Genomic DNA, 115,343 nt, shown 5'->3' on the forward strand with positions numbered 1-115,343 from the left:
TGGCTTATCAAGCACCCTGTTGAGTTCTCAAAGAACAACCACACACCGCCCGGAAACCCCACACCGTGGAGCCCCCGACCCGGGGCATTTCGTTCACCGCACCCGCCGCTTCCCGCGCCGGGCACTTTTACTACGTTACCCGGTGGCTTCCGCCGTGTCAAACCGCTTCGTAGCGATCCGCACCACTTCAATCCATTTCCGGGCATCCCGACGACGTCGACTCTCGCCGACGGTCTTCGGGAAGTTCGGCAGACCGGCCGCTTCGCGGTCTCCCGCGAGCTCGCCCGGTTTCCTGCCGGCCGTGAACCTTACCCGGTCGGTTCCGCCTCGCCAAATCCGCCTCGCGACGGATCCGGGGCACCGCCCGTACCGGCCCCGGTGGGAGAACCCCACCCGGACCGATGGTCTCACCGCGCTCCGGCCTGGCCAGGATTTTCACCCTGTTCGTCCGTTCCGCGCTGGCAGAGAGAAAGTTACGCCCGCCCGACAAGATCGTCAAATCCGGGGGGCGAGGGCCGCGTCACACCGTCCCGTCGGCGGCCAGGGCGGCGGCCGTCGCCTGGTCGAGCGCGCCGTCGGCGACGACGACCCGGTGCCGCCCGGTGCGACTCGTACCCGCGGTGATCACCCTGGGCCGGTCGAAGGCGAACGCCACGCAGACCCCCGGGTACATCGCGGTACGGACGAACCACCGGTCGCCCTTCGCGAGCCCCGCCAGAACGAGCGTGTACGCGGCCCCGTCCGGTCCGGTGCCGGCGAAGGCCAGCCACGGCGCGGCGCTGCCGTTGACCGCGTCCTCCCCCTCGGCGGTGGCGGTGTACACCCGCGCGGGTGTCGCGCTGACCGCCCGCCAGAAGAAGCCGCCGTAGCCGGCGCCGCCCGGGCGTCCGTTGGTCGCCGGGCTGCCCAGGGTGACGTCCCGGTCGGCGGGAGCGGTCAGCGTGTACCCGACGTCGAGGGCCCAGGCCCGCTCGCCGACCCGCTGCGCGGCCAGCTCCCGCCGCTCGGTGAGCAGCACCGCGGCGTCCCGGTCGCGCCACTCCAACCGGTGCGCCAGCCGTTGCGGGTCGCGGGTCTCCCAGCGGGTGTGCGCGATCCGGCCATGGTCGTCGCGCCACGTGTAGCCGGTGTCGCGCACGTAGGTGCGCCCGCCCCAGAGGTTGGTGCCGTCGACGTCCTGCACGGCCAGGGACGCGCCGAGGTGCCAGACGTGGTCGGCCGGGAACGCGTCGGTGACCACCGTCCCGCCCAGGGTCCGCACCGGGTGCAGGTACGGGCGGGGGCCGTGCCGGGGGTCGATCGCCGGGTCGACGACGTACCGGGCCACGGGCACGTCGTCGACGCTGAGCTGCCGATCGTTCTCGGTCACGCCGGCCGGCCGGTCCTCGCCCGTCACGACTGTCCCACCGGGGCGGGCACGGCCCGCCGCGCGACGGCGTGCAGGGCGGCGACCACGTACCCGGCGAGGATGGGCAGCGCGACCGGGATGACCAGGACGGCGAGCAGCGCGGCGACGGCGCCGACCCCGCCGGCGGCGGCCCAGGTGCCCGGGCGGGCGCGGCAGGCGCCGGCGGCGACGCCGGCGGCCTCCCGCCAGCCGCGGCCGCCGCGGCGGCCGACCTCCACCACCACCAGCGCGGCGTAGCCGGCCAGGGCGGCGGCCAGCACGACGGTGACCAGGAGCAGCGGTGCCCCGCCGGGGACCCGGCCGCCGGCCAGCGCGGCGACGTTCACGGCGAGCAGCCCGAAGGCGGCGACCGTCAGCACGCTCACCCCGACGCCGGGCAGCAGGGCGCGGCCGTACCGGGTCAGGTTCTCCCGCGCGGAGGGCCAGGACCCGACGGTGTACCGGTCGTGCACCGCCGCGCTCGCGGCGGCCACGGCCGCCGCCGCGGTGACCACCGGCAGCGCCGCCAGGGTCAGGACGATGCCGAGCACGGCCAGGTCCGTGGCGTCGGTGAGCACGTCCCGCCAGTCGCGGCGGGCCGGCCCGTCCTCCCGGTCCGGCCCGCCGTCGCGGTGCGGCCTCATCCCTTGAGTCCGCTGGTGTTGATGCCCTCCACCAGCATCCGCTGGAAGGCCACGAAGAACAGGAACACCGGCAGCAGCGACAGCACCGACATGGCGAACATCGGGCCGACGGCGCTCTGGCTCGTCGAGTCGATGAACAGCGTCAACGCCACCGGCACCGTGTAGTCCTCGAGGTCGGAGAGGAAGACGAGCTGGCGGAAGAAGTCGTTCCAGGTCCAGATGAACGAGAAGATCGCCGTGGTGACCAGCGCCGGCCGGCTCAGCGGCAGGATCACGTGCCGGAAGATGCCGAAGGCGTTCGCACCGTCGATCTTGGCGGCCTCGTCGAGTTCGCGCGGGATGCCCCGCATGAACTGCACCATCAGGAACACGAAGAACGCCTCGGTGGCCAGGAACTGCGGGATCAGCAGCGGCAGGTACGGCCAGTCGCCGCCCACCAGGCCCAGGCTGCGGAACAGGATGTACTGCGGCACGATCAGCACGTGCCCGGGCAGCAGGAGCGTCCCGATCATCACGGCGAACCAGACGCCGCGCAGCCGGAACCGCAGCCGCGCGAAGGCGTACGCGGCGAGCAGGCAGGAGACGCCGTTGCCGATCACGGTCAGCAGGCTGACCATCGCGCTGTTGAGGAAGAACCGGCCGAAGCTGAAGTCGAAGTTGGTCCAGCCGTCGGCGTAGTTGCCGGGGGTGAACTCGGTCGGCAACAGGCCGATGTTGTTGACGATCTCCTCCTGGCTCTTCAGGGACGTACCGATCATCCAGAAGAGCGGATAGAGCACGACCGCGACGATTGCGATCAGGATGAGCAGGCGCACGGCCTGCCCGCCGCCGCTGGCCCGGCGCGGGCCGGTCGTCGCCGGGGCTGCCGTCGGGGTTGCCGTCGCCGTCACCGGTCCTCCCCGTCCGAGTAGTGCACCCAGAACCGCCCGGTGCTGAAGAAGATCGCGGTGATGATCGCGATGGCGAGCAGGAAGACCCAGGCCATCGCGGAGGCGTAGCCCATCTCCAGGTTGGTGAAGCCGGTGATGTAGAGGTTCAGCGTGTACATCAGGGTGGAGTCGACCGGGCCGCCGGTGCCGTTGCTGAGCACGAACGCGGCGGTGAAGCCCTGGAACCCGTTGATGGTCTCCAGCACCAGGTTGAAGAAGATCACCGGCGAGAGCATCGGCAGGGTGACGGCGACGAACTGCCGCCACTTGCCGGCGCCGTCGACGGAGGCCGCCTCGTAGAGCTCGGTGGGCACCTGCTTGAGGCCGGCCAGGAAGATCACCATGGGCGCGCCGAACTGCCAGATGGCGAGCACCATCAGGGTCTCCAGCGCCCAGTCCGGGTCGTTGACCCACGGCTTGCCCTCGATGCCGAAGACGCCCAGCAGCGAGTTGAAGGCGCCCTCGCGGTTGAACATGTTGACCCAGACGATGGCCAGCGCGACGCTGCCGCCGAGCAGCGACGGCAGGTAGAACAGGCCGCGGAACAGCCCGACGCCGCGCCAGGCGCGGTTGAGCAGCAGGGCCACCCCGAGTGCGGCGGCCAGCTTCAGCGGCACGGCGATCAGGGCGAAGGTGAGCGTCACCCGCACCGAGTGCCAGTACGACGGGTCGGCGGTGAACATCCGCTCGTAGTTGGCGAGCCCGACCCACTCCACCTCGGAGAAGGGGGTGAGGATGTCGTAGTTGGTGAAGCTCAGGTAGAGAGACAGGAGCATGGGTATCGCCGTGACGGCCAGCAGGCCGAGCAGCCAGGGCGACAGGAAGACGTAGCCGGCCAGACCGTCCCCGTGCCGGGCCCGCCCGGCCCCGCGCCTGCCGGCGGGGGTCGGGACGGATCCGGTACGTCGTCGGGTCGGGTCGGGCGCCGTGGTCAGAGCCACGAGCCGATTCCTCTCGGTAGCGTCAGGGTCAGGCGATCGCGGACTTGCAGGCGGCGATGAACTGCTCCGCCGCCTGGGCGGAGCTGATCCGGCCGTACTGGGCGTTCTCGGCGGCCTTGATCAGCTCGGAGCGGACCTTGCTGTGCCCCTTGAGCGGGACCTGCGGCGCCTCGCCGAACTTCTCGGCCAGGTCGGACTCGACCTGGATCGACTGCTTCATCGCCGGGTCGGTGACGTCGTCGCTGACCACGCGGCGCAGGTCCAGGTTCGACGGCAGGCCCCGGTCGGTGCCGAGGATCTTGACCGCCTCGGGGTCGTTGGCCAGGAAGTTGATCACGTCGACCGCGACGTCCTTGTGCTTGCTGCCCTTGAACACGGACCAGTACATGGAGGCGCGGGCCCACTGGGCGCTCGGGTCGCCGGGGTAGGCGATGACGCCCAGCTCGTCCTTGGTGTTCTTCTTCAGCTCCGGCATCTGGTTGACCCAGACCCAGCTGGTGCCGGCCTTGCCGGTGACCACGAGCTGCTTGGTGATGTCGGTGGCGTTGCCCTCGTGGATGACGTCGGGGGTCGGGGTGGCGCCCCGGTCCCGGGCCCCCTTCCACAGGTCGAACCACTTCGTCACGTCCTCGGCGGTGAAGCCGAGTTCCTTGCCCTTGTAGAGGTCCTTGCCCTGCTGGCGCAGCCACACCCAGAACGCCTTGTAGTCGGCGCTCGGGTCCTGGGTGCCGGGCACCTTGGTCTTCTTCGCCACCTGCTCGGCCCAGGCGATGTGCTCTTCCCAGGTCATCCCGGTGGTCGGCTCGGGCAGGCCGTTCTTGGTCAGCAGCGTCTTGTTGTAGACCAGGCCCTGGGTGTTCTCCCCCGCGGCCACGCCGGCGAGCTTGCCGTCGACGACGCCGTACTGCCAGAGGCTCTTGGGGAACTTCGACACGTCGAGGTCGCCGGAGTCCTTGTAGGACGTCAGGTCGAGGGTGGTGCTGCGCGAGGCGTACTCGGCCAGGTAGTTGTCGTCGATCTGGAAGAGGTCCGGCGGGTTGCCGCCGGCGGTGAGCGTGGCCAGCTTGTCGAAGTAGCCCTGGTTGGCCTGCCAGGTCTTCTCGAAGGTGACGTTCGGGTGCTTCTTGGTGTAGAGGGCGAGGGCCTCCTCGGTCAGCTTCGCCCGGGCCTCACCGCCCCACCAGAAGACCGAGAGCTTGACCGGGGCGTTCGGGTCGGTGCTGGCCTCCTCGTCGCCGCCGCAGCCGGCGGCACCGAGGACCAGGGGCAGGGCGACGACCGCGGCGAGCATGCCGCGGATCAACCGCCGTCGGCGGACGGGGGTACGGTGAACGGGCACGGCCTGCGTGCCAGTGGTGGGGGGCGTTGCGGGGTGCATGTGCGCTCACTCCTTGGCGTTAGGAGGCGACGACGCCACCGGTGGCCGCGGTCGGGCGACCCGGGCCCGCAAGGCGATGCGGGCCCGGGACGACCAACTCGGCGTCGGGACGGTTCCGACCGTCCGCCGGCGCGGCGGCGGTCGAGTCGCGGATGACCAGTTCGGTCTGGAGCATTACCTGTGCGGTGGTACGACGGTCGTCGCTCGTGACACCCCGACCGCCGCGTGAGCCGCGGGCGGCGACGGTGTCGTGTTGCAGGAGCATGTCGACGGCCGTCCGGCCGGCGGCCGCGTTGGGCGTGGCCACCGTCGTCAACTTGGGCCGGGTGAGCCGGCTCAGGGCAATGTCGTCGATGCCGACGACGCTCACGTCCTGCGGGACGCGCATCCCGACGGCGTCGAGCCCTTCGATCAGGCCGATCGCCATCAGGTCGTTGTAGGCGAGGACCGCCGTGGCCTCGCTGCGGCGGACCATCTCGGCGAGGGCCGCGCCGCCGGTCTCGGTGGGCTGGTTGGGCCCGAGCACGGTGAACTCGGCGCCGCCGGCCCGCGCCGCGACGCCGGCCGCCCGGCGGATCTCCCGGCTGGTCCACGAGCCACGCGGCCCGCTCAGCAGCGCGATCCGTCGGTGACCGAGGCCGAGCAGGTGCTCGATGGCCGACCGGGCGCCCTGCCCGACGTCCATGGTCACGCACGGCAGGCCGGCAACCTGCCGGTTTATCACCACCAGCGGCACTTCGCGGCTGAGCTGCTCGATCATGCTGTTACTCATCCGCGGGCTGCACAGCAGCACCCCGTCCACCTGCTTGGCCAGCGCGTGGACCAGCTCCTCCTCGGCGATCGGGTCCTCGTTGGTGTCGGCCACGAACACGTGGTAGTCGCGCTGGCGGGCCTGGCTCTCCGCCGCCTTGATCAGCGGCGGGAAGAACGGGTTGGCGATGTCCGCGATGATCAGGCCGATGTTGTGCGTACGGCCGGTGATCAGGGCGCGGGCGGCGCGGTTGGGCCGGTAGCCGAGCTCCTCGGCACAGGCCAGCACCCGGCCCCGGGTCTCCGGGTTGACCAGGTGCGGGGCCGAGAACGTGCGGGAGACCGTGGAGATGTGCACGCCGGAGGCCCGGGCGACGTCTCGGATGGTGGCTGGCACGGCGGGGCCCTTCGTCCAGTGTGGCTGGGGTCACGTCAGGTGTCGCCAATTAATGCAAACGGTTGTGCCGGTGTCAACGGCCGATGGTTACAGATGCGTTTCGGCCACGCTCCCACCATGCGCTCAAATGCGCATCAAATCGGATCTATGCCGCCGGTTTGGCATCGATCGTTGACGCCGCCGCGCGCCTCGTGGTTATTTCGCTGCAAACCTTTGCAGCAACACGGGAGGCGGTCGACATGTCGTCCAGCACCGGTCAGCGGGTCCGACACGCCCTCGTGGGCACCGGGTCCCGGGCCGAGATGTTCGTCCGGGCGCTGGTGCGCGACCACGCCGACACCGCCGAACTCGTCGCCTTCGCCGACGTCAACCAGGCCCGCATGGACGCCCACAACCGGTGGCTCGGCGAGCTGGGGCACCCGCCGGTGCCGACGTACCGGGCCGACGAGCTGGCCGCCATGCTCGCCAAGGAGCGCGTCGACGTGCTGGTGGTCACCAGCGTGGACGACACCCACGCCGCGCACATCGACACGGCGCTGCGCGCCGGCTGCGACGTCATCACCGAGAAGCCGATGACCGTCGACGCCGCCGGCTGCCGGCAGATCCTCGACGCGGTCGCCGACACCGGCCGGCAGGTGCGGGTGGCGTTCAACTACCGCTACAACCCGCTGCACGAGAAGCTGCGCGAGCTGCTCGCCGGCGGCGCCGTCGGCGAGGTGGGCTCGGTGCACTTCGAGTGGCTGCTCGACGTGCGGCACGGCGCCGACTACTTCCGCCGCTGGCACCGCGACAAGGCGCACTCCGGCGGGCTGATGGTGCACAAGGCCGGGCACCACTTCGACCTGGTCAACTGGTGGCTGGACGCCACCCCCGTCGAGGTGTACGCCACCGGCCGGCTCTTCTTCTACGGCGAGGCCGGCCGCCGGCACGGCTACGCCCGCGACTACGACCGGGCGCACGGCTCCCCCGCCGCCGCCGACGACCCGTTCGCGCTGCGGCTCGACGCGCACCCGAAACTGCGCGAGCTCTACCTCGACGCCGAGGCCGAGGACGGCTACCAGCGCGACCGCAACGTCTTCGCCCCGGGCGTGGACATCGAGGACGACATGGCGGTGCTGGCCCGCTACTCCACCGGAGCGACGATGACCTACCACCTCACCGCGTACGCCCCCTACGAGGGCTACCGGGTGATGGTCAACGGCAGCCGGGGCCGGCTGGAGCTGGAGGTCGTGGAGAGCGACCACGTCAGCCCGGCGTCCGCCGGCGCGCTCAAGGGCGCGGCGCTGCACGGCGACGAGGCCGCCGCCGAGGCCGGCTCCGCCACGCTGACCCTGCGGCCGTTCTGGGCGCCGCCGCAGGTCGTACCCGTCACCGGACACACCCGCTCCGGGCACGGCGGCGCCGACGCCCGGATGGCCCGGGTCCTCATCGGCGGCGAACCGGACCCGATGGGACGGGCGGCGACCGCCCGCGACGGCGCCCTCGCCCTGCTCACCGGGCTGGCCGCGAACCGGTCCTTCACCACCGGCGCCCCGGTCCGGGTCGCCGACCTGCTCGACCTCTCCTGAGCCGCGAACACCCTCCGAGGAGCCCCACCCGTGCCCACGACCGACCTGCTCTTCCCCGCCGACCCCGCGCAGCGCGCGGTGGCCCGTCGGCTGTACGCGCTGGCCGCGCCCCAGCCGATCATCTCCCCGCACGGGCACGTCGACCCGGCGATCCTGGCCGAGGACCGCCCCTTCCCGGACCCGGCGCGGCTGCTCATCGTGCCCGACCACTACCTCACCCGGATGCTGCTCAGCCAGGGCGTCCCCCCGGCCGACCTGGGCGTGCCCACCGTCGACGGCAGCCCCACGGAGCCCGACGGGCGCACCATCTGGCGGCGCTTCGCCGCGCACTGGCACCTGTTCCGGGGCACCCCCTCCCGGCTCTGGCTGGAGCAGACCTTCCGCGACGTGTTCGGGGTGCACACCCCGCTCTCCCCGGCCACCGCCGACGCCGTCTACGACGAGCTCGCCGCCCGGCTCGCCGAGCCGGAGTTCCGGCCCCGGGCGCTGTTCGAGCGGTTCGGCATCGAGGTGCTCGCCACCACCGAGTCGCCGCTGGACGACCTCGGGCAGCACGCCAAGCTCGCCGCCGACGGCTGGGGCGGGCCGGGCGGCCGGGTGATCACCACGTTCCGGCCGGACAACGTGGCCGACATGGAGTTCGACGGCTGGGCGGACAACATTGCGCGGCTCGGCGAGATCACCGGCGAGGACACCGGGACGTACGCCGGCTACCTGGCGGCGCTGCGCCAGCGGCGGGCGGCCTTCATCGCGGCCGGCGCCACCTGCACCGACCACGGCCACCCGACCGCGCGCACGCTGGCACTGGGCGCGGACGAGGCGGCGCGCCTCTACGACAAGGGCCTGCGCGGTCTCGCCGACGCGGCCGACGCGGAGACGTTCCGGGCGCACATGCTGCTGGAGTTCGCCCGGATGTCGCTGGACGACGGCCTCGTCATGCAGCTGCACCCCGGCGCGGTGCGCAACCACAACCGCTGGCTGTACGCGCGGCACGGCCGCGACGTCGGCGGCGACCTGCCGCAGGCCACCGAGTACCTGCACGCGCTGACCCCGCTGCTGGACGCCCACGGCAACGACCCGCGGCTGCGGGTGGTGCTCTACACCCTCGACGAGTACACCTTCAGCCGCGAACTCGCGCCGCTGGCGGGCGGGTACGCCGCCCTGTACCTCGGTGCGCCATGGTGGTTCCTGGACTCGCCGGAGGTGCTGCGCCGCTTCCGCGAGTCGGTCACCGAGTCCGCGGGCTTCTACAACACCGCCGGGTTCGTCGACGACACCCGCGCGTTCTGCTCCATCCCGGTACGCCACGACGTGGCCCGTCGCGTCGACGCCGCCTACCTGGCCCGGCTGGTCACCGAGCACCGCCTCGGCGAGGACGAGGCCGCCGAGACCATCGTCGACCTGGCGTACCGGCTCCCGAAGAAGGTCTTCAAGATCGGAGAGAATGTCCTGTGAGTGTCACCGTCACCGCCGTCGACGTGCACGACGTGCGGTTCCCGACCGCCGCCGCCGGCGACGGATCGGACGCGATCAACCGGGGTGACTACTCGGCCAGCTACGTCGAGCTGCGCACCGACGCCGGCGTCACCGGGGCCGGGTTCACCTTCACCAACGGTCGCGGCAACGAGCTGACCTGCGCCGCGATCCAGGCCCTCGCCCACCACGTGCGGGGCCGCACCGTCGAGGAGATCTTCGCCGACCCGGTGGCGTTCTGGCGCTCGCTCAGCGCCGACGTGCAGCTGCGCTGGCTGGGCCCGGAGAAGGGGGTCATCCACATGGCCACCGGCGCGCTGGTCAACGCGGTCTGGGACCTGCGGGCCAAGCTGGCCGGCAAGCCGATGTGGCAACTGCTCGCCGAGCTGCCCACCGAGGAGCTGGTGGCCAGCATCGACTTCCACCACATCACCGACGCCATCACCCCGGACGAGGCGGCGGCCATCCTCGACAAGGGGCTCATCGGGCTGGACGAGCGCCGCGCCGGGCTGGAGCGCGACGGGTTCCCGTCGTACACCACCTCGGTGGGGTGGCTGGGCTACCCCGACGACAAGGTCCGGGCGCTGACCCGGCAGGCGTACGCCGAGGGGTGGCGGGCGATGAAGATGAAGGTCGGCGGTCCGCCCGCCGACGACCTGCGGCGGGCGCGGATCATCCGGGAGGAGATCGGGCCGGACGCGCTGCTGATGATGGACGCCAACCAGGTCTGGGACGTCGACGAGGCGATCACCAACATGGCCGCGCTGGCGGAGGTCGACCCGTACTGGATCGAGGAGCCGACGCACGCCGACGACATCCTCGGGCACGCCCGGATCGCGCGGGCGGTGACCGGGCTGACCGACGGCCGGTGCCGGGTCGCCACCGGTGAGGTGGCCGCCAACCGGGTCATCTTCAAGCAGCTGCTCCAGGCCGAGGCGATCGGCGTGATGCAGATCGACGCCTGCCGGGTCGGCGGCGTCAACGAGGTCCTCGCCGAGATCCTCATGGCGGCGAAGTTCGGGGTGCCGATCTGCCCGCACTCCGGCGGCGTGGGCCTGTGCGAGTACGTCCAGCACCTGGCCGTCTTCGACTACCTGCGGGTCGGCACCAGCCTCGACGGCCGGATGGTGGAGTACGTCGACCACCTGCACGAGCACTTCGTCGACCCGGTGCGCACCCGCGAGGGGCGCTACCTGCTGCCGCAGGCGCCCGGCTACAGCTCCACCATGAAGCCGGAGTCGATCGCCGATTTCCGCTTCCCGGACGGGCCGGTGTGGCGGTGAGCGTCGGCGCCGCCCGGCTCGGTCTCGGGACGCTGCGCCGGCTGCCGACGGACAGCCGCCCGCTGCTGCGCCCGGGCAGCGTGCCGGCGGGGATCGTCCACCTCGGGCTGGGCGCGTTCCACCGTGCCCACCAGGCGGTGTACACCGAGGAGGCCATGGCGCGGGCCGGGGGCGACTGGGGCATCGTCGGCGTGGCGCCACGCAACCCCGACGTGGTGACGACGCTGGCCGCGCAGGACAACCTGTTCAGCGTCACCACCACCAGCGCCGAGGGGTGCCACACCCGGGTCATCGGCGCGCTGGCCGGGACGCGGCACGCCGCGGGTGACCCCGCCGCCGTGGTGGCGCTGCTGGCCGACCCGGCGATCCGGGTGGTCACCCTCACCGTGACGGAGAAGGCGTACCAGCTCGACCCGGTGACCGGCCGGCTGCGGCCGGACCCGGAGGTCGCCGCCGACCTGCGCACCGACCGGGCGCCGGTCACCGTCCCGGGCCTGCTGCTGCGCGGGCTGCTCGCCCGGGCCGCCGCGCAGGGCCCGCCGCTGGCCCTGGTCAGCTGCGACAACCTGCCCGCGAACGGCCGCCGGCTGCGCGGCCTGGTCGAGCAGTCGGTGGCGTACGCGGGGGTGCCGGAGCCGCTGGCCGGCTGGGTGCGCGAGTGCGTCAGCTTCCCCGGCACCATGGTCGACCGGATCGTGCCGGCCAGCACGGCGCAGACCCTCGCCGACGCCGAGCGGGCCCTGGGGGTGGCCGACCTGGCGGCGGTGGTCGCCGAGCCGTACCGGCAGTGGGTGATCGAGGACGACTTCCCGGGCGGCCGACCGGCCTGGGAGCAGGCCGGCGCGGTGCTCACCGCCGACGCCGGGAACTGGGAGCGGCTGAAGCTGCGCGCCCTCAACGGCGTGCACTCGGCCGCCGCCTACCTGGGCGCGCTGGCCGGCCGGGAGACCATCGCCGACGCGCTGACCCTGCCGCACCTGACCACGGTGCTGCGTCACCTGGTCGCCGAGGACGTGGCGGCCAGCTTCGACCCGCCCGAGGGCGTCTCGGTCGTCGCGTACGGCGAGGAGGTGCTGACCCGGTTCGCCAACCCGGCGATCCACCACCGCACCCTCCAGGTGGCCATGGACGGCTCGCAGAAGCTGCCGCAGCGGATCCTGCACACCATCGCCGACCTGCGGGCCGGGGGGCGGCCGGCGCACTGGGCCACGCTGGTGGTGGCCGCCTGGCTGCGCTTCGCGCAGGGCCACGCCGACGACGGCAGCCTCCTGCCGCTGGCCGATCCGCTCGCCGAGGAGATCCGTGCGGCGCTCGCCACCGCAGCGCGGACCCCGGCGGGGGCCGTGGACGCGGTGTTCGCGCTGCGCGAGGTCTTCCCCGCCGAGGTGGCCGAGGACGACGACGTACGCGCCGAGGTGACCGGGTGGCTGACCGCCCTGCAACGGCACGGGGTGGCCGCGACGCTGGCGGGCGCCCGGTGACGGCCGCCGCTGCTGGGGCGACGCCGGGAAAGGCCGGCGCCGTGCCGAGGGTCGCGGTCGTCGGGGCCAACGGGCACGGGCGCTGGCACCGGCGGGTCATCGCCCCGCTGCACGCCGCCGGGCGACTGCGGCTGGTCGCCCTGGTCGACGTACGCCCGGTCGAGGACGACCCGGCGGCGCCGGTGCCGGACGGCACCCTGGCGTACACCGACCACCGGGAGATGCTGCGGGCGGCGCGGCCGGACGTGGTGGTGGTCTGCACCCCGCCGCACACCCACCTGCCGATCGCCCTGGACGTGCTCGCCGCGGGCGCCGACCTGCTGCTGGAGAAGCCCCCGGTGCTGTCCACCGCCGAGCACCGGGAGCTGGCCGACGCCCTCGCCGCGACGGGCCGGGCCTGCCAGGTCGGCTTCCAGGCGCTCGGCTCGGCGGCGCTGACGGAGCTGACCGACGCGGTGCGGGCCGGGCGGCTCGGTACCGTCACCGGCATCGCGACCGTGGCGGCCTGGCAGCGCTCCGACGCCTACTACGCGCGGGCGCCGTGGGCCGGGCGGCGGACGCTGCACGGCCGGCCGGTGCTGGACGGCGCCCTGGCCAATCCGCTGGCGCACGCGGTCATGCAGTGCCTGGCGGTCGCCGAGGCCGCCGGGGACGGGCCGGTGGTGCCCGCGCGGATCGAGGTGGAGCGCTACCGGGTCCGGCCGATCGAGGTGGACGACACGGCGACCCTGCGGGTGTCGTCCCGCTCGGGACCGCCGATCGTCGCGGCGGTGACCCTGGCCGGGGAGGACTTCGTCGCCGGGGAGGTGATTGTGACCGGCACCGCCGGCCGGGCCGTGCTGGAGTACCCGACCGACCGGTTGCTGCTGCCCGGCGACGCCAGCGCGCGCGAGGTGCCGGGCCGGCGCGGGCTGCTGGAGAACCTCCTCGACCACCGGGCCGACCCGGCGGTGCCGCTGATCGCGCCCCTGGCGCGGACCGCCCCGTTCACCGCGGTGCTGGAGGCGGTCACGACCGCGCCCGAGCCGGCGCCGCTGGGCGGCGACCTCGTCACCGCCACGGGCGACGGCCCGCAGCGGGTGCTGACCGTGCGCGGGATCAACCGGCTGCTGCGCCGGGCGGCCGAGGAGGGGGCGCTGCTGTCGGAGCTGGCGGTGCCGTGGGCGGTGGCGCCGCACCGCACGGACCTGACCGGGCAGGAGGGGACCGCAACGCACTGCAACTGAACCGCCCGCCTGGCGCGGGTCCATATCGGATATAGCGGCGTCATCCCGACCCAGGGCGGTCGGGAGGATACCGGCCGATCAATTCAATTGCAACACTTCTGCACACGTTTGTCATTGACTCGCATAAATCGCGAAACCTACCGTTGCCCCATATCGAACAGGCGACGAACAGGTGGTCCGATAGATGTGGAAGCAGACACTGGGCGCGGCGACGATCGCCGTCGCGCTCGCGGCGACGTCCGGGAGCGCGGCGGCGGCCCCGGACGGCGGGGCCGCTCCGGCTCCGGGCGGCACGGCCGCCACGACCGGCGGGCTCTCCTGGGCCGCCCGGCACCTCGGCCGGCAGGCGCTGCCGGCCGGGGACGGCTGGGCGGCTGAGGGGACCGGCACCACCGGCGGCGCGGCGGCGACGCCGGAACAGGTGCACGTGGTCTCCAGCCGGGCCGAGCTGGTCGCGGCCCTCGGCGGCGACAACGCCACCAACCGGGCCAACGCCACCCCGAAGATCATCTACGTCAGCGGCGTGGTCGACGGCTTCGAGGGCCCCGACGGCAGCACGCTCGACTGCGCCGACCTGGCCGACCCGGAGTACTCGCTGCCGGCGTACCTCGCGGCGTACGACCCGGCGGTCTGGGGCCGGGTGGCGCCGAGCGGCCCGCTGGAGGCGGCGCGGGTGCGCTCGGTGACGAACCAGACCCGGCAGACCCAGATCAACGTCGGCCCGAACACCACCCTCGTCGGCCTGCGCGGCGCCCGGCTGACCGGCCTGACGCTGATGCTCGACGGCGCGCACAACACGATCGTGCGGAACCTGACCTTCGACGACGCCCGGGACTGCTTCCCCGCCTGGTCCCCCACCGACGGCGCCGCCGGCAACTGGAACTCCCAGTACGACCAGATCTCGGTGCGCCGCAGCGAGCACGTCTGGATCGACCACAACACCTTCACCGACGGCGACAACCCGGACAGCGGCCAGCCGGTGCACCTCGGCCGGCCGTACCAGGTGCACGACGGGTCGGTGGACGTCACGCACACCGCGAGCCTGGTGACCGTCTCGTACAACCGGTTCGTCGGGCGGGACAAGGTCATGCTGATCGGCTCGTCCAACACCGTCGGCCCGGACGTCGGGCGGCTGAAGGTGAGCCTGCACCACAACCTCTTCGACGGGGTGCTCCAGCGGCTGCCCCGGGTGCGCTTCGGCCAGGTCGACGTGTGGAACAACCACTACCGGCTGGCCGGCGACGGGTTCGAGTACGCGATCGGCGTCGGGGTGCAGTCCGCCGTGGTCGCCGAGAACAACTTCTTCAGCCTCGGGGCCGGCGTCATGGCCGACGACCTGCTCTACGACTGGGGCGGCACCGCCGTCACCGCCCGGGGCAACTGGGTCCGCGCCGCCGGGGACCGGGCCCGCCCGGTCGACCTGGTGGGCGCGTACAACGCGGCGCACGAGCCGGACCTGGCCCCGGACGCCGGCTGGACGCCGACCCTCCGACGCGGCCCCGTGCTGCCGGCACCCGCGGTGCCGGTGGTCGTGGAGGCGCTGGCCGGCGCGGACCGGCTGCCCCTGTAGGACGCCGGCCGCCGCGCCGTCCCGCGCGGTGGCCGGACGGCCGGTGGGCCGCCGCGTCCGGCGCTCAGCGCGGCGGCCCACCGGTGCCCACCCCACCACCAGGAGGTCCACCATGAACCGCACACCCCGTCCCCGGACGCGCACACCGAGACTGCTCGGCGCGGCGCTCACCGCCGGCGCGCTGGCCGTCGGCACGGTGCTCGCGACCACCTCGTCGGCGCACGCCGACACCCTGTTCAGCGACACGTTCTCCGACGGCGCGGCCGACGGGTGGTCCCGCTCCGGCGGAAGCTGGTCGGTCGTGACCGACGGCTCGTACGCCTACCGGCAGTCCGGCACCAGCAGCGACGCCCGCGCCCTGGCCGGCGCGGGCACCTGGACCGACTACGGCGTGCAGGCCCGGGTCCGGCCGACGGGCTTCGGCGGGACGAACCGCCACGTCGGGGTGATCGCCCGGGCGCAGAGCAGCAGCAGCTACTACGCGCTGGTGGTGACCGCGAGCGGCGGGGTGCAGCTGATCCGCCGCTCCGGCGGCGACCCGGTGTCGCTGGGCTCCGCCCCCGCCGGGATCACCGTCGGCAGCTGGGCGACGCTGCGGCTGGAGGCGGTCGGCAGCTCGTTGCGCGGCTACGTCGACGGCACGCTGCGGGTGCAGGCGACCGACGGGGCGTTCGCCGCCGGGCGGGTCGGCCTGGCCACCTCGTACGCCAGCGCCACCTTCGACGACGTCGAGGTGGACACGGCCACCGGCGCGCCGCCCACCGGCACGCCGACCGCCGGGCCCTCCCTGCCGCCGACCGGGCCGCCGATCGATCCGGGCGCCCCGCCGGTCGGCTTCGCCTCGGTCGACGCGCTGGGCCAGAACGGCACCACCGGCGGGGCGGGCGGCCCGACCGTCACCGTGGACACGGCCGCGGAACTCCTCGCCGCCATCGGCACGGCCGGCCCGTTGAACGTGCGGGTGGACGGGATGATCGCGCTGCCCGGCCCGATGCACGACGTCACCTCGGACAAGACGATCGTCGGCGTCGGCGCGAACTCCGGCATCACCGGTGGTGGGCTGAACATCGGCCTGCCGGTCAGCGACGCGACCAGCCCGCCGGCGAACGCCGTGCACAACGTCATCGTGCGGAACCTGAACTTCCGCAACACCGTCGACGACGCGATCAACGTGCAGATGTTCTCGCACCACGTCTGGATCGACCACAACGACCTGGCGTACGGCTACGACGGGCTGATCGACGTCAAGCGCGGGTCCAGCTACGTCACCGTGTCCTGGAACCACACCCACCACCACACGAAGAACATGCTGCTCGGCCACGACGACGGCAACGCCGCCCAGGACGTCGGCAACCTGAAGGTCACCTACCACCACAACTGGTTCGACCGCACGCCGCAGCGCAACCCGCGGGTCCGCTTCGGCGACCCCGTGCACGTGTTCAACAACTACTTCGTCTACAACACCGACGTCGGGGTGGCCTGTCAGCTCGACTCCGGCTGCGTGGTGGAGGGCAACTACTTCGAGGACGTCGAGGTGCCCTGGTCGATCAGCTACGCCGGGGACCGGGGCCGGATGATCGCCCGGGACAACGTGCTCGCCGGCACCAGCGAGCCCGGCGACGCGGGGGGCACCGTCCAGGAGCCGCGCACGTTCTACCCGTACACCCTGACCGAGCCGGCCACCGTGAAGTCCGTCGTCACGGCCGGCGCCGGCACCGGCAAACTCCCCTACTGACCACGCCCGCGCGGGCCGCCGGACCCGGTCGGCGCCGGGTACCGGCCCGGCGGCCCGCGGCGCACCACACCCCAAGAGATCGATGTTCATCGATCATTTTGATCACCATCAGGGAGGTCCCGTGCACAACTCCGACACCCGTCGGCGGAGGCATCGCCGAGGGTTCCTCACCGCGATCGGGGCCGCGCTCCTCGCGGCCACCCTCGCCGTCGGCATGGCCGCCACGGCCTACGCCGACACGCTCTTCTCCGACGACTTCTCCGACGGCAACTCGTCCGGCTGGACGGCCTCCGGCGGAAGCTGGTCGGTGACCGGCGACAGCGCGCGGGCGCTGCGCCAGAGCAGCACCAGCAGCGACGCCCGTTCGCTGGCCGGCACGTCGAGCTGGACGGACTACTCGGTCCAGGCGACCGTCCGGCCGACCGCGTTCAACGGGTCGAACCGGTTCGTCGCGCTGCTCGCCCGGGTGCAGAGCAGCACCAGCTACTACTACCTGGCGCTGCGCAGCAACAACACCGTCGAGCTCAAGCGGCTGAGCGGCGGCTCCTCCACCACGCTGGACACCGCGTCCGTGCCGGTCGCCGCCGGCACGACCTACACGCTGCGGCTGGACGTCGTCGGCGGCTCGCTCAAGGGCTACGTCGACGGCACCCTGCGCACCGAGGCGACCGACAGCGCGTACGCCAGCGGCCGGATCGGCGTGGCGACCTTCTACGCCAGCGCCGACTTCGACAACGTGCAGGTCAGCTCGGGCGGCGGCGGACCCACGCCGACGCCGACCGGACCGACGCCCACGCCGACCGGCGACCCGGGCAACCCCGGCCCCAACGTGGCCGACGGCTGGGCCTCGGTCGACGCGTGGGGCCAGAACGGCACCACGGGCGGCGCCGGCGGTCCGACCGTCACGGTCACGACCGCCAGCCAGTTCATCACCGAGGCGGCGTCGAGCGGCCCGAAGGTCATCCAGGTCAACGGGATGATCGCGCTGCCCGGCCCCATGCACGAGGTCACCTCGGACAAGACGATCGTCGGCGTCGGCGCCAACTCCGGGTTCACCGGCGGTGGCCTCAACATCGGCCTGCCGATCGACAACGCGGTCACCGCGCCGCCGGCCAACGCCGTGCACAACGTGATCATCCGGAACCTGAACTTCCGGAACTGGGCGGACGACGCGATCAACGTGCAGATGTTCACCCACCACGTCTGGATCGACCACAACACCTGGACCACCGGGGCGGACGGCGGCGTCGACATCAAGCGCGGCTCGTCGTACGTGACGGTCTCCTACAACCACGCCGACGGCACCGACAAGAACATGCTGCTCGGCCACGACGACGGCAACGCCGCCCAGGACACCGGCCGGCTGAAGGTCACCTACCACCACAACTTCTTCGACAACACCAACCAGCGCAACCCGCGCGTGCGCTTCGGCGACCAGGTGCACGTCTACAACAACTACTACCTGAACACCGGCAACTACGGCGTCGCGTCGACCGAGAACGCCGGCGTCATCGTCGAGGGCAACCACTTCGAGAACGTCGACGACCCGTACCACCTGGCGGAGGGCTCCTCCGGCGACGGCCGGCTCGTCGCGCGCAACAACTGCCTGGTCAACTCCGGCGCCGGGCAGACCGGCGGCAGCGTGAGCAACCCGCCGTACGCGTACACCGTGGGCACGGCCTGCGACATGAAGGCCCTGGTCACCGCGCAGGCCGGGGTCGGCCGGGTCGGCCTGCCCGGCAACCCGACCACCCCGCCGCCGAGCACCCCGCCGCCGACCACCTCGGCGCCGACCCCGACGCCGACCCTGCCGCCGGCCGGGGACCTGGTCGGCTGGGCCACCCAGAACGGCGGCACCACCGGCGGGGCCGGCGGCCAGACCGTCACCGTCTCCGACGGCCAGGCGCTCGCCGACGCCCTGGAGTCCTCGTCGCCGCTGGTCATCCGGGTCACCGGCTCGCTGACCATGCCCGACGCGATGAACGACGTGCGCAGCAACAAGACCGTGCTCGGCGTCGGCAACGCGACGCTGGACAACGGGCTGAACATCAGCGGCGCCAGCAACGTCATCGTCCGCAACCTCACCTTCCGGGGCTGGGACGACGACGCGATCAACGTGCAGGGCTCGCGCAACGTCTGGATCGACCACAACACGTTCGACGGCGGCTACGACGGCGCGGTCGACGTCAAGCGGGCCTCCGACTTCGTGACCGTCTCGTGGAACCGGGTCACCAACCACACCAAGAGCATGCTGCTCGGCCACGACGACGGGCACACGGCCGACATCGGCCACCTGCGGGTCACCTACCACCACAACTGGTTCGACGGGAGCAAGGAGCGCCACCCGCGCGTCCGGTTCGGTGACCCGGTGCACGTGTTCAACAACTACTACTACGGCGCGGACTACGGCGTGGCGTCCACGATGGGCGCCGGGGTGCTGGTCGAGGGCAACCACTTCGAGAACGTGACCCGCCCCACCGCCGTCGGCTACGCCGAGTCGGGCCCGGGCGACCTGGTCCAGCGCAACAACATCTTCACCAACTCCGGCGCGCCGGAGAGCGCCGGGGACGTCGCCCCCATTCCCTACCCGTACCGGCTCGACGACGCGAGCGGCGTCAAGGCGGCCGTGACCGCCGGGGCCGGCGCCGGTCGGATCAACCCCTGAGACGACCCCGGGGGGTGGCGGTCGGGCCGACCGCCACCCCCCGGGGCGCGCGTCCGCCGGGGCCGAGCGGGCTGCAACAGACCTGCACGTTCCGGGGCATTGACCGTTCTCTTCGCGGAAACATAATCTGAGGCCCACGCGGGGAAGCGCTTTCCAGGCAGTTGACCTCCCCGTCGAGCCTCGCCGGATCCGGGCGTCCGACGCGCGGGCCGGCGGGTACCGGTCCCGGTCGCACCACGTACCGTCCCGGCCCTCCCCTCGGGCCACGGACCGCGGACCGCCACACCGAACCCCTTGCGAGGAGAAGAACATCGTGCACCTCAGACGCACTCACCGACGGGCCCTGGCGGCGGCCTTCACCGCCGGGGCGACCGCCGCCGTGCTGGCCGCCGGCATGGGCTCGTCGGCCTCCGCCGCCGCCGTCTTCTCGGACGACTTCAACGACGGCGACGCCAGCGGATGGTCGAAGTCCGGCGGCACCTGGTCGGTGGTCACCGACGGCTCCGGAGTGTTCCAGCAGTCCAACGCGGGCAGCGAGCTGACCCGGCAGTTCGCCGGCCAGACGAACTGGACCGACTACCAGGTCCAGGCGCGGGTCAAGCCGCTGTCGTTCGGCTCGTCGAGCGGCCTGGTGGGCCTGGCCGCCCGTTCGGCCAGCAGCACGAAGATGTACCGGCTGGCCCTGCTCGGCTCCGGCCGGGCCGAGTTGCAGGCGGTCAACGGCAGTCAGATCACCTCGCTCGGCTCAACCTCCGTGGGGGCCGCCGCCGGCAGCTGGCACACGCTGCGCATCGAGACCGCCGGCAGCACCGTCCGGGGCTTCGTCAACGGCACGCAGGTCGGCTCCGGCAGCAGCGGCCTGGCCTCCGCCGGCCGGATCGGGCTGGTCACCTCGTACGCCAGCGCCAGCTTCGACGACGTGGCGGTGGACACCTCCGGCGGGTCCACCCCGACCACGCCGCCGCCGACCACCGCGCCGCCGACCACGGCCCCGCCGACCACGCCGCCGCCCAGCACGCCCCCGCCGACCACGCCGCCGCCGACGAACCCGCCCGCGAACTGGCCCACGCCGACGGCCAACGTCAAGGTCGACGCCACCATCGACGTCCCGGTCAGCCTCGACGGCGGGCTCAAGCGGTACTACGGCATCGGCGACGGCGGGCAGGGCGAGAGCCAGGACCCGATGTTCGTGCTCGCCCCCGGGGCCACCCTGCGCAACGTGATCATCGGTGCCCCGGCCGGCGACGGCGTGCACTGCGAGGGCAACTGCACGCTGGTCAACGTCTGGTGGGAGGACGTCGGCGAGGACGCCGCGACCTTCCGGGGCGGCACCACGTACACGGTGGACGGCGGCGGGGCGCGCTCCGCCAGCGACAAGGTGTTCCAGCACAACGGCCCGGGCACCGTGTACATCCGCAACTTCCGGGTGGAGAGCTCCGGCAAGCTCTACCGGGCCTGCGGCAACTGCTCCACCTCGTACCAGCGGCACGTGGTGATGGACAACGTCACCGCGACCTCGACGAAGATGCTGGCCGGCATCAACACGAACTGGGGCGACACCGCCCGGTTCAGCCGGATCACCATCCTCAACGACCCGAACCGCACGACCCGGATCTGCGTGAAGTACAAGGGCGTGCCGAAGGGCAGCGAGCCGAGCGAGATCGGTGAGGGCGCCGACGGCACCAACTGCCTCTACTCGGCGTCGGACATCACCTGGCGATAGCCCCCACCAGGGCGGCGGCGGCCCCGCGGACCACCCGGTCCCGCGGGGCCGTCGCGTGGGGTCACCCTTTTCGCGGGGGCGTGCGACCGCGACGGTAGCGTGGCGCCACAGCACGGCCCGTGGGGCGGATCTCCCCGCCGGCGCGGCGCTCGCGATCGTACGGAGGAGGATGCATGTCCCACGGCGACGACCCGTTCGCGGCACGCGAGGACGCGGCCGCGCGGCCGAGCTTCGACCTCGCGCTGCGCGGCTACGACAAGCGGCAGGTGGACCGCTACGTCGAGCAGGTCGACGGCGAACGGTCGGCGCTGGTCGCCGAGCGCGAGCGGGCCTCGGCCCAGCTCCGCGAGCTGACCGTCGAGGCGCACCGGCTGCGGGCGGAGGTGACCGAGCTGCGGGACCGGCCGGCGCAGCCGGACCGGGCGTCCTTCCGCGACCTCGGTCCGATGGTCGACCAGATCCTGGCCCTGGCCGAGAAGCAGGCCGGGGCCATCACCGACGCCGCCGGGCAGCGGGCCGCCGAACTCGAGGCCGAGGCCGAGCGGGTGCTCACCGAGGCCCGCGAGCAGGCCACGACGACGCTGCGGGAGCTGGCGGAGGAGGCGGCCGCGCGGCGCGACGAGCACGACCGGGAACACGAGGAACGCCGCGCCAACGCCCAGGCCGAGCTCGCCAGGATCCGGGAGGCGGCGGAACGGTTGCGGGCGGCGGGCGAGGCGGCCCACGACCACGCGCTGCAGGAGGCGAAGCGGATCGACGAGCAGACCGCCCAGCAGGTCGAGCGGGCCCGCGTCGAGTCCGAGGCGTTCCTGGCCTCGGCCCGCACCCAGATCCAGCAGGAGGTGCAGGCGGCGCGCGCGAAGACCCAGCAGGAGCTTGGCCAGTGGCAGGCCGGCGTGGAGCGGGAGATCAACGAGCGGCGGGCCGCCGCCGAGCAGGAGATCGCCGAGCAGCTCGCGTCCGCCGAGCGGGAGCTCGGCGCCCAGCGTACGGCGGCCGAGCAGGAGATCGCGACGCTGATCGCGGAGGCCCAGCAGTACGCGGCCAAGGTGCGCCAGCACGTCGACGAGCAGGCCGCGACCCACCAGCAGCAGCTCGCCGCGACGCAGCAGGGCATCCGGGACCGGCGGGAGGCGCTGGCCCGGATGCAGGCCGAACTGGACGCCGCGCAGCAGCAGCTGGCCCAGGCGCGGCAGGAGAGCACAGCCGTCGAGCACGAGTTCGCCGAGGTGCAGCAGCGTCTCGGCGAGACCCGGCAGGAGCTGACCGACGAGCTGCGCCGCCTCGACGAGACACGCCGGGCCGCGGACTCCGCCGAGCAGCACGCCAAGGAGGTCCGCGCCCGGGTGAAGCGGGAGGCGAAGCGGGTGGCCGACCTGGCCGCGGCGGCGGTCATGGCGGCCGCCACGGGCGGCGCGGAGACCGCGGAGTACCCGCAGGTCGCGGCCCGGCCGAGGCCGGAGCGGCCGGCGCCGGTGGCGATGGCGGTGGAACGCCCCGACGACACGGCCCCGGACGGCGGCGACGACGAGGCGGCGTCCGCCCCCGCCGACGGCGGGCGGGCCCCGGCCGAGGCGCCGGCGCCGCAGCCGGCAAACCAGGTGGTGACGGCCGGCTGACCGGGCGGCGGCCGGGCGGCCCGGCACGGGGCGCACGACGGTCGGCCGCCACGGCCCGCACCGGTCAGGGGCGCATCTCGTACGCGCCGCTGAGTGCCGCCACCCGCGCCCACATCCGCGTCGTGCGCCCCGGGTCCGCCACGGGCCGGCGGACGTGCGCCAACGCCCAGGCGGCCTGCTCCCCGGTGGTCGCCGTTCGGCCGTGCAGCTCGGTGGCGTACGCGGAGAAGTCGCGGACCAGGACGTCGAAGATCTCGTCGAGCACGTCGCGGTCCAGGCCGGTCAGCTCGGCCTGCTCCAGGATCAGGTGGCCGTAGACGATCAGCGCGAAGAGCTGGCCCAGGGCGAGCAGGAAGTCGAGGTCGCGCTGCTGCTCCTCGCTCGGGGCGTGGGCGGCCAGCAGCGCGCAGAAGCCGTCGGCCTGCTCGCGGAAGCGGGCGACGTTGGGCACCTCGGCGTGGGCGTCGTAGGCGGCGCGCCAGTCGTGGAACCGGATCGCGCCGAGGCCCCGGGCCGGGCCCTGCTGGAAGAGGAACTCGTCGTCGGCGGCGTCGTGCCGCCTCGGCACCGGTGGGTGCTCGGCCGGGTGGAACAGGTAGTTGGCCATGAACTTCATGATCAACGTGAGGTTGACGTGCACCGTCCCCTCGAGCTTGGGCAGCCCGCGGATGTCCTTGGCGGCCTTGTCGAAGTAGGTGTCCGCCTCGAAGCCCTTGGCGGCGATGACGTCCCAGAGCAGGTCGACGACCCGCTCGCCCTCCGTGGTGACCTTCATCTTGGTCATCGGGTTGAACAGCAGGTAGCGGCGGTCGTCCGGGCCCGCCGAGCGGAAGTAGTCGACGGCGCGGTCGCTGAACAGCTTCATCGCGACCAGGCGGGCGTACGCGTCGGTCAGCTCGCGCCGCACGTGCGGGAAGTCGGTGACCCGCCGGCCGTAGAGGACCCGGTTGTGGGCGTGGGTCACGGCCTCGTACATGGCGTGCTCGCAGATGCCGATCGAGGCCGTGCAGAGGTTGAACTTGCCCACGTTGACGGTGTTCAGCGCGGCGTCGAACGCGGCCCGCCCGGTGTGCAGCACGTCCTCGGGGCGCACCGGGTAGTCCGCCAGCCGGAACTCGCTGACGTACATCTGCGCGTTCACCACGTTGCGGACCAGGTGGTAGGCGGGATGGCGGCTGTCGGCGGCGAAGAAGACGTAACCGTCCGGCCCCTCGACGTCGGCGCGGCGCCCGAAGACCGAGACCAGCCCGGCGACGTTGCCGTTGCCGATGTAGTACTTGGCGCCGGTGGCGCGGAACCCGCCGTCGCCGTCGGGGGTGAGGACCATGTCGGTGGAGTAGATGTCCGCGCCGTGGGCGCGCTCGGAAAGGCCGAACGCCATCACGTGGCCGTCGGCGAGCAGCTCCGCCGCGCGGGCCCGCGCGGCGGCGTTGTCGCTCTGCCAGACCGGGCCGAGGCCGAGGACCGTGACCTGCCAGGTGTACCAGTAGCCGAGCCCGTAGAAGCCGAGGATCTCGCTGAGCGCGGCGTTGCGCGCGGTGTCCCAGCGCTTCGCCGGGTCCCCTCCCCCGTCGGCGGCCGGCGTGCAGAAGGCGGCGAACAGCCCCTCCTTCGCGGCGAAGTCCAGGAAGTCGGCGTACCACTCGTGCCGGTTGTAGCTGTCGAGCAGCGCCTTCTTGCCCCGGCCCTCGAACCAGTCGACGGTGGCCCGCAGCAGCCGGCGGGAGGTGTCGTCGAGGTGGGCGGGGTCGTAGCTGTGCGGGTCGAGCAGGAGCGAGTCCGCCACGGCGGAACTCCCTTCGGTGGGTGGGTCAGTGGTCCAGGGTGCGCAGGGTGGCCAGCACGTCGTCGAGCCAGGCGAGCACCATCCGCTCGTACGCGATGCCTCCGCGCAGCACGACGTGCTGGAGCGCCGCGGCGGCGTCGGGCGCGGCGGGGTCGGGCGCGGCGGGGTCGGGGAAGTCGCGCCGCTCGCCGGCCAGGTAGCGGGCGAGCGTCTCCTCGTGGGTGGCGCGGTAGCGCTCGACCTCGGCGACGAGCGCGGCGCGGCCGGCGGCGTCGTCGAAGGCGGCCCCGCGGATCTTGACGGCCAGCTCGTGCCGGACCGCCTCGGGCTGCACGGGCGCGCGCAGCCAGCCCACCAGCGCGGACCGGCCGGCCGGCGCCACCGAGAAGGACCGCTTGTCCGGGCGGCCCTCCTGGCTGACCTCCTCGGCGGTGACCCAGCCGTCGGCCTCCATCCGCCTCAGCACCCGGTAGATCTGCTGGTGGGTGGCCGTCCAGAAGCGGCCGATGGAACGCTCGAAGCGCCGCGCCAGCTCGTAGCCGGAGCCCGGCCGTTCGAGCAGGGAGACCAGGATCGCGTGTTCGAGCGCCATGCCCGCCATCCTGCTATGCAACGAGTTGCATAGCAAGCCCCGAGCCAGTGGTCCAACCAGTTGACGGGTTGATGTGCGCTGCGCCACACTCCTCGGCATGGCCTTCGCTCCCGTCCCCCGCTCGTCGGTCTCCGACCACGTCTTCGGCCAGGTCCGCGACGCCATCGTCAGCGGCGCCTACCAACCGGACGAGGCGCTGCCCGGCGAGCGGGAGCTGGCCGTCACCTTCGGGGTCAACCGGCACGCCGTGCGGGAGGCCCTGCGCCGGTTGCAGCAGCTCGGCCTGGTGCGGGTCAGCCAGGGCGGCGCCACCCGGGTGCTGGACTGGCGGGTGCACGCCGGGCTCGACCTCGCCCTGTCGCTCACCCGCTTCCACGACACCCTGCCGGTGGACACCCTGGTCCGCGACATGTTGGAGATGCGGGCCTGCATCGGCGTCGACGCGGCCCGGCTCTGCGCCGAGCGCGGCGACCCGGCGGTACGGGCCGCGATCCTGCGGGCCGTCGAGGAGTACGCGGACCTGGCACCCGACCTGGCCGGGATGGGCGACGCCACCATCGTGCTCTGGCGGCACATCGTCGCCGGCTCCGGCAACACCGCCTACCTGCTGGCCTTCAACAGCCTGGTGGCCGGCGCGCTCGCCGTCGGCGAGGTGCCCCCGCAGCGGCGCGCCGCGGAACTGCTCGACGTCGCGGGCCACCGCCGGCTCGCCGACGCCGTCGTCACCGGCCGGGCCACCGACGCCGCCCGCGAGGCGCGGGCCCTGCTCACCGCCCCCCTCACCACCCCCACCGCAGCACCGAGAAGGGAAGCCCGGGCATGATCCCCGCCGTGCTCTACGCCGTACCGGCGTTCCTGCTCCTCATCGTCGTCGAGGCACTCTCCTACCGGTTCGCCCCCGACGACGGCGAACGCGGGTACGAGCTGCGCGACACCGCCACCAGCCTGACCATGGGCGCCGGCAGCCAGGTCGTCGGCGTGCCGTGGAAGCTGGCGACGATCGGCCTCTACGCCGCCGCGTACACGGTCACGCCACTGCAGCTCTCCCCCACCAGCGTCTGGACGTGGGTGCTGCTGTTCTTCGCCGACGACCTCGCCTACTACTGGTTCCACCGCTCCCACCACGAGGTCCGGCTGCTCTGGGCCGGGCACGTGGTGCACCACTCCAGCGTCTTCTTCAACCTGTCGACGGCGCTGCGGCAGAGCTGGACCCCGATGACGTCCGTGCCGTTCTGGCTGGGCCTGGCGCTGCTCGGCATCCCCCCGTGGATGATCTTCCTCCAGCAGTCGGTCAGCCTGCTGTACCAGTTCTTCCTGCACACCGAGCGGGTCAACCTGCTGCCCCGCCCCATCGAGTGGATCTTCAACACGCCGTCGCACCACCGGGTCCACCACGGCGCCAACGCCGAGTACCTCGACCGCAACTACGGCGGCATCCTGATCGTCTGGGACCGGCTCTTCGGCACCTTCGAGCCCGAGCGGGCCATCGTCCGGTACGGCCTGACCAAGAACATCGACACGTACAACCCGCTGCGGGTGGCGACCCACGAGTACCGGGCGATCTGGGCCGACGCCCGGGCCGCCTCGTCCTGGCGGCACCGCCTCGGCTACGTGTTCGGCCGACCGGGCTGGCAGCCCGCCGCGCACGCGCAGCCGGCGGTGGCCCGGTGAGGCGCCTCTGGCCGTTCGGCGTGGTGGCCGCCGTCGAGCTGATCGGCGTGGCGGCCGACTCGACCCTCCTGCAGTGGCTGGCCAAGCCCCTGCTCGCGCCGGTGCTGCTGGTCCACCTGCTGCGGATGCGCCGGCGCGTCGATCCCGTCGCCGTCGGGCTGGTCTTCGCCACCGGCGGAGACATCGCGCTGCTGGTCTCCGGCGACACGGCGTTCCTCGTCGGCATGGGTTGCTTCCTCGGCACCCAGGTGGCCTTCCTGACCGCCTTCCTGCGCCACCGGCGGCCGCCGGTCGTCGCGGTCGCCGCCTATCTCGCCTGCTGGGTGGCCGCCAATCTGGTGCTGTGGAACTCCCTCGGCCCGCTGCGGCTGCCGGTCCTCGGCTACAGCCTCGCGCTCAGCCTGATGGCCGCCGCCGCGGCCGGCGTCTCCCGGCGGGTGGCCCTGGGCGGCGGGCTGTTCCTAGTCTCCGACCTGCTGATCGGCATGGAGGCCGCGGGGTCCCGGGTGCCCGGCCACGGCCTGGCCGTGATGACCACCTACATCGCGGCCCTGCTGCTGATCACCACCGGATGGCTGGCCGCCACCGCCGGGCGCGCCCGGCCCGCGGCCGGCGGCGTCAGTCCCGCGCCCGCCCCGGGGCCCGTGCCCGGCACCGCCCGCTAGCCGCACCGACGACGCCCCCGGTCCAGGCCGGAGCGGGGGCGTCGTCGTCGCGTCCGCCGCCCCCGTCAGTTGTACGGCATCGTCGGGAACCAGCCGACGCCGAAGATCGCCGGCACCCGAAGGTCCCAGTACACGACGGTGAAGACGCCCAGCGCGACCAGCAGGGAGCCGGTGACGGCCGCAGCGCGGCGCGGTGACGCCATCCAGGCGAGGAACCGCCCCCGGCTGACCAGGATGAGGACCGCGAAGAGCGCCGCGACGATGAGGACGTTGCCCAGCGACTGCAGGGCGAAGGCGAGGGCGCCGTACCCGGGGTTGCCCGTGTCGACCGCCCAGTGGAACAGCTTGTTGAACAGCGGGTACGGCCGACCGACCAGGAAGCCCCCGACCAGGGCGCCCATGACGACCACCCGCGCCACCGGGCGCCTCGCGAAGACGTCCGGCAGCAGGCCGAGGGCCGCCAGCCCGAGGTAGGTCAGCGCGAGGCCGATCAGGCCGAAGACCACCGAGGACTGGATCAGGCGTACGGGCATCCCGCCGACGGTGTCCGTGGAGAGCTGCGGCAGGCGCTCGCCGAGCAGCACCCCCAGGGCACCGTAGGTCGCCGACACCGCCAGCATGCCGACGGTCAACCAGGCGACGGGCCGCAGCAGCGACCGCACGCCGTGGCGGTGACCGGTGGCGCCGGCCTGGCTCATCGGGCCGACCGAGGCCGCCATCGCGATGTTGCAGGCGGTGAAGGTCCCGGCGAAGCCGGACACGAAGGCGAACAGCAGCCCCGCCGCCGTACCGCTGATGGCGGTGCCCTTCGCGTCGTGGCCCAGCAGGGTGTCGGCGACCGTGTCGCCGATCACCGAGTCCACCAGCTCGAACGACCAGAGTACGGCGAGCAGCACGCCCGCCGCCGCACTGATCACCGCCGTCCGTCCGGGGCGTGCCGCCGGCGGGGGTACGGATGTCACCGACGCACCTCGCGGTGGGGCCTCGGGGGTGGGGTGCACGCTCATCGCCTCGCTTCCGTCTGTGACGCGGGTCGTGGGACGAGGCCCGTCGCCGGCAGACCCACCCTTGGGTCACGCCGACGACGGGCCGACGGTGGATCAGGTGACGGCGGGCCGAGCCGCCGGTGTGTTCGCACTCCGGGAGCGGTCACGCAGCCAGATGCCCCACCAGAGCAGACCCCGGGCGAGACAGACGATCGTCACGGCGAAGAAGAGCGTGTAGACGACGTTGAAGGTGATCAGCACGCCGTACACGGCCGCGACGCTCGCGCCGAACATGAACTGGGCCCGCCCTGAGCTGGGGGTCGTGCCCGGGTCGGTGATCATGTAGTTGGTGAACAGCACGAACGCGACACCGGTGATCGGCAACAGGGCCGCCCAGAGCGCGACGTCCCAGATGAAGTGCCGCACCAGCGCCTGGATCACGAAGCCGCCCACCCAGCCCACGACGAGCGGGATCTTCTTGGTCAGCACCCCGTTGAGCACCGTGCCGGCCGTCAGGATGACGAGCGGCACGAGGATCCGGACCATGTCCGGGACCTCCTCGGTGAAGTGGTACGGCGGGGCGATGTTGACCCAGGAGAAGGCGACCAGGGTCACCGTGATCCCGAAGTTGGACGGGTTCATGAAGTGCCGCATGCGGCCCTTGATCGGTGCCTGGAAGATCGCCTTCTGGCCGATGGCGACGACCACCGCGAACGCGATCGGCCAGAAGTTGTCGTTGGCGTAGAGCAGCATGTTCGCGGCGAGCGCGGTGATGTGGGTGGGCAGCAGGAACGTGTACATGCCCCAGGCGCCGTTGCCGGCGAAGGCGGGCCGGCGCTTGTTCGACCGCGCGGTGACCACCTCGACCACGATCTCGGTGAGGTAGCCGACGGCGAGAGCGAGCAACGGCCAGGTCCAGGGCTGCTCGAAGCCGAGCACCGTGTACCCGAGGATGTTGAAGATGCTCATGGAGATGGCGAAGTTGCGCAGGGCCAGGTAGCGGGGATCCCGCCGGTCGACCCGTGGCGCTCCCGGGGTGTCGGCCGCCACCGGGGCGTGCCGGTCGAAGGTGACGACCGGGGCGCCCGTGGTGACCGTCGCCTCCCGTACGCCGACGGCGCTACGCGTGCTGTCTCGGACGTCGGTCATTTCGCGCTCATCTCCTGGGCTTTGTCGGTGAGCATGATCGTGTGCCAGCCGGCAGCGAGGTCGAGGGTCTGCTTGTGTACGCCACCGGAGAGGTCGCGCCAGGCGATCTCCGCCGAGACCGGCTTGTCGCCGGCGTCGCCGAGGCCGAAGAAGACGTCGAAGCTGCGCTTGCCGGAGTGGCCGCTGCCTCCGTCGAGCTGGGCGATCCGGGTACGACCGTCGGCGGTCTTCACCCGCACCTGGGCGCCGTAGGCGGGCGTGCCGCGGCCGTCCTCGGCCGGACGGCACAGGCGCAGGCCGAGGAAGTTGCCGCGGCCGGGCTTGTCGTTGCGGTAGTACGAGGGAGCGGCCCACTGGCGGGCCACCGCGAAGTCCTGGCCTCCGTCGCCGTTGGTGTCCGCGACGGCCACGCCGCGGCTCGGGGTGCTGTCGGTCATGCCGAGTTCGGCGGCGATGTTGGCGTACCGGCCGTTGTCCTCCCGGACCCAGAAGGCGAACGGCTCGGCGCCGGCGATGTCGTCACCCATTCCCGCCTTGGGCCACATGGCCGGATTACGGAGCATCAGGTCGTTGCTCATGGCCAGTTCCTGCAGCCACGACCAGCGGTTGATCTTGCCCTTGACGAATCCGGCGGTCTGGACCACCGACATCTCACCACTGTTGTCGAAGTCCGCCATCTTGGCGTCCCAGCCCCAGCCGACCCACGCCATGTTGAGTTCGGCGGCCTTGTTGTCGAACACGGCCTTGCCCTGGCTCAGCCGGTTGCGGGCGTCGGCCACGCTCGACGAGTTGTTGCGCCAGACGAAGTTGCTCTCCTCCAGGCCCCAGGAGGAGGTGATGTTGCTGACGAACATGTCGAACTTGCCGGTGCCTCCGAGGTCGCCGAACTCGATCGACATGCCCTTGAAGGAGTCGTGGCCGACCACCATGGACTTCGGGGTACGGTGGCCCCGGCGCCCCTCCGCCAGCTTGAACTTGATCTCACCCGGGCGGGAGACGTTGTGGAAGAAGCGGTCGCGCCCGAAGTCGTTGGCGAGGTACAGCTCCGGCAGCAGGTCACCGTCGATGTCGGCGGAGCCGGCGCCCAGAGTCCAGCCGGTCGAGAACTCCGGCGGGATCGCCACCTGTTCGACGTACGTCACGCTGGGGTTGTCGCCGCTGGTGGCGGCGGTCCAGCGCAGCACGTGCGCGCCACCGGCGTTCTGCGCCCGGGACAGCGAGTGGTTCATCTCGACGTTCGGATGCCCGGCCGGGTCGAGCACCTGACTGTCCGGGAAGTAGTTGAAGACGCCGATGTCCGGGCGGCCGTCGCCGTCGAAGTCCGCGACCGCGACCGCGTTGGTGTTCCAGAGCTTGCCCTGGTACTCACCGGCGGAGGAGGCGGAAGGCCGGCCGACCAGCTCGGTGGGCAGGAAGGTCCCCTTGGTCAGCGGCGCCGTCGCGGACGCCCGGTGCAGGAACACCACCGGCGTGCGACCCCAGTAGTAGACCAGCAGGTCGGTCAGACCGTCGCCGTTGAAGTCGCCGGGCACACAGCCCATCGGGGCCATGGCCTTGTGGGTGGGCAGCGGCGCCGGGTCCAGCACGAAGGGCGCGTAACGGGCGGGTCCGTCGGGCGACGGCGTGACGACCACGCTGTCGCTGCGGGTGTCGACGAGGCAGAGGTCGTTGGCGATCATGTCGCCGTCGAGGTCGTTCGCCGCGACGGCGGCGCCGACGGACGACACCCAGGCGCGGATGTGCTCGTACTCGGGGTTCACCGTGCGTATGGTGCGCTCCGGCAGGCCGGGCGGCAGCGCGATCGGCAGCTCGGTGAACCCGAACCGCGACGCCAGCGTCTGCCGTTCCTCGGCCGACGCGCTGGGCAGTCGGGCGACGACGAAGAACGCGGCCACGAGGACCAGCACGAAGATGGCGGGAGTGATTCGGCGGATCGCGCCGACGGGTTGGGATGGCAAGGGCTTTCCCTTCAGATTCGGCCACCACCCGGATTCTGCAGCGGCTGATATGCCGTGCGGCCGGGTTTGGCGACGGACAGTCGTCGGCGGCTGAAGAGTGACGCGATTTTTTCTACCATCATCCGCCAGCATTTGCTGCCGCCGGATCAGGACTTTTACCACGCGGGGAGCTACGGTTCACGTGGTCAGCGCTGCCAATTCTCCACCAGTCGAGGCATGACGTGCGGTCCCTTCACGATGCCTGGCGAACCGTATGCGAAAGTCGCCGGCCGACCCACTTATGGTCGCGGGAGCACGGCCCGAATTCTTCTCAAAAGTTGCTCAGTGGCCGACTGCGCCGGATGGGCGGCTCATCAGGGATCAGACGTCACCCGTTAGGTGCCCGCACTCAATCGTGATCGGGAAATCGCATCGCGACGTGGCGCTCGTGCGCCATGCGACGCAGGGCGGACAGGGCGACGCCGAACAGGACGCTGCGGAGGAGTGCCGGCCCCTTCTCGACACCACCCTCATCGGCGGCCAGGTCGAGTTCCGTCATGACGAGCTGTTCGGCGGCGCGGGCGTAGGGGACGAAGAAGGTCACCTCGGCCGCGCAACCGAGGCTGCGCAGCCCCGCCAGGACATGGGCCAACACCTCGCCGGCGGGGGTGGCCTCGGTGGACCAGCCGAGGGCCTCGGCGAGTTCCGCCACCTCCATGCGTGCGCAGTCCACGGCGGCCCGGCCCAGGGTCGTCGGGCCTTCCAGGTAGAGGGTCCGGTCCAGGACCTTGTACGCGTCCCGCATCGTGGCATCGTCGTCGTCGATGGCGGCCAGGATCTCCCGGACGGAGGACAGGTCCAGCCCCCCTATCCCGGTCAGCGTCCGGATCAGGCGGATCCGCCGTAGGTGCCGATCGCCGTAGTCGGCCTGGTTGCGTCCGGTGGGCAGGCCGGCCGGGAGCAAGCCCTCACGCAGGTAGAACTTGATCGTCGGGACCGACACGCCACTCTGTCGACTGAGTTCCGAGATACGCACGCGTCCTCCGCCCCTGGCGAACGTTTCGGCAATCTTGTCATAGAGATCGATCGGTAGCCATGGATTGATAGCCACCCCTGGCGGCGACGGACACCACATGGACCCGACCGCATGGACGCCTGATCACCTCAGATCAGAACACGCCCCGGATGTCCGAAAAATTATGCTAAAGATAGATAGAAAGCAACACGGATACTGGCACGTGCCACAATACGATAAGCAATTCTAGCGATCTTCACCTCGAACGTACAGTAGAACGTGCCAATTTCGGGCAAGAAATGATAAGCCCCGGGCCGTCACTCCTGGCTACGCTTCGATCGCAGAAAGTGTTGACCGGGCAGCTGGCCTCGGCTAGCATCGATTACGGTTAGCGGGGAATGGTGGCGGTCGAGACCCCAAGAATCATTCGGCCGAATTCGCCACATCCACACAATGTGATTGTCCGCAATCCGGGGGAGACAAATGCACGACACAGCAGAGCAGGCAGTGGAACGGGCCATCGACACTATGCGAAGCAATTTGTCCGAGCAGTTGACGGTGGATGACATGGCACGAGCGGCCATGTTCAGCAAGTTCCACTTCACGCGAATCTTCCAGCGGGTCACCGGAATCTCCCCAGGCCGATTCCTGTCCGCGATCCGCCTGCAGGAGGCCAAACGGCTACTCACCACGACAAGGCTCAACGTCACCGACATCAGCCTCCGGGTGGGCTACAACAGCGTCGGGACCTTCAGCACCCGCTTCACCAAGAGCGTCGGTCTGCCTCCCACCATCTACCGACGCATGGGAGGCTTCGCTCCCCGAATTCCCACGCAACGCCCGACGGGCGTTTCGCAGGGCGTCATCACCGGACGGATCACCGCGCCCCTCGACGGGCCCGTACCGGGGCTCATCTTCATGGGCCTGTTTCCGCACCGTATCCCCGAGGGCCCGCCGGTGCGGTGCGCCATCCTGGAGTCGCCCGGCGTCTACCGCTTCGCGAACGTGCCCGACGGCACCTGGCACCTGCTGTGCCATTCGGTCTCGGGAGACGTGCTGCGCCTCCAGCAGAACCGGGTGATGGTGTCCTCGGTGGGCCCGCTGACCGTCCGCGGACAGCTGACCGTGACCGCGGACGCCCACCTCAAGCAGATGTCCAAGATCGATCCACCGGTGCTCCTGGCCCTGCTCGACAGCCGGAAGGCGGCGTTCGAACGGCAGAACGAGGCCAAGGTGCACGCCGCCTGACCCGCCCCAGGGCACGAACAGTTTTCGGTAGCTTTCCACACCGGGCCGCCGGCGCCGACAGGCGTCGGCGGCCCCGCGCGTTGCCCTGCCCCGGTCGCCACCCGCGTCGGCACGGGCACGGCAGCAAGCGGGACAGACCACGGACGGGCGCGGGTAGGCGGGCTGGCAACAGGGCTGGACGGACAGCGCGGGTCCCGCGGACGCCGGAGCGGCCGCGGGACCGGTGGACGCGGATCAGTCGACCTTGTGGACCGTCATCGGCAGGCCGCCGCGCACCCGCAGCGACAGCATCGGCTCGGGCACCACCGGCCGGCCCGGCACTCCGGCCAGGCGCACGTCCCGCAGCAGCATGGCCAGGACGAGGGTGGCCTCCATCATCCCGAGGTTGTTGCCCACGCAGAACCGTGGGCCGGCGCCGAAGGGGATGTACGCGTACCGGGGACGCTCCGTGCTGCGCGACGGGTCGAAGCGGTCCGGGTCGAACCGCTCCGGCTCGTCCCAGAACCGGGGATGCCGGTGCAGGGTGTACGGGGAGATGAGGATGTCAGCCCCCGCCGGCACGTGGTACCCGCCGATCTGGTCGGCCTGCTGGGCCTTGCGGGGCAGGAGCCAGACCGGCGGGTAGAGCCGGATGGCCTCCTCCACCACCATCGCCGTGAACCGCAGCCGGTGCAGGTCCTCGTACCCGGGCAGCCGGTCGCCCAGCACCGTCACGGCCTCCTCGCGGACCCGCTGCCGGATCTCCGGATGCCGGTCGAGCAGGTGCAGGCTCCAGCCCAGCGTGCTGGCCGTCGTCTCGTGCCCGGCCAGCAGCAGCGTGACCAACTCGTCGCGCAGCCGCTGCCGGGCCACCCGCGGGTCCTTCTCCAGCCGGGTCGAGATGATCAGACGCGAGAGCACGTCGTCCCGACCGTCCACGTTCCGGCCCCGGCCGGCGACGAGTTCGTCGACGACCTGCTGGAGGTGGCGGCGGGCGCGCCGGAACCGCAGCTGCCGGGGCAGCGGGATCCACGGCGGCACGGCACTCAGCGTCTCCAGCTCGAACATCGCCTGGTCCTGCACGGCGGCGAACGAGCCGCCGACGCCGTGGAAGCCGCTCAGCTCGGCGTCGAGCAGGGTCCGGCCGAGCACCCCCAGGGTCAGCGTGGTCATCTCCTCAAGCACGTCGACCGGAGGTCCGCCGGCCCGCGCCACCAGCCGCTCGACCAGCAGCGCGGCCTCCTCGCCGATCACCCCGGCGTACTGGGCGAGCCGTCCCTTCTGGAACGCCGGCTGGATCACCTTGCGCTGCTTGCGCCACAGCTCACCCTCGCTGGTGAGCAGGCCGTCACCGAGCGCCCGGCGGGCGTGCACCAGGCCGATGCCCTTCTGGTAGTTGGCGCTGTTGTCGGACAGGACGTGCTTGGCGTGGTCGGGGTGGTTGAAGAAGTAGAGCTGCTTGGGACCGACCGGCAGCCGGGCGGCGTCGCCGTACCGCTCTGCCGCCAGGGTCATCATCCGCAGCCGGTCCCGGCCCATCAGGACCAGCATTTGCAGGCCGGCGGAGCGGGGCGGGCCCGGCGGCGTGCGCCGGGCCCCTTCCTCGATCGTCGTCATGCCGCCTCACTCCGCTCCCGCTCGACCTGACGGAACCGCCCGGAGAGGAAGAGCAGTGCCTCCCCGTCCGCCCGGCGCTCCAGCGAGAGCAGCCGGCCGAGGAAGATGGTGTGGTCGCCGCCGTCGTAGGAACGCCACACCTCGCACTCGAAGTGGGCGAGTGCGCCGCTGATCAGCGGCACACCCGTCGTCGCGCCCGGGCGCCAGTCGACCTGGTCGAACTGCTCACCACCGAGCGGTCGCCGCCCGTCGGCGAAGTAGCGGGCCACCGTCTCCTGGTCGTCGGTCAGCACCGACACCCCGAACTCCCGGGTCTCGGAGAGGCAGGCGTGCATCACCGCGTTCCGGTCGACGCACACCAGCACCAGCGGCGGATCGAGCGACACCGAGGTGAACGAGTTGGCGGTCATTCCGTGCGGGGTGGCGCCGCCGACGGTCACCACCGTGACGCCGGTGGCGAAGGCGCCGTACGCCCGCCGCAGTGCCGTCACGTCGGAGGTCTCGGCGGTGAGTGTTCGCTGTACGTCCACGACGTCTCCTTCTCGCGCCGTCAGGAGCGCCGCGCCGAGGTGTACGGCGCGAGCGCCGTCACCAGTGCCTCCGGCACCCTCGCCGGCGCGGTGCGGGTGTTCGGGCCGCGCATGCAGGCGATGCGCTGCCGGCCCCGGGCCACCAGCGTCTCGCCGCCGTCCCGGTCGAGCTTGACGTAGTCGAAGCTGAACTCGAGCTGGGTCTGCGCCAGCTCCTCCAGGCGCATCCGGATTGACAACTCGTCGAACGCCGTGATCTCCGCGAAGAACTCGCAGTCGACGCGCAGGGTGAACAGCTTCAGGTCGTCGCGTACGTCGGCCAGCACGTCCGGCGCCCGCTCCTTCAGGAACATCTCCCGGCAGCGCCCCTGCCAGCGCAGGTAGTTGACGTAGTACACGTTGCCGACGAGGTTGGTCTCCTCGAAACCCACCGTGTGCAGGTACTCGAAGTACTTGTCCATCGACTAGGCCCGTCCTTCCGTGAGGATCGCGAACGCCATCGGCTCAGGCAGGTCCCGCACGGTCGTGACGAGCGTGGCGATCCGCAGGTCGCCGGAGGCGAAGACCAGCCAGCCGGCCCGGTCCGAAGGCACCGCAGCCAGCGGCGCCCGGTGCGACAGCCCCGCCTTGCGCAGGCACTCGATCGCCGCCCACACCCGCGTGGCCGCCGCGTCCAGGGACTCACCGCCGTCGGCGGCGCAGAGCCGGGCGAGGTCGACGTGCGCGCCGAGAAGCCCGTGCCAGACCGACTCCTCCCGGGCCCGTACCGCCTCCACGTCGCAGGCGAGCGGTCCGGTCCCCACCACGCACAGCGTCAGGTTCTCGCTGTGCGCGGCCGACAGGGACCGCCCGTCTGCCAGCTCGGGGCGGCCGTCCGGCCGGTACGCCACCTCGACCGGTCCGCCCGCCGCCCGGCCGGCAGCCAGGGCGGTGCGGGCCCGCCGCCTGCGGGTCTCGTCCGCCGTGCTCTGCCCGGCCTGCCCGCCACGCCCGGACGGCTCCGCCGGGCCCGGCTCGACGGCGACCGCCACGGCACCGCCGACCAGGTCGCCGACGGCCCGCTCCAGGTAGGACCCGAGCAGCGGTGCCGCCCACGGTCCGCGGCCGTCCCTCTTGCGCACCGCCCGCAACCGCAGGCCCTCCCACCGCTCCACGACCGCACCGTCGGCGGCGCGCAGCGCGATGTCGTACACGTAGGTGTCGCCGTCACGGCTGCGCTCCTCGGCGCAGTAGCGCAGCTCCTCCGCCTCGGTGAGGCGGCTCCCCGCCGGGTGCAGCCGTTCGATCCCGGCCGGCAGCAGCGTCGCGTCGGGGACGCAGACCTGGTTGCCGTGCATGAGGGCGTCCCGTACGCCGGGGTCGCCGAGGAGCAGGGTGGCCGGCAGGTAGTCGGCGAACCACCGGGTCTGCGGCGCCGTGACGACGTCGGCGTCGACGTGCCGGGCGGCCGAACGGTGGTAGCGGCGCAGCCGCTGGAACCGTCCACCCTGGAACAGGATGTCGCCGTACAGGTCGGTGGCGGGCTCCAGCGGCACGCTCGGCAGCCCGGCGGGCACCTGTTCGGGCGGGCCCGCCGGCGGTCGCGCCCCGGTGAAGTGCAGCCGCGCCCGGAAGTGCGCGGCGCTGAACTCCGTCTCGGCGCTGTAGATGACCGCGTCCACGACCCCGTCGTCGACCACGAGGGTGGCGACCCGGATGGTGGTGCTGCCGTCCGGCGGCACCACGACGGGCCGCAGGAACTCGGCCCGCTCGACCACCGGCGTGTCGGTCCGTCCGGTCAGCGCGGCGGCGACCTGGGCCATCGCCTCCATCCCGAACACCGCCGGGAACAGCAGGTTGCCGTCCAGCCGGTGGTGGTCCAGGTAGAGGTCGGTGACCGGCTTGAGTTCGGCCTCGGTGACCAGCTCGACACCGTGGTAGCGCACGAGCGGCCGGTCCACGAACCGCAGCAGCGGCAGCTCCGGAAGGTCCATCCGCACCGTGTCGATGCCCTCGGTCCGCCCGCTGACCACCACGACGGACGGTGCCTGCGGATCGGCGAGCAGGCGTCGGAGCATCGCCACCCCCTGGTCGGGGGTAACCGGGGTGATCCCGTCACGGGTGAGCGCCTCGACCACGGACAACCGCTCACCCATGCCGACACCGGACCACACCGACCACTCGAGGCAGAGGCTGCGGCAGTGCGGGTGGCGTCGGCCGAAGTCGACGGTCAGCTCGGCCAGCCAGTCGTTGGCCGTGGCGTAGTGCGCCTCGCCGCGCAGGCCCGCCCGGCCGATGATGCTGCCGAACGTCACCAACAGGCGCAGCCGGTCGCCGTCGACCGCGTCGAGCACGGCGCGCAGGCCGTCGACCTTCGGCGCGAACGTGCGGCGGAACACGTCCATGGTGAGACCGGTCAACGCCGCCGGCTCGTTGCGGCCCGCGCCGTGCAGCACCGCGGTGACCGGCCCCAGCTCGGCGACGAGCCCGTCGACGGCCTGCCGCACCTGCTGCGGGTCGGCCACGTCGGCCCGGGCGTAGCGCACCCGCACGCCGGCGTCCGCCATCCGCTTGAGGTTCGCGGCCAGCTCGTCGTCCTGGGCGGGGTCGGAGCGGCCGAGCACGGCGAGGCTGGCGCCGCTGTCGACGGCCATCGCCAGGGCGCACTCCGCGGTGATGCCCTTGCCGCCGCCGGTGACCAGCAGCAGGTCCTCGGCGCCCAGCGGCTGCCGCGTCTCGGCCGGCCGCACCGGCAGCCCGCGCAGGGTGGGCACCTGGCGCCGCCCGGCGGCGTCGTGACGCACCTCGGCGAAGCCGTCGGTGGCGGCGACCTCCGCCGTCACCCGAGCCACGGCCTCCGGCACCGGCGGGGTGTGCACGATGGTGGTCCGCAGGTGCGGCGCCTCCAGCCGTAGCGTCTTGGCCAGTCCGGCCGCGCCGGGGCCCTGCTGGACGAGGACGAAGCGGGTGCCGGGGGCGGCGGCCGCCGCCGCCTGCGCGCCGCGCAGGGCCAGTTCCAGATCGGCTTCCGCACACCGCTCCGGCAGGCACACCAGCACCCCCGCGCCGACGCCGGCGCCCTGCAGGGAGGCGCGCAGCGGCTCCGCGATGGGGTGCCCGGCAGGGGCGAACAACTGCCAGGCACCGTCGGCCTCCGCCCCGGCGACGACCGGCGGCGGCGCGTCGTCGAGTTCGACCGACCAGGCCCGGCACCAGTCGGCGACGCCGTGCACGATGCTCGGGCCGGACGCGTCGGTGTCCCGACCGGTCCGGGCGAGCTGCTCCAGGGCCTCGGCGAGCTGCCCGACGGTGGCCGTCGCGAAGTTGGTCGGGGTCTGCGCGGCCGGCACGCCGAGCTGCTGCGCCGCCTGGTTGACCAGCTGGCCGACGGTGATCGAGCTGAGATGCAGGTCGTCGAGGAGTTGGCTGCCGTCGTGCACCATCTCCAGCGGCAGCTCGGCCCGCTCGGCGGCCAACCGGCGCAGCAGTTGCAGGCTCGACTCGCCGACCGGCTGCTCCGGCTCCGGCTGCGGCCCGTTCGCGGCCGACGGACCCGCCACCCGGACACCGGCGCCCTTGGGCAGCCTCACCACCGGGGCTGACTCGCAGGGGCTGGCGAAGAAGCGGAAGTTCTGGCCCACCTCGAGCGGCCGGACCAGCCGGTCGTGGAAGAGGGTGCCCGCCACGCCGCCGGCGCCGACGACGTACGCGGCCGCCGCGACACGCAGCAGGCCCGCCAGCGACTCGTCGTCGGTGTTGAGCGCCACCGCCGGCAGGTCGGTGCCGGCCGACGCGAGGCCGGAGAGCACCTGCCCCGGACCGACCTCGACGAACAGGTCGACCTCCTTGGCCGCCAACGCGACAGCCTGGCTGAACAGCACCGGATCGGTGATCTGGCGGCGCAGCAGGGCGGAGACGTCGGTGTCGTGGGCGAGCGGTTCGCCGGTGACGGTGGAGACGACCCGCCGGGTGACGGGCCCGAACCGCTCCCCCGCCAGCGCCTCGAGGAAGGCGTCCGCGGCCGGCTCGACCAGCGGGGAGTGGAACGCGTGCGACACCGACAGCCGCGTGGTCCGCAGGCCGGCGGAGCGGGCCCGCCCGCAGGCGTCCTCCACCGCGGCCTCCGAGCCGGCGATCACGGTCTGCTCCGGCCCGTTGTACGCGGCGATCACCACGGACAGGCCGGCGATCAGCCCGGCCACCCGCTCCGGCGGGGCGCCGATGTTGGCCATCGTGCCGGAGGCGCTGTGCTCCCCCATGGTCCGGCCGCGCACGCCGGCGACCCGGAGCAGTGCCTCCTCGTCGAGCACGCCGGCCCAGTGCAGGGCGGCGATCTCGCCGAGGCTGTGCCCGACCGCGACGGTCGCGTCGAGGTTGAGCAGCGACAGCGCCCGCAGGCCGGCCAGCGAACCGGTGACGATCCGCGGCTGGGCCACCGCGGTGGCGACCATGTCGCCGGTGCGCGGCAGCGCCGCCCGCTGGTACACCTCCTCCACGTCGGCGAACCGGCGGCGCAGCGCACCGCCCGAGGTGCCCTTGCCGGACCCCTGCCCGGGGAAGAGGAAGCCGATGCGGCCCGGGCCGCTCACGTGGCCCAGGAAGCAGCGGCCGTCGGAGGAGAACAGGCGCACCTCGCCGGCGTCGAGGGCGTCGCAGATCCGGCGCAGCTGCCGCTCGGCGTCCTCCGGCGAGGAGACCACCACGCCCGCCCGGTACGGCAGGTCGCGCAGCTCCCGGTGCAGGGTGGCGGCGAGGTCGCCCAGCTGGGCGTACGACACCGTGGGCGCGAACTCGACGAGGCGCTGCAACCGCTCGCGCAGCTCCTGCGGGCTGCTCCCGTCGACAAGCAGGAGCTCCACGTCCTGCACCGAGGCGGCGAGGTTGCGGAAACGGCTGTCCAGCCGGGACGAGCGACGGGGCTGCCCGTTCTCCAGCACGATGTGGGTGTTGATGCCGCCGAAGCCCATCGCCGTCACGCCGGCGCGGACCGGCAGGTCGCGCGGCCAGGCCTCGGCCTTGCGCAGGGCCCGCAGCGCGGACTGCTCGGCGGTGAGGATCTCGTGCGGGTCGACGCAGCCGATGGTGGGCGGCAGGATCTCGTGGTGCACCGCCATCGCGGCCTTGATCAGGCCGGCGACGCCGGCCGCCGCCTTGGTGTGCCCGATCATGCCCTTGATGGAGCTGATCGCGGCCTGCGGGGAGTTCGCGTCGGCGGTGCGCCGGGCCAGCGACAGCGCCTGGAGCTCGGTGGCGTCGCCGACCGCCGTGCCGGTGCCGTGGCCCTCGAAGAGCCCGACGGTCTCGATGCCGAACCCGGCCCGTTCGTACGCCCGGCGCAGGGCCAGCTGGTAGCCGGCGACCTCGGGCCGGGTGATGCCGCCCTTGCCGTCGGAGGAGATGCCCCAGCCCGCGATGGTGGCGTAGACGCGGTGGCCCGCCTGGCGGGCCTCGGACTCGCGCATCAGGACCACCATGCCGCAGCCCTCGCCGGGCCAGAACCCGTTCGAACCGCGGTCGTAGACCCGCATCTCGCCGCGCGCCAGCGCGCCGGTCTTGGCGAAGCCGATGATCTCGAAGGGGTCGATGGACAGGTCGACCCCGCCGGCGACCGCCACGTCGACCTCGCCGTCGGAGAGGGCCTTGCACGCGGTGGCGACGGAGAGCAGGGACGAGGAGCAGGCGCCGTCGACGGTGTAGCCGCCGCCCTTGAAGTCGAAGTGGTTGCAGATGCGCCCGGCGATGGTGTTGGACAGCCCACCCGCGAGGGTGTCCTCGTCGACCTCCGGGAACGGGCCCTTGAAGGTCGCCTCGAAGTCGTCGAGGAACGTGGTGAGCTGGTCGTCGTCCCAGTCCTGCTCCTTGAGCGCGGCGGCGACCATCCGGCGCACGTACGGCCAGCGCAGCCGCAGCTGGTTGGCCCGGGAGAACTCGCCGGTCAGCGTGTTGCCGACGACCACGCCGGTGCGCTCGCGGGGCAGTCCCTCCGCCATCGGGAAGCCGGCGTCGGCCAGCGCCATGGCCGCCATGTCGAGGGCGAGCCAGTGGGTGAGGTCGGTGGAGCGGTAGGTGCTACCGGCGACCTTGTACGCGATGCGGTCGAACTCGTAGCCCTCGATGACCGCCGCGTTGCGGGCGTAGAAACGGTCGGGCGTGGCGGGGTCGGGGTCGTAGTAGTCGTCCAGTCGCATCCGTTCTTCGGGCAGTCGCCGGAAGGCTCGGCGTCCGGCGACGGCGTTCTCCCACAGTTCCCGCGGGGATGTGGCATCCGGGTAGCGGCACGCCATCCCCACGACAGCGATCCTGGTCACGAGGTTTCTCCGTTGTCGCGCGTAATGGTGGACCGCCGGGGCATGGACTCGCTCGGGACTCGGGGCGTCACGCTCAGCACCACCCCTCGAATTCCGCGGCGATGGCACGTCGCCACCGCTCGTAGGCGGGTTCCGCTCCGTGTGGTTCGGCGGGCACGGTGACGTCGGTGGCCTTCGCCGCCTCGGCGGTCGACACGCCGCAGAACACCTGGGTGGCGATCTCGTTGTGCGGAACGACCAGACCCGCTCGTACCCGGGCCCCGGCCGCGAAGGCACTGCCCTGGGCGAGGTCCACGCGGTAGTCGCCGGCGCGGTCGCGGAAGCGGCGCAGGTCCGCCTCGGTGGCTCCCCCGGCATAGGTGGCGGCGAGGCCGGCCCCGGCGTACAGGTCGGCCCGCCGGTGCGCCGGAAAGGCGCCGAAGATCTCCGTCACCCGGTCCACGTCGGTGCCGCCGACGAACCACGTGGCCCGGCCGATGCCCTGGTCGATGACCCGGTCGGCGTACCCCTGCGGGCCGTCGGCCGGCCACGGGAACCGCGGGTGGCGGTACTGCCCGTACACGTACCGGTCGGTGTGGAAGTACGCCTGGTGGAAGCCGTAGCCGTCGAGCACCAGCCAGCGCAGCAGCGGATCCGGGGCGTGCAACCGGCCCCAGCGCATCCGGGGCACCCGGGCCATCGCCCAGCCGACGCCCACGTAGATCATGTAGACGTGCGCGTCGCCCCGGCCCGCGAGCAGGTTCGCCACGTGCCGGGGGCGGCCCGGCCGCAGCGCGTCCCGGACGGCGAAGCCCATCCCGGCGCCCTCGTACGCGAAGCCACGAAAACGCGTCGGCACCGTTTCCAGGCGACGTTCGGCGGCCGCCGCGGTCGGCGCCTCGGCGGCGTATCCGTAGCCGGTGAGAAATGAGGCGCCGACGTTTTCGAGCAGCGCCTTCGATTCCTCGTCCTTGACGTGGAATCCGCGTACGTCCATTTTGGTGTCGGAGATATCTGGCGTCAGGATTCTGCGCCGCAGATCACGCAGGCTCTGCATCGCACGTTCCCCCAAAGGGTCGGTGTTTCCGTCGAACAGGGATGGACATCTGTTTTGATGATGACAAGCGCGCGATGAGTTGATTTCTTCAAATTTGCGCATTCATCGCAACTATTCGAAACGTTCACGTCCGCCCCGGACTCCGTGGGTCCACGGCGTCCGGGGCGGCACGGCGCCGCCCCGGCGGGCGACGCGGGCGGGCTCAGTGGTCGTGACCGACGCCGGCCGGCTCGAAGTGCGCGCGGACGTTGCGCCGCCAGAGCTCGTACGCCGGCAGCCGCCCGGCCGGCTCCGCGCGGACCGCCACGTCGTCGGCGAGGGCCGCGGCGGCGGCCACCGAGCACCCGCCGAGCGCGTGCATGGCCGCCTCGCTGTGCGCCGGCACGTGCCCGGCGTGGCTGCGGGCCTTGGCGGCGAAGACCGCGCCCTGGGCCAGGTCCGGCGCGCAACCGCCGGCCTCGGCGCGCAGCGCCACGAGCGCCTCGGCGTCGGCGCCGCCGGCGAAGGTGGCGGCGAGCCCCACCCCGCTCCACAGGTCACCGTGCCGGTCGGCGGCGAAGGCCCGCACGGCCCCGGCCACCTCCGCGGTGCGGGCGCCGTGGATGAACCACAGCGCCCGCCCGAGGCCCTGGTCGGTGGCCCGCGCGAAGTAGTCCCCGTGCCCCTGCCACGGGTACGCCGCCAGGCGCTCCTGCCGGGTCACCCACCGGTCGAGGTCGAAGTAGGCCCGGTCGAACCCGTAGCCGTCCACGGCCAGCCAGGTCATCGTCGGGTGGTACGGGGAGCCCGTGAGATCGGGCACCACGTGCCGCCAGAGGGGCCGCGGCAGGCGCGCCATGGCGAACCCGATGCCGATGTAGGCGAGGAAGAGGTGGGGCGCGCCCGGCCCCCGCAGCAGATCGCGGGTGCGGGTGCCGCGCCGGGGCCCCATGACGTCGAGGATGGTGCAGGCCATCGTGGCGCCCTCGTAGGCGAAGCCGAGCAGTTCCCGGTCGACGAGGGCGAGCCGGCGCTCGAGCTCCCACGGGTCGCGGGTGTCGATGCCCCACTCGAACCCGCAGACCACCGACTGCGGAACCGCCTCCAGCCGGCGGGTGACCTCCGTGGTGGGGCCGGGGAAGCCCCGACGCGCGAAGGTCACGTCCGCGAGCGTCGGCGCCATCAGCAGTCGACGTACGGAGCCCAGTACCGTCGGCATGGCAGATCCCCCTGTCGGTACGACGACCGCCGGCCCCGGCCGGCGGTGACTTCATCGTCGCCGCGCGCCGACCGGGGCCGCCTCTTCCGCTGTGCGCTCATCCGCCGCCGCGGGCTGCCGCGCGGGCCGTCACCAGCCGTTGCGGCGCCGGGGTGGTCGCCGTCCGGGCCGGGTCACGGGCCCTCGACGGGGCCCGCCCCGCGCCGTGGCCGCAGGAACATCAACAGCAGGGCCACCCCGACGAGACCCAGGTCCAGCAGGAGGAGCACGCCGTTGATGCCGTCGATGCGCGCGTGGTCGTGCCCGGCGCTCGCGGCCGGGTCGTCGATCGGCGCGGCGACGGGGCCGGCCGGGACGGCGCCGGGGGTCACGGTGAAGCCGGCCAGGCCGGCGACCTGCCGACCGTCGGGCAGCCCGGCGCGGTAGGCGACCCGGTAGGCGCCCGGGCCGGCGTCGCGCACCGGCACGACCAGGCGGCCGTCGCGGACGGCCGGTCTCCCGGTCGAGACGGTCGCCCCGGTCGGTCCCGTGACGGCCAGGTGCACGTTCTCGGCCGACTCGGCGCCGCCGAGCGTGAGCGTCACCTCGGCGGGCGCGGTCCCGACGACCGACCCGTCGCCCGGGTCCAGCACCAGTCTCCGGCTCGCGGCCGGGCTGCCGAAGACGAGCAGCGCCAGGACCGACAGCACGACACCGGCCGCCACGACGATCGCCGCCCGCTGCACCGCCCCGACCGACGTCGCCGGTGCGGGCGGTTCGGGCCGGCGGGCGTCCACGGTGGTCACGAGGGCTGCGCCGCGGCCTCGGGCTGCCGGCAGCTGCACCACATCTGCTCCGCCTCCGCCACCGAGGGCCGCAGGTGCAGGTACATCGCGATCACCATCGGCACGAAGACGACCGTGTTGTAGAACAGGTGCAACTCGACCCGGGGGATCACGACCTGCAGCAGGCTGGTGGGCACGGGGCTGTCGAACAGGTGCCGGCCGGTCTGCGCCTGCAACAGCAGCAGCAGGTGCTCGATGTGGTGCCAGAACTGGATCGCCAGGGCGGTGGTCCACCAGCCCCGGCTACGCCCGACGAAGCCGGGCCGCAGCATCCACATCCCCACGAGCATCACGATCGCGTAGCCGTAGTGCAGCCACTCCGAGCTGACGAGCCACGGGAACGGCATGCCGAGCACCCCGCGCGCCTCCGGCCGCGACCAGCCCAGACCCCAGATCTGGTACGCCTGCACCAGGTGCTCGGCCCAGTGCGCCAGCACGATCAGGAGAAAGAGGTTCAGCGCCGTCCGGTGGTGCGCTCCGTTCAGGGTCGCCCAACGCCCGGACGCGCCGGGCAGGGTCGTCTGGTTGCTGGTCACGTTTCCTCCTCGAAGGGTGACGGGCGCACGAGAGCGCCTCACCTTCACCCAGCGTGTCGACCCGGACACGCGCAAACGCCTCCGATGTTGCTCAGTCCGGGTCGGGAATCCGTCAGACCGGCTCCGGCGAGCTGGCGGGGGCGTACCACGCGCCGACCCGGCGGGCCGCCGCGAAGCTGGCCCAGGCGACCGCGTCGACCAGGGCCGCGTCGCCCGGCCGGTGGCGGCGGAACTCCGTGACCACCTCCTCGTCGACCTGGTAGGAGGCGAACGCGGTCAGCAGGGCCAGGCGACCGGCGGCCCGCTCCGCCTCGGGCAGCGGCGCGATCAGCCGTTCGCACCACTGTCGGCTCAGGCCGGTCTCCTCCCCCCGCCAGACGTCGAGGCGCTCCGCGAGCAGCTCCCGGACGGCCGGCGGAACGGCCCGCTCGCCGGCCGCCTCGAACGCCGCGTACGCGCGGGCCATCGCCCCGGCCACGTGCGGGCTGCCCGCCGCCCAGCCGGCCTCCGCCGGCAGCGGCGCCGGCGGCAGCAGCCCCACCGAGCGGCCCGGCGCCCGGGGGTCGCGCAGCGTCCCCTGCATGATCCAGCCGATGCCCCGCTTCAGGCGCCGCCGTGCCCGTGGCGCCAGCCCCGGCGGGAGCAGGAAGTTGGGGAGGAAGACGTTGACCACACGGGCGATGTAGTGGAACCCCACGACCACGCCGACCAGCTCCGGGCGGTCCCGCTCCGGGAACGGCAGGACCGGCCGTGAGGTCCGCGGCTGGTGCGCCGTACGGGCCCACTCGGCCGCGTCGCGGATGCGCCGGTCGGTGATCTCGGCGAGCCGGTCGGCCACGATCGCCTCCGCGTCGTGCTCGGTCGACAGCTCGTAGAGCCCGACGCTGTGCATGTCCACGCAGTACGGGCAGATGTTCGCCACCGACACGGCGGCGGCCACCGCCTCCTTGATCGCCCGGTCCAGGGGCTCCGTCGGCAGCAGCGGCTCCCGCATGACCATCCAGTACGCGGCCAGCACCTCCGGCGACGGGGAGTGCAGCTGCGCGGGCGGCACGACGAGCTGCATCTCCTGCGCGACCTGCGCGTACACGGTCTCCACCAGCCCCCGTGCGGCTCCCGGCGGGACCGGCGTGACGTAGTTGACCTGGCGCTGGACCACCGACGAGGCCACCCGACGAGCGATCATGATCTGCCTCCTGCTCCGCGCCGCCCCGTCGGACGGTCACGACGGCGGCTCCCGACGACTGCGGCACTGCCAGTATTGGGAGTCCGGCGGCCCGGACAACGCGGTCGGCACCGGTTGAGCACCTTCGGAGAAGGCCCCGCCAGCGGGGCCTGCCGATGATGGCGACGACCCCAGTCCCCCACCCGCGGGAGTCGCGATGCTGGTTCTGGTAACCGGTGGCACCGGATTCATCGGCTCCCACTCGACGGCCGCCATCCTCGATGGCGGCCACCGCGTCCGGATGCTCGTGCGTGACCCGTCCCGCGCCCGCCGGGTGCTGACCGCGCTGGGCGCCCACGCCGAGCGGGTCGAGCTGGTCACCGGCGACGTCACCGATCCCGCCGCCGTGGCCCGGGCCGCCGACGGCTGCGCCGCCGCGCTGCACGCCGCCGGCGTCTACAGCTTCGACTCCCGGGACCGGGCGCGGATGACGGCGGTCAACCTGCGCGGCACCGAGGTGGTGCTCGGGGCGGCGCGGGCGGCGGGCCTCGACCCGATCGTGCACGTCTCCACCTTCGGGGCGCTGCTGCCGGCCGGGCGGTCGCCGCTGACCGTCGACTCGCCGGTCGGCGCGCCCCGGGAGGCCTACCTGCGCAGCAAGGCCGCCGCCGAGCGCGTCGCCCGCCGGCACCAGGACGACGGCGCGCCGGTGGTCGTCACCTACCCGCTGGCCTCGCTCGGGCCCGACGACCCCCACCTGGGCGACCAGACGACGCGGGTACGCAACGTGCTGCGCGGACTCATGCCGCTGTGGCCGACCGGCGGCTTCCCCGTCGGCGACGTGCGGGACGTGGCCCGGCTGCACGCGGCGGTGCTCGAACCCGGACGCGGTCCCCGCCGCTTCCCGGCCCCCGGCCGCTACGTCACGACGCGCGAGTTCGTCGACGCGCTGCGGCGGGTCACCGGACGGACCCTGCCCACCCTGCGGCTGCCGGCCCGCGCCCTGCTGCCGATGGGCCACCTGGTCAGCGCGGCGCAGCGGCTGTCGCCCGTGCACCTGCCCGCCGAGCACGGCGCCATCTACCTCTGCGCCACCGCCCGCCCGATGGACGCCACGCCCACCGAGGAGCTGCTCGGGCCGACGAGCCGGTCGCTCGACGAGACGATGACCGACACCGTGCGCTGGCTGCACCGCACCGGGCGGCTGAGCCGGCGCCAGGCCGGGCTCGCCGCGCTCCCGGCGACCGCCGCGCCGCGCCGGGCCGCCAACCCGCGCTGACCCGCCCGACCCGCCGCGCGGACGGGTCGCCGCAGCCGGCGTCGCCGCAGAGGCGACTCCGGGTGACCCGGGCACCGGTCGACGTGGGCCCGCACACTGTGCGTGACGCGCTGCCACGCACAGTTTTCGCTGGCCTTTCCCGGCCGCCGGTGATCGGCCTCAGCAAAACAGGAGGTGCGTCCCAGCTGCGTCGGTAGCCAGGATTATGCAGAACTTCGCGCACCATCCGCGCCGCACGGAGTAATTCCGGGCGACCACCATTTCACCCCTTGCTTCCGTCGCCATTACCGGCGCTGGCAAAGGCTGCCCGAAAACGATTCGGCGGGACTAGATACCGACGCGCCCGCCCCCAGAAGGAGGTAGCGCCGTGCAACCGGAAACACCCGAGGAACAGCGGGCGCGCGTGCTGACGCTGGAGGCGTTCGCCGACACCATCATCCCCGGGACGAAGCGGTCCGCCGACGACCGGGCGATCGCCGGCGTCTCGCCCGACGGCGGCGCGGTCGAGTCGGGGGCGCTGGCCCTGATGGAGGACCCCGCCGGCGGGGTGTCGATGATGCTGGGCACGCTCAGTGAGGCCCTCAACGCGCACGCGACCGGGTACGCCGAGGCGAACGGCCTGACCCTCGACCCGGCGGTGCCGCCCTTCGTCGGCCTCGCCTTCGACCACCGCACCGCGCTGCTGAGCCACCTCCTCGCCCCGGACAACCCGGAGAAGGAGATGTGGGTGGGGCTCGCCCTGTTCAGCAACATGGCCTACGACAGCGCAGCCCACATGAACACGCGCGACGCCCTCGCCGCGGGGCACCCGGGGCTGCTGGCGATCGGCATCACCAGACCCGACGACGACGGACTGTGGCGGTTCCCCGAGTACTCGTACGGACGCCCGCTGTCGCGACCGCACCCGCACACCACCCCCACAGGGAGTCCGGCATGACCAGTGGCGCAAGCACCGACGTCGTGGTGATCGGCAGCGGCTTCGGCGGGGCGATCCCCGCGTACCACCTGGCCGCGGGCGGGGCGCGCGTGGTGGTCCTGGAGCGGGGACCGTGGCTGTCCAGCGAGGAGTTCGACCACGACTTCAAGCTCGGCTCGTCGTACACCCGGATCTTCGACTTCACCGTGGGCGACGGGATGAGCGTGCTCGGCGGCAACTGCGTCGGCGGCGGCAGCGTCGTCTACTTCGCCACCATGCCGCGCGCGCCCCGGTTCGTCTTCGAGCGGCAGGGCAGCATCGGTCGGCGGATGTGGCCGGCGGCCATCACCCGCGACACCCTCGACCCCTGGTACGACCGGGTCTGCGAGGCGCTCCCGATCACGATGCAGAGCTGGGACAAGGTGCCGTACGCCGGCGGCCTGTTCGCGGCGGCCTGCGCGCACGCCGGACGCACGGCCAATCCGGTGCCCTCCGCCGTGGACGTCGACAAGTGCACCAACTGCAACTGGATGATGGCCGGGTGCCGCTTCGACGCGAAGCGTTCCCTGCTGCTGAACTACCTGCCGGCGGCCCTGGCGCACGGCGCCGAGATCCGGCCGCTGCACGAGGTGCAGCACCTCTCCCGCACCGAGGACGGCGGCTACCGGGTGCACTACCGCGTCGTCGACGCGGAGGACTACCGGATCCTGCACGACAGCGGGACGATCGACGCCAAGATCGTGATCGTCGCGGCCGGGGCCGGCGCGACCCCGGTGATCCTGCAACGCTCGGAGCCCACCCTGGGCACGATGCCCACCGCCGTCGGCCGGTACTTCTCCGGCAACGGGGAGCGGCTCAACACGGCCGTCTTCGACGACGACCGGGTCCGGGAGGTGCTCGGCCTCAGCCGGCCCGACGGCCGGGGATACGACGCCAACCAGATCGGCCGCGGGCCCACGGTGGCGACCTGGGACCGGCTCGACGGCAACCTGCCCGAGTACGAGCGGTACTCGCTGGAGCAGCTCTTCTTCCCGCTGGGGCTGGGCACGATCCTCGCCCAGGTGCCCGACGCGGTGGGACCGAGCTGGTTCGGCCTGGCCAAGAAGGACATGCTGCGCCGCTGGCAGTCGTGGCTGACGCTGTTCACGATGTCGGAGGACGACAACGAGGGGGTCTTCGGGCCGCCGCCGGCCACCGGCAACGCGGACCGCATCTCCCAGCAGATGCTCGGCCGGGGTCCGCTGCGCTACCGGCCCACCGCCAACACGCTGCGCGGTTGGGCCGCCGCCGACGCGGACGCCCGGGACATCCTGGAGCGCGACGGGCTGGCCCGGGTGATGCCGTGGACCAACGACGTGGTGGGCGCGTACACGGTGCACCCGCTGTCGTCCTGCCGGATCGGCGACGACCCGGCGACGTCCGCCCTCGACGACCGGCACGAGCTGCGGCAGCACCCCGGCATCTTCGTCACCGACGGCTCGGCGGTGCCGGGAGCGCTCACCGTCAACCCGGCCCTCACCATCGCCGCGCTCGCCGAGCGGGCCGTGCCCGGCATCGTCCGCGCGGCGCAGGAGCGCGGCGTGCCGGTCACCTACCACGGCTCGCTGCCCGAGGGGACGGCCACCGCGGTACCCCAGGTCGTGCCCGGCTAGGACCACGACGGCCGGGGGCGCGCCCCGCCTCCGGCCCCCGGCCCGCCCGACCAGGAAGGAGACCGATGGGCAGGCGACTGGCTCGGGTGACGAGCCGCACGATGCTGACCCACGTCCGGCACGTGACGCCGGTCGCCCCGGACGCCGCCGACGGGCCCGTCGCCCGGGTCTACCGGCAGATGGTCGACGACTTCGGGGTCCTCGCGCCCCCGGTGCTGCTGCACTCCCCCGCCCCCGACGTGCTGCGCGCGTGCTGGCTCATGCTGCGCGAGACGCTGCTCGCCGAAGGGCTGGTCGGCCGCGACGCGAAGGAGGTGGTGGCCACCGCCGTCTCCGAGAGCAACCGGTGCCCGTACTGCGTGGAGGTGCACGGCGCGACGGCGGCCGGGCTGCTGGGCGACGCGGGCGGGTGGCTGGCGGCCGGGGTCGGCGGGATCGGCGACCGGCGGCTGCGGGCCCTGGCCGAGTGGGCCCGGCACAGCGGGGCCGACAGCCCGGCGCGCCGCCGTCCCCCGCCCTTCCCTGCCGAGCACGGGCCGGAGCTGATCGGCGTGGTGGTGGCCTTCCACTACCTCAACCGGATGGTGAGCGTCTTCCTCCAGGACTCCCCGTTGCCGCCCACGCCGGCCGGGATGCGCACCGGGGTCCGGCGCACGGCCGCCCGCATCATGGGGGCGCTGGCCCGCGCCGACCGGCCACCCGGTCGTTCCCTGGAGCTGCTGCCCCCCGCCCCGCCGGAGGCCGACCTGGCCTGGGCCGTCGGCCAGCCGCACGTGGCCGCCGCCTTCGCCCGCGCCGGCCAGGCGGTCCGCCGCCGCGGCGAGGACGCCCTGCCGGAGCACGTCCGGCGGCGGGTACTGGCTTGCCTTGCCGACGCCCCACCCCCGGAGCCGGGCGGCGGGCGGTGGGTCGACGCCGCCGTCGCCGAGCTGGCGCCGGCCGAGCGACCCGCCGCCCGGCTGGCGCTGCTGACCGCGCTCGCGCCGTACCGGGTCACCGACGCCGACGTCGCCGCCTGCCGTGCCGGCGGCGCCGACGACGCCACGCTGGTCGCGCTCACCGCCTGGGCGAGCCTGGCCGCGGCCCGCCGGATCGGGGCCCGGCTGTACGGGGACGGCCCCGCCCCGCCCCCGGCCGGCGTACCCGGCGCCGACCTCGCCGTCGGGGAGGAGGCCTCGCGTGCGGGCGAGTCCTGATCCGGGGCCGGCCGTCGACGCGGTGGAGACGCCGCCGCGGGCGAGGGCCGGCAACCCGTGGGCGGCACTGCTGGTGCTGTGCCTCGGCAACTTCCTGATCCTGCTCGACACGAGCATCGTCAACACGGCCGTGCCCGACATGATGCGGTCGCTGGACACCGGCATCGACAGCATGCTGTGGGTGCTGAACGGTTACCTGCTGGCCCTGGCGTCCCTGCTCATCGTCGCCGGGCGCCTCGGCGACCTGTTCGGTCCGCGTACCGTCTTCATGGCCGGCATGGCGGTGTTCGCGGTGGCCTCGGTGCTCTGCGGGGCGGCCCAGTCCCCGGGGCAGCTCATCGGCGCGCGGGTGGTGCAGGGCGTGGGCGCCGCGGCGCTGCTGCCGCAGGCGCTGGTCCTCATCTCCGGCATCTTCCCGGCCGCCCGGCGCGGCGCCGCCTTCGGCATCTTCACCGCCGTCGCCGGCGTGGCCGCCGTCAGCGGACCCACCCTCGGCGGGCTCGTCATCACCCGGTTCGGCTGGGAGTGGATCTTCTACCTGAACGTGCCCCTCAGCGTGGCGGGCATCGCCCTGGCCTGGTGGCTCGTCCCCGACCTGCGCACCCGCCGGCCGCGCCACCTCGACGTGCCCGGCGTGCTCCTGGCCACCGCCGCGCTGGTGGGCCTCATGTACGCCCTCATCGAGGGCGAACGGCACGACTGGGGCACGGTACGCGGGCCCGTGAGCATCCCGGCGATCCTGGCCGCCTCGGCGGTGTGCGCGGTGGTGTTCGCGCTGCGCGAGCGCCGGCAGCGGGAGCCGCTCGTCCCGCCCGGCCTGTTCCGCCTGCGCAACTTCGCCCCGGCGACCCTGATCACGCTCGTCAGCTCGTTCGGGCTGTACGGCTTCCTGCTGGTCTTCGTGATCGAGACGCAGTCGCTGCTCGGCATGAGCCCGCTGGAGTCCGGTCTCGCCGCGCTGCCCTGGACGCTGGTGCTCAGCGCCGTCGCGCCGGTCGCCGGGCGGCTCACCGACCGCCTGGGCGGCCGGCGCCTGCTCGCGGGCGGGCTCACCGTGTACGCGCTCGGCGTGCTGGGCATGGCGGTGCTGGTCACGCCGCGCTCCACCGTCGGCACGTTCGTCGTACCGCTGATCGCCGTCGGCGTCGGCATGGGGGCGTCCATCGCGCCGACCACCACCGAGGCCATGCGCGAGGTGCCCGCCCGGTTGGCCGGCGCCGCCGCGGGCGTGCTCAACACCGCCCGCCAGGTCGGCGGCGCGCTCGGCGCGGCGGTCGTCGGGGCGGTGCTGCAACACCGGCTCGCCGACACCCTGCCGGAGGCGGCCCGCGCCCGGGCGGCGACGCTGCCTCCCGAGGCCCGGGCGGCCTTCCTGGACGGCTTCGGCGCCGCGGAGCAGGGCATCAGGCTGGGCGCCGGCCAGGCCGGCGGGTTCGTCGTGCCGGCGGGCACGCCGCCGGCGCTGGCCGACCGGTACGCGGCGCTGGCCACGGACGCCTTCAACGCCGCGTTCCTGCCCGCCGTCCGGCCGGCGCTGGCCGTGGTGGGGGGCGTCCTGCTGCTCGGCAGCCTGGTCGCGTTGCGGTTGCGCGCGCACCCGGCGGTGGAGGCCGCGCCCTCGGCACAGCGGGAGAAGACGCCCGCCCCACCCCCTGCCGATGATTGAGGCGGCGGCGCCGACGCGGCCGCCGATCCCTTTCTTTCCCCCGTCGACCATCGGGCGTGCAGCGCCGGCGACGTGCACTCGACACCCGCAGCGAGAGGATCAGCGCGTGACAGATCAGGATGTGTTCGCCGCACTGGAGGCCGAGGGCGACGACGTCGACCGCATGCTCGTCGACCTGGACGACGCGGGGTGGCGGACGGCCACCCCGGCCGAGGGCTGGACGGTCGCGCACCAGGTCGCGCACCTGGCCGCGACCTTCCGGATGGCCGGGCTGGCGGCCTCCCACCCGGACAAGTTCCGGGCCCTGACGGCCCGCCTGAGCGACGACTTCGACGCGAACGTGGACGCGGCGATGGCGCCCTATCTGGCCGAGGCGCCCGCGGCGCTGATCGACCGGTGGCGTACGGAGCGGGCCGCCGCGGAGAAGGCGCTCGCCGCCGTCGAGCCCGGGCAGTTGGTGCCCTGGCTCGTCCGGCCGCTCCCGGCGCCGGTGCTCGCCGCGGCCGGGATGATGGAGCTGTTCGGCCACGGCCAGGACATCGCCGACGCCCTCGGCGTACGCCGCGAGCGCACCGACCGGCTGCGCCACCTCGTCGAGTTCGCCGTGCGCACGTGGGACTTCGGCTACCAGGCGCGCGGTCTGCCCACTCCGGACGTCGTCCTGCGCTTCGAGATCACCGCGCCGTCGGGGGCGCTCTGGCGGTTCGGCCCGTCCGACGCCGAGCAGGTCGTCACCGGTCCCGCCGCCGACTTCTGCCTGCTGGTCACCCGGCGACGGCACCGCGCCGACCTGTCGGTGACGGCGGTGGGCGCCGAGGCCGAGCACTGGCTGGACATCGCCCAGGCGTACCGGGGGCCGGCCGGTCCCGGCCGGGCTCCCGGGCAGTTCGCCGACTCCTGACCGTCCATGGGGCGACCCGCGTACCCGACAGGGATCCCGGGCTCCGCCAGCGGTTGCCCCGTGTCGAAGGGGCCGTCCGTCGGACGGCCCCTTCGACACGGGGGGCGGGGCCCGCCGGTGTTCAGCCGACGACCTCCGCGCGGCGGCGGTCGTACCAGCACCCGGTTGCCCCGCTCCGGGCCAGCTGCGCGTCGCCGGGCCGGATCCAGGTGTCCCGGCGGCCGGCGCCCATCGGACGCACGGAGCGTGCGCCACTTCCGCGCGGGACCGGGCACGGCCGGCAGCCGCGGACGGGGCGTCACTGCCGGATCAGGACCTCCGGCAGCGGCTTGCGGACCAGGTCCGGCACCGTGGCGTCGGGCGCCGGATACCCCACCGGCATGACCAGGTACGCACGCTCCTCCGGCGGCCGTTCGCACACCTCGTTGAGGAAGCGCATCGGGCTCGGCGTGTGGGTCAGGGTGGCCAGGCCGGCGTGGTGCAGCGCAGTGATCAGCACGCCGACCGCGATGCCCACGGACTCCTTGACGTAGTAGGGCTTCGGGGACCGCGGGCCCTGGTGCACCTCGAACACCACGATCACGACCGGCGCCACCTCCAGGAAGGGCTTGTGCCAGTCCGTACCGATCGGGGCGATCGCCTCCAGCCACTGCGCCGGCGCGCGCCGGGCGTAGAACTCACGTTCCTCGGCCTCTGCGGCCTCCCGCAGCCGCCGCTTCCGGGCGGCGTCGGTGACCACGACGAACCGCCACGGTTGCAGGTTGGCGCCGCTCGGCGCGGTCGCCGCCGCGCGGACCGCCTCCTCGATCACCTCCATCGGCACCGGCTGGGGCGAGAAGTGTCGGATGGAACGTCTGGCGGCCATCCGGTCGGCGAAGGTACGCGCGCGACGCACCATGTCCCCCGCCCCCATCGGCGAGTCGGGTGCGAGGTCACCGGTCGTACGAACCATGAGCGCCTCCCCGGGCGATCGACGGATTCAGCATCGCCCAGCGGCGCGGGGCGCGTTTACGAAACCGTGCGGACTTCGACCGCCGAGCGGCGGACGCCACGCGAGCGGGGCGGTTCACCCGTCCGCCGGCGAGCCCTGGGCGGCGGGTACGGCGCCGAGCGGTCCCTCGGCTGCCTGGTCCTGGTCGGGCGCGGCGAGAAGCCGGGCCACCAGGGCGGCCAGCAGCGCGGTGCGCTCCGGCATCCTCGCGACGTCCACGTACTCGCCGCGGGCGTGCGGCAGGCCCCCCACCCCGCCCAGCCCGTCCAGGGTGGGCACGCCGAGCGCGCCGGTGAAGTTGGCGTCGGAGGCGCCCGGGGCGGCGACGCCGCGCACGGCAGGCAGCCCGAGCTCCGCCCCCACCGACTGCGCGATGCGCAGCAGCGATGCCGACACGGAGGCCGGCAGCGGGTACCGGTTGATCCCACCGCCGACCGTCAGCCGCGCGTCGGGCAGCCGGGGGGTCAGCTCGCGGACGAGTCGGTCCACCCGGTGCAGCTCCTCGCGGGTCCAGGCCCGCACGTCGACGCAGAGGACCGCGGACTCGGGGACGACATTCGTCATCGTGCCGGCGGAGAGGACCGTCGGGGTCACACTCGTCTCCCCCGCGGCGAAGGACTGCACCGCGAGGACGTGGTGCGCGAGCTCCACCCCGGCGTTGACGCCCCGGTGCGGCTCGACGCCGGCGTGTGCCGCCCGGCCCCGCACCGCGATCCGGTAGACGGAGCCGCCCTTGCGGGCGACCTTCAGATCGCCGCCCTCGGTGCTCGGCTCGCCGACCAGCACCGCCCCGGAGCGGCGGGCCTGCTCCTCGATGAGCGGTCGGGAGGTGCCGGATCCGCTCTCCTCGTCGCAGGTGAGCAGCAACCCCACCCGCGAGGTGTCCGGCAGCAGTTCCAGCGCGGTGAGCATCTGCACGATCCCGGCCTTCATGTCGCAGACGCCGGGCCCCGTGGCGGTGCTTCCGGTGATCGTGAAGGGCCAATCCCGGATGGTGCCCGCCGGCCAGACCGTGTCGTAGTGCCCGAGCAGCAGCACGCGCTGGTCGGGCGCCGCCCAGAGCAGGTGCGGCAGTCCGTCGAGGACCACCCGACGCCCCCGCCGGCCCAGCGCGGCGTCGCCCCACGCCTGGAGCAGCTCGGCGCAGGCGGTGAGTTCCGGGCCCGGACCCGGCGGCGACTCGCAGGTCACCAACCGGCGCAGACGCGCCGTCATCACCGCCGCCCGGGCCCGCGCCCCACGCCGAAATACATCGACATCCACCATGGTCTGATGGTGGCACCGCCGCCCCCGGCGACCACAGGGCACGATGCCGAGACCGCACGGACGCGGTGGTGCGGCGCCCAACACGACACCCTGGAAGACAGGGCGGAACGGCCGATCGCCCCGGTCTTGCGTCGGGGGCGCCGGCCGGCGGCGGTCAGGTCGGGAACCCGCCGGGGCCGAGGACCGCGACACCGGGCCGGCCACCGGCAGCGACGATCCGGGAGGCCGGAAACGGACTCGTCCGCCCCGCCGGGTACGGCGGGGCGGACGAGGACGGTACGCCCGGGCGGGACGGCGACGCCGCGCCACGGGATGTGTCAGCGGCTGCCTTCGAGCTGGCCGCGCAGCTTGCCCAGCGCGCGGGCGAGCAGTCGGGAGACGTGCATCTGGGAGACGCCGACCTGCGCGGCGATCTCGCTCTGGGTGAGGTTGCCGTAGAAGCGGAGGGTGAGGATCTTCTGCTCCCGCTCGTCGAGGGTGGCGAGGGCCGGGCCGAGGGCGACCCGCAGCTCCGCCAGCTCGTACTCGCTGTCCTCGGCGCCCAGGGTGTCGCCCAGCTCGGTGGCGCTGTCGCCGTCGCCGATGGGGGTGGACAGGGAGACCGCGTTGTAGGCGCGGGCGCCTTCGAGCCCCTCCAGGACCTCTTCCTCGGTGACGCCGAGGTGGGTGGCGATGTCGGCGACCGTCGGCGCGCGGTTGAGGGTCTGGGTGAGGGTGCCGTTGGCCTCGGAGATGCGCAGCCGCAGCTCCTGGAGGCGGCGCGGCACGCGGATGTTCCAGGTGCGGTCGCGGAAGTGACGCTTGATCTCACCGAGGATCGTCGGGATGGCGAAGCCGGCGAAGTCCACGCCCCGGGAGGCGTCGAACCGGTCCACGGCCTTGATCAGCCCGAGGGCCGCGGTCTGGGCCAGGTCCCCGTTGGGCTCGCCGCGCCCGCTGTAGCGGAAGGCGAGGTGGTGGGCCAGCGGCAGCCACGCCTCGATCACCCGCGCCCGCAGCGCCGGCCGGTCGGGGTGCCCCTCCGGCAGGGCGGCGAGGGCGGCGGTCAGCTCGCTCGCGCGGGTCTCGTCACCGGAGACCGTGGTGGCGGTGTCGGTGGTGGTGCTCGGCGCGGTCGTCGTGGTGATCATGCTGCCCTTCCTGTCCCACAGATGCGGCGACGCCGGGAACCGACGACCGCAGTGCCACCACCCTAGACCAACGGCCGCCGCCATATCAACCGAACGGCCGATGGATGAAAGCGACATAAGCTCCCGAAGGAGGCGCGAAGGGTGTGGCTCCCGCCACGCGCGGCCGGAGCCGCCGGCACCCAGGAGCCCGCCGGCCCCACCGTTCAGGAGGCCGGCGGCCCCACGTAGAGCCGGCTCACCGTCTCGGCGACGCAGACCGGCTTGCCGCCGGCGTCGCACTCCACGCTCGCGGCGGTGACCAGCTGCACCCCGCCGGCCACCGGGGACACCTCGGCGATGGTGGCGACGGCCCGGACCGCCGCGCCGACCCGCACCGGAGCGGGGAACCGCACCCGGTTCAGCCCGTAGTTGACCCCCATCCGCACGCCCCGCACCCGGTAGAGCCGGCCCACCAGCGCCGGCAGCAGGGACAGGGTCAGGAAGCCGTGCGCGATCGTGCCACCGTACGGGCCGGCGGCGGCCCGCTCCGGGTCGAGATGGATCCACTGGTGGTCGTCGGTGGCGTCGGCGAACAGGTCGACGCGCCCCTGCTCGATCCGCTGCCACGGCCCCGGGCCGAGGGTCTCCCCCACCGCCGCGGCCAGCTCGTCGACGGAGTCGAAGGTCCTCATGCCAGGTGCCCTCCCAGTCGGGTGTAGCCGCGCAGCAGGTCCCGCGCGATGATGAGCCGCTGCATCTCGTCGGTGCCCTCGAAGATCCGGTAGAGCCGGACCTGCCGGTACCACCGCTCGACGGGCAGTTCGCGGGTGTAGCCCATGCCGCCGTGGATCTGGAGCACCCGGTCGACCACCCGGTTGACCATGCCGGCGCCGTAGAGCTTCGCCATCGAGGAGGCGTGCCGCGGGTCCATGCCCTGGTCCACCGTCCAGGCCGCCCGCAGGATGAGCCAGCGGGCCGCCTCCAGCTCGGTCTCGGAGTCGGCGATCATCCACTGGATCGCCTGGTTGTCGCCGATGGGCCGGCCGAACGTCTGCCGGGTGGTGGCGTGGTCGATCGCCATGCGCAGCGCCCGCTCGGCGATGCCGACGGCGTGCGAGGGGATGGTGTAGCGCCCCTTGCCGATCCACTCCATCGCGAGGGTGAAGCCCTGGCCGGGCTCGCCGAGGATGTTGCGCTCCGGCACCCGTACGTCGTCGAAGACCAGCGCGGCCGGGCCACCTTCACCCATGGTCTGGATGAACTCCGAGCGCCAGCCCATCGCCCGGTCCACCAGGAAGGCCGTGGCGCCACCGTTGCGGGCCCCCTTCTCCCGGTCGGTGACCGCGATGACGATGGCGAAGTCGGCCTCGTTGCCGCCGGTGATGAAGGTCTTCTCGCCGTTGAGCACCCAGTCGCCGCCGTCGCGGCGGGCGCTGAGCCTGATGTTGGCCGCGTCGGAACCCGCGCCCGGCTCGGTGATCGCGAAACAGCTGCGCCGCTCCCCCTCGATCGTCGGGATGAGGAACTCCCGCTTCTGTTCCTCGTTGGCCCGGAACAGGATGTTGTCGGCCTCGCCGCCGAAGCGGAACGGCACGTACGAGCGGCCGAGCTCGGTCCAGATCAGCGACTGGGTGACGGCGGGCAGGTCCATGCCGCCGTACTCCTCGGGGGTGGCCAGCCCCCAGAAGCCGAACGCCCGCGCCTTGAGCTGCAACTCGCGCAGCTCGTCGGGCTCCAGCCCGGGCCGGTGGGCGCGTTCGCGCCGCAGCAGCTCCGGCTCCAGCGGCATGACCTCCCTGGTGATGAAGTCGCGGGCCGTGTCGCGGATGGCCCGTTCGGTGTCCGAGAGCGCGAAGTCCATGTCCCCTCCGGGTCGGTGCGGTCGGGTGCGCGACTCAGCGCGCGCCGCCGTTGACGTACAGGGTCTGGCCGCTGACGTACGAGGCGTCGTCGCTGGCCAGGAAGGCGATCACCGAGGCGATCTCGGCCGGCTGGGCGACCCGGCGCAGCGGGGTGTGCTCGGCGACCGCCCGCTGGTGCTCCTCGGGGCTGCTGCCGACCCGCTCGGCGGTGGCGGCGGTCATCGCGGTGGCCACGTAGCCGGGGGCGACCGCGTTGACGGTGACGTTGAACGGGCCCAGCTCGACGGCCAGGGTGGCGGTCAGCCCCTGCACGCCGGCCTTGGCCGCCGCGTAGTTGACCTGGCCCCGGTTGCCCAGCGCGGAGCGGCTGCTGAGGTTGACGATCCGGCCGTAGCGGGCGGCCACCATGTGCTCCTGCGCCGCCTGGCAGCAGAGGAACATGCTCGTCAGGTTGGTCCTCAGCACCGCCTCCCACTCGGGCAGCGGCATCCTGAACAGCAGGTTGTCGCGGGTGATCCCGGCGTTGTTGACGAGCACGTGCAGCCCGCCGTACGCCTGGACCACCTGCTCGGTCATGGCGGCGACCGCCGCGGCGTCGGTCACGTCGCAGCCGATGCCGACGGCCCGGCCACCGGCGGCGGCGATCTCGTCGGCGACGGCCCGGCTGCGCCCGGCGTCGAGGTCGACCACGGCGACCGCCGCGCCCTCGGCGGCCAGCCGGTGCGCGGTGGCCGCGCCGATGCCCTGCGCGGCGCCGGTGACGACGGCGACCCGGTCGGCGAATCTGGTCACGGTTTCTCCCTGGCTCTAGAAGGCGTTGACGCCGGTGAGCGCACGTCCGATGAGCAGCTGCTGGATCTGGGTGGTGCCCTCGTAGAGGGTGGCGACGCGGGCGTCGCGCAGGTACTTGCCGACGGGGTACTCGTCGATGTAGCCGTACCCGCCGAAGACCTGGACCGCGTTGTTGGCCGCGCGGACGGCGGCCTCGCTGGCGAAGAGCTTGGCCATCGACGCCTCGGTGGCGAACGGCTGGCCCCGGTCGATCAGGTCCGCCACCCGCCACACCAGCAGCCGCGCGGCGTCGGTGTCGACGGCGATGGCCGCGAGCAGTTGCTGCACGAGCTGGTGCCCGGCGATGGGCTTGCCGAACTGGGTGCGCTGGCCGGCGTAGCCGACGGCCGCGTCCAGGCAGCCCTGGGCGATGCCGACGCAACCGGCGGCCACGGACATCCGGCCCTTGGCCAGGGTGGCGAGGGCGAGCCGGAAGCCGGCGCCCTCCTCGCCGAGGAGGGCCGACTCCGGCACCCGTACGCCGTCGAGGCGCAGCTCCCCGGTGGCCTGCCCGCGCAGGCCCAGCTTGCCGTGGATCTCCCGCCGGGTCAGGCCCGGGGCGTCGGTGGGCACCAGGAAGGCGCTGATGCCCCGGTGTCCCGGGCCGCCGGTGCGGGCGAAGACCAGCGCGACGTCGGCCGTGGTGCCGTTGGTGATGAACATCTTCGCGCCGGTGATCAGCCAGTCGCTGCCGTCGCGGACCGCCCGGGTGGTCAGCGCGGCGGCGTCGGAGCCGCTGTCCGGCTCGGTCAGCGCGAAGCAGCCGAGGGCGGCGCCGGAGCAGAGCCGGGGCAGCCACTGCTCCCGCTGGGCCGGGGTCCCGTGCGCGGCGACGGACTTGGCGACCAGCCCGAGGCTGACCGAGACGATGCCGCGCACGGCGGAGTCGCCCCGGCCGAGCTCCTCCAGCACCAGGCAGTAGGAGAGGTGGTCGCCGCCCGAACCGCCGTCGTCCTCGCCGATGGTGAGCCCGAGGAAGCCGAGGTCGCCGAGCTTGCCGACGATGTCGGGGTCCACGGACTCGCGGCGGTCCCAGGTGGCCGCGTGCGGCGTCACCTCGCGGTCGACGAAGTCCGCGGCGAGCCGGCGGACCGCCGCCTGCTCGGCGGACAGTTCCAGATCCATGAGGCTTAAACTAGCGGTGCAAGTTTAATTCCGTCCAGACCCGGTTGTGGCAGAGTCTGCGACGGACCACCCGAGCGAAGGAGGACCGGATGCCCCGGCCGCGGCAGGCGCTGCTCAGCCGGCAGCGGATCGTCGAGACCGCCGCCGCGCTGATCGACGCCGAGGGGCTGGAGGGCTTCTCCACCCGCCGGCTGGCCGCCGAACTGGGGGTACGCGGACCCTCGCTCTACAACCACTTCGCCACCAAGGACGAGATCCTCGACGCGGTGGCCGACAGCGTCACCGGCCAGGTCGACGTGTCGTTCTTCGGCAGCGTCGACTGGCGGGAGGCGCTGCGCCGGTGGGGGCACTCCTACCGCGCGGCGCTGGCCGCGCACCCGAACATCGTGCCGTACCTGGCCCGGGGGCCGGGGCGCCGGCCGGCGGCGCTGGCCATGGCCGACGCGGTCTACGGCGGACTGGTCGCCGCCGGCTGGCCGCCGGCCCGGGCGACGCACATCGGCGCGCTCATGCGCTACTTCGTGGCCGGCTCGGCGCTGGGCTCGTTCGCGCGGGGCTTCGTCGAGGACCCCGGGCTGTACGCGGAGCAGTACCCGCACCTGACCCAGGCCCACCGGCTGGCCGAGCACCAGCAGCGGGTGGACGAGGGCGCCTTCGCGCTGGGCCTCGACGCGCTCATCCACGGGCTGTCGCGCACCTACGAGGAGCACATCGGGCCGCTGCCACCCCTCCCGCCGGCCGGCGACGCGTACTAGAGTCAAAACTTGCGCTGCTAGTTTTGGCCGACGTACGTGAGGGGCAGGATGGATCTCGCACGGACCGACTTCTACCTCGACGGACAGTGGCTCGCCGCCGGCTCCGGGGAGACCGTCGCGGTGCGGAACCCGGCGACCGAGAAGGTGATCGCGACCGTGCCGGCCGGCACGGCGGCCGACGTCGACCGCGCCGTCGCGGCGGCCCGGGCCGCCTTCCCCGGCTGGGCCGACACCGCGCCCACCGAGCGGGCCGCCCGCCTGGACCGGCTGCACGCCGCGCTCTCCGCCCGGGCCGACGAGATCGCCCGCACCGTCGCCCTGGAACTCGGCACCCCGCTGAAGGTCGCCACCCGGGTCCAGGCCGGCCTGCCGCTGACCGTCCTGCACAGCTACGTCGAGCTGGCCGCCCACCCGCCGGCCGACGAGACCGTCGGCAACTCGCTGGTGGTCCGGGAACCGGTCGGCGTGGTCGGGGCGATCACCCCGTGGAACTACCCGCTGCACCAGGTCGTCGCGAAACTGGCCCCGGCCCTGGCCGCCGGCTGCACGGCGGTGCTCAAGCCGAGCGAGCTGACCCCGTTGACGGCGTACCTGCTCTTCGACGCGATCCACGAGGCCGGCTTCCCGCCCGGGGTGGTCAACCTGGTCACCGGCACCGGCCCGGTGGTCGGCGAGGCGATCGCCGCGCACCCGGACGTCGACATGGTCTCCTTCACCGGCTCGACGGCCACCGGCCGGCGGATCTCCCACCTCGCCGCCGACCGGATCGCCCGGGTCGCCCTGGAACTCGGCGGCAAGTCGGCCAACGTCGTCCTCGACGACGCCGACCTGGCCACGGCCGTGAAGGTGGGGGTCGGCAACGCCTTCCTCAACTCCGGCCAGACCTGCACCGCCTGGACCCGCCTGCTGGTGCACCGCGACCGCTACGACGAGGCCCTCGACCTGGCCGCCAGGGCTGCGGCGGGCTACCGGCTCGGCGACCCGTTCGACCCGGCCACCCGGCTCGGCCCGCTGGTCTCCGCGGCGCAGCGCGAGCGGGTCCTCGGCCACGTCGCGCGGGGTCTGGCCGACGGGGGGCGGCTCGTCGCCGGCGGGCCGGACGCCCCGCTGCCCGAGCGGGGATACTTCGTCGCCCCGACGGTGATCGCCGACGTCGACCCCGACAGCGCCCTGGCCCAGGAGGAGGTCTTCGGCCCGGTGCTCGCGGTCATCCCGTTCGCCGACGAGGACGAGGCGGTGGCCGTCGCCAACAACTCCCGGTACGGACTGGCCGGCGCGGTCTGGTCGGCCGACGGGGAACGGGCGCTGCGGGTGGCCCGGCGGATGCGCACCGGCGCCGTCGACGTCAACGGCGCCCCGTTCAACCCGCTCGCCCCGTTCGGCGGCTACAAGCAGTCCGGCCTCGGCCGGGAGCTGGGCCGGCACGGGCTCGAGGAGTTCCTCCAGGTCAAGGCCATCCAGCGATGAGGGCGCTGGTCGTACGGGCCGTCGACGCCCCGCTGCTGGTGGAGGAGATCGAGCTGCCGGCCCCCGGCCCGCACGAGGTACGGGTCAGCGTCCGGGCGGCGGGCGTCTGCCACTCCGACCTGTCCATGGTCGACGGGACGCTCGCACCGCCGTACCCGCTGGTGCTCGGGCACGAGGCGGCCGGGGTGGTGGTCGAGGTCGGCGACGCCGTCACGCGGGTCGCGCCCGGCGCGCACGTGGTGCTGAACTGGGCCCCGCCGTGCCGCGGCTGCTGGTACTGCGGGCGGGACGAACCGTGGCTGTGCGAGCGCACCGGGTCGCCCTCGGCCCCCCGGGGACGTACGCCGGCCGGCGAGGCGCTGCACGTCACGCTCGGCCTCGGGGCCCTCGCGGAGGAGGTGGTGGTGCCGCAGGACGCCGTCATCGAGGTCCCGGCGGAGCTGCCGTTCGAGGCGGCGGCGCTGCTGGGCTGCGCCGTGCTCACCGGCGTCGGCGCGGTCCGCCGCACGGCGGGGGTGGCCCCCGGCGAGTCGGTGGCCGTGATCGGCCTCGGCGGGGTGGGGCTGTCGGTGGTCGCCGCCGCGCGCGCTGCCGGCGCCGACCCGGTGCTCGCCGTCGACGTCTCCCCGGCCAAGGCGGCGCTGGCCACCGCAGCCGGCGCCACCGACTTCCTGCTCGCCGACGAGTCGCTCAGCCGGGCGGTCCGGCAGCGGACCGGGGGCCGGGGCGTCGACCACGCGCTGGAGTGTGTCGGGCGCAGCGCCACGATCCGCACCGCCTGGCGGGCGACCCGCCGGGGTGGACAGGTGACCGTCGTCGGCATGGGGGCCAGGGACGACATCGTCGGGCTGGGCGCGCTGGACATCTTCCACTCGGCCCGGACCCTGCGTTCCTCGGTCTACGGCTCCTCCGACCCGGACCGGGACGTGCCCGAACTCGCCCGGTCCGTGCTCGACGGCACCCTCGACCTCGGCTACCTGATCACCGACCGGACCACCCTCGACGGCGCCCCCGAGGCCTTCGCCCGCATGTCCCGCGGCGAGGGCGCCCGCACCGTCATCCTCCCCTGACCCCTCCCCTCTTCCCCGCCGCCGCCCGCAGGCGCCCTCCGGCGTCGATCATGGACTTGTGGTGGGCGGTCAGTGCCAATTCGCGGCTTTCGCGGGACACCACGACTGCATGATCGGCGCGGGTCGGGGGGCGGGCGGGGGTCAGGAGAGGGCGCGGGCCAGTTCCGTGCGGGAGCGGACGTTGAGGCGGTGGAAGATGTTGCGGAGGTGATGGTCGACCGTACGGGTGGAGAGGAACATCCGGGCGGCGATCTCCCGGTTGGTGGCGCCCTCGGCGACCAGTTGCGCGATCCGCAGCTGCTGGCCGGTCAGCAGTCGCGCCGCCGACTCCTCCGGCGGCCCGACCGACTCCCCGGCCGCCCGCAGCTCCGTGGTGGCCTGTTCCGCCCAGGTGGTCGCCCCCAGCAGGGTGAACGCCTCCCGGGCGGCGTGCAGGTGCTCGCGCGCCGCGCGGGGACGGCGGCTGCGGCGCAGTTCCCGGCCCAGGAGCAGCTCGGTGCGGGCGCGCTCGAACGCGCCGGCGTCCGTCGGGTGCAGCCGCAGGGCGGTGCGGAACTCCCGCTCCGCCTCGGCGCTGCCCCGGGGCGCGAGCAGCCCGTGGCAGCGCGCGGAGAGGGCCCGGCGCGACGGGCTCGCCGTACTGCTGGCCCACCTGTCGAAGACGGCGAGGGCGGCGCCGGCCGCCGGCCGGTCCGCGACGGCGGCGGCGGCCTCCACCAGGTACGGGGTGGCCATCACCAGGACCAGCACCTGCCCCCGGCCCGTGCCGGGGCAGGCCAGGGCGGCCAGTCGCGCGGCGGCGGCGGCCGGCCGGTTGTCGACCAGGTCGAGCACCGCCAGGGCCCACTGCGCCAGGGCGCGGGGCCGGCTGTGCGCGCCCGGGTCCTCGCCGATCTCCCGGATCCGGCGCAGGGCGGTGTCGCGGTCGGCCCGGACGGCGGCCAGCACGGCCAGCATGCCCAGGTGCACGCCGGCCCAGTTCTCCTGGCCGGTGTCCCGGGCGAACCGCAGCCCCTCCCGGGAGCTGTCCGTCGCGGCCTCGTGCCGGCCCAGCCAGTACTCGGCGGCCGCCCGCAGCTCCAGGGCGCGCGGCAGGGCGGACAGCTCGCCGCGCTCGCGGGCCAGCTCGACGGCGCGCTCGGCGAGCCGGTGCGCCGCGCCGTCCACGGCCACGAGCAGCCCGGCCGCCGCCGCGCAGGTCAGGGCCCCGGGGGTCAGCGCCGGCCCGGTCAGCTGCCCACCGAGGACGACCGCCCGGCGCAGGGCGGGCCCGGCCTGCTCGTGGTCGCCGCGCAGGGTCGCCGCGGTCCCGGCGACGTAGGCGCTCAGCAGCTCGGTCGCGGGCGGGTCGTCGGGGCGACGCAACAGCTGCGCGCGCCGGGCGACGTCGGCGTAGCGGTACTGGTCGCCGGTGAAGCAGGCGGCCTCGCCCGCCCGCACCAGCGCGCCGAGGGCCAGCGCGCGATCGGTGCCGGCCAGCGCCTCCGCCGCGGCCAGCAGCGTGGCGGGCGCGGACCGGGGCCGGCCGGCACGCAGCTCCAGCTCGCCGCGCAGCAGCCCGGCCCGGCCCGCCTCGGTGGCGTCCACGGCGGCGGGCAGGTTCCCCAGCAGCAGTCGGGCCCGGTGCGTCCGGCCGGCCGACCAGGCGTACCGGGCGGCGGCCACCAGCCGGGCGGCGGCGCGTGCCGGGTCGTCGGTGAGTTCGGCGGCCCGTTGCAGCGCGGCCGAGGCCGCCGTTCCCGCGCCCTCGCACTCGGTCGCGGCCTGCTCCAGCTCGGCGGCCAGGGCCGGGTCGGGCCCCTGGGCGGCGGCGGCGAGGTGCCCCGCCCGGCGCAGCCGGTGCCCGGCCCCGTCGAGCACGCCGGCGAGCAGCAGGTGCGCCGCGCGCCGCTCGGCCAGCGGCGCGGCGGCCCGGACCACGGTCCGGACGAGGGGCTGCGGGAAGGTCACCCGTCGCGGCTCGACGCGGACCAGGCCGGCGAGTTCGGCCGGCGCGAGCGCCTCGACCGCCGTGCCGGCGACCCGGGCGGCCCGGACCAGGGTGGCCGGCTCCCCGTCCTCGTCGAGCGCGGCGAGCAGCAGGACGCGGCGGGTGTCGGCCGGCAGCCGGTCCAGGCGGGCCCGGTAGGCGCGGCCCAGCCTGCCGTCGGGCGGGGGCGTCTCGGGCACCGGTTCCTCCCCCCGGCACTGGCCCGGGGTGAGTACCTCGGCCAAGTCGACGAGGGCCTGCGGGTTACCCCCGGCCGCTGCGGCGAGCGCGGCGGCCACGGGCGGTGCGGGCGGCCGGCCGGCCAGCCGGTCGGCGAGCAGTGCGGCACAGTCCCGGTCGTCGAGCGGACGGAGCCGGTGCCGGGCTATCCCGCCGAGGGGGACGTCCGCGGCCGTGGTGAGCAGGACGGCCACCGACGACCGGCGCAGCCGACGGGCGACGAACGCCAGCGCGTCCGCGGTGGGCTGGTCGCCCCGGTCCACGTCGTCCATCGTGCACAGCAGCGGACGGTCCCGCGCGGCGGCGGCGAGCAGGCCGAGCACGGCCAGGGAGAGCGCCAGGCGCCGGTGGACGGGGCAGCCCGCGCCGGCCAGCGCCCGCAGCAGCACCCGCCGCTGCTGTTCGGGGAGCGCGCCGGCCCGGTCGAGCACCGGGTCCAGCAACCGTTGCAGCCCCGCGTACGGCAGGGCCGCCTCCTCGGGCAGCCCGGTGCCGGCCAGGACGGTGCAGCCCTCGGCGTGCCGGTGGGCGTAGTCGACCAGCGCGCTCCGGCCGGATCCGGGCTCGCCCTGGACCAGCAGCGCTCCCCCGCCGGTGGGCAGGTCACCCAGCAGGCGCCGGATCGCGGCGCACTCGTCGGCCCGGCCGTGCAACACGGCTAATTGCACTGACGATGCAGTAACCATGCAATCGAGTGTTACCTATCGGTAGCCCCGATGGAAAGACCGGCGGCGCCGCCTTCCCGCGTCGCGCGTCAGCGCGGGCCGACGTCGGCCAGCAGGGCGGCGACCGTGCGGGTCATCACCGCGCGGGCCTGGTCCACGCCCAGCCCCAGCCCGTCGCGCAGCATCGACCAGGCCGGCCACATGCTCGCGGCCACCAGGGCGTGCACCACCTGGTCCCGGTCCGGGCCGGCCTGCTCCAGCTCGGCGGCGAAGAGCTGCTCGACCTCGTCGCGCACCCGCGCGATGTGCTTGAGGCGGTTGCGGCGCAGCTGCCCGGAGACCGGCTCGCGCATCTGGGCGGCGCGGGCCGACGGGGCGATGAGCTGGAGCAGCCGGGCCCGCTGCCGGCAGTACGCGTCGATCCGCCGGGCCAGCGGCAGCGCCGGCGAGATCGGCCGGTGGGCGGCGTCCTGCTGCCGGAGCAGCTCCGCGCCGCTGGCCTCGAACAGCGTCTCCATGTCCTTGAAGTTGGTCCAGAGCGTCCGCAGCGAGATGCCGGCCCGCTCGGCGATGCGCTCGCCGGTCGGGCGCAGGTCGCCCTCGGAGATGAGCGCCAGGTGCGCCTCGACGATCGCCGCCCGGGTGCGTTCGGCCCGCGCGGTCCGGCCGTCGACCCGGACCGGCGCCTCGGCACCGCCCATCCGCGCCCGCCTCCTCATCGCCGTCACGTCGCCCGTACCGCCGCGCCGAGTCTAGCCGCGGGCGGCGCGGCGACCGGCCGGCCCCGGCCCGGGCCCGGCGCGGTCATCCGGCGGGCCGGCCGGCGAGGCTGACCCCACCGTCGAGGACGAGGGTCCGCCCGGTGATCCAGGCCGCGTCGTCGGAGGCGAGGAAGGCGACCGCGCCGGCCACGTCGCGCGGCAGCCCGAGGCGCCCCAGCGGGTACGCCCGGGCGACCTCCTCCTCCCGGCCCTCGTGCAGCGCCGCCGCGAAGCGGGTCTTCACCACGGCGGGCGCGACCGCGTTGACCCGGACCTTCGGGGCGAGTTCGACGGCCAGGCACGCGGTGAGGTGGTCGACGGCGGCCTTGCTCACCCCGTAGAAGGCGATGCCGGGCGACGGGGTGCGGCCGGCGATCGAGGAGACGTTGACCACGCAGCCGCCGCGCCCGCCCATCCCCGCGGCGACCTGCTGCACCCAGCCGAGTGTGCCGACCAGGTTGACGTCGAGGATCTTGCGGGCCGCCGCCAGGTCCAGCTCGACCAGCGGTCCGTACGCCGGGTTGATGCCGACGTTGTTGACCAGCACGTCGACCGGCCCGAACGCCTCGGTCACGGCGTCGACCGCCGCCCGTCGGTGCCCCGCGTCGTCGGCCCGGCCGGCGACGGCCACCGCGTGGGCGGGCCCGCCCAGGGCCGCGACCGCCTCGGCCAGGGCCTCCGGGTGCCGCGCGGTCAGTCCGACGCGGGCGCCCTCGGCCACGAGCCGGCGGGCGACGGCGAGGCCGATGCCGCGGCTGGCGCCCGTGACGAGGGCGACCCGGCCCGCGAGTCGGCCCGAATCTGCATTCACGATGCAGATAGTAGGAGGGCGATCGGCACCCGTCAACGACGGAACGTCGATGGACAGGTCACATTCCATTGACAGCACTTCGGCATAACAGCACTGTCGATGCAGATAGTTTGCCCTCCGGAGAGGACGCTCCCATGCCCGAAGCCGTCATCGTCGCCGCCGCCAGGTCACCGATCGGGCGCGCGCGCAAGGGCTCCCTGCGCGACCTGCGCGCCGACGACCTGGCCGCCACCATCGTGCGCGCCGCCCTCGACCAGGTGCCGGCGCTCGACCCGCGCGAGATCGACGACCTGATGCTCGGCTGCGGACAGCCGGCGGGCGAGCAGGGCCACAACCTCGCCCGGGTGGTCGGCACCCTGCTCGGGCTGGACCACCTGCCCGGCACGACCGTCAACCGGTACTGCTCGTCGTCGTTGCAGACCACCCGGATGGCCCTGCACGCCATCCGCGCGGGCGAGGGCCACGCCTTCCTCTCGGTCGGGGTGGAGTGCGTCTCCCGCTACGACCGGGGTCGCGCCGACGGGCACCCCGGCACCACCAATCCCGCCTTCGCCGGGGCCCTGGAGCGCACCGCGACCAGGGCGGCCGGCGACCTGTCGGGCTGGCACGACCCGCGCGAGGACGGCGAACTGCCGGACGTCTACGTCGCGATGGGACAGACCGCCGAGAACGTGGCGCACCTGCGCGGGGTGTCCCGGCTGAGCCAGGACGAGTTCGCCGTACGGTCGCAGTTGCTGGCCGAGAAGGCGATCGCCGACGGCTTCTGGGCCCGCGAGATCACCCCGGTCACCGTCCCCGGCGGGGCGGTGGTGGCCGCCGACGACGGGCCGCGCGCCGGGGTGACCCTGGAGGCGGTGGCGGCGCTGCCGCCGGTGTTCCGGCCCGACGGCACGGTGACCGCCGGCAACTGCTGCCCGCTCAACGACGGCGCCGCCGCGCTCGTCGTGATGTCGGACGTGCGGGCGCGGGAGCTGGGCGTCACCCCGCTGGCCCGGATCGTCTCCACCGGCCTGAGCGCCCTCTCCCCCGAGATCATGGGGCTCGGGCCGGTGGCGGCGTCGCGGCAGGCGCTGCGCCGGGCCGGCATGTCCGTCGACGACGTCGACCTCGTCGAGATCAACGAGGCGTTCGCCGCGCAGGTGCTGCCCAGCGCCCGGGAGCTGGGGGTCGACTGGGACCGGCTCAACGTCAACGGGGGCGCGATCGCGGTGGGTCACCCGTTCGGCATGACCGGCGCCCGGATCACCACCACGCTGATCAACTCGCTGCGCTGGCACGACCAGGAGATCGGGTTGGCGACCATGTGCGTCGGCGGCGGCCAGGGCATGGCGATGGTCGTCGAGCGGCTGAGTTGACGCCGGCCGGGCGTGGCGGGCCGGGAGACCGACGCGCCACGCCCGGCCCGTGCCGGGTGCGACCGGTCAGGAGGCCGTCGGCACCCCGTTGGCCGGCGGCGTCACCGGCGGGGCGGTGTGCTCGCGTACCGGACCGTCGCCCTCGTCCGTCTCGTACGTCGGCCCGAAGTAGGCCTGCGTCCCGCCGCTCACCCGGGTCAGCCGCTGCCCGCCGTAGCCGGAGTGGTCGGTGTCGGAGTAGCGCAGCGGGGCCAGGCCGGGCCCCTGGTAGCCGCCCTTGCGGACGGCCTCCGTGACCGCCTCGCGGGTGAGGTCCTTGCCGGCGGCGAGGAGCACCTGCACGAAGAGGTAACCGACCGCCATGCCGTAGACGGTGTTGCCGTCGAACGGCGCGTCCCCGTTGTACTCCTTGTTGACCTTGGTGAAGAGCTGGATCCACGGGTCGGCGGCGTCGTTCTGCATCGGCAGGTAGTTGGCGCCGACCATGCCCTCGAGCAGGCCCGCCGCGGCGCCGAGCTGCTTGGCCAGCGTCGGGTGGTCGCCGCCGACGTTGGAGACCAGCCACTGCGGCTTGAAGTTCAGCCGGGCGGCGGTGCCGACGGCCAGGGCGGTGAAGCCGGGCACGGTGGCGAGGATGACCACCTGGCAGCCGGCCGCCTTGAACGCGCCGATCTGGGGTGCCACGTTGGTGTTGCTGGTGACGTACGTCTGCTTCGCCGCCACCGCGCCGGCGCCGAGCACCTTCTCCACGCCGACCAGGCTGTCCCGGCCGAAGTCGTCGTCCTGGCCGAGGAAGCAGACCTTGCGCCCCGGCAGGCTGGTCTTCACGTGCTGGGCCAGGATCTTGCCCTCCACCGTGTAGTCGGGATTGAAGCCGAACGTGCCCGGATACCGGTCGGGCTGGTCCCAGCTGCGGCTTCCGGAGGCGACGAAGAGGTCGGGCACCCGGTTGCTCTTGAGGAAGTCGAGCACGCCGGTGTGGGTCGGCGTGCCGAGCCCGTTGAGGATGGCGAAGACCTTGTCCTGCAGGACGAGCTGGCGGACCACCTGCTGCGTGTTCGCCGGGTTGTAGCCGTCGTCCATGATCTTGTAGGTGATCTTCCGGCCGTGCACGCCCCCGTTGGCGTTGACGTGGTCGAAGTACGCCTTCGTGGCGGGAGCGATCTTCGAGTAGCCGGCGGAGGCCGGACCGGTGAGCGGCATGTGCGTGCCGACCACGATCTCGGTGTCCGTGACGCCGGGGACCGTCCCCCCGCCGCCGCCACCGTCGTCCCCGGTGCAGGCGGCGGAGGCGACGAGCAGGGTGATGGCGGTGGCGAGCGCGAGGCCGCGCCGTGCCGTTCGTGTCATGTCAGACACCGACCTTTCCTCGGTCCGGGTGGTGGTGGGTGGTCGTGGTGCGGGTGGTGGGTGGTGCGGTGCGGTGCGGACGGCCGGCGGGCGGCTCAGGACCGCCGGCCCGCCCGGCGCGCGGAGACGGCCCGGGCCAGCCGGGACAGCAGGCCCTGCACGCCGCCGGGAGCGGCGATCATGACGACGACCAGGGTGAGCCCGAAGATCGCCAGCGGCAGGTTGCCCTCGACCCGCTGCGCGACCGCCGGCGACAGGGTGAGCTGCTCGGTGAGGGCGTGCGTCAGGTCGGGCAGGGCGACCAGCAGGACGGCGCCCCAGGCGGCGCCGGCGAGGCTGCCCAGCCCGCCGATGACGACCGCCATCAGCAGGAACAGCGACAGCGTCAGCGAGAAGGCCCCGGGCGACACGCTCTGCGCGAGGACCGCGAGCAAGGCGCCGCCGAGCCCGGCGCCGGCCGCGCTGACCACGAAGGCGAGGACCTGGGTGCGGGCGACGTGGATGCCGGCGAGGCGGGCGGCGACCTCGTCGTCGCGGACCGCCCGGAAGGTGCGGCCGTACCGGCTGCGGACGAGGTTGGCCAGCAGCAGCAGGGCCAGCAGGGTGGCCGCGGCGGTCACCCAGAGCTGCCAGCGCTCGTAGGGGAAGTACGCGCCGAGGGCCGCCGGCGGGGGCTCGACCGGCACCGCCAGCCCCTGCTCGCCGTTGAACACGCCGTCGAAGGTGACGGTCAGCGCCGGCACCACGACCGCCACGGCCAGGGTGACGCCGGCCAGGTACGGGCCGCGCAGCCGGGCGGCGGCCACCCCGACCACGGCGCCCACCACGAGGGTGGCCAGGACGGCGGCGCCCAGCGACACCGGGAGCAGCCAGCCGCCGGTCAGCCCGGCGTCGGCGAAGGCGTTCTGGCACAGGGCCACGGTGTACGCGCCGGTCGCCATCAGCGCGCCGTGCCCCAGCGAGAGCTGACCGTTGAGCCCGGTGAGGACGGTCAGCCCGGCGGTGGCGCACAGGTAGGCGGCCACGGTCGCGAGCTGGAAGTTGCGGAACGGCTCCAGCCCGTAGCTGGCGGCCACCAGCAGCAGCGCGGCGACGGCCGCGAGGCCGAGGTGACGCAGCAGGGTCGAACCGAGGCGGGGCTCGGCGGGGCCGGTGCGGTCGATCCGCGCCTTCGTGTCCGGCGGGGTCACCGCCCGGGTGGCGCTCACACCCGCCTCGCCGCGACCGGGGCGAACAGCCCGCCGGGACGTACCAGCAGCACCGCCAGCAGCAGCACCAGTACCGCGAGCGGGGTGACGTCGCTGCCGGCGTAGCCGCTGACGTAGGAGAGCAGCAGGCCGACCGCGAGGCCGCCGACCACCGCCCCCGGTGGACTGTCCAGCCCGCCCACCACGGCGGCGGTGAACGCCGAGACGAAGACCAGGTCCATCGCGTGCGGGTGCAGGCCCAGCTCGGTGGGGATGACCAGCATGCCGGCCAGGGCACCGACCCCGGAGGCCAGCGCCCACCCGAGGGTGAGCATGCCGCCGACGTTCACCCCGAGCAGCCGGGACACCTCGGGGGCGAACGCCGCCGCGCGCATCCGCAGACCCACCGCCGTGCGGGTGAAGGTCCAGGCGAGCCCCACGACCACCACCGCGACCGCCGCGAAGACGAACAGGTCGTACGGCGACAGGACGGCGACGCCGCCCACGGTCAGCGCGGTCCGGGAGAACGGCGTCGCGGCGGGCAGGAACTCGCTGCCGTACGCCATGCCGAGGACGGCCTGGATCAGCAGTACCAGCCCCAGCGCGACGATCACCGGGTTGAGCGGCGAGGTGTGGTCGACGAGGCGCATGACGACCAGGTCCACCGCCGCGCCGAGGAGCAGCCCGGCGCCGAGCGCGGCCAGGAAGCCCAGCCAGTACGAGCCGGTCGCGGCGGAGACGCTGTAGGCCACGTAGGCGGTGGCGACGGCCATCGCGCCCTGCGCGAAGTTGACGATCCGGGCCGCCCGCCAGATGAGCACCAGCGCCAGTGCGAACGCGGCGAGGACCGCGCCCCTGGACAGGCCGTCGAGGGTGAGGAAGACGAAGCGGTCCAACGGTCCTCCTTGCGGGGACGAGGGTTCAGAAGCCGAGGTAGGCGTGCCGCAGGTCGGCGTCGTCGCGCAGCCGGGCGGCCGGGGCGGTGGTGACGACCCGGCCCAGGGACATCACCACGCCCTGGTCGGCGACGGACAGCGCGCTGCGCACGTTCTGCTCGACGAGCAGGACGGTCAGCCCGGTGTCGTCGCGCAGCCGGCGCAGCAGGGCCATGGTCTGGGCGACCACCCGCGGCGCCAGGCCGAGCGACGGCTCGTCGAGCAGCAGCAGGCGGGGCCGGCCGACGAGGGCCCGGCCGAGGGCGAGCATCTGCCGCTCGCCGCCGGAGAGCTGGTGCCCGGGGTGCCGTCGCCGCCGGGCCAGCGGCTCGAAGAGCTGGTAGACCTCGTCGAGGGCGCGGGCCGCGTCGGCCCGGTCGCGCCGCCACAGCCCGCCGAGGCGCAGGTTCTCGTCCACCGTCAGCTCGCCGACCACCCCGCGGCCCTCCGGCACGTGGGCCATGCCGCGCCGCACGAGCTGCTCGACGGGGACGCCGCGCAGGTCCTCCCCGGCCAGGACGACCCGGCCGGCCGCCGGACGCAGCATGCCGGACAGGGCGCGCAGCAGGGTGGTCTTGCCGGCCCCGTTTGCGCCGACCACCGCCGCGATGGCGCCCCGCGTGACGGTGAGGTCGATCCCGTGCAGCACCGGCGCGCCGCCGTAGCCGGCCACCAGGCCGCGCACCTCGAGCAGGCCCTCGCCGGTCATGCGGCGGCCTCGTCGACCGCCGCGCCGAGGTAGGCGTCGGCGACCGCCGGGTCGTCGCGTACCTCGTCGGGGGTGCCGGCGGCGATCACCCGCCCGAAGTCGAGCACCACGATCTCGTCGCAGACGGACATCACCAGGTCCATGTGGTGCTCCACCAGCAGCACCGCGCAGGGGTCGGTGTCGCGCCGGGGCAGCCCCCGGATCAGCTCCGCCAGCTCCGCGATGTCGTCGCCGCCCAGGCCCCCGGCGGGCTCGTCGAGCAGGAGCAGCCGGGGACGCGCGGCCAGCGCGCGGGCCAGGGCGACCCGCTGGCGTACGGCGAAGGGCAGCGTGCCCGGCGCGGCGTCGGCGTGCCCGGCGATGCCCAGGGTGTCGAGGACGTCGAGGGCGTGCCGGCGCAGCCGGCGCTCGTCGCGGTCGCTGCGGGGCAGGCCCAGCAGGGCGGCGAGGAAGCCGGCGCGGGCCGTGTGGGTGGCCCCGGTCATCACGTTCTCCAGCACGGTGAGCCCGGCGAAGAGCCCGGTGCCCTGCAACGTGCGGGCGACGCCCAGCCGGGTCAGCCGGTGCGGGCGCGGGCGCAGCGGCCGGCCGTCGAGGCTCAGCGAGCCCTCGTCCGGCGTGACGAAGCCGCAGACGACGTTGAACAGCGTGGTCTTGCCGGCCCCGTTGGGACCGATCACGCCGACCACCCGGCCGGGCGGCACCCGCAGCGAGACGTCGTCGAGGGCGGTGAGGCCGCCGAAGCGGACCCCGATGTGGTGCAGTGCGAGCCCTTGCTCCATCACCCGTCCCCCCCGGCAGCCGCCAGTATTTACACTGGGAGTGTACGTTTCTGACGTGGGCCGTCAATAGCTTCGATGCCCTGGACGCACACGCTCGTCGGTCGCCGCCCCGACCGGGACGGCGACCGACGGTTTCTGCACCGGGCGGGCAGCCACGTGCCGAGGGGCGACCGCGGGTGACGGTCGCCCCGGCAGGCGTCAGGCGCTCGGGCAGGTGTTGCGGTACTCCTGGATGGCGGAGCCGGTCGGGCCGGGGCAGAGGAACTGCTCGTAGCGGGTGTCGTCGTCGACGAACCGCTTCAACCAGGCCACCGCCTGCCGGGCGGTGGGCGTGTTGACCGTCTGCGGGAAGAAGTGGCTCGCCCCGTTGAGCTCCAGGTACGCCTTCTCCGACGAGGCCGGGATGCTGGTGTAGAACGGCTCCGAGTGCGACGAGACCGGCGCGACGCTGTCGCTCTCGCCGCCGATGATCAGCGTCGGCACCCGGACGTCGGACCAGGACTTGTCCAGGTTCCACGGCGCGAGCGGCACGGCGGCCTGCAACGACGGCCGGGCGACCGCGGCCTCCAGGCTGCCGCCGCCGCCCATCGAGTGGCCGGAGACGGCGAGGCGGCTGGCGTCGATCCGGCCGCGCACCGAGCTGCGCTGCGTCAGGTAGTCGAGCGCGGCGAGCAGCTGCCGGCCGCGGCTGTCGGGCTGGTCGAGGCGCGTGTTGGTCTCGATGCCGATCACCACGAAGCCGTGCGAGGCGATCCGCGGACCGAGCCAGTCGATGCTGGACCAGGCGGCGGTGTAGCCGGGCGAGATGGCGACGGCGCCGAAGGTGCCCTCGGCGGTGCTGGTCGGGTAGTAGATGACGCCCCCGCCGAAGCCGGTGACGCTGAGCGAGGAGACGCTCTGCGACGCGGTGGCGAACGGGCCGCGGCTGGCCTCCAGCAGGGCGACGCTCGGGGCGGGACCGCGCTCGTACGGGTTGTCGGCGGCCTGGGCGGCCGGCGGCGCGGCCAGCGCGCCCACCGTGGCGAGGACGGCGGCCACGGCCAGCCCGGCGAGGCGGGTGGCGGGACGGGGACGGGCGGTGGTGGTGGGTGATGACACGTCGGGCACTCCCTACAGGACGGGGCATATCGACATGCATCAGTCTTGGGTGGCGCCGACGGCACCGCATCGGTGAAATCACCAGTCCCGTCCACCACCTCCTGATCCGCGCCGACGGCCGGCCACGATCCCGTACCGCTTGGCCGGCCGGCGCGCCGACGCCCACGTCGGGGCGGGCACCGCCGTCGCGTAGGGTCGGCACCGCCCCGGTCCGGCCGCGCCGGACGACCCCTGCCCCCGCGGGAGACGCCATGACCGAGATAGGCGGCGCCACCCGGGTGTACGCGCTGCTCGGCGACCCGATCGCGCAGGTGCGCGCCCCCGGGCTGCTCAACCCGGTGCTCGCCCGGCGCGGCACCGACGCGGTGCTCGTCCCGGTCCACGCGGCGGCGGCCGACCTCACCCAGGTGGTGCGGGGGCTGCAACGGGTGGCGAACCTGCACGGGATGCTGGTCACCGTGCCGCACAAGGCCGCCGCGCTGGACCTCGCCGACCGGGCCAGCGACCGCGCCCGCCTGGCCGGCAGCGCCAACGCCCTGCGGCGCGAGCCCGACGGGACGTGGACCGCGGACACCTTCGACGGCGACGGGTTCGTCCGCGGGCTGGCCGAGGCCGGACACCACCCCCGGGGCCGCCGGGCGTGCGTGGTGGGCGCGGGCGGGGCGGGCAGCGCGATCGCGGTGGCCCTGCTCGACGCCGGCGTGGCGGAGCTGCGGCTGAGCGACACCGATCCGGACCGGCTGGAGACGCTGCGGCGGCGGCTCTCCGCCGCGTACCCCGGCCGGGTCGGCGCGACGGCGCGACCGCGCCTGGCCGACGCCGACCTCGCGGTCAACGCCACGCCCCTGGGGCTGCGCCCCGACGACCCGCCGCCGTTCGCGGTGGCCGACCTGCCGGCGGACGCCGTGGTCGCCGACATCATCATGACGCCGGCGGAGACGGTCCTGCTGGCCGAGGCGCGGGCCCGGGGCCTGCGGGCGCATCCCGGCGAGCCGATGCTCGCCCACCAGATCGACGCCTACCTCGCGTTCTTCGGGCTGTGACCGGCCGGCGGCCGGAGTCGGGAGACCGGCAGCGCCGCCCGGCCACCCCGGAACGCCGGCCGACGTCGACGGCCACCGCCGGTCGGCTCGCTGATCATCTTGTCGGGCGGACCTGTTACCGTCGCGCCGCCGCTGCACCAGTCGGACCGGAGGTAGGCGTGATCAGCTCGCACGTGTCGTCGTTCGTCGGATTACCGGTAGTGACCTTCACCCCGGGAATGACACTTCCCGACGATCCGTCGGCGGTCGCCTGGCGCCTGGAGGTCGAGGAGCACGACGCGGAGGCCGAGGAGTTCCTCGGTCTCGTGCGGGCGCTGCGGGAACAGGTCCCGCCCGACTCGGTGCGCGCCCTGGTGATCGGCGAGTGGGGCGAGGCCTACGAGCGGCCGTTGCCGATCGAGCCGCTGGTCGAGGCGGCCGGGGAGTGGACCGGGCTGCGCGCGGTCTTCCTCGCCGACCTGACCTACGAGCAGTGCGAGATCTCCTGGCTCACCCACGGCGACATCACGCCGCTGCTCGCGGCGTACCCGTCGCTGGGGGTGCTGTGGGTGCGCGGGGCCCAGGGCCTGCGGCTGGAGCCGATCCGCCACGCCGAGCTGCGGGAGCTGCGGTTCGAGTCCGGCGGGCTGCCGGCCGGGGTGGTCCGTGCCGTCGGCGCGTGCGAGCTGCCGGCCCTGCACCGGCTGGACCTCTGGCTCGGCAGGAGGGACTACGGCGGCGACGCGAGCGCCGAGGACCTGGCCGGGGTGCTCTCCGGCGCCGGCCTGCCGGCGCTGCGGTACCTCGCGGCGTGCAACGCCGAGATCGCCGACGCGGTGGCGGCGGCCGTCGCCACCGCGCCGATCGTGCCCCGGCTGGAGGCGCTCGACCTGTCGATGGGGACGCTGACCGACGAGGGCGCGAAGGCGCTGCTGGCCGGCCAGCCGCTGACCCACCTGACGCGGCTCGACCTGCACCACCACTTCCTCTCGGAGGAGACGGCCGCCGCCGTGGTCGCCGCGCTGCCGGGCGTGCAGGTCGACCTGGCGGACCCGCAGACCGCCGAGGAGCACGGCGGCAAGCTCTACCGCTACACCGAAGTCGGGGAGTGAGCGGCGATGACCTTCGGTTCCCACGCAGAGCACTTCGCCGGCCGCCCGGTGGTGAACGTCCCCGTCGACGGGCCGCTGCCCACGGTGGACGGCCCGGTCTCGTGGCGGTTCGCCCTCTGGCACTTCAACGAGAGCATGGAGTACAAGCTCTCGGAGGAGTTCCGCGTCGCGTTCGACCGGTTCGTCGCGCAGGCCGGGCCGTCCGTGGAGTCCCTGGTCATCGGCTCCTGGGGCTACGCGGCGTTCCACACCGCCCCGATCGCGCAGCTCTGCGCGGCGGCGTCGCGCCTGCCCGCCCTGCGTGCCCTGTTCCTCGGTGACATGACTGTGGAGGAGTGCGAGGTCTCCTGGATGAAGGTGGGCGACGTCAGCCCGCTGCTGACGGCGTACCCGCAGCTGGAGGTGCTGCGGGTACGCGGTGGCGAGAACTTCGCCTTCTCCCCCGTGCGGCACGCGCGGCTGCGGGAGCTGGCGGTGGAGAGCGGCGGGCTGTCCCGGGCGTTCGTCGGCGCGGTGCTCGACTCCGACCTGCCCGCGCTGACCGACCTGGAGCTGTGGCTCGGCACCCCCGACTACGGCGGCGACGCGCGGGTCGCCGACCTCGCCCCGCTGCTGGCCGGGGAGCGGTTCCCGCAGCTGCGCCGGCTCGGCCTGTGCAACTCGGCGATCGCCGACGACCTCGCCCGGGCGCTGGCGTCGGCGCCGGTGGTGCCCCGGCTGCAACGGCTGGACCTGTCGATGGGCACGCTCGGCGACGAGGGCGCGGCGGCCCTCCTGGCCGGCCAGCCGCTGACCCACCTGGCCGAGCTGGACCTGGCCCATCACTACCTGTCGGAGGAGACGGCCGCCGCCGTGGTCGCCGCGCTGCCGGGCGTCCGGGTGGACGTCTCCGACCCGCAGGAGCCCGACGAGTACGACGGCGAGAGCTACCGCTACACGGCGGTGTCGGAGTGACATGCGCCTGACCGTCGTCGGCAACCCCGGCAACCGTCGGGTCGACCTGTTCACCCGGGCGGTCGTCGGCGCCGGACTGCCCCGACCGGCGGTGCTGCCGTGGGCCGACGTGCTGACCGGGGCGGCGCCGCCCGAGGCCGGCGCGCTGGTACGGGTCGACTCGCCCGGGGAGGACGCGGAGGTGGACCGGCTGCTGCGCCGGTCCGCCGCCCCGGCCCGCCACGGTGAGCTGGTCGGCCTGGCCGACACGTACGCCGGGCTGCTGCGGGGCCTGGACCGGGTCGCCGCCGGCGGCGCGGAGCTGCTCAACGACCCGGCGGACGTGGCGGTGCTCTGCGACAAGCGGCGCTGCCACGCGCGGCTGGCCGCCGCCGGGGTGCCGGTGCCGGCCGCGCTGCCGGCCGTGCACGGGTGGGCGGAGCTGCGGGCGGCGATGGCGGCGGCCCGCTGGAGCCGCGTGTTCGTCAAGCCCGCGCACGGCTCGTCCGCCGCCGGGGTCGTCGCCCTGGCGGTGGCCGGGCGGCGGGTGCAGGCGGTCACCACGGTCGAGGCGACACCGGACGGGCTGTTCAACTCCCTGCGGCCGCGCCGCTACGGCGACGAGGCCGAGGTCGCCGCGATCGTCGACCGGATCGCCGGTGAGGGCCTGCACGTGGAGCGGTGGCTGCCCAAGGCGGGGCTCGGCGACCGGGTGGTCGACCTGCGGGTGGTGACGGTCGCGGGGCGACCCACCCACGCTGTGGTGCGCGCCGCCCGGGGGCCGCTGACCAACCTGCACCTGGGCAACGCGCGCGGCGACCTCGCCGAGCTGCGCGCGGCGGCCGGGCCGGCGGCGTGGGCGGCGGCGATGGAGACCTGCGAGCGGGTGGCCCGGTGCTTCCCCCGCACGCTCCAGGTCGGGATCGACCTGATGTTCCTCGTCGGCTGGCGACGGCACGCGGTGGCCGAGGTCAACGCCTTCGGCGACCTGCTGCCGGGGGTGCTCACCGACGGCCGGGACACCTACGCCGAGCAGGTGCGCGCCCTGACCGACGGCCGGTGGGAGCGCTGGCGCGCGGCGGCCGGGCAGGCACCGCCGCGCGGGGACGCGACGGGGCGGGAGCCCACGCGCGGCGACGCGACGGGACAGGGGCCGACGCGCGGCGACGCGGCGGGGCGGGAGGTGCTCCGGTGCGGAGCCTGATCGGCAGCCACGACCTGCTCCTGCTCACCCTCGACACGCTGCGTCACGACGTGGCCGCCGACCTGGCCGCGCGGGGGCGCACGCCGCACCTGGCGCGGGCGCTGCCCGGGGGCCGGTGGGAGCGCCGGCACTCCCCCGCCAGCTTCACCTACGCCGCGCACCACGCGTTCTTCGCCGGTTTCCTGCCCACCCCGGTCACCCCCGGCCGGCACGAGCGGCTGTACGCGGCGGCGTTCCCCGGCAGCGAGACGTCCGGCGCCGACACGTGGGTGTTCGACGCGCCGGACCTGCCGACGGCGCTCGCCGACGTCGGCTACCACACGCTCTGCCTGGGCGGGGTCGGGTTCTTCAACCGGCGCAGCCCGCTCGGGGCGGTGCTGCCGGGCCTGTTCGCCGAGGCGCACTGGGAGCCGGAGTTCGGGGTCACCTCCCCGACCTGCCTCGACGCGCAGCTCGACCGGCTGGCCGAGGTGCTGCCGCGGGTGCCGGCGCGGCAGCCGCTGTTCACGTTCCTCAACGTCGCCGCCCTGCACCAGCCCAACCGGCACCACCTGCCCGGGGCACAGGCCGACGACCTGGCCAGCCACGCCGCCGCCCTGGAATACGTCGACGGCCGGATCGACCGGCTGTTCGCACTGCTCACCGGCCGGGGCCGACCGGTGTTCGCGATCGTCTGCTCCGACCACGGCACCGCCTACGGGGAGGACGGCCACACCGGCCACCGGATCGGCCACGACGTGGTGTGGACGGTCCCGTACGCCCACTTCGTCCTGCGACCGGGGGAATGGTGACCAGCACCGACACGGGCCTCGACGGCTCGCCGTACCAGCAGTACCTCTACGCGTACCCGCACAAGACCTCCTACCGGCCGCTGCGACCGCGCCCGCTGCTGGCGGACGTGTGGCGGGCAGAGGCGCGCGAGGCGCTCTTCCTCTACGTGCACCTGCCGTTCTGCGAGATGCGCTGCGGCTTCTGCAACCTGTTCACCCGCGCCAACGCGCCCGCCGAGCAGGTGACGGCGTACCTGCGGCAGCTGCGCCGGCAGGCCGGCCGGGTCGCCGAGGCGCTGGGCGAGGACGCCGGCTACGCCCGCGCGGCACTCGGCGGCGGCACCCCCACCTACCTGACCGCCGACGAGCTGACCGAACTGTTCGGCATCGCCACCGCGATGGGCGCCCGGCTGCCCGGCGTACCGCTGTCGGTGGAGACCTCGCCGGCGACCGCGACGCCGGACCGGCTCGCGGTGCTCGCCGCGCACGGCACCACCCGGGTGAGCATCGGCGTGCAGAGCTTCCTCGACGCCGAGGCCCGCGCCGCCGGCCGGCCGCAGCGGCGCGCGGAGGTGGAGGCGGCCCTGGCCGCGATCCGCGACGCCCGGATCCCCGTGCTCAACATCGACCTGATCTACGGCATCGACGGGCAGACCGCCGACACCTGGCGGCAGAGCCTCGACGCGGCCCTGGCGTGGCGGCCCGAGGAGTTGTACCTCTACCCGCTGTACGTGCGACCGCTGACGGGGCTCGGGCGGCGGGCGCACGGCCGCGCGGACTGGGACGCCCAGCGGCTCGCCCTCTACGAGCAGGCGGTGGCGGTGCTGGGCGCGGCCGGGTACCGGCAGGAGTCGATGCGGCAGTTCCGCCGCTCCGACGCGCCCATTCCGGACGGGCCGGACTACTGCTGCCAGGACGACGGCATGGTGGGCCTCGGCTGCGGCGCCCGCTCCTACACCACGTCCCTGCACTACTCGTTCGACTACGCGGTGGGCGTGTCGCAGGTGCGCGCGGTGCTCGACGACTACCTGGCCCGCCCGGCGGACGACTTCCGGTACGCCGAGTTCGGGTTCGCCCTGGACGGCGCGGAGCAGCGCCGCCGGTGGCTGCTCAAGTCGCTGCTGCGCGCCGAGGGGGTCGACCCGGCGGCCTACCGGGCCCGCTTCGGCCGCCCGCCCGGCGAGGACTTCCCCGAGCTGGGCCGGCTGGTCGACCGGGGGTGGGCCACCGACGGCGGGCTGCGGCTGACCCCGGCCGGGCTGGCCCGCTCCGACGCGGTCGGCCCGTGGCTGACGTCGGCCCGGGTCCGTGACGCGATGACCGGGTACGTGCCGAGGTGAACCTCGCGATCCTCTACCGGGGCCCCCTGGCGAGCTGCAACTACGACTGCCCGTACTGCCCGTTCGCCAAGCGGCGCGACCCGCCGGAGCTGCTGCGCGCCGACCGGGCGGCGCTGGACCGGTTCGCCGGTTGGGTGGCGGCCACCACCGACGTGCGGCTGTCGGTGCTGTTCACCCCGTGGGGCGAGGGGCTGACCCGCCGCTGGTACCGGGACGCGATGGTGTCGCTGTCGCACCTGCCGCACGTCGATCGGGTGGTCATCCAGACCAACCTCGCCGCCCGGGTGGACTGGCTGGCCGACGCCGACCCGCGCGCCGCCGCCCTGTGGACGACCTACCATCCCGGCCAGGTCGACCGGGACCGCTTCCTGGGCCGCTGCGCCCGGCTGACCGAGCTGGGCGTCCGGTACTCGGTCGGGGTGGTCGGCCTGCCGGAGCACCTCGCCGAGGCGCGGGCGCTGCGGGCCGCCCTGCCCGCCGAGGTCTACCTGTGGGTGAACGCCGCCGAGGGCCGGCGCTACGACGCTGCCGAGGAGGCGACCTGGACGGAGCTGGACCCGCTGTTCGGCTACAGCGTCCGCCCGCACGTGTCGCTCGACCGTCCCTGCCACGCGGGAGAGACGGCGATCTCGGTGCGCGGCGACGGCACGGTGCGCCGCTGCCACTTCATCGACGAGCCGATCGGCAACCTCTACGACGGGTCGTGGCGCTCGGCGCTGCGACCGCGGCCGTGCGGCAACGCGGTCTGCGACTGCCACATCGGGTACGTCCACCTCAAGCCGCTCGGCCTGCGGGACGTCTTCGCCGGCGGGGTACTGGAACGCATCCCGGCGGCCTGGCCGCCGGCACGCCGCCCGGTGCCGGTCGCCGCGCCGCAGCGCCGCCCGGTGCCGATCCCCACCCCCGGGCCGCTGCCGGCCTGAGCCGCCCGGTGAGGGCTCTGCCGGCCGGCACGCGCCGGGGCCGGTGGCACCTGCCACGCGGCCGGGTTGGTGGCACACGCCCACGCGCCGGGGCCGCTGGCACGTGGCACGCGTCGGTGGGGGCGGGCCTCCTGCTCGCCCGCCCCCACCGACGGCCGGTTCAGTCCGGGTCGCCCGGAACGGCCGGCGGCACCGTCACGGCAGCTGGTCCGCGCCGCCCACCCCCGCGCCCGCCGCGGGCGGGGTGGCGGAGGCGGATCCGGCCGTGTACGCGTACGGGGGCCGGGCGACGGTGTTGTCGATCCGCAGCCAGTCATCCATCGTCTTGCCGGAGTCGTTCGCCCGGGTGATGGTGGCCTTGTCGTAGAAGTTCGTGCCCGTCCAGGTCAGGCGGGTGTCGCCGAAGTCCTCGGTGATCGTCTTGGCGCTCTTCACGTGGTTCGTCTCGGCGTAGACCTGGCCGCCGACGCCGAGGCCGATGAAGTAGTCGTCGACCTCCACGAAGTTGCCGAACACGTGGGCGTAGCCGAAGCGCACCCGGGGGTGGCGGGTGTTGGAGCCGTCGAACCAGTTGTGGTGGTAGGTCGCGCGCAGGTAGCCGGTGTCCTGGGCGCCGTTGCTGTCGCTGTGGCCCAGCAGCATCGACTTGTCGGTGCCGACGAACCGGTTGTACGACACGGTGACCAGGTCGGAGCCGCGCTTGACGTCCACCGAGCCGTCCGCCGCGGGGTGGAAGGTGTTGTGGTCGATCCACACGTGGTGCGAGTAGCACTGGACGTTGATCGAGTCGTCCGGCGAGCTGCGGAACGTCAGGTTACGGATGATCACGTTCTGGACGTGGGTGAAGAGGCTCCGCTCGGCGGGGTCGCAGAGGTCCCCGCCCCAGGCCACCTCGTCCGGGCCCCAGCCGTTGACGTCGAGGCCGAAGCCGCTGATCGTGGCGGTGGAGCCGACCCCGATGATCGTCTTGTTGGAGCCGACGTCCAGCATCGGCGCGCCGGTGCCGGTGATCGTGCCGGAGACGCGGACGATGCGGGGCGCGTCGTCGGCCACGGCCGCGGCGAGCTGTGCGTAGCTGCTGACGGTCACCGTCGGGCCGCCCGCTCCGCCGTTCGTGCCGGTCCGGCCGTGGCCGGTCATGGTGGCGAAGCCCTGGAGGCCGGGCGCGTTGCCGCCCGGCGGCGGCGTGGTGGGCGGCGGCGTGGTCGGGGGCGGCGTGGTGGGCGGCGGCGTCGTCGGGGGCGCGGTGGTGGGCGGCGCGGTGGTGGGCGGCGCGCTCGTCGGGGGCGCGGTCGTCGGCGGCGGGGTGGACCCGGTGGTCACCACGACGTCGTCGAAGGACGCCGAGGAGTACGCGGTCTGCAGGCCGATGCGGCCGGCGGCGGGGCCCGACGCGGATCGCGAGGCGAACTGCGTGCCGTCGACCGACGCGCTGACCACGGAGCCGCTGGCGGTGAGCGAGAGGGTGTACCAGGTGCCGTTGCTGACGGTCCGCGCGGAGCTGCCCAGCACGGTCACGGAGCCGCCGTTGACCGCCTGCAACTCGACCCGGCCCGGCAGCAGGGCCAGCCGGTGGAACGTCGTCGAGCCGGAGGCGCGGGCGAGCAGCCCGACGAAGCCGTTGGCGCCCAGGCTCACGGGCCTGACCCGGGCCTGGACGGTGTAGTCGGTGAGGGCGGTCGAGGCGTTGAAGAGCCGGGCGTTCTCGCTGGAGGTGCTCGACTGCCGCGCCACCTGGGAACCGTCGGGCACGACCGACCAACTGCCGCCCGACTTGGACCAGCCGGCGATGCTGCCGTCCTCGAAGTCGGCCGAGAAGGCGGTGGCGGCGCCGGCCGTCGGCGAGAGCACAAGGCTGGCGGCGGTGAGCACGGCGACCGCGCCGCCGACGACGGGCCACCTCTTCCGGTACGACGGACGTGGGGGGTCCGGCCTTTCCATGACTGGCCTCCTGAGGGTGGTGGGGCAGGCGGGTGAGGTGGAAAGCGCTTTCCCGAGCGACCGTAACGTGCCGTTCATCACCTGTCAATCAAAGGCGTCAATGCGGCGGGCGGGCGGAACGACGTCCCGCGCGCTGCCCGGTGGGCGGGCCGGCGCACCGCCAGATCGGCGGCCGGCGCACCGCCGGATCGCGGCCGGATCGGCGGCCGGGCGCGGCCGGATCGGCGGCCGGGCGGGCGGCTGCCGGCACGCCAAAGGGGCGGCCCGGAACGGATCCGGACCGCCCCCCTCGGCGGGTGACTCAGTGCGCGCCGGGCACGACGGCGGCCGCCTCCTCCCGGGCCCGCCGCTCGTCACCACTGAGGGTGTGCAGCGGCTTCTCCCGGATGAACAGCACCACCACCAGGGCGAGCACCGCGAAGGGGGTGGCCACCAGGAACAGCTCGCCGGTGGCGGTCCCGTACACGTCCTGGACGATCTTCAACACCGGCTCGGGCAGGGCGGACAGGTCGGGCACCTCGGTGGAGCCCTCCCCGCCCGTGGCACCGCCGGTCAGCGGACCGAGCTTCTCCGCGCTCAGCGTCGCGACCCGGTTCGCCAGCACCGCGCCGAGCGCGCTGACGCCGATCGTGCCGCCCATGCTGCGGAAGAAGGTCAGCACCGAGGTGGCCGCGCCCAGCTCGTGTGCCGGCACGTCGTTCTGCGCCGCGAGCACCAGGTTCTGCATGAGCATGCCGACGCCGACGCCGAGCACCGCCATGTAGACGCCGAGCAGCACGATGCTGGTCTGGGCGTCGATGGTGGCCAGCAGCAGCATGCCGGCGACCATCACGGCGGCGCCGGCCACCAGGTAACGCTTCCAGCGGCCGTACTTCGTGATCAGCTGGCCGGCCACCGTCGACGAGACCAGCAGGCCCAGGATCATCGGCAGGCTCATCAGCCCGGCCACCGTCGGCGACTTGCCCAGCGAGAGCTGGAAGTACTGGGACAGGAAGACGGTGCCGCCGAACATCGCCACACCGACCAGGATGCTGGCGACGGTGGTCAGCGAGACCGTCCGGTTGCGGAAGATGTCCAGCGGCACGATCGGCTCCGCCGCGCGGGACTCCACCCAGACCGCCAGCGCCAGCAGGACGAGGCCGCCGCCCACCATCAGCGCCGTCCACCCCGAGGCCCAGGCGAACTTGTTTCCGGCCAGCGACGACCAGACCAGCACGGTGGAGACCCCGGAGGTGATGAGCAGCGCGCCGAGCCAGTCGATCTTCACCTTGCGGCGGGTCACCGGCAGGTGCAGGGTGCGCTGGAGCAGGACGATCGAGAGCAGGGTGAACGGGACGCCGATCAGGAAGCACCAGCGCCAGCCGAGCCACGAGGTGTCCACGAGCACGCCGCCGATCAGCGGGCCGGCGATGGTGCCGACGCCGAACACGGCGCCGAAGATGCCGGCGTAGCGGCCCAGCTCGCGCGGCGGGATCATGGCCGCCATCACGATGGTGGCCAGGGCGGTCATGCCGCCGGCGCCGATGCCCTGCACGACCCGGCTGACCAGCAGCACCTCGACGTTCGGGGTCAGCCCGGCGATCAGCGAGCCGACCACGAAGAGGCCGAGGGAGAGCTGGATCAGCAGCTTCTTGCTGTAGAGGTCGGCCATCTTGCCCCACAGCGGCACGGTCGCCGTCATGGCCAGCAGCTCGGTGGTGACGATCCAGGTGTAGACGGTCTGGGTGCCGTTCAGGTCGGCGATGATGCGCGGCAGCGCGTTCGCCACGACCGTGGAGGCGAGGATCGACACGAACATGCCGACCATCAGGCCCGAGAGTGCCTGGAGCACCTCGCGGCGGGACATGCGGCCGGCGCCGACCTCGGGGGTCTTGGCGGGCACGGTAGCGGTCATTGACCTTCCTTACCGGGTACGGGTTTCACGGCCTCCCGGGCACCTTTCCCGGAAGGGGCTTGCGGGTCAGGGCCGGTCGGGTTGCGGCAGCCCCGCGGCGAGGGCGGCGAACGCCTCGTCGACGAGGTCGGCCAGGTCCGGCCGGTCGGGGTGGGCGGCCCACCGGGTCATGGCGTGGCGCAGCGCCGCGCCCGTCACGGCGGTGACCAGCGCCGGGTAACCGTGGTCGGCATCGACGCCCACCCGCGCCGCGACGACCTCGACGATGGCGCGTTCCGTCTCGGCGTTGCCGGCCAGCAGGCGGGGCAGCAGCGCGGGATTACGCGTCACCACGTCCATCCGCAGGCACCACAGCTCGCGCTCGGCGCGCACCTCGTCGACCACCTCGTCGAGGGCGGTCCGCAGCGCGGTCAGCACCGGCACGTCGGGCGGCACGGCGGCCAGCCGGGCGACCAGGCGCGCCGCGTGGCCCGCCTGGTCGCCGACCAGGGCGTCGTCCTTGCAGGCGAAGTAGTTGAAGAAGGTCCGCGGGGAGACGTCGGCCGCCTCGCTGATCTCCTCCACCGTCACCTGGGCCAGGCCGCGCTCGGCCACCAGGCGCAGGGCCGCCTCCACCAGCGCGGCCCGGGTCTGGCGCTTCTTGCGGTCGCGCCGCCCGGGAGCGGGTTCGGTTCCGGCGGATGTCACGCGAGGACCCTACTAGCGATCTTGCAGGTCCTGCAATGTTTTATTCAGTGAAGTGACGCTGGCCATCCGCGGGCCGGTCCGGGGTCGCCGGACGACGCCGGACGGGGCGCGGGCCCGGCCGGGACGATCCGGCCGGGCCCGTCGCCGTACGGGTCACGGGTAGTTCGTGAGGTACACCTGCTGGTTGCCCGCGTTGGCGGTGCCGCCGGTGCCGTTGACCACCCGGTTGATGGTGCCCACGCCACCGAGGGAGACGGTGACCATGTTGGTGAACCGGACGTTCGGGCTCGTCGGTGCCTCGATGGCCCGGTCGGCGACGACCGAGGGGTCGACGTTGAAGTAGCAGTAGCTGCCCATCCCCCACGCCTGGTGGGTGCTCACCCCGTCGGCCACCTTGTACGCGGCGTAGCCGCGGGTGGCCCCGTTCATCCAGGCGGCCTGGTTCGGCGGATCGTACGGCATCTCGTTCTGGTAGAAGTACGTCCGGCCCCCGTTGCCGTTCCACACCGTCTGGTACCGCTGGTAGTGCTCGACGAAGAGGCCGTACATGGTCACGTCGTCGCCGTTGACCGTCAGGCCGGTGTCGGCGGTGTTCACCGTCCAGCCGACCCCGTCGCCGTGGTCGGCGCGCCAGAGCCACATGTGGTCACCGATCACGTGGTCGCTGTTGACGGTCAACGTGTTGGTGGCCCGGCCGACGCCCGGCCCGCCGATGCGGAAGAAGACGTCGTGCAGCGAGGTCGGGTTGGCCGCGTGGCTCGCCGCCGAGCCGGGCGGGCCGACCTCCATCAGCACCGGCGAGTTCACCTGGCCGGCCTCGAACATGATGCCCGCCACCTTCACGCCGTCCACGTCGGCGACCCGCATCGCGACGGTGCCGTTGTCGGCCTGGACGGTCGCCAGGCCGAGGCCGAGGATTACCGTGTCGGGGCGGTCCACCCGGATCGGCTCGGTGACCCGGTGCACGCCCGGGGTGAACAGCAGGTGCCGGCCCTGGGCGAGCGCGGCGTTGATGGTGGCCGCGCCGGTGCCCGGCCGCACCACGTAGAACTGGCTGAGGGAGATGGAGGAGCCGGCCGGGGTCCTGCCGTACCAGCTGGTGCCGGTGGAGTTGGTCCGCAGCGCGGGCACGAAGACGCGGTACTCGCCGGTGCCGTCGACGTAGAGGAAGGGCTTCTCCCGCACCTGCGGGGTCTGCGGGATGACGGTGTGCGAGGGGTTGGGGAAGTGCGGCGGCGGGGCGCCGGTGACGCCCTGGAAGACCATGTTCCACACCGAGCCGGTCCAGCCGCCGAACTCGCTGTTGCGCGAGTACCACTGCTGCTGCGACCCGGAGACGACCAGGCCGTCGATCTTGGTGTCGGCCATCAGGCCGCCGCTGGACCAGCCGTCGCCGCCGTTCCACAGCTGGATCTGGTTCTGCGCGCCGCGCAGGTGCATCCGCCGGTACGGCGCGGCCTGCGAGACCGCCCACCGCTCCACGGTCACCCCGGCCGGCAGGGTCACCGAGAGGTTCTCGGCGGCGCGCCAGAAGTTCTGCGTGGCGTTGCCGCCCATCCAGAACGCCTCGGCGCGTACGTGGCCGTTGAGGTTGACGTCGTCCGGGCTCATGCCGAGGCCGGCGACCTGGGTGAAGAAGCCGAGGTTGACGTCGGCGGTGTAGGTGCCGGGCTTGAACAGCACGGCGTAGCGCTCGGGACCGAACTGGTTGCGCTCCTGCTGGGTGAAGATCGTGTTCAGCCGGCTCTGGATGGTGGCGGTCGGGGTGGACGGGTCGAAGACGAAGGTGTTCGGCCCGAAGTTCGGGTTGCGGGGGTCGGTGGGCTCCACCGGCGGAGCGTCGTCGCCCGTCACGTTCACCGCCAGCTCCCAGAGCGAGTAGCCGTAGGTGGTGGCCCGCGCCGTGCCGTACACCCGCAGGTAGCGGCCGCTGCCGGTGACGGCAAGCGACTGGCTGCCCCCGGTGCCGCTGGTGGTGCCGTACACGGTGGTCCAGGCGCTGCCGTCGGCCGAGGTCTGGAGCTGGAACGCCCGCGCGTGGGCGGCCTCCCAGGTCAGCACCACCCGGCAGATCGACCGCACGGAGCCCAGGTCCACCCGCAGCCACTGGGGGTCCGCCGCGGCGCTGGCCCAGCGGGTGCCCGGGTTGCCGTCGACCGCCGCCGAGGCGGGGAGGCCGGCGTTCTCCACCGACGAGGCGGTGGCCGGCCGGCCCTGGGCGACGTTGGCGCTGCCGCAGGTGGGCGCGGTGCCGCCGGCCTCCCCGTAGACCTGGAACTCCCAGAGGGAGTAGCCGTAGCCGGTGCCGCGCGTGGTGCCGTACATCCGGACGTACCGGCCGGCGCCCGCGACGTCCAGGGTCTGGGTGCCGCCGGTGCCGGCGGCGGTGCTGTGGACGGTGGTCCAGGCCGCGCCGTCGTCGGAGGTCTGGATCGCGAAGGTCCGGCCGTAGGCGCCCTCCCAGGACAGGATCACCTGGCTGAGGTTGGCCCGGGTGCCGAGGTCGACCTGGATCCACTGGGGGTCGCTGAAGGCGCTGGCCCAGCGGGTGCCGGCGTCGCCGTCGACCGCGGCGGACGCCGGGGTGCCGGCGTTCTCCGTCGACGAGGCGGTCGCGGGCCGTCCCTGGGACAGCAGGCTCGGGGCGGCCTGCGCCGGGGGCGTCGCGGCGGGGGTGAGCGCCGCGACGAGGAGCAGCGCGAGACCGATGAGCAACCGCCGGGCGGGTCGCCCCGGCGGCGGCGTCGGGCGTACGGATATAGCGCGAGATGTCATGACTTCGCCTGTCGATAGAGGGTCGCTGACCTCGGGCGTGACGGGATGACGAGGGGGGCCGCAGCGGTGCGGGTGGCGTACGCCGGCCGGCGCCGGGATGGGAGAGAGCGCTCTCGTCCGAGTGTTGCGGCGTCGTTGCGCAGCCGTCAAGGCATCGATAAATAACGCTGTTATTTATCCGTGAAGTTCGATTTGTTCGGTAACCCGCCGGTTCGTCGACCGCACCCCGCCCGCCGTGAGCAGCCGGGCGATCGGGAGTGTCGCCGCGCCGAGCGCCACCGCGTCGACGCCCAACAGGCCCAGCTCGATCGAGGCCTGCTCGTACGGCTGCCGCAGCGCCTGGCGGCCGGCGGCCTCCCGGACGGCCGGCAGCAGGCCGCCCAGCGCCATGCCGGCCCAGCCGCCGAGCACGACCCGCTCCGGGTTGAACAGGTTGATCAGGTTGGCCACCCCGGCGCCGAGGTACTCGGCGGTCTCGTCCAGCACCCGCCGGGCGGCCGCCGAGGTGTCGGCCGCGTCGATCAGGGCCGCCAGCTGGGACTCCTCGTCCCCGCCCGGGACCGGGTGGCCGCCCCGGGCCTCCCGGTAGCGGTCGATGACGGCCTCCGCGCCGACGTACGCCTCCAGGCAGCCGCGGGCTCCGCAGCGGCAGGGCCGCCCGCCGTAGACCAGGGTGGTGTGCCCCCACTCCCCCGCGCTGCTGGAGGCGCCCCGGTAGGTCACCCCGTTGGTCACCACGGCGGTGCCGATCCCCGAACCGACCAGCGCGAAGACGGCGTGCCGGGCCCCCCGGCCCGCGCCGAACCACATCTCCGCCTGGCCGAGCGTCTTCGCCCCGTTGTCGATGTGCAGCGGCAGGTCGGTGCCCGCCGCGATCAGCCGCTCCAACGGCACCCGGTCCCAGCCGAGCGACTGGGCGTGCACCACGGCCTCCCGGCCCTGCTCCACCACCCCGGAGACGCCGATGCCGGCGCCGAGCACCTCGTCGACGGCCACCCCGGCCCGGGCGGTGACCGCGTCGATGCCGGCCAGCACGTGCCCGGCCACCTCCGCCGGCTCCGTCCGCCGCGGATCGAGCGGGTACGCGACGCTGGCCAACTGGGTCATCGCGAAGTCGAACAGCTCCACCCGGACCCGGGTCTCCCCCACGTCCACCCCGACGACGAACGCGAACCGCGGCGCGACCCGCAGCATCATGCTGGGCCGTCCGCCGTCGGACTCGGCGACGCCCGCCTCGGCGATCAGTCCCTCGTCGATCAGGTCGGCGACCACGTTGCTGACCGCCGGCTGACTCAGCCCCGTGCTGCGGACCAGGTCCTGCCGGGTGAGCGGGCCGTCCAGGAAGACCTTCGACAGCAGGGCGGATCGGTTTCGCAGCCGGACGCCCCGGTTGGTCGCGCGCGCCAGCTCCACCTGCCCACCTCGATCCCCTCGGCCGTCCGGAGCGACTGTACGACCCCGTGCTTGACGGCCCCTCGGCCAACCACTTTAATGACCACATTCATTAAGTCGTGATGGAACTTCTGGAGCGCCGGCCCCCGCCGGCGTGACCCGCCCACCGTCCGCCGCCGCCCGTCACCCCCGTTCCCCGACGCGACGCCGGCGACCCCCACCACGTGCAACGGAAGGGCCGAACGTGTCGAGACGACACCTCGCGATACTCATGGCGGCCGTGCTGGCCGCCACCACACTGACCGCCTGCGGCGACTCCGGCGACTCCTCCGGCGCGGCCGGGAAGACCCTCACCTACTGGGCCAGCAACCAGGGCGCCAGCCTGGAGGCCGACAAGCAGACCCTCCAGCCGGAACTCGACAAGTTCGAGCAGCAGACCGGCATCAAGGTCAACGTCGAGGTGGTGCCCTGGTCGGACCTGCTCAACCGGCTGCTCACCGCCGCCACCTCCGGCCAGGGCCCGGACGTGGTCAACATCGGCAACACCTGGTCGGCGTCGTTGCAGGCCACCGGCGCGCTGGTCGAGTTCGACGACGCCACCCTCGCCAAGGTCGGCGGGAAGGACCGGTTCGTGCCCGCGGCGCTGGCCGCCGCCGGCGCGCCCGGCAAGCCGCCGGCCGCGGTGCCGCTCTACAGCCTCGCCTACGCCCTCTACTACAACAAGAAGGCGTTCGCCGACGCCGGCGTCACCAGCCCGCCCACCACCTGGGAGCAGGTGGCCGAGGTCGGCCGCAAGCTGACCGGCGGCGGCCGGTGGGGCCTCGCCGTCGAGGGGGCCAACCCGTCGGAGAACGCCCACCACGCCTTCACCTTCAGCCAGCAGTACGGCGGCGAGTGGTTCGACTCCGCCGGCAAGCCGACCTTCGACACCCCGCAGAACGTCGCCGCCGTCAAGCGGTACGTCGACCTGATGGCCGTCGACAAGATCGTCAACCCGAGCAACGCCGAGTACGCGCAGAACCAGTCGGTCTCCGACTTCGCCAACGGCAAGGCCGCCATGCTGCTCTGGCAGGCCGCCGGGTCCAACCTGAAGTCGCAGAACATGGCCCCCGACGCGTACGGGATCGCCCCCGTGCCGTTCCCGGCCACCCCGCCGGCGGGCGGCAAGAAGGTCAACAGCATGGTCGCGGGGATCAACCTCGCGGTGTTCAAGCACACGAAGAACACCGACGCCGCGCTGGAGTTCGTCAAGTTCATGACCAGCGACGCCGAGCAGGTGGCGCTGAACAGGACGTACGGCTCGCTGCCCGCCGTCTCCACCGTGGCGGACGACCCGGCGTTCGCCGCCCCGGAGCAGAAGGTGCTCCAGCAGACCCTCGCCACCACGGCGGCGCCGCTACCGCAGGTGCCCGACGAGAGCACCTTCGAGACCCTCGTCGGCACCGCCATCAAGGAACTCTTCGCCGACGCCGCCGGCGGCAGACCGATCACCGAGGAGAGCGTCCGGCAGAAGCTGACCCGGGCCCAGCAGCAGATGCGCTGACCCGCCGGACCGGTGGCCGTGGGAGGGACGCCGACCCTCCCACGGCCACCCAGCGAGAGGACCACGATGTCCACCACCACGCCCTCCCGGGACCTCGCCGCACCGGAGCGGCCCGCCCGCCGCGCGGCGACCTCGACGGACCGGCGGCCACCCGGCCGCCGACGGTCGCTGCTGCCGTACCTGCTGCTCGCCCCGGCCGTCGTGCTGGAGCTGGCGATCCACGTGGTCCCGATGCTCGTCGGGGCATGGATGAGCCTGCGCGAGCTGACCCAGTTCCACATCCGCGACTGGTCCACCGCGCCCTTCGTGGGCTGGGAGAACTACCGCGTGGTGCTCGACGTCGACTCGGCGGTCGGGGCCGAGCTGCTGCACTCGTTCGGGGTGACCGTCGGCTACACGGTGGCCTCGGTCGGGCTCTCCTGGGTGCTCGGCGTCACCGCCGCCGTGCTGCTGCAACGCCCCTTCCGCGGCCGTGGCGTGCTGCGCGCGCTCTTCCTCACCCCGTACGCGCTGCCCGTCTACACCGCCGTGATCACCTGGAGCTTCCTCTTCCAGCGGGACACCGGCCTGGTCAACCACGTGCTGGTCGACCAGCTGCACCTCCTCGACGACCGGCCGTTCTGGCTGATCGGGGAGAACAGCTTCGTCGCGCTGCTGACCGTCTCGGTCTGGCGGTCCTGGCCGTTCGCCTTCCTCTGCCTCATGGCCGGCCTGCAGAACATCCCCGGCGAGCTGTACGAGGCCGCCGCCATGGACGGGGCCGGATTCTGGCGGCGGCTGCGCTCGGTGACGCTGCCCATGCTGCGCCCGGTCAACCTGGTGCTCGTGCTGGTGCTGTTCCTCTGGACCTTCAACGACTTCAACACCCCGTACGTGCTCTTCGGCGGCTCGGCGCCGGAGCAGGCGAACCTGATCTCCCTGCACATCTACCGCAGCTCCTTCAAGACCTGGGACTTCGGCGCGGGCTCGGCGATGTCGGTGGCGCTGCTGCTGTTCCTGCTCCTGGTCACCGCCGGCTACCTGCTGGTCACCAACCGCCGGAGGAACGATGCGTGAGACCGCCACCGAGCGCTGGACCCGCCGGATCGTGCTGACCCTGCTCGCGCTCTTCGTGCTCGTCCCGCTCTACGTCATGCTCAGCTCGGCGCTCAAGCCGTTGCAGGACGTGCAGGGCGGCTTCACCTGGTGGCCCCGGCGCCCGACCGCGCAGGCCTTCGTCGACATGTGGTCGACCGTGCCGCTGGGCCGTTACCTGGTCAACAGCCTGGTCGTCTCGACCGTGGCGGCGGTCTTCTCCGTCACCGTGGCGATCTTCGCGGCGTACGCCGTCAGCCGGTACCGCTTCCGGGGGCGGGGGCTGTTCTCCGTGACCGTGCTCTCCACCCAGATGTTCCCCGGGATCCTCTTCCTGCTGCCGCTGTTCCTGATCTACGTCAACCTCGGCTCCGCGACCGGCATCCAGCTGTACGCCAGCCGTACCGGACTGATCATCACCTACCTGACGTTCTCCCTGCCGTTCTCGATCTGGATGCTGGTCGGCTACTTCGACTCGATCCCCCGCGGTCTCGACGAGGCGGCGCAGGTCGACGGCGCCGGCCCGCTGCGGACGCTGTTCCGGGTCATCCTGCCGACGGCGGTGCCGGGTGTCGTCGCGGTCGCCGTCTACGCCTTCATGACCGCCTGGGGCGAGGTGCTCTTCGCCTCGGTGATGACCGACGAGGGCAGCCGCACCCTCGCCGTCGGCCTCCAGGGCTACTCCACCCAGTTCAACGTCTACTGGAACCAGGTGATGGCCGCGTCGCTGGTGGTCAGCGTCCCGGTGGTGGCCGGCTTCCTGGCGTTGCAGCGCTACTTCGTCGCCGGCCTCACCGCCGGCGCGGTCAGGTGAGGCCATGACGGCCGCACACGAGGCCATGTCGGCCGCACATCCGAAGGAGAGCCCACCCGTGCCGGACCTGTCCACGCTGCCGCCCGACTTCCTCTGGGGGGTCGCCACCGCCGCGTACCAGATCGAGGGGGCCGTCCGCGCCGACGGCCGCGCGCCGTCCATCTGGGACACCTTCTGTGACGTGCCGGGCGCCGTCGACAACGGCGACACCGGCGCGGTGGCCTGCGACCACTACCACCGGTGGCCGCAGGACGTGTCGCTCATGCGGCAGCTCGGGGTGGACGCGTACCGGTTCTCGGTGGCCTGGCCCCGGGTGCGGCCCGACGGCGTCGGCCGGGTCAACCCGAAGGGCCTGGACTTCTACGACCGGCTGGTCGACGCCCTGCTGGCGGCGGGGATCCGGCCGTTCGTGACGCTCTACCACTGGGACCTGCCGCAGGCGGTGCAGGACCGGGGCGGCTGGCCGGAGCGCGGCACCGCCGAGGCGTTCGCCGACTACGCCGCCGTCGTGGCCGCCCGCCTCGGCGACCGGGTCGCCGACTGGACCACCGTCAACGAGCCGCTCTGCGTGTCCTGGATCGGGCACCTGGAGGGCCGGATGGCACCCGGCGAGCGGGACCTGGCCAGGGCGGTGCGCGCCTCGCACCACGTCCTGCTCGGGCACGGGCTGGCCACCCGGGCGATCCGGGCCGCCGCCGCCCGGCCCGCCTCCGTCGGGATCGTGCTCAACCCCAGCCCCTGCGAGCCGGCGAGCGACCGGCCCGAGGACGTGGCCGCCGCCCGGCGGATGGACGGCCACGTCAACCGGTGGTGGCTCGACCCGCTGCACGGTCGCGGCTACCCGACCGACATGGTCGCCACGTACGGCGTCGAGCCGCCGGTCCGCGGCGACGACCTGGCCGTCGTCGCCACACCCACCGACTACCTGGGCCTGAACTACTACTTCCGTCAGGTGGTGGCCGACGACCCGGTGGGGCCACCGCCGTACGCCCGGCAGCTGCCGGTGCCGGGCGCGGTCTGCACGGCGATGGGCTGGGAGGCGTACCCGGCCGGGCTGGAACAGCTGCTGGTCTCGGTGACCGAGGAGTACGCCCCGGCGCGGGTGATCGTCACCGAGAGCGGGTCGGCGTGGCGGGACGAGGTCAGCGTCGACGGCACCGTCGAGGACCGGGAGCGGACCGACCACCTGGAGCGGCACCTCGCGGCGTGCGCGGCGGCGGTCGAGCGGGGCGTGCCGCTGGCCGGCTACTTCGTCTGGTCGCTGCTCGACAACTTCGAGTGGTCGTACGGGTACGACAAGCGCTTCGGGCTGGTGCACGTCGACTACCCCACCCAGCGCCGGACGGTCAAGGCGAGCGGCCTGCGCTACGCCGACCTGATCCGCGCCCACCGGCGGCGTACCGGGCGGCTGACGCCGTCGCGGTGAGCCGGGGACGATTCGCCGGGCTCCACGGAGCCCCGGGCGCCACCCGGGGCTCCGCGCGTCACGCGCCGGGCGAGGTCAGCAGAACCAACCGTCCTGCACCCACCCGCGCCGGTTGACGTGCCCGTAGGCGAAGCCGTAGACGTAGCCGCCGCTGCGCGGCCCCTCGACGAGGAACGTCTGGCCGCGGTAGAGGGTGCCCATCCACGCGCCGACCGGGGCGGTGCGGACGAAGAGGTCCTGGGAGCACACCTCCTCGCGCTGCCCGATCGTCCCGTTCGCGGCGTGCCCGGGCGTCGCAGTGAGCGCCAGCACGGCACAGACGGTCGCCAGCAACGCGCCGAGCCGGCGCGGCAATCCCCCGCTCACCACGAGTCGTACCCCCCGATGCACTCGCTCCGCACGTAGCCCCAGTCGTTGGGCCCGAAGTCGAAGGTGGCGGCCCAGCCGTTGTAGACGGGATGCGCGCCGGGCGTGTGGCCGATCTTGTTGCCGTACTCCAGCGTGCGCTTGAACCCGTGCGGGCCGCTCGCCGAGTCGTAGTTGGCGTAGAAGCTGGCGCTCTGGCAGACGATCACGGCGTGCCGCGGCACGACCGGGCCGGCCTGCGCGCCGGTGGCGCCCAGCGCCACCAGGGCCCCTCCCGCCGTCAGGACGCCGACCGCGCGGATCACCTGTGTTCGCATCAACACCTCCGGGGTGGGAACCTTCCTTCCCGACACCCTAGCCATTACGTCGAAAATCTTCTATGTCTGCGATCCCTGCCGTCCTCGTGCCGGCGTCCCGGATGCCGATAGGGTCGGGGCCCATGCGGACGAAGCAGGAACTGGGCGCGGCCATCCGGCGGGACCGGCGGGCCGTCCTCGTCGTCAACGCCCACTCCCGTCGGGGCCGCCAACTGCACGAACAGGCCCGGGCCCGGCTGACGGCGGCCGGCTTCCACCTGCTGGGCGACCACCCCGTCGAGCAGCCCGGCCAGCTCGAACGCGCCCTCGCCGCGGCCGTCGACCTCGGGCCGGACCTGCTGGTGGCCGGCGGCGGGGACGGCACCCTCAGCGCCGCCGCGCGGGCGCTCGCCCACCGCGACATGGCGCTCGGCCTGCTGCCGCTGGGCACCACCAACAACTTCGCCCGCACCGTCGGCGTGCCGCTGGAGCTCGACCGGGCCGTCGACGTGCTGGCCGGCGGCACGGTGATCGACGTCGACCTGGGCCTCGCCGGCGACATGCGGTTCACCAACCACGTCGGCGTCGGCCTCTCCGCCGACATCATGCTGCGCACGCCGCCGCGCCTGAAGCGGGTCACCGGCCGGCTGGCGTACCCGCTCACCGCCCTGGCCCTGCTGGCCCGGCACCGCCCGCTGCGCTTCACCGTCCGCGCCGGGGACGCCCGGCACGAGTTCCTCACCCACCAGGTGTACGTGGCCAACGGCGGCTTCCACGCCGGGCGCCCCATCGCCGCCGACGCCGACGCCGACGACCGGCTGCTGGTGGCGTACCCGGTCGGCGGGGCGAACCGGTGGGGGCTGGTGCGCGACACCGCCCGCAACGCGGCGACCGGGCACCGGCGCTCCGTCGGCGACGAGCCGTTCCTCGCCGTCGGGGAACTGTGGCTGGAGACCGACCGGCCAGCGCGCGTCGAGGTCGACGGCGAGCTGTGCGGCCGTACGCCGATCCGGATCGGCCTGGACGCCAACGCGCTGCGCGTGATGGCGCCGGCCGGGAGCCCGGACCGCTGACCCCGCGCGGCCGGTCGGGGCGCTACTCCGCCCGGTCCGCCGCGTCGAGGGCCGCCAGGAAGTCGGCGACGAGGTCCTCGGTGTCCTCGATGCCGGTGGAGACCCGGACGAGGCCCTCGCCGATGCCCGTGGCGGCCAGCTGCTCGGCGTCGACGATCCCGGCCCACATCGAGCGCGGGTGCACCACGAGGGTGCTGACGCTGCCCAGGCTGGCCGCCCGCTTGGCCAGGCGCAGGCCGTCGAGCAGCCCGGCCGCCGCCCGCCCGTCGCGCAGCTCGACGCTGAGCACCCCGCCGAAGCCGGTCATCTGCCGGCCGGCCAGCTCGTGCTGGGGATGCGTCGGCAGCCCCGGGTAGCGGACCCGCCGCACGGCGGGGTGGCCCTCGACCGCCCGGGCCAGCGCCAGCGCGTTGGCGTTGTGCCGGTCCACCCGAAGCGACAGGGTGCGGATGCCGCGCAGCAGCAGCCAGGCGTCGATGGGGCCGAGGGTGCTGCCGGTGACGATGGCGGTCTGCCAGACCCGGTCGACCAGGTCGGCGGAGCCGACGATCACCCCGGCCGAGACGTCGGAGTGCCCGCCGAGGTACTTCGTCCCGCTGTGCCACACCAGGTCGGCGCCGAACTCCGCCGGCCGCTGGTTGACCGGGGTGGCGAAGGTGTTGTCGACCGCGACCAGCGCGTCGTTGGCGTGCGCCAGCTCGACGACGGCGGCCAGGTCGGTCAGTTCGAGCAGGGGGTTGCTCGGGGTCTCCACCAGGACCAGCCGGGTCTGCGGGCGCAGCGCCCGGACGAAGGCGTCGGTGTCGGTCTGGTCCACCTGGGTGAAGGCCACCCCGAAGCGGGCCAGCAGGCCGGTGACCAGGGACGTCGTGCCGCCGTACGTGCTGCGCTGCACGATGACGTGGTCCCCGGCGGAGAGCAGGGCCAGGGCGATCGTGCTGATCGCGCCCATCCCGGAGGCGGTGACCATGCCCGCCTCGGCGCCCTCCAGCTGGGCGACCACGGCGGCGACCTGCGCGTGGTTCGGGTTGCCGTAGCGCGTGTAGAAGGCGTGGCCCCGGGTCTCGGTGGCGACGGCGGCGAACTGCTCGTCGGACTCGGCGCTGAAGGTGGCGCTCTGCACGATCGGCGGCGACACCGCCCCGCCCGGGCTCAACCCGTCGTCGCCGTGGACAGCGATCGTGCCGGTGCCGGTCACAGGTTCTCCTCACGTGGTGGGCTGCCCGCCGGGACGGCGGGTCGGTCAGGTGCAGGCCTCGCCCGCGCGGCCGCGGCCCGGCGACGGCTCGTCCGGCGTGGACGCTCCCGGCGTACGGCGGTCACCCGGCCGGGACGGGCACGGCCGCCGGGGGCGGCGCGGGCGCGGCCCGGTCGGCGAGCATCCGCAGCGCGTGGCGGTGCCGGCGCAGGACCGCGTCGTCCAGGTCGGCGACGGCGAGCCCGGGGCCCGTGCCGGCGTCGGCGAGGACCCGACCGTCGGGAGCGTACACGGCGCTGCGACCGGCGAACTCCCAGCCGCCGTGCGATCCCGCGAAGTTGGCGAACAGCACGTAGCAGGTGTTCTCCAGGGCGCGGGCCGGGAAGTACACGCCGCGCCGGTGGTCGGAGTCGCCCGTCGTGAACGCGCCCGGGCACAGGTAGGCGTCGGCGCCGGCGAGGGCCAGCGCGCGAGCGTGTTCGGGGAAGCTCGCGTCGTAGCAGATGCCCAGGCCGAGCCGCCAGCCGCGCACCTCGACCAGGGCATCGGCGCGGCCCGGCACGAACAGCTCCCGCTCGTGGCCGTCGAGGTGGCGCTTGTCGTACCCGGCGGCGGGCCGGCCGTCCGCGCCGAGCACCAGGGCGCCGATCGCCCAGCCGTCGGCGCGCCGCCGGCAGCCGCCGACCACCGCCACCACCCGGTGGGCGCGGCAGGCCTCGGCGACGACGTCGAGCGGGTCACCGCCCGGCTCGACGGCGCACCGCGCGATGTCGGCGCGCAGCAGGCCGACGTCGTAGCCGCAGAGCGACAGCTCGGGGAAGACGACGAGGTGGACCCCGCGGGCCGCCGCCTCGGCGATGCTCTGCGCCGCGGTCCGCGCGTTGCCGGCCAGGTCACCGGGGACGGCGGTGACCTGGGCGGCCGCGACCCGCAGCGGGGCGCGACCGGCGGGACGCGCGGCCGTCACGCGGCCCCCAGCCACCAGCGCAGGCCGAAGAAGACCACCAGCCCCACCGTCCAGACGATCATGAAGCGCTCGACGAAGAGCCCGGTCACCAGCGTGACCAGGCCCGCCACCAGGTACGGCACGGTGACGACGGTGATCTCGATCCGGTTGTCCACCGGGGCGATCACCGACGGGACGGCGATGGCCGCCAGCAGCGCCGGCGGGAGGTAGCCGAGGAAGACCTTGACGTCGTCGGGAAGCACGCGGTCGCGGAAGACCAGCAGCGGCAGGTACCGGGGCGCGAAGGTGGCGAGCCCCATCCCGAGGATGAGCAGCAGCATGGACATTCCGGTCACCTTCCGTCCGTGTCACGGGCCGTCTCGACGGCCCGGCGTTCCCCGGCCGCCGCCCCGGCGGTACGCGGTGGCGGCGTTCGCGGTTCCCGCCCCGTCCCGCCCGGCTCCACCGGTGTCTCCTCCGGATCGCCCGACTCCGCCGGTTCCTCCGCCGGCTTCGGCGGGAACCACCGCCGTTCCACCACCTCGCAGGCCATGCCGATGAACGCGCCACCGAAGGCCGCCACGATCAGGCCGAGGTTGTAGGGCAGCCCGAGCAGGAGCAGGGCCAGCGCCCCGGCGGAGACCGCCGTCGTCCAGACCTTCCAACCGACCAGCGCCGAGGCGAGCACCACCAGGAAGACGGCGGTCATCGGGAAGTCCAGGCCGGAGCGCAACCGCTCGGGCAGCAGGTGCCCCGCGATCATGCCGACCACGGTGGCGATCGCCCAGTTGACGTACATGACGGCGGAGGCGCCGAAATAGAACATGCTCTTGCGCCGGGCCGGCTCGTCGCCCTTGATCCGGTCGAAGGCCACGAAGAACACCGCGTCGATCAGGCCGAAGCCCAGCAGCAGCCGCCACCGCTGCGGCAACTCCCGCACGTGCGGCGCGAGCAGCGTGGAGTAGATCAGCATCCGCAGGCTGAGGATCAGCGTCGTCAGGACGATGACCGGCCAGGCCGCGCCCTCCGAGATCAGCTTGAAGCCGATGAACTGGGCGGTCCCGGAGTTGACCACCATGGCCAGGCCGAACGTCTCCAGGTAGGACAGCCCGGCCGCCAGGCCGAGGGTGCCGCCGATCACGCCCAGCGGAAAGGCGGAGAGCAGGAACGGCACCATCGAGCGGGCTCCGGCGACGAACTCGCCCCGCGCGGTCGGCGTACGGTCAGACATGATCCTCCCCAGGACGGCGGGCGGACGGTACGGCGGAGGCCGTCGTCGGCGCGCCCGCTCCCGTCGCGCCGACGATAGCGGCCACGTCGGCCGCGCGGGTGCGGCAGAAGTAGTGCCCGCCCCCGTCGATCTCCCTCAACTCCACGTCGGCGGCGATCCGCCGCCACGCCTCGTGCGCCGCACCCGGCCCGACCGTCAACGGGTCGTCGGTGGCCACCACCACGGTGACCGGCACCGCCAGCGGCTCCCCCGCCCGGTCGCGCAGGTAGCGGTGCGAGCCGACGGCGTCGTGCCGGAAGGCGGCGACCAGCGCGTCGACGTGCCCGGCGTCCAAGCCGTCCAGCTCGGTGAAGCCGGTCTGGTCCACCAGCCAGCCCACCACGTCCGCCGCCGCCATCGCGGTGACCTCCGCGATGCTGGCATCGATCTCCTCCGGACCGCGCAGCAGCTTGCCGCCGAGGAACAGCCGCTCGGGTGCCCGGCCGGCGGCGGCGAGCAGCCGGGTGACCTCGATCGCCGCCGCCGCGCCGACGCAGTGCCCCCAGACCAGCACCGGCCGGCCGCCCAGCTCCCCGATCTCGGCAGCCACCCGGCGGGTCAGCTCCGGCAGGTCCAGCAGCGGCTCGGGCCGGCTGACGTCGTGCCCCGGCAGCGCCACGGCGTGCACCGCAATCCGGTGCGGGGCCAGCGCCTCGGCCAGCGGCCGGAAGGCGAGCGGGCTGCCCGCCGCGTACGGGAAGCAGACCAGGACCCGGTCGTGCGCGCCGTCCGGCGGGGACAGCGGTTGCAGCAGCCGGTCCTCCGGCGGGGCGTCCGCCTCGACGGCCCGCGCCAGCGGGCCGAGCGTCGAGGTGGTCATCAACTGACGCAGGGTGACCAGGGGCCGCAGCGCGGCGATCACCCGCATCGCGGCGAGCGAGTTGCCGCCCAGGTCGAAGAAGTTGTCCTCCTCGGCGATCCCGGCCACCGGCACGTCGAGCGCCCGCGCCCACGCCTCGGCGATCCGCCGGGCGACGGGCGTGCCCGGCGCGGTCCGCCCGCCTGGCGCCGCCGGCCGGCGCGTCGCCGGGGCGGCCCGGTCGAAGCGGCGCCGGGCCGGCGTGACCCGGGGCTCGGGCAGGCCGGGCCGCAGCCCGTCGTGGGCGCGCTCCGGGTCGGTCGCCAGCTCCGCCAGCACCCGCCGGTACACCTCCCCGATCCCCGCCGCCTGCTCCGGCGTGAAGGCCGCCGAATGGTAGTGCAGGCTCAGCCTGACCCGGTCGGTGAAGAAGTCCCGCATGAACTCGGCACGCAGCGCGAACTCCGTCTCCGTGCTCACCTGCACGTCGAGCAGGTCGAAGCCGGGCAGCTCGCGCAGCTGCTTGAGCAGGTAGAAGTGGGTGTAGTTGAAGACGGTCTCGAACAGCAGGTCGGTGGTGCCGGCGTCCGCCTTCATCTGCGCCATCGGGTAGCGCCGGTGGGGCAGCAGATCCGCCTCCGCGCGGTACACGGCCCGGACCAGGTCGGCCCAGGAGCCGTCGCCGAGGTCCACCCGCATCGGCACGGTGTTGAGGAACAGCCCCAGCGCCCCGGTGGCGCCCTCCGCCTCGGGCCGCCCGCTCTGCTCGTACCCGGTGATCACCTCGGTGTCCCCGGCGAGCGCGCCGACCACCTTGACGTGCGCGGCCAGCAGCACGGTCTTCAGCGGCACCGCCAACCGGTCGGCCGCGCGCAGCAGCCGCTCGGAGAGCGCGTCGTCGATCTCCACCTCGTGGAAGACCACCGGCCGCTCGGCCGCGACGGCCGGCGGCTGCCACCGGGGCAGCTCGGTCACCCCGCCCGCGGCGAGGACACCGCGCCAGAAGTCGCGGTCCGCCGCCGACTCCAGGGCCCGGCGTTCCAGGCCGATGTAGTCGCGGAAGTGGTTCTCGGCCGGCCCCTCGTCCGGCCGGTCCCCGGCCAGCAGCCGGTAGTAGGTGTCGAAGAGCTGGGTGTGCAGGAGGGTGATGCTCCAGCCGTCCAACGCCGAGTTGTGCTGGCTGACGCTGTAGCGGTAGAGCTCGTCGCCGAGGACGTGCACGTGGATGCGGACCAGGCCCGGCTCCCGCCAGCGGAACCGGTACGACTGCTCACGCGCGTGCCAGTCGGCGTACCAGCGCTCCTGCTCGGCCGGGTCGCGGTCGCGCAGGTCCACCACCCACAGTGGGCTCGGCGCGTCGGCGTGCACGAGTTGCAGGTACTCGCCGAAGCCGGTCAGGTGGTAGCTGGTCCGGAAGATCGGGTGGCGCGCGACGAGGATCCGCACCGCCTCGGTGAACGTCGCCTCGTCGAACGGCGCGTTGATCAGGAAACTGATGATGTCGTGGTACTGGGCGGCGCCCCGGGACAGCTCGTTCTCGTAGATCAGCCCCGCCTGGAGCTGCCCGAGCGGGTACGCGTCGACCACCCCGGCGGGCACCAGGGCCCGGTCCGCCTCGTCGAGCAGGGCGAACGGCGGGTGCGTCACCGCCCGCTCCGCGCCGGGCGGGCCGGCCGCGAGCAGCGCCGCGATCGTCGGGTGGCGGAACAACTGCTGGAACGTGAGGTCCACCCCGGCGGCGTGCGCCCGGGCCAGCACGGTGACGAAGTGGATCGAGTTGCCGCCGATGGCGAAGAAGTTGTCCTCCACCCCGACCCGGTCCAGACCCAGCACGTCGGCCCAGATGTCGGCGAGGATCCGCTCGGGCCCGCTGCGCGGCGCGACGTACGACCGCTGCGGCGCGGCCGGCTCGGGCAGCGCCCGCCGGTCCAGCTTGCCGCTGCCCGACAGTGGGAACTCCGCCAGCTCGACCACCCGGGCGGGGACCAGGTAGCTCGGCAGCACGGCGCCCAGGTGGGCGGTGAGCGTCGCCTCGCCCACCGGCTCGTCGGCGACCACGTAGCCGACCAGGTTGCCGTCGCGGGCCACCACCACGGCGTCCTTGACGCCCGGGTGCCCGCGCAGCGCCTCCTCCACCTCGCCCAGCTCGACGCGGTAGCCGCGCACCTTCACCTGGTGGTCGAGGCGGCCGAGGTAGTCGAGCGTGCCGTCGGGCAGCAGCCGGGCCAGGTCGCCCGTGCGGTACACCCGCTCCTCGGCCACCTCCGGCGCGGCGACGAAGCGGTCCCGGGTCAGCTCCGGCCGGTTCAGGTAGCCCCGGGCGAGCTGCACCCCGGCGATGCAAAGCTCCCCCGGCACCCCCACCGGCTGGGGGCGCAGCCGCTCGTCGAGCACGTACAGGCGGGTGTTGTCCACCGGCCGGCCGATCGGCACCCGCTCCCGGCCGGGCCCGCAGCGGTGGTGGGAGACGTCCACGGTGGCCTCGGTGGGCCCGTAGAGGTTGACCAGCGTCGCGCCGGGCAGCAGCTCCGCGAGCCGGTCCACCTGCCGGGGGCCCAGCGCCTCGCCGCTGGCGAAGACCTGCCGCAGGCTCGCCAGCCGGCCGGTGTCGACGGTACCGAGGTAGTCGAGGAACGCGCCCAGCATCGACGGCACGAAGTGCACGGTGGTGACGCCGTGCGCCTCGACCGCGCCGATGATGGCCTCCGGGTCGCGCTCCGCGCCGGCGGGGAGCAGGCAGACGGAGGCGCCCTCGCGGGCCCACCAGAACAGCTCCCACACCGACACGTCGAAGGTGGTGGGGGTCTTGTGCAGGATCACGTCGGCGGGGCCGATCGGGTACAGCCGCTGCATCCAGGCCAGCCGGTTGGCCAGCGAGCGGTGCTCGATCATCGCGCCCTTCGGGGCGCCGGTCGAGCCGGAGGTGTAGATGACGTACGCGAGGTCCCGCCCGTCGCGCGGCGCGTCGGGGCCGGGCGACGCGGCGGCGGGTACCGGGTCGGCGGTCGGCAGCGGGAGCACCGGCACGCCGTCGGGGACCCGCACCGGGTCGGCGGCGAGCACCACGGCGGCCCCGCTGTCGTCGAGCAGGTAGGCCACGCGCGCCGCCGGGTAGCCGGGGTCGACCGGCAGGTAGGCGCCGCCGGCGCGCAGGGTGGCCAGGATCGCCACCAGCTGCTCGCGGGAGCGCTCGGCGAGCACGGCGACGATCGACTCCGCGCCCACCCCGGCGCCGCGCAGCCGCTCGGCGTACGCGGCCACCCGGGCCTCCAGTTGCGCGTACGTCCAGCTGCCCGCGGCGGTGCGGACGGCGACGGCGTCCGGCCGGGCGGCGGCCCACCGGGCGACCCACTCGTCCGGCCGGCCGGCCGGGTCCTGGCCGACGCCGGTGTCGTTGACCTCGCGGAGCACGTCCCGGTCTCGGTCGGTCAGCAGGCTCAGGTCCGCCACCGGCGCGTCCGGCTCGGCCAGCGCCCGGCCGAGCAGCAGCGCCAGGTGGGCGCCGATCCGCTCGGCCGTGGCGCCGTGGTAGCGGCGGGCGTCGTGGTGGACCGTCACCTCGGCGGCGCCGAGGGCGAAGAACACCCCGACCCCGGCGCCGTCCGGGGCGCCGCCCCCCACCGCCACGTCGACGAGCGGGTGCGGGCCGGAACCACCGGCCGCCGCCAGTTCCTCGGCGAGCAGCTCGACCGGGTAGTCGGCGTGGCGGGCCGCCTCGGGCACCGCCGTGCGCAACTGCCCGACCAGGTCGCGGTAGCTGGTCTCCGCCGCGCAGCGCACCCGCAGCGGCAGCATCCCGGCCAGCTGCCCCGGCTCGCCGGGGCGGCCGACGAGCATGTCGTCGGCGCCGGTGTAGCGGCGCAGCAGGGCGGCGACCGCGGCCGTCACCAGGACCTGGCGGGCGTCCTCGCCGCCCCGGGCGGCCCGGGCGAGCCGGTCGACCAGCGCCTCGTCGAGCGGCACGGTGACGGCCGCCGGCTCGGGCGGGGCGCCGGGCGCCGGGGTGCGGTCGGCGGGAAAGGCGACCGGGTCGGCGCCGGAGCCGAGCACGGCACGCCAGTGGCGGGCGTGCTCCGGGCGGCGCGCCGCGGCGATCTTGAGCTGGCCCCGCGTCATCAGCGACTGCATCGTCTCTCCGGCTCACAACTCGATGTCGATGGTGGAGGGTGCCCCGGCGGCGACCGGGCGGGCCCCGGTCAGCTCGCCGACCGGCACCCCGGGATCGGCCAGGACGGCGTCGAGGATCTCCAGCCAGAGGTCGGCGAAGGCTCGTACCGTCGCGGGCAGGAAAAGCCCGGCGTCGTACGCCCAGTGCACGCGCAGCGCGTCGGCGCGCTCGTAGACCTGCATGTCCAGGTCGAACATGGCCTGGCCGGTGGGCGCGACGGCCAACTCGACCCGCCGCCCCAGGAAGTCGGCGGCGGCCACCTCGGCGTGCTGCATCGCGAACAGCGTGTCGAAGAGCGGATGCCGGTCCTGGTCACGGACCGGCAGCACCTCGGCGACCAGCGTGTCGAACGGGTAGTCCTGGTGCGCGAAGGCGTCGACCACGTCGTGCGCCACCTCGGTCAGCAACTCCCGGAAGGTGGCCTCCGGCCGCACCCGGTGCCGCAGGCAGACCGTGTTGACCAGCATCCCCATGGTCGCGTCCAGGCCCGGGGCGCCGCGACCGGCGACCGGCGTGCCCACCGTGACGTCGGTCCCGCCGGTCGCCGCGGCGAGGAAGGTCGCGTAGCCGGCGAGCAGCACCTGGAACAGGGTCACCCCCTCGCGCCGGGCCAGCGCCCGCAGCGCGGCGGTCCGCTCCGCCCCGACGTCGAACTCGACCGTGCCGGCCCGCGCCGTCGCCGGCCGGCCGGTCAGCCGCGCCGCGTCGGTGGGCAGCCGCAGGGGCGCCGGCGGCTCGGCGAAGCGTCGCCGCCAGTAGTCGCCCCCGGGCGGCTCCCCGGTCGTGGCCCACACCGCGTAGTCGGCGTACTGGGCCGGGACCGGCGGTGGCTCGCCGCCGGCGTAGACGGTGTCGACCTCGCGCAGCAGCAACGCCAGGGAGAGGCCGTCGGTGACGATGTGGTGCAGGTCCAGCGCCAGCACCGGGCCGTCGTCGGCACGCCGCAGGCCGGCCCGCAGCAGCGGCGGGGCGGCCAGGTCGAACGGCTCCACCGGCAGCGTCCCGGTGCCCCCGGTCTCCGGCAGGTCGAACGGGACGGTCGGCAGCACCCGCTGCACCGGCCGGCCCGCCTCGGTGCCGAAGGCGGTCCGGAGGATGTCGTGCCGGGCGATGACGGCGCGGAACGCGTCCGCCAGCCGGGCGCGGTCGACGTCCGCCGGCAGCGGCACCAGCAGCGGCAGGTTGTAGGTCACCGAGGCGGGGTCGCGGGACTGGGCGAGGAAGACGCGGCGCTGCTGCGGCGAGAGCGGGTAGGCCTCCGCCGCCTCGGCGCGGGGCAGCGGCACGGCCGCCCGCGCCCTGCCGACCTCCTCGGCGAGACCGGCCACCGTCGGGTGGCGCAGCACCGCGGCGAGGGAGACGCCCACCCCGAGGGCCCGCTGCGCCTCGACGGCCAGTCCGGTCGCGGCCAGCGAGTCGCCGCCGGCGGCGTAGAAGTCGTCGAGCACGCCCAGCTTCGGCACGCCGAGCAGTCGTTCCGCGATCCGCACCAGGACGCGCTCGGTGTCGTCGCGCGGCGGCAGGTACGCCCCGAACCGGTCGTCCGGCTCGACCAGGTCGGCGGGGTCGAGGGAGTCGACCTGCACGATGTGCCGGGGCAGGTCGGCGTCGGGCAGTTCCCGGGCGAGCAGGCCGCGCAGGTGCAGCGGGTCGAGGTAGTCGTCGGCCACCACGTACGCGCAGCCGCCCTTGACGGCCACCTCGCGTGCCTGGGGCCAGAGGCGGGTCAGCGTGTCGACGTCGGCCATCACCGCTCCGTCCCGGTCGCGCCGACCAGGGCGCGCACCGTGGGGTGCACGTACAGGTGGCGGGGGGTGAACTCGCCGAGGCCCTGCGCGCGCAGTTCACGCAGCAGGCGCAACGCGAGCAGCGAGTTGCCGCCGAGGTCGAAGAAGTTGTCCTCCGGCCCCACCTCGGCGCCGAGCACCCGCTCCCAGACCACCCGGATCCGTTCGGCGCGGCCGGCTCCCGCCCCGGTGTCGGCGGGCTCCCGGGCGGCGGGCAGGGGCCGCGCGGCCGGCGCGGGCAGCCGGGCGGCGTCGAGCTTGCCGTTGGCGGTGAGCGGCAGCGCGGGCAGCGGCGTCACGGTGGCCGGCACCATGTACCCGGGCAGGATCCGGGCCACCCGGCGGCGCAGGTCGGCGGTCGGGTCGGCCCCGTCGGCGAGCACCACGTACGCGTGTAGCCGGGCGTCGGCGGCCTCCGCGCCGGTGCCCACCGTGACCGCCACGGCCAGCACGTCCGGGTCGTCGAGCAGCACCTGGCGGATCTCGTCCAGCTCGATGCGGTAGCCACGGATCTTCACCTGGTCGTCGAGCCGACCCAGGTGCTCCAGCCGCCCGTCCGGCAGCAGCCGGCCCCGGTCGCCGCTGCGGTACATCCGCCCGCCCCGCCACGGGTCGGGCAGGAAGCGCTGGGCGGTCAGCTCGTCGCGGTGCAGGTAGCCGTCGGCCACCCCGGCGCCGCCGACGTGGATCTCCCCGGCGGCGCCGGGCGGCAGCAGCCGCCCCGCCGGGTCGAGCACGTGGACGTACCAGCCGGGCAGCGGGCGCCCCACGGAGCGGGTGCCGGCCAGGGCCAGGCCCCGGTCGATGGTCTGCGCGGTGACGTGCACGGTGGTCTCGGTGATCCCGAACATGTTGACCATGCGGCAGACGCGCTCCGGGTACCGGTCGAACCAGCCGGTCAGCATGCCGGCGTCCAGCGGCTCGCCGCCGAACACCACCAGGCGCAGCCCCAGCCGGTGCGCGGAGCGCCGGTCGGCGTCGACGAGCTGCGCGAACGCCGACGGGGTCTGGTTGAGCACGGTCACCCGCTCCGCGCGCAGCAGGGCGTGGAACTCGGCCGGGTCGCGGACCACCAGGTACGGGACGACCACCAGGTGCCCTCCGGTGAGCAGGCAGCCCCAGATCTCCCAGACCGAGAAGTCGAACGCGCTGGAGTGGAACATCGTCCAGGTGTCCGCCGGGCCGAGCCCGAAGTCGTCCCGGGTCGCGGCGATCAGGGCCAGCACGTTGCGGTGCGGGACCTGGACCCCCTTCGGCCGGCCGGTGGAGCCGGAGGTGTAGATGACGTACGCGGGGTCGTCCGGGCCGACCGCCGCCGCCCCGGCGTCCGCCGCGTCGTCGGGGTCGTCGGCGAGCAGCTCGTCGACCTCCACGCCGTCGGCGCCGACGAGCAGGGTGACGCGGGAGTCCTCGACGGTGTAGCGGATGCGCTCGGCCGGGTAGGTGGGGTCGATCGGGACGTAGGCGGCGCCAACCTTGAGCACGCCGAGCAGCGCCGCCACCAGGTCCACCGACCGTTCCAGGCAGACGCCCACCCGGGTGCCCGGCCCGCAGCCCCGCGCCCGCAGCGCCGCCGCGATCCGCCCGGCCCGGGCGTCGAGCTGGGCGTACGTGAGGCGGTCGTCCCCGTAGGACACCGCCGGGGCGTCCGGGGTGGCCCGCGCCCAGGAGGCCACCCGCTCGTGGATGCCGCCAGTCGGCTCGGGCAGGCCGACGGCCGCGCCGCCGAGCGCCGCCACCCGGTCCCGCTCGGCGTCGTCGAACAGGTCGCAGTCGCCCAGCGCCCGGTCGCCGTCGGCGACGAGCTGGCCGACGACGTGGCCGACGTACCGGGCCACGGCCGCCACCGCCTCGCCGGACCACACGCCGGTGCGGAAGTCGCAGGTGACGGCCGTCCCGCGCAGCGTGAGGGTGAGCGGCCATGGCGGCGTCAGGCTGGGCAGGTAGGTGTCGGCGGAGCTGTCACCGGTCAGCACGCCGACCACGGCCTGCGGCGCGGCGTCGGGCGACCGCCCGGGGGCGGGCCACGGGGCCGGGTCGGCGGGCCGGGCCGCGAGGGCGCGCAGGGTGTCGTCCACCACCACCGCGACGACCGCCGGCCCCTCGTCGAGGAGCGTTCCCACCCGCACCCGGCGCACGCCGCCGAAGCGGGCCAGCACCGCGCCGACCGCGCCGGTCAGCGCCGAGCGGTCGGTCCCGGCGGGCACCCTGAAGGTGTACGACGCGGTCCGGTCGGCGCGGGGGTTGCCGCCCCGCCAGGCGGTGTCCCCCTCGTGCTCCCCGTCGTCCGCGGCCCCGGTCCCGGCCGCGTCGCCGGCGGCGGTCCCCGGCGGTTCCGACTGCCCGGCCGGCTCCGGCGCGACACCGTCGGGGCGGTCCCCGCGCCCCGCCCCGACGGGCGGCGCGGCCCCGGACGGCGACGCGGTCCCGGCCGCCTCGACGGCCAGCTCGCCCAGCGCGCGGCCGGTGAGCGGGCCGCGCCGGGCGACGAGCACGAGGTCGGCGCCGTCGTCGTGGCGCAGCAGCACCGCCCGCACCGGCGGGCCGCCGGCGGGCAGCGGTCGGGCCAGTTCGGCGGCGCGGCGCACGGCGGCCACCGACGCGGGCACCCGGTCCACCCAGAGCCGGGCGGCGCCGAGGCCCCGGCGTGCCAGCGCGGCGGCGAACCGGGCGGCGACCTCGTCGGGGTCGCCGGCGACGGCCGCCGCCGCCGCGTGGCAGGAGCGGCCCGGATCGGACTGCGCTCCGGTGGGCTGTGGACGGCTGCTCATCGGGTGGTGAATCCTCCGTCGACGGTGATTACCGAGCCGGTGACCTGCGACGACTCGTCGGAGGCCAGCCAGAGGGCGGCCTGGGCCACCGAGTCGGGCTCGATCAGGGCGTTCATCGGCTGGGCCTGCACGAACGTCTCCTCGTGCTCGGCGACCGGCACCTCCAGCGACCGGGCGATCTCGGCCAGCATCCGACCCTCGACGTACGGGTCGTCGCGCACCGAGCCGGGGCACAGGGCGTTGACCCGCACCTTCAGTGGCGCGTAGTCCAGCGCCGCGGCCCGGGTCAGGCCGACCAGGCCGTGTTTGGCGGCGACGTACCCGGCGAAGTGCCGGTAGCCGACCAGGCCGGCGGTCGACGCCACGTTGACGATGCTCCCGGCGCGCTGCCGGCACATCACCGCGCCGACCGCGCTGACCATCCGCCACGGGCCGGAGAGGTCCACGTCCAGCATGAGCTGCCACTCGGCCTCGCTGATCTCGTGCACCGGCTTGCCGGAGGGCGCCGCGATCCCGGCGTTGTTCACCAGGACGTCGATCCGGCCGAACCGGTCCAGGCAGAGCGCGACGGCGGCCCGGACCGCGTCGAGGTCCCGGACGTCGGCCTCGACCGGGTACGCGGCCACCCCCTGCTCCGCGCAGAGCTTGGCGGTGTGCGCGAGCTGGCTGGCCGAGCCGAGGGGGTACGGCACGTCGGGCAGGTCGTGGGCCACGTCCACCAGGACCAGGTCGGCGCCCTGTGCCGCGAAGGCGGTCGCGCAGGCCCGGCCCAACCCCCGCGCGGCACCCGTGATGATCGCGGTCCGGCCGGCCAGCCGGCCCGGTGTCGGCTCAGGCACCGGCCAGCCTCCGCCGCACCAGCGCCAGCAGCTCGGCCGGGTCGTCGGCGAGGTACATGTGTCCACCGGGAACGGTGAGGGAGGCGAACCCGGCGCTGGTGACCCGGTCCCAGCCGGCCAGCGCGGCGGCGGAGACCAGGGTGTCGTCGGCGCCGCGCAGCGCGGTGACCGGCACGTCGAGCCGCTTGTCGCCGCCCGGCCGGTAGCCCTCGTGCAGCTCCACGTCGGCGCGCAGGGTCGGCAGCAGCAGCTCCCGCATGTCGGGGTCGGCCAGCGCCGGGTGCGTGTAGCCGGCGAACTCCTCGACCCGCGCCACGAACTCGTCGTCGGGCAGGTCGGCGGCCGTGTGGTCGCGGCCGGACCACGGGTCGGGCGAGCCGCTGACGAACAGGTGCGCCAGCCGCACCCCCGCGGCCTGGGCCAACCGGCCGGCCATCTCGTACGCGAGCACCGCGCCCATGCTGTGGCCGAACAGCGCCACCCGGTCGCGGCCGGCGACCAGTTCGAGCACCTCGTCGAGGAGCCCGTCGACGGCCTGGTCCATCCGGCGGTACGGCTCCTCGACGAAGCGCTTCTCCCGGCCCGGCAACTGCACCGGGACGATCTCCAGGTCGGGCGGGGCGACCCGCTGCCACGGTTGGTACACCGAGGCGCCCGCGCCGGCGTACGGGAAGCAGAGCAGTGACGTGACGGTCAAGACGGCTCCTTGCCGAGGAGGGCGGACCGGACGGCGCCGAGCAGTCCGGGGTCGGCCCGGGCGAGCAGGTCGTGCCCGCCCGGGACCGTGACGGTGGTGCAGCCGGCGGTGGTGAGGTCGGCCCACGCCGCCACCCCGACGTCGCCGACGTGCGGGTCGGCGTCGCCGCGGATGGCGGTCACCGGGACGCCGACCGGGCCGGCGTCGCGGTAGCGGTAGCTGCGGCCGAGTTCGAAGTCGGCGCGGGCGGCCGGCAGCGCGGCGGCGGCCAGCTCCGGATGCGCGGCGACGGCCGCCGGCATCGTGCCCAGCGCGACCAGTTCGGCGAGGAACGTGGCGTCGTCGGCGCCGGAGTGGTCCGGTTCGACCTCTGCCCGGTGCGGGGCGACGGCCGAGGAGACCACCAGCAGGTCGGCCGGACGGTGCCCGCGCCGCTCCAGCCGGCGGACCAGCTCGAACGCGACGTACGCGCCGAGGCAGTCGCCGTATACCGCGTAGGGCCGGTCCAGGTGCGGCGCCAGGGCCGCCTCGAGGGCCTGCACCAGCGGCGTCATCCGCCGGGGCGCGGGATCGGCGGCCCGCTCGCGGCGGCCCGGGTACTGCACCGCGTTCACCTCGACCGCGCGCGGCAGCCCCGCCCGCCAGGTCTCGAAGGCCCCGGCGTTGCCGCCCGCGTAGGGCAGGCAGAACAGGCGCAGGGCGGGCCGGGCGACGGGCGCCCGGACCACCAGCCACGGGTTCTCAGCCATCGCGGCTCACCCGCTCCACCACGGCGCCGTAGCTGCCCAGCGCGACGAACTCCGGCAGGGTGATGGTGCTGCCGTGGCGCTGCCGCAGCGCGGTGACCAGGCGCAGCGCGCGCAGCGAGTCGCCGCCCGCTTCCAGGAACTCCGCCCGCTCGCCGCGCGGTGCCACGCCGACGACCTCCTGCCAGACCGACGCCACGCGGGCCGCCCAACGGTCCCGGGCGTCCCCGTCGCGCGGGGCGGGCACGACGGGACCCGACGTTCCGACGGCGGGCAGCGGCGCCGTCGGGTCGGTCGCCAGCAGCCGGCGGTACGCCTCGGTTAGCCGGTCGGCCCGCGCCTCGTCGACGTGCCGGGCGTCGTACTGGAGGGTCAGGGCGAGCTGGCCGGTCGCCGGGTCCACCTCCACGTCGACGGCGAGGCTGAACGCCACGTCGACCGTGATGCCCCGGCTGTCGACGATCCGGCTGCCCTCGCCCTCGTCGGCGCCGCCGTGGAAGTGGGTCCAGTTGAAGAAGTGGTCGAACCGGGGCCCGGCCCCGCCCGCCCGGACGATCTCGGCGAGCGGGAACCGGTGGTGGCCCATCAGGGACCGCTCC

The 115,343-nt window shown here is 74.0% G+C and carries 91 protein-coding genes (1 of these 91 running past the window's edge); 36 read left to right on the forward strand and 55 right to left on the reverse strand.

Features of this window, described 5'->3' with window-relative positions:
• Positions 1 to 520: 520 nt before the first annotated feature.
• The 6 genes from AB0883_RS25415 to AB0883_RS25440 all read right to left on the reverse strand — a co-directional run bounded on the left by AB0883_RS25415 (position 521) and on the right by AB0883_RS25440 (position 6,426).
• Positions 521 to 1,369 carry a PmoA family protein gene (locus tag AB0883_RS25415; protein WP_366643780.1) on the reverse strand — a complete coding sequence of 283 codons (849 nt, stop codon included), beginning with the start codon at positions 1,367 to 1,369 and terminating at the stop codon, positions 521 to 523.
• 23 nt (positions 1,370 to 1,392) lie between these two features.
• Complete coding sequence (locus AB0883_RS25420; RefSeq protein ID WP_366643782.1) at positions 1,393 to 2,031, reverse strand: hypothetical protein; 639 nt, start codon at positions 2,029 to 2,031, stop codon at positions 1,393 to 1,395.
• On the reverse strand, positions 2,028 to 2,789 hold the full coding sequence (locus AB0883_RS25425; protein WP_366643937.1) for a carbohydrate ABC transporter permease: 762 nt from the start codon (positions 2,787 to 2,789) through the stop codon (positions 2,028 to 2,030). The genes AB0883_RS25420 and AB0883_RS25425 overlap by 4 nt, the downstream gene beginning before the upstream one ends.
• Before the next feature lie 128 nt (positions 2,790 to 2,917).
• Positions 2,918 to 3,901, reverse strand: coding sequence for a sugar ABC transporter permease (locus AB0883_RS25430; RefSeq protein WP_366643784.1), 984 nt, complete (start codon positions 3,899 to 3,901; stop codon positions 2,918 to 2,920).
• A 28-nt stretch (positions 3,902 to 3,929) separates the two neighbouring features.
• A complete protein-coding gene (locus AB0883_RS25435; protein WP_366643786.1) occupies positions 3,930 to 5,279 on the reverse strand; it encodes an extracellular solute-binding protein in 1,350 nt (449 codons plus the stop codon).
• Positions 5,280 to 5,298: 19 nt separating this feature from the next.
• Positions 5,299 to 6,426 (reverse strand): LacI family DNA-binding transcriptional regulator, encoded by a 1,128-nt coding sequence (locus AB0883_RS25440; RefSeq protein WP_121401425.1) that lies wholly within the window; start codon positions 6,424 to 6,426, stop codon positions 5,299 to 5,301.
• A 239-nt stretch (positions 6,427 to 6,665) separates the two neighbouring features.
• Between AB0883_RS25440 and AB0883_RS25445 the strand changes: the two genes are divergently transcribed.
• From AB0883_RS25445 to AB0883_RS25490, 10 genes are all read left to right on the forward strand, one after another.
• A complete protein-coding gene (locus AB0883_RS25445) occupies positions 6,666 to 7,994 on the forward strand; it encodes a Gfo/Idh/MocA family oxidoreductase (RefSeq protein ID WP_121401424.1) in 1,329 nt (442 codons plus the stop codon).
• A 30-nt stretch (positions 7,995 to 8,024) separates the two neighbouring features.
• Complete coding sequence (uxaC, locus tag AB0883_RS25450; RefSeq protein WP_366643789.1) at positions 8,025 to 9,449, forward strand: glucuronate isomerase; 1,425 nt, start codon at positions 8,025 to 8,027, stop codon at positions 9,447 to 9,449.
• Positions 9,446 to 10,750, forward strand: coding sequence for an enolase C-terminal domain-like protein (locus tag AB0883_RS25455; RefSeq protein ID WP_366643792.1), 1,305 nt, complete (start codon positions 9,446 to 9,448; stop codon positions 10,748 to 10,750). The genes uxaC and AB0883_RS25455 overlap by 4 nt, the downstream gene beginning before the upstream one ends.
• Positions 10,747 to 12,231, forward strand: coding sequence for a mannitol dehydrogenase family protein (locus tag AB0883_RS25460; RefSeq protein ID WP_366643794.1), 1,485 nt, complete (start codon positions 10,747 to 10,749; stop codon positions 12,229 to 12,231). Before AB0883_RS25455 ends, AB0883_RS25460 begins: the two co-directional genes overlap by 4 nt.
• A gap of 41 nt (positions 12,232 to 12,272) precedes the next feature.
• Entirely contained in the window at positions 12,273 to 13,457 is a 1,185-nt protein-coding gene (locus AB0883_RS25465) for a Gfo/Idh/MocA family oxidoreductase (RefSeq protein ID WP_366643796.1), read from the forward strand.
• Between the two features lie 184 nt (positions 13,458 to 13,641).
• On the forward strand, positions 13,642 to 15,027 hold the full coding sequence (locus AB0883_RS25470; protein WP_366643798.1) for a polysaccharide lyase family 1 protein: 1,386 nt from the start codon (positions 13,642 to 13,644) through the stop codon (positions 15,025 to 15,027).
• A gap of 112 nt (positions 15,028 to 15,139) precedes the next feature.
• Complete coding sequence (locus AB0883_RS25475; protein ID WP_366643800.1) at positions 15,140 to 16,762, forward strand: pectate lyase; 1,623 nt, start codon at positions 15,140 to 15,142, stop codon at positions 16,760 to 16,762.
• A gap of 121 nt (positions 16,763 to 16,883) precedes the next feature.
• A complete protein-coding gene (locus AB0883_RS25480) occupies positions 16,884 to 19,427 on the forward strand; it encodes a right-handed parallel beta-helix repeat-containing protein (protein WP_366643803.1) in 2,544 nt (847 codons plus the stop codon).
• 313 nt (positions 19,428 to 19,740) lie between these two features.
• Complete coding sequence (locus tag AB0883_RS25485) at positions 19,741 to 21,150, forward strand: pectate lyase (protein WP_366643805.1); 1,410 nt, start codon at positions 19,741 to 19,743, stop codon at positions 21,148 to 21,150.
• Positions 21,151 to 21,323: 173 nt separating this feature from the next.
• Positions 21,324 to 22,769, forward strand: coding sequence for a hypothetical protein (locus AB0883_RS25490; protein WP_366643807.1), 1,446 nt, complete (start codon positions 21,324 to 21,326; stop codon positions 22,767 to 22,769).
• A gap of 64 nt (positions 22,770 to 22,833) precedes the next feature.
• Here AB0883_RS25490 and AB0883_RS25495 read toward each other — a convergent pair whose 3' ends face one another.
• Positions 22,834 to 24,555, reverse strand: coding sequence for an acyl-CoA dehydrogenase family protein (locus tag AB0883_RS25495; protein WP_366643809.1), 1,722 nt, complete (start codon positions 24,553 to 24,555; stop codon positions 22,834 to 22,836).
• Positions 24,556 to 24,580: 25 nt separating this feature from the next.
• Positions 24,581 to 25,147 carry a PadR family transcriptional regulator gene (locus AB0883_RS25500; protein ID WP_366643811.1) on the reverse strand — a complete coding sequence of 189 codons (567 nt, stop codon included), beginning with the start codon at positions 25,145 to 25,147 and terminating at the stop codon, positions 24,581 to 24,583.
• A gap of 97 nt (positions 25,148 to 25,244) precedes the next feature.
• Between AB0883_RS25500 and AB0883_RS25505 the strand changes: the two genes are divergently transcribed.
• The 3 genes from AB0883_RS25505 to AB0883_RS25515 are packed head-to-tail and all read left to right on the forward strand — an operon-like array spanning position 25,245 to position 27,483.
• Positions 25,245 to 25,970, forward strand: a complete 726-nt coding sequence (locus AB0883_RS25505; RefSeq protein ID WP_366643813.1) for a GntR family transcriptional regulator — start codon at positions 25,245 to 25,247, stop codon at positions 25,968 to 25,970.
• Entirely contained in the window at positions 25,967 to 26,818 is an 852-nt protein-coding gene (locus tag AB0883_RS25510; RefSeq protein WP_366643815.1) for a sterol desaturase family protein, read from the forward strand. The genes AB0883_RS25505 and AB0883_RS25510 overlap by 4 nt, the downstream gene beginning before the upstream one ends.
• Positions 26,815 to 27,483 (forward strand): lysoplasmalogenase, encoded by a 669-nt coding sequence (locus tag AB0883_RS25515; protein WP_366643817.1) that lies wholly within the window; start codon positions 26,815 to 26,817, stop codon positions 27,481 to 27,483. Before AB0883_RS25510 ends, AB0883_RS25515 begins: the two co-directional genes overlap by 4 nt.
• A 65-nt stretch (positions 27,484 to 27,548) precedes the next feature.
• Here AB0883_RS25515 and AB0883_RS25520 read toward each other — a convergent pair whose 3' ends face one another.
• From AB0883_RS25520 to AB0883_RS25535, 4 genes are all read right to left on the reverse strand, one after another.
• Positions 27,549 to 28,445, reverse strand: coding sequence for a hypothetical protein (locus AB0883_RS25520; RefSeq protein WP_366643819.1), 897 nt, complete (start codon positions 28,443 to 28,445; stop codon positions 27,549 to 27,551).
• 138 nt (positions 28,446 to 28,583) lie between these two features.
• Positions 28,584 to 29,618, reverse strand: coding sequence for an enediyne biosynthesis protein (locus AB0883_RS25525; RefSeq protein WP_366643821.1), 1,035 nt, complete (start codon positions 29,616 to 29,618; stop codon positions 28,584 to 28,586).
• Positions 29,615 to 31,525 carry a CRTAC1 family protein gene (locus AB0883_RS25530; RefSeq protein WP_366643938.1) on the reverse strand — a complete coding sequence of 637 codons (1,911 nt, stop codon included), beginning with the start codon at positions 31,523 to 31,525 and terminating at the stop codon, positions 29,615 to 29,617. Before AB0883_RS25530 ends, AB0883_RS25525 begins: the two co-directional genes overlap by 4 nt.
• A 439-nt stretch (positions 31,526 to 31,964) precedes the next feature.
• Positions 31,965 to 32,666 (reverse strand): MerR family transcriptional regulator, encoded by a 702-nt coding sequence (locus AB0883_RS25535; RefSeq protein ID WP_366643823.1) that lies wholly within the window; start codon positions 32,664 to 32,666, stop codon positions 31,965 to 31,967.
• A gap of 432 nt (positions 32,667 to 33,098) precedes the next feature.
• Here AB0883_RS25535 and AB0883_RS25540 point away from each other — a divergent pair, with 432 nt between their 5' ends.
• Entirely contained in the window at positions 33,099 to 33,818 is a 720-nt protein-coding gene (locus AB0883_RS25540; RefSeq protein ID WP_366643939.1) for a helix-turn-helix transcriptional regulator, read from the forward strand.
• Positions 33,819 to 34,052: 234 nt separating this feature from the next.
• Here the strand turns inward: AB0883_RS25540 and AB0883_RS25545 are convergent, their stop codons facing one another.
• From AB0883_RS25545 to AB0883_RS25585, 9 genes are all read right to left on the reverse strand, one after another.
• Positions 34,053 to 35,414: a cytochrome P450 gene (locus AB0883_RS25545; protein WP_366643825.1), complete on the reverse strand. Its 1,362-nt coding sequence runs from the start codon at positions 35,412 to 35,414 to the stop codon at positions 34,053 to 34,055.
• Complete coding sequence (locus AB0883_RS25550) at positions 35,411 to 35,905, reverse strand: flavin reductase family protein (protein WP_366643940.1); 495 nt, start codon at positions 35,903 to 35,905, stop codon at positions 35,411 to 35,413. Before AB0883_RS25550 ends, AB0883_RS25545 begins: the two co-directional genes overlap by 4 nt.
• Before the next feature lie 59 nt (positions 35,906 to 35,964).
• Positions 35,965 to 36,405 (reverse strand): acyl-CoA thioesterase, encoded by a 441-nt coding sequence (locus AB0883_RS25555; protein ID WP_121401404.1) that lies wholly within the window; start codon positions 36,403 to 36,405, stop codon positions 35,965 to 35,967.
• A 3-nt stretch (positions 36,406 to 36,408) separates the two neighbouring features.
• Positions 36,409 to 42,231, reverse strand: a complete 5,823-nt coding sequence (locus AB0883_RS25560; protein ID WP_366643827.1) for an SDR family NAD(P)-dependent oxidoreductase — start codon at positions 42,229 to 42,231, stop codon at positions 36,409 to 36,411.
• 73 nt (positions 42,232 to 42,304) lie between these two features.
• Complete coding sequence (locus AB0883_RS25565) at positions 42,305 to 43,267, reverse strand: DUF1702 family protein (protein ID WP_366643941.1); 963 nt, start codon at positions 43,265 to 43,267, stop codon at positions 42,305 to 42,307.
• A 202-nt stretch (positions 43,268 to 43,469) separates the two neighbouring features.
• On the reverse strand, positions 43,470 to 44,465 hold the full coding sequence (locus AB0883_RS25570; protein WP_366643829.1) for a DUF1702 family protein: 996 nt from the start codon (positions 44,463 to 44,465) through the stop codon (positions 43,470 to 43,472).
• A 173-nt stretch (positions 44,466 to 44,638) separates the two neighbouring features.
• Positions 44,639 to 45,250 (reverse strand): copper resistance CopC family protein, encoded by a 612-nt coding sequence (locus tag AB0883_RS25575; protein ID WP_366643831.1) that lies wholly within the window; start codon positions 45,248 to 45,250, stop codon positions 44,639 to 44,641.
• A complete protein-coding gene (locus AB0883_RS25580; protein WP_121401399.1) occupies positions 45,247 to 45,825 on the reverse strand; it encodes a hypothetical protein in 579 nt (192 codons plus the stop codon). Before AB0883_RS25580 ends, AB0883_RS25575 begins: the two co-directional genes overlap by 4 nt.
• Before the next feature lie 112 nt (positions 45,826 to 45,937).
• A complete protein-coding gene (locus AB0883_RS25585; protein WP_366643834.1) occupies positions 45,938 to 47,011 on the reverse strand; it encodes a carboxymuconolactone decarboxylase family protein in 1,074 nt (357 codons plus the stop codon).
• 196 nt (positions 47,012 to 47,207) lie between these two features.
• Here AB0883_RS25585 and AB0883_RS25590 point away from each other — a divergent pair, with 196 nt between their 5' ends.
• The 6 genes from AB0883_RS25590 to AB0883_RS25615 all read left to right on the forward strand — a co-directional run bounded on the left by AB0883_RS25590 (position 47,208) and on the right by AB0883_RS25615 (position 54,600).
• Positions 47,208 to 48,269 (forward strand): SDR family NAD(P)-dependent oxidoreductase, encoded by a 1,062-nt coding sequence (locus AB0883_RS25590; protein WP_366643836.1) that lies wholly within the window; start codon positions 47,208 to 47,210, stop codon positions 48,267 to 48,269.
• 367 nt (positions 48,270 to 48,636) lie between these two features.
• Entirely contained in the window at positions 48,637 to 49,206 is a 570-nt protein-coding gene (locus AB0883_RS25595) for a DUF5987 family protein (RefSeq protein WP_366643838.1), read from the forward strand.
• A complete protein-coding gene (locus AB0883_RS25600) occupies positions 49,203 to 50,837 on the forward strand; it encodes a GMC family oxidoreductase (protein WP_366643840.1) in 1,635 nt (544 codons plus the stop codon). Before AB0883_RS25595 ends, AB0883_RS25600 begins: the two co-directional genes overlap by 4 nt.
• Positions 50,838 to 50,938: 101 nt before the next feature.
• Positions 50,939 to 52,033, forward strand: coding sequence for a hypothetical protein (locus AB0883_RS25605; protein ID WP_366643942.1), 1,095 nt, complete (start codon positions 50,939 to 50,941; stop codon positions 52,031 to 52,033).
• A complete protein-coding gene (locus tag AB0883_RS25610; RefSeq protein ID WP_366643841.1) occupies positions 52,017 to 53,699 on the forward strand; it encodes a DHA2 family efflux MFS transporter permease subunit in 1,683 nt (560 codons plus the stop codon). The genes AB0883_RS25605 and AB0883_RS25610 overlap by 17 nt, the downstream gene beginning before the upstream one ends.
• A 106-nt stretch (positions 53,700 to 53,805) precedes the next feature.
• Complete coding sequence (locus tag AB0883_RS25615; protein WP_366643842.1) at positions 53,806 to 54,600, forward strand: TIGR03084 family metal-binding protein; 795 nt, start codon at positions 53,806 to 53,808, stop codon at positions 54,598 to 54,600.
• 298 nt (positions 54,601 to 54,898) lie between these two features.
• Here AB0883_RS25615 and AB0883_RS25620 read toward each other — a convergent pair whose 3' ends face one another.
• From AB0883_RS25620 to AB0883_RS25650, 7 genes are all read right to left on the reverse strand, one after another.
• Positions 54,899 to 55,552 (reverse strand): nitroreductase family protein, encoded by a 654-nt coding sequence (locus tag AB0883_RS25620; protein ID WP_366643843.1) that lies wholly within the window; start codon positions 55,550 to 55,552, stop codon positions 54,899 to 54,901.
• A gap of 114 nt (positions 55,553 to 55,666) precedes the next feature.
• Positions 55,667 to 56,806 (reverse strand): M20/M25/M40 family metallo-hydrolase, encoded by a 1,140-nt coding sequence (locus AB0883_RS25625; protein ID WP_366643845.1) that lies wholly within the window; start codon positions 56,804 to 56,806, stop codon positions 55,667 to 55,669.
• A 368-nt stretch (positions 56,807 to 57,174) separates the two neighbouring features.
• A complete protein-coding gene (locus AB0883_RS25630; protein WP_366643847.1) occupies positions 57,175 to 57,987 on the reverse strand; it encodes a SigB/SigF/SigG family RNA polymerase sigma factor in 813 nt (270 codons plus the stop codon).
• Positions 57,988 to 58,190: 203 nt separating this feature from the next.
• Positions 58,191 to 58,658 (reverse strand): MaoC family dehydratase, encoded by a 468-nt coding sequence (locus tag AB0883_RS25635; protein WP_366643848.1) that lies wholly within the window; start codon positions 58,656 to 58,658, stop codon positions 58,191 to 58,193.
• Positions 58,655 to 59,827 carry an acyl-CoA dehydrogenase family protein gene (locus AB0883_RS25640; RefSeq protein ID WP_366643849.1) on the reverse strand — a complete coding sequence of 391 codons (1,173 nt, stop codon included), beginning with the start codon at positions 59,825 to 59,827 and terminating at the stop codon, positions 58,655 to 58,657. Before AB0883_RS25640 ends, AB0883_RS25635 begins: the two co-directional genes overlap by 4 nt.
• Before the next feature lie 34 nt (positions 59,828 to 59,861).
• Positions 59,862 to 60,620 carry a 3-oxoacyl-ACP reductase FabG gene (gene fabG / locus AB0883_RS25645; protein ID WP_366643850.1) on the reverse strand — a complete coding sequence of 253 codons (759 nt, stop codon included), beginning with the start codon at positions 60,618 to 60,620 and terminating at the stop codon, positions 59,862 to 59,864.
• Positions 60,621 to 60,635: 15 nt separating this feature from the next.
• Positions 60,636 to 61,784 carry an acyl-CoA dehydrogenase family protein gene (locus AB0883_RS25650; protein WP_366643851.1) on the reverse strand — a complete coding sequence of 383 codons (1,149 nt, stop codon included), beginning with the start codon at positions 61,782 to 61,784 and terminating at the stop codon, positions 60,636 to 60,638.
• Positions 61,785 to 61,873: 89 nt separating this feature from the next.
• Between AB0883_RS25650 and AB0883_RS25655 the strand changes: the two genes are divergently transcribed.
• From AB0883_RS25655 to AB0883_RS25665, 3 genes are read left to right on the forward strand one after another with little or no spacing between them, the layout of a single operon-like run.
• Positions 61,874 to 62,539, forward strand: a complete 666-nt coding sequence (locus AB0883_RS25655) for a TetR/AcrR family transcriptional regulator C-terminal domain-containing protein (RefSeq protein WP_366643852.1) — start codon at positions 61,874 to 61,876, stop codon at positions 62,537 to 62,539.
• 48 nt (positions 62,540 to 62,587) lie between these two features.
• On the forward strand, positions 62,588 to 64,006 hold the full coding sequence (locus AB0883_RS25660; protein WP_366643854.1) for an aldehyde dehydrogenase family protein: 1,419 nt from the start codon (positions 62,588 to 62,590) through the stop codon (positions 64,004 to 64,006).
• A complete protein-coding gene (locus AB0883_RS25665; RefSeq protein ID WP_366643856.1) occupies positions 64,003 to 65,076 on the forward strand; it encodes an alcohol dehydrogenase catalytic domain-containing protein in 1,074 nt (357 codons plus the stop codon). The genes AB0883_RS25660 and AB0883_RS25665 overlap by 4 nt, the downstream gene beginning before the upstream one ends.
• Before the next feature lie 141 nt (positions 65,077 to 65,217).
• On the opposite strand, the gene AB0883_RS25670 is transcribed toward AB0883_RS25665, so the two are convergent.
• The 3 genes from AB0883_RS25670 to AB0883_RS25680 all read right to left on the reverse strand — a co-directional run bounded on the left by AB0883_RS25670 (position 65,218) and on the right by AB0883_RS25680 (position 69,522).
• Positions 65,218 to 67,941, reverse strand: a complete 2,724-nt coding sequence (locus tag AB0883_RS25670) for a LuxR C-terminal-related transcriptional regulator (protein WP_366643857.1) — start codon at positions 67,939 to 67,941, stop codon at positions 65,218 to 65,220.
• Positions 67,942 to 68,039: 98 nt separating this feature from the next.
• The gene (locus tag AB0883_RS25675; protein ID WP_366643858.1) at positions 68,040 to 68,651 is read right to left on the reverse strand and encodes a TetR/AcrR family transcriptional regulator; all 612 of its coding nucleotides are present in this window, start codon (positions 68,649 to 68,651) and stop codon (positions 68,040 to 68,042) included.
• 103 nt (positions 68,652 to 68,754) lie between these two features.
• On the reverse strand, positions 68,755 to 69,522 hold the full coding sequence (locus AB0883_RS25680; protein WP_366643859.1) for an SDR family oxidoreductase: 768 nt from the start codon (positions 69,520 to 69,522) through the stop codon (positions 68,755 to 68,757).
• A 134-nt stretch (positions 69,523 to 69,656) separates the two neighbouring features.
• Between AB0883_RS25680 and AB0883_RS25685 the strand changes: the two genes are divergently transcribed.
• Positions 69,657 to 70,877 carry an acetyl-CoA C-acetyltransferase gene (locus AB0883_RS25685; RefSeq protein WP_327028774.1) on the forward strand — a complete coding sequence of 407 codons (1,221 nt, stop codon included), beginning with the start codon at positions 69,657 to 69,659 and terminating at the stop codon, positions 70,875 to 70,877.
• Positions 70,878 to 70,943: 66 nt separating this feature from the next.
• Here the strand turns inward: AB0883_RS25685 and AB0883_RS25690 are convergent, their stop codons facing one another.
• The 6 genes from AB0883_RS25690 to AB0883_RS25715 all read right to left on the reverse strand — a co-directional run bounded on the left by AB0883_RS25690 (position 70,944) and on the right by AB0883_RS25715 (position 76,878).
• Positions 70,944 to 72,227 (reverse strand): ABC transporter substrate-binding protein, encoded by a 1,284-nt coding sequence (locus AB0883_RS25690; protein WP_366643860.1) that lies wholly within the window; start codon positions 72,225 to 72,227, stop codon positions 70,944 to 70,946.
• A 95-nt stretch (positions 72,228 to 72,322) separates the two neighbouring features.
• Positions 72,323 to 73,348, reverse strand: a complete 1,026-nt coding sequence (locus AB0883_RS25695; protein WP_366643943.1) for a branched-chain amino acid ABC transporter permease — start codon at positions 73,346 to 73,348, stop codon at positions 72,323 to 72,325.
• Between the two features lie 83 nt (positions 73,349 to 73,431).
• Entirely contained in the window at positions 73,432 to 74,310 is an 879-nt protein-coding gene (locus AB0883_RS25700; protein ID WP_366643862.1) for a branched-chain amino acid ABC transporter permease, read from the reverse strand.
• A 25-nt stretch (positions 74,311 to 74,335) separates the two neighbouring features.
• Positions 74,336 to 75,058 (reverse strand): ABC transporter ATP-binding protein, encoded by a 723-nt coding sequence (locus tag AB0883_RS25705; RefSeq protein WP_366643863.1) that lies wholly within the window; start codon positions 75,056 to 75,058, stop codon positions 74,336 to 74,338.
• The gene (locus AB0883_RS25710) at positions 75,055 to 75,840 is read right to left on the reverse strand and encodes an ATP-binding cassette domain-containing protein (RefSeq protein ID WP_366643864.1); all 786 of its coding nucleotides are present in this window, start codon (positions 75,838 to 75,840) and stop codon (positions 75,055 to 75,057) included. Before AB0883_RS25710 ends, AB0883_RS25705 begins: the two co-directional genes overlap by 4 nt.
• A 198-nt stretch (positions 75,841 to 76,038) precedes the next feature.
• Positions 76,039 to 76,878: an alpha/beta hydrolase gene (locus AB0883_RS25715; RefSeq protein WP_366643944.1), complete on the reverse strand. Its 840-nt coding sequence runs from the start codon at positions 76,876 to 76,878 to the stop codon at positions 76,039 to 76,041.
• Between the two features lie 311 nt (positions 76,879 to 77,189).
• Between AB0883_RS25715 and AB0883_RS25720 the strand changes: the two genes are divergently transcribed.
• The 7 genes from AB0883_RS25720 to AB0883_RS25750 all read left to right on the forward strand — a co-directional run bounded on the left by AB0883_RS25720 (position 77,190) and on the right by AB0883_RS25750 (position 84,242).
• Positions 77,190 to 77,981 carry a shikimate dehydrogenase gene (locus AB0883_RS25720; protein ID WP_366643865.1) on the forward strand — a complete coding sequence of 264 codons (792 nt, stop codon included), beginning with the start codon at positions 77,190 to 77,192 and terminating at the stop codon, positions 77,979 to 77,981.
• Between the two features lie 218 nt (positions 77,982 to 78,199).
• Positions 78,200 to 79,072 carry an STM4015 family protein gene (locus tag AB0883_RS25725; RefSeq protein WP_366643867.1) on the forward strand — a complete coding sequence of 291 codons (873 nt, stop codon included), beginning with the start codon at positions 78,200 to 78,202 and terminating at the stop codon, positions 79,070 to 79,072.
• A 6-nt stretch (positions 79,073 to 79,078) separates the two neighbouring features.
• Positions 79,079 to 80,026 carry an STM4015 family protein gene (locus tag AB0883_RS25730; RefSeq protein ID WP_366643868.1) on the forward strand — a complete coding sequence of 316 codons (948 nt, stop codon included), beginning with the start codon at positions 79,079 to 79,081 and terminating at the stop codon, positions 80,024 to 80,026.
• Between the two features lies 1 nt (position 80,027).
• Positions 80,028 to 81,209, forward strand: a complete 1,182-nt coding sequence (locus AB0883_RS25735; protein WP_366643869.1) for an STM4014 family protein — start codon at positions 80,028 to 80,030, stop codon at positions 81,207 to 81,209.
• Positions 81,197 to 82,000: an STM4013/SEN3800 family hydrolase gene (locus AB0883_RS25740; RefSeq protein WP_366643870.1), complete on the forward strand. Its 804-nt coding sequence runs from the start codon at positions 81,197 to 81,199 to the stop codon at positions 81,998 to 82,000. The genes AB0883_RS25735 and AB0883_RS25740 overlap by 13 nt, the downstream gene beginning before the upstream one ends.
• The gene (locus AB0883_RS25745) at positions 81,997 to 83,319 is read left to right on the forward strand and encodes an STM4012 family radical SAM protein (protein ID WP_366643871.1); all 1,323 of its coding nucleotides are present in this window, start codon (positions 81,997 to 81,999) and stop codon (positions 83,317 to 83,319) included. The genes AB0883_RS25740 and AB0883_RS25745 overlap by 4 nt, the downstream gene beginning before the upstream one ends.
• Entirely contained in the window at positions 83,316 to 84,242 is a 927-nt protein-coding gene (locus AB0883_RS25750; protein WP_366643872.1) for an STM4011 family radical SAM protein, read from the forward strand. The genes AB0883_RS25745 and AB0883_RS25750 overlap by 4 nt, the downstream gene beginning before the upstream one ends.
• Before the next feature lie 195 nt (positions 84,243 to 84,437).
• Here the strand turns inward: AB0883_RS25750 and AB0883_RS25755 are convergent, their stop codons facing one another.
• From AB0883_RS25755 to AB0883_RS25775, 5 genes are all read right to left on the reverse strand, one after another.
• Positions 84,438 to 86,183, reverse strand: a complete 1,746-nt coding sequence (locus tag AB0883_RS25755) for a LamG domain-containing protein (RefSeq protein WP_366643874.1) — start codon at positions 86,181 to 86,183, stop codon at positions 84,438 to 84,440.
• A gap of 301 nt (positions 86,184 to 86,484) precedes the next feature.
• Complete coding sequence (locus AB0883_RS25760; RefSeq protein WP_366643875.1) at positions 86,485 to 88,077, reverse strand: MDR family MFS transporter; 1,593 nt, start codon at positions 88,075 to 88,077, stop codon at positions 86,485 to 86,487.
• 66 nt (positions 88,078 to 88,143) lie between these two features.
• Positions 88,144 to 88,764: a TetR family transcriptional regulator gene (locus AB0883_RS25765; protein ID WP_366643876.1), complete on the reverse strand. Its 621-nt coding sequence runs from the start codon at positions 88,762 to 88,764 to the stop codon at positions 88,144 to 88,146.
• 153 nt (positions 88,765 to 88,917) lie between these two features.
• The gene (locus tag AB0883_RS25770; protein WP_366643877.1) at positions 88,918 to 91,539 is read right to left on the reverse strand and encodes a discoidin domain-containing protein; all 2,622 of its coding nucleotides are present in this window, start codon (positions 91,537 to 91,539) and stop codon (positions 88,918 to 88,920) included.
• A 174-nt stretch (positions 91,540 to 91,713) separates the two neighbouring features.
• On the reverse strand, positions 91,714 to 92,952 hold the full coding sequence (locus AB0883_RS25775) for an ROK family transcriptional regulator (protein WP_366643879.1): 1,239 nt from the start codon (positions 92,950 to 92,952) through the stop codon (positions 91,714 to 91,716).
• Positions 92,953 to 93,175: 223 nt separating this feature from the next.
• Between AB0883_RS25775 and AB0883_RS25780 the strand changes: the two genes are divergently transcribed.
• The 4 genes from AB0883_RS25780 (at position 93,176) to AB0883_RS25795 (ending at position 97,788) form a co-directional block, all read left to right on the forward strand.
• The gene (locus AB0883_RS25780) at positions 93,176 to 94,474 is read left to right on the forward strand and encodes a sugar ABC transporter substrate-binding protein (RefSeq protein ID WP_366643881.1); all 1,299 of its coding nucleotides are present in this window, start codon (positions 93,176 to 93,178) and stop codon (positions 94,472 to 94,474) included.
• A 66-nt stretch (positions 94,475 to 94,540) separates the two neighbouring features.
• Positions 94,541 to 95,530, forward strand: a complete 990-nt coding sequence (locus tag AB0883_RS25785; protein ID WP_366643882.1) for a sugar ABC transporter permease — start codon at positions 94,541 to 94,543, stop codon at positions 95,528 to 95,530.
• Entirely contained in the window at positions 95,523 to 96,362 is an 840-nt protein-coding gene (locus AB0883_RS25790) for a carbohydrate ABC transporter permease (RefSeq protein ID WP_366643884.1), read from the forward strand. Before AB0883_RS25785 ends, AB0883_RS25790 begins: the two co-directional genes overlap by 8 nt.
• Positions 96,363 to 96,387: 25 nt before the next feature.
• Complete coding sequence (locus AB0883_RS25795) at positions 96,388 to 97,788, forward strand: GH1 family beta-glucosidase (RefSeq protein WP_366643945.1); 1,401 nt, start codon at positions 96,388 to 96,390, stop codon at positions 97,786 to 97,788.
• Positions 97,789 to 97,863: 75 nt separating this feature from the next.
• Here the strand turns inward: AB0883_RS25795 and AB0883_RS25800 are convergent, their stop codons facing one another.
• Positions 97,864 to 98,154, reverse strand: a complete 291-nt coding sequence (locus AB0883_RS25800) for a hypothetical protein (RefSeq protein WP_366643886.1) — start codon at positions 98,152 to 98,154, stop codon at positions 97,864 to 97,866.
• A complete protein-coding gene (locus tag AB0883_RS25805) occupies positions 98,151 to 98,471 on the reverse strand; it encodes a hypothetical protein (protein WP_366643887.1) in 321 nt (106 codons plus the stop codon). The genes AB0883_RS25800 and AB0883_RS25805 overlap by 4 nt, the downstream gene beginning before the upstream one ends.
• 122 nt (positions 98,472 to 98,593) lie before the next feature.
• On the opposite strand from AB0883_RS25805, the gene AB0883_RS25810 reads away from it, so the two are divergent.
• Positions 98,594 to 99,523 carry a diacylglycerol kinase family protein gene (locus AB0883_RS25810; RefSeq protein ID WP_366643888.1) on the forward strand — a complete coding sequence of 310 codons (930 nt, stop codon included), beginning with the start codon at positions 98,594 to 98,596 and terminating at the stop codon, positions 99,521 to 99,523.
• A 22-nt stretch (positions 99,524 to 99,545) separates the two neighbouring features.
• On the opposite strand, the gene AB0883_RS25815 is transcribed toward AB0883_RS25810, so the two are convergent.
• The 11 genes from AB0883_RS25815 to AB0883_RS25865 form a co-directional block, all read right to left on the reverse strand.
• Complete coding sequence (locus AB0883_RS25815; RefSeq protein WP_366643889.1) at positions 99,546 to 100,721, reverse strand: PLP-dependent aspartate aminotransferase family protein; 1,176 nt, start codon at positions 100,719 to 100,721, stop codon at positions 99,546 to 99,548.
• A 121-nt stretch (positions 100,722 to 100,842) separates the two neighbouring features.
• Complete coding sequence (locus AB0883_RS25820; protein ID WP_366643891.1) at positions 100,843 to 101,688, reverse strand: carbon-nitrogen hydrolase family protein; 846 nt, start codon at positions 101,686 to 101,688, stop codon at positions 100,843 to 100,845.
• On the reverse strand, positions 101,685 to 102,014 hold the full coding sequence (locus tag AB0883_RS25825) for an AzlD domain-containing protein (RefSeq protein WP_132238343.1): 330 nt from the start codon (positions 102,012 to 102,014) through the stop codon (positions 101,685 to 101,687). The genes AB0883_RS25820 and AB0883_RS25825 overlap by 4 nt, the downstream gene beginning before the upstream one ends.
• Positions 102,015 to 102,019: 5 nt before the next feature.
• Entirely contained in the window at positions 102,020 to 102,898 is an 879-nt protein-coding gene (locus tag AB0883_RS25830; protein WP_366643892.1) for an AzlC family ABC transporter permease, read from the reverse strand.
• Positions 102,891 to 107,864: an amino acid adenylation domain-containing protein gene (locus AB0883_RS25835; RefSeq protein WP_366643893.1), complete on the reverse strand. Its 4,974-nt coding sequence runs from the start codon at positions 107,862 to 107,864 to the stop codon at positions 102,891 to 102,893. The genes AB0883_RS25830 and AB0883_RS25835 overlap by 8 nt, the downstream gene beginning before the upstream one ends.
• A 12-nt stretch (positions 107,865 to 107,876) precedes the next feature.
• Positions 107,877 to 109,652, reverse strand: a complete 1,776-nt coding sequence (locus AB0883_RS25840) for a condensation domain-containing protein (RefSeq protein ID WP_366643894.1) — start codon at positions 109,650 to 109,652, stop codon at positions 107,877 to 107,879.
• The gene (locus tag AB0883_RS25845) at positions 109,652 to 112,462 is read right to left on the reverse strand and encodes an amino acid adenylation domain-containing protein (protein WP_366643895.1); all 2,811 of its coding nucleotides are present in this window, start codon (positions 112,460 to 112,462) and stop codon (positions 109,652 to 109,654) included. Before AB0883_RS25845 ends, AB0883_RS25840 begins: the two co-directional genes overlap by 1 nt.
• Positions 112,459 to 113,301, reverse strand: coding sequence for an SDR family oxidoreductase (locus AB0883_RS25850; RefSeq protein ID WP_366643896.1), 843 nt, complete (start codon positions 113,299 to 113,301; stop codon positions 112,459 to 112,461). The genes AB0883_RS25845 and AB0883_RS25850 overlap by 4 nt, the downstream gene beginning before the upstream one ends.
• A complete protein-coding gene (locus AB0883_RS25855) occupies positions 113,294 to 113,998 on the reverse strand; it encodes an alpha/beta fold hydrolase (RefSeq protein WP_366643897.1) in 705 nt (234 codons plus the stop codon). Before AB0883_RS25855 ends, AB0883_RS25850 begins: the two co-directional genes overlap by 8 nt.
• Complete coding sequence (locus AB0883_RS25860) at positions 113,995 to 114,747, reverse strand: thioesterase domain-containing protein (RefSeq protein WP_366643898.1); 753 nt, start codon at positions 114,745 to 114,747, stop codon at positions 113,995 to 113,997. The genes AB0883_RS25855 and AB0883_RS25860 overlap by 4 nt, the downstream gene beginning before the upstream one ends.
• Positions 114,740 to 115,343, reverse strand: partial view of an amino acid adenylation domain-containing protein gene (locus AB0883_RS25865; RefSeq protein WP_366643900.1) — the 3' portion only. It continues 4,733 nt past the right edge of the window; 604 of the gene's 5,337 nt are visible here — the last part of the coding sequence; its start codon lies off the right edge, out of view; its stop codon occupies positions 114,740 to 114,742. Before AB0883_RS25865 ends, AB0883_RS25860 begins: the two co-directional genes overlap by 8 nt.

Origin of the sequence: Micromonospora sp. NPDC047812 (assembly GCF_040704175.1) — a bacterium.
Classification (GTDB): Bacteria; Actinomycetota; Actinomycetes; order Mycobacteriales; family Micromonosporaceae; genus Micromonospora.

Excerpts from the sequence above, each read along its gene's own strand:
- AB0883_RS25420 (WP_366643782.1), bottom strand. The coding sequence starts at position 2,031 with ATGAGGCCGCACCGCGACGGCGGGCCGGACCGGGAGGACGGGCCGGCC.
- AB0883_RS25425 (WP_366643937.1), bottom strand. The coding sequence starts at position 2,789 with ATGATCGGTACGTCCCTGAAGAGCCAGGAGGAGATCGTCAACAACATC.
- AB0883_RS25435 (WP_366643786.1), bottom strand. The coding sequence starts at position 5,279 with ATGCACCCCGCAACGCCCCCCACCACTGGCACGCAGGCCGTGCCCGTT.
- AB0883_RS25445 (WP_121401424.1), top strand. The coding sequence starts at position 6,666 with ATGTCGTCCAGCACCGGTCAGCGGGTCCGACACGCCCTCGTGGGCACC.
- AB0883_RS25470 (WP_366643798.1), top strand. The coding sequence starts at position 13,642 with ATGTGGAAGCAGACACTGGGCGCGGCGACGATCGCCGTCGCGCTCGCG.
- AB0883_RS25475 (WP_366643800.1), top strand. The coding sequence starts at position 15,140 with ATGAACCGCACACCCCGTCCCCGGACGCGCACACCGAGACTGCTCGGC.
- AB0883_RS25490 (WP_366643807.1), top strand. The coding sequence starts at position 21,324 with ATGTCCCACGGCGACGACCCGTTCGCGGCACGCGAGGACGCGGCCGCG.
- AB0883_RS25500 (WP_366643811.1), bottom strand. The coding sequence starts at position 25,147 with ATGGCGCTCGAACACGCGATCCTGGTCTCCCTGCTCGAACGGCCGGGC.
- AB0883_RS25505 (WP_366643813.1), top strand. The coding sequence starts at position 25,245 with ATGGCCTTCGCTCCCGTCCCCCGCTCGTCGGTCTCCGACCACGTCTTC.
- AB0883_RS25510 (WP_366643815.1), top strand. The coding sequence starts at position 25,967 with ATGATCCCCGCCGTGCTCTACGCCGTACCGGCGTTCCTGCTCCTCATC.
- AB0883_RS25525 (WP_366643821.1), bottom strand. The coding sequence starts at position 29,618 with ATGACCGACGTCCGAGACAGCACGCGTAGCGCCGTCGGCGTACGGGAG.
- AB0883_RS25540 (WP_366643939.1), top strand. The coding sequence starts at position 33,099 with ATGCGAAGCAATTTGTCCGAGCAGTTGACGGTGGATGACATGGCACGA.
- AB0883_RS25545 (WP_366643825.1), bottom strand. The coding sequence starts at position 35,414 with ATGACGACGATCGAGGAAGGGGCCCGGCGCACGCCGCCGGGCCCGCCC.
- AB0883_RS25555 (WP_121401404.1), bottom strand. The coding sequence starts at position 36,405 with ATGGACAAGTACTTCGAGTACCTGCACACGGTGGGTTTCGAGGAGACC.
- AB0883_RS25565 (WP_366643941.1), bottom strand. The coding sequence starts at position 43,267 with ATGCAGAGCCTGCGTGATCTGCGGCGCAGAATCCTGACGCCAGATATC.
- AB0883_RS25570 (WP_366643829.1), bottom strand. The coding sequence starts at position 44,465 with ATGCCGACGGTACTGGGCTCCGTACGTCGACTGCTGATGGCGCCGACG.
- AB0883_RS25585 (WP_366643834.1), bottom strand. The coding sequence starts at position 47,011 with ATGATCGCTCGTCGGGTGGCCTCGTCGGTGGTCCAGCGCCAGGTCAAC.
- AB0883_RS25590 (WP_366643836.1), top strand. The coding sequence starts at position 47,208 with ATGCTGGTTCTGGTAACCGGTGGCACCGGATTCATCGGCTCCCACTCG.
- AB0883_RS25600 (WP_366643840.1), top strand. The coding sequence starts at position 49,203 with ATGACCAGTGGCGCAAGCACCGACGTCGTGGTGATCGGCAGCGGCTTC.
- AB0883_RS25605 (WP_366643942.1), top strand. The coding sequence starts at position 50,939 with ATGCTGACCCACGTCCGGCACGTGACGCCGGTCGCCCCGGACGCCGCC.
- AB0883_RS25620 (WP_366643843.1), bottom strand. The coding sequence starts at position 55,552 with ATGGTTCGTACGACCGGTGACCTCGCACCCGACTCGCCGATGGGGGCG.
- AB0883_RS25625 (WP_366643845.1), bottom strand. The coding sequence starts at position 56,806 with ATGACGGCGCGTCTGCGCCGGTTGGTGACCTGCGAGTCGCCGCCGGGT.
- AB0883_RS25630 (WP_366643847.1), bottom strand. The coding sequence starts at position 57,987 with ATGATCACCACGACGACCGCGCCGAGCACCACCACCGACACCGCCACC.
- AB0883_RS25635 (WP_366643848.1), bottom strand. The coding sequence starts at position 58,658 with ATGAGGACCTTCGACTCCGTCGACGAGCTGGCCGCGGCGGTGGGGGAG.
- AB0883_RS25640 (WP_366643849.1), bottom strand. The coding sequence starts at position 59,827 with ATGGACTTCGCGCTCTCGGACACCGAACGGGCCATCCGCGACACGGCC.
- AB0883_RS25650 (WP_366643851.1), bottom strand. The coding sequence starts at position 61,784 with ATGGATCTGGAACTGTCCGCCGAGCAGGCGGCGGTCCGCCGGCTCGCC.
- AB0883_RS25655 (WP_366643852.1), top strand. The coding sequence starts at position 61,874 with ATGCCCCGGCCGCGGCAGGCGCTGCTCAGCCGGCAGCGGATCGTCGAG.
- AB0883_RS25660 (WP_366643854.1), top strand. The coding sequence starts at position 62,588 with ATGGATCTCGCACGGACCGACTTCTACCTCGACGGACAGTGGCTCGCC.
- AB0883_RS25665 (WP_366643856.1), top strand. The coding sequence starts at position 64,003 with ATGAGGGCGCTGGTCGTACGGGCCGTCGACGCCCCGCTGCTGGTGGAG.
- AB0883_RS25675 (WP_366643858.1), bottom strand. The coding sequence starts at position 68,651 with ATGGGCGGTGCCGAGGCGCCGGTCCGGGTCGACGGCCGGACCGCGCGG.
- AB0883_RS25685 (WP_327028774.1), top strand. The coding sequence starts at position 69,657 with ATGCCCGAAGCCGTCATCGTCGCCGCCGCCAGGTCACCGATCGGGCGC.
- AB0883_RS25690 (WP_366643860.1), bottom strand. The coding sequence starts at position 72,227 with ATGACACGAACGGCACGGCGCGGCCTCGCGCTCGCCACCGCCATCACC.
- AB0883_RS25705 (WP_366643863.1), bottom strand. The coding sequence starts at position 75,058 with ATGACCGGCGAGGGCCTGCTCGAGGTGCGCGGCCTGGTGGCCGGCTAC.
- AB0883_RS25710 (WP_366643864.1), bottom strand. The coding sequence starts at position 75,840 with ATGGAGCAAGGGCTCGCACTGCACCACATCGGGGTCCGCTTCGGCGGC.
- AB0883_RS25720 (WP_366643865.1), top strand. The coding sequence starts at position 77,190 with ATGACCGAGATAGGCGGCGCCACCCGGGTGTACGCGCTGCTCGGCGAC.
- AB0883_RS25725 (WP_366643867.1), top strand. The coding sequence starts at position 78,200 with ATGACACTTCCCGACGATCCGTCGGCGGTCGCCTGGCGCCTGGAGGTC.
- AB0883_RS25730 (WP_366643868.1), top strand. The coding sequence starts at position 79,079 with ATGACCTTCGGTTCCCACGCAGAGCACTTCGCCGGCCGCCCGGTGGTG.
- AB0883_RS25735 (WP_366643869.1), top strand. The coding sequence starts at position 80,028 with ATGCGCCTGACCGTCGTCGGCAACCCCGGCAACCGTCGGGTCGACCTG.
- AB0883_RS25755 (WP_366643874.1), bottom strand. The coding sequence starts at position 86,183 with ATGGAAAGGCCGGACCCCCCACGTCCGTCGTACCGGAAGAGGTGGCCC.
- AB0883_RS25760 (WP_366643875.1), bottom strand. The coding sequence starts at position 88,077 with ATGACCGCTACCGTGCCCGCCAAGACCCCCGAGGTCGGCGCCGGCCGC.
- AB0883_RS25770 (WP_366643877.1), bottom strand. The coding sequence starts at position 91,539 with ATGACATCTCGCGCTATATCCGTACGCCCGACGCCGCCGCCGGGGCGA.
- AB0883_RS25785 (WP_366643882.1), top strand. The coding sequence starts at position 94,541 with ATGTCCACCACCACGCCCTCCCGGGACCTCGCCGCACCGGAGCGGCCC.
- AB0883_RS25790 (WP_366643884.1), top strand. The coding sequence starts at position 95,523 with ATGCGTGAGACCGCCACCGAGCGCTGGACCCGCCGGATCGTGCTGACC.
- AB0883_RS25795 (WP_366643945.1), top strand. The coding sequence starts at position 96,388 with ATGTCGGCCGCACATCCGAAGGAGAGCCCACCCGTGCCGGACCTGTCC.
- AB0883_RS25805 (WP_366643887.1), bottom strand. The coding sequence starts at position 98,471 with ATGCGAACACAGGTGATCCGCGCGGTCGGCGTCCTGACGGCGGGAGGG.
- AB0883_RS25810 (WP_366643888.1), top strand. The coding sequence starts at position 98,594 with ATGCGGACGAAGCAGGAACTGGGCGCGGCCATCCGGCGGGACCGGCGG.
- AB0883_RS25825 (WP_132238343.1), bottom strand. The coding sequence starts at position 102,014 with ATGTCCATGCTGCTGCTCATCCTCGGGATGGGGCTCGCCACCTTCGCG.
- AB0883_RS25830 (WP_366643892.1), bottom strand. The coding sequence starts at position 102,898 with ATGTCTGACCGTACGCCGACCGCGCGGGGCGAGTTCGTCGCCGGAGCC.
- AB0883_RS25835 (WP_366643893.1), bottom strand. The coding sequence starts at position 107,864 with ATGCAGTCGCTGATGACGCGGGGCCAGCTCAAGATCGCCGCGGCGCGC.
- AB0883_RS25840 (WP_366643894.1), bottom strand. The coding sequence starts at position 109,652 with ATGGCCGACGTCGACACGCTGACCCGCCTCTGGCCCCAGGCACGCGAG.
- AB0883_RS25845 (WP_366643895.1), bottom strand. The coding sequence starts at position 112,462 with ATGAGCAGCCGTCCACAGCCCACCGGAGCGCAGTCCGATCCGGGCCGC.
- AB0883_RS25860 (WP_366643898.1), bottom strand. The coding sequence starts at position 114,747 with ATGGCTGAGAACCCGTGGCTGGTGGTCCGGGCGCCCGTCGCCCGGCCC.